The sequence below is a fragment of the Xanthomonas sp. NCPPB 2250 genome, from assembly GCF_056725265.1.
The window spans coordinates 177,501-292,205 of record NZ_CM161520.1; the positions used below are offsets into that span (position 1 = coordinate 177,501).

The following is a 114,705-nucleotide window of genomic DNA, read 5'->3' on the forward strand; positions in this document are numbered from 1 at the left end:
GCAGTATCCTGCAGTGAATACATAGCTGCTGGAAGCGAACCCGGTGAACTGAAATATCTAAGTAACCGGAGGAAAAGAAATCAACCGAGATTCCCTAAGTAGTGACGAGCGAACGGGGACTAGCCCTTAAGCTGGTATGGTTTTAGAAAAACAACCTGGAAAGGTTGGCCATAGAAGGTGATAGCCCTGTATTTGAAAGGGCCATACCAGTGAAGACGAGTAGGGCGGGGCACGTGAAACCCTGTCTGAACATGGGGGGACCATCCTCCAAGGCTAAATACTCCTGACCGACCGATAGTGAACCAGTACCGTGAGGGAAAGGCGAAAAGAACCCCGGAGAGGGGAGTGAAATAGATCCTGAAACCGTGTGCGTACAAGCAGTAGGAGCTCGCAAGAGTGACTGCGTACCTTTTGTATAATGGGTCAGCGACTTACTGTTCGTGGCAAGCTTAACCGTATAGGGGAGGCGAAGGGAAACCGAGTCTGATAAGGGCGCATAGTCGCGGGCAGTAGACCCGAAACCGGGTGATCTAGTCATGCCCAGGGTGAAGGTCAGGTAACACTGACTGGAGGCCCGAACCCACTCCCGTTGCAAAGGTAGGGGATGAGGTGTGATTAGGAGTGAAAAGCTAATCGAACCCGGAGATAGCTGGTTCTCCTCGAAAGCTATTTAGGTAGCGCCTCATATGTATCCTCTCGGGGGTAGAGCACTGTTATGGCTAGGGGGTCATCGCGACTTACCAAACCATTGCAAACTCCGAATACCGAGACGGACTGTATGGGAGACACACGGCGGGTGCTAACGTCCGTCGTGAAAAGGGAAACAACCCAGACCCACAGCTAAGGTCCCAAATTCACTGCTAAGTGGAAAACGATGTGGAAAGGCATAGACAGCCAGGAGGTTGGCTTAGAAGCAGCCACCCTTTAAAGAAAGCGTAATAGCTCACTGGTCGAGTCGGTCTGCGCGGAAGATTTAACGGGGCTAAGCAGTGAACCGAAGCTTGGGGTGCATCGCGATAAGCGATGCGCGGTAGAGGAGCGTTCCGTAAGCCTGCGAAGGTGGATTGAGAAGTCTGCTGGAGGTATCGGAAGTGCGAATGCTGACATGAGTAACGACAATGCGGGTGAAAAACCCGCACGCCGAAAGCCCAAGGTTTCCTTGCGCAACGTTAATCGGCGCAGGGTGAGTCGGCCCCTAAGGCGAGGGCGAAAGCCGTAGTCGATGGGAAGCAGGTTAATATTCCTGCACCTCGCGTAAGTGCGATGGAGGGACGGAGAAGGTTAGGTGTACCGGGCGTTGGTTGTCCCGGGGAAAGGCGGTAGGTTTGGATCTTTGGCAAATCCGGGATCCTTTAAGACCGAGCACCGAGACGAGTCTTTTAGACGAAGTCACTGATACCACGCTTCCAGGAAAAGCTCCTAAGCTTCAGCTTACGCAGACCGTACCGTAAACCGACACAGGTGGGTAGGATGAGAATTCTCAGGCGCTTGAGAGAACTCGGGTGAAGGAACTAGGCAACATGGCACCGTAACTTCGGGAGAAGGTGCACCCTTTTTGGTGGCTCGTGCGAGCTATAGCTGAAGAGGGTCGCAGAAACCAGGCCGCTGCGACTGTTTATCAAAAACACAGCACTCTGCAAACACGAAAGTGGACGTATAGGGTGTGACGCCTGCCCGGTGCTGGAAGGTTAATTGATGGGGTCAGCCGCAAGGCGAAGCTCTTGATCGAAGCCCCAGTAAACGGCGGCCGTAACTATAACGGTCCTAAGGTAGCGAAATTCCTTGTCGGGTAAGTTCCGACCTGCACGAATGGCGTAACGACAGCGGCGCTGTCTCCACCCGAGACTCAGTGAAATTGAAATCGCTGTGAAGATGCAGCGTTCCCGTGGCAAGACGGAAAGACCCCGTGAACCTTTACTATAGCTTTACACTGAACGTTGAGTTCGTCTGTGTAGGATAGGTGGGAGGCTATGAAACTGTGGCGCTAGCTGCAGTGGAGCCATCCTTGAAATACCACCCTGTCGTGCTTGACGTTCTAACCTAGGTCCGTAATCCGGATCGGGGACCGTGTATGGTGGGTAGTTTGACTGGGGCGGTCTCCTCCTAAAGAGTAACGGAGGAGCACGAAGGTACGCTCAGCGCGGTCGGACATCGCGCACTGTGTGCAAAGGCATAAGCGTGCTTGACTGCAAGATCGACGGATCAAGCAGGTACGAAAGTAGGTCTTAGTGATCCGGTGGTTCTGTATGGAAGGGCCATCGCTCAACGGATAAAAGGTACTCCGGGGATAACAGGCTGATACCGCCCAAGAGTTCATATCGACGGCGGTGTTTGGCACCTCGATGTCGGCTCATCACATCCTGGGGCTGTAGTCGGTCCCAAGGGTATGGCTGTTCGCCATTTAAAGTGGTACGCGAGCTGGGTTCAGAACGTCGTGAGACAGTTCGGTCCCTATCTGCCATGGGCGTTGGAGATTTGAGAGGGGCTGCTCCTAGTACGAGAGGACCGGAGTGGACGAACCTCTGGTGTTCCGGTTGTCACGCCAGTGGCATTGCCGGGTAGCTATGTTCGGAAGCGATAACCGCTGAAAGCATCTAAGCGGGAAGCGCGCCTCAAGATGAGATCTCCCGGGACACAAGTCCCCTAAAGGAACCATGTAGACTACGTGGTTGATAGGTCAGGTGTGTAAGTGCAGCAATGCATTGAGCTAACTGATACTAATGATCCGTGCGGCTTGACCATATAACCTCAAGATGCTTCCTCGAAGCATCCCTTAGCGCGACAACACGTCGATCGCTCTCACTCGCTCGCTACATCACACCCCATGAGAGGCTGGCGCCTGCCGTCCTCGGTCACACGACCGATCGACCGCATGGCGACACTCCAACCGTCTCCCTGGTGAAATTAGCGCTGTGGAACCACCCGATCCCATCCCGAACTCGGAAGTGAAACGCAGCTGCGCCGATGGTAGTGTGGCTCAAGCCATGCGAGAGTAGGTCATCGCCAGGGGCTTTACCCCAAATCCCCGTCCCACAAGGACGGGGATTTTTTATTGCGTGCGAAAAACCAAAGCAACGCGAGCAGGCGATCGAGGACGGGCGAAACCTCGCGACTACATGTCACGCAGGCACTGCGCGCCCCGATCCTCACCCCAACCCATCTCCCGGGGGGAGAGGGGCTCGGTTCTCCCTTCTCCCGTCGGGAACGGCCCCCTTTGCGGGGAGAGGTGCCCCGAAGGGGCGGATGAGGCCAAACCGCGCGACCATCTCCCGCGTCGCCGTGCCGCGCGATGAGATGCGCGATGGCTCGAATCGAGACCTGTCGCGTCGCGGACCCTCCGTGATGCCGTGGCTGAGCACCGGCATTCCGATGCCGGCGGAGTCGACGGGAGCTAGCGCGGTAAATCGGGCAATGTGCTGATTGCCAGGCGCCAGGGTGGCGTCCCGTGTCCGAGTTGCTGCGCCAGTTGCGCGCAGGCCGGATCGTAGGCCGCAGCAAGCACCAGCAGCGATTCCGCCCCCTCCGCGGCATACGGCGTGCCGATCACGTGACCGGCTTCGCCGTTGTCCGAGCGCGCCTTGTCGAACGGCACCTGGCTGCCAACGAACTCGGCATGGCTGCGCTCGCCGCGAAGATACGGCAGCAGCCAGTCGACGCTGCGCGCCAGCGATGCGCCGTTCGGCGCGCGCCAGTGGTACAGATCCTCACCGCGCTCGGAGAACAGCAGTGCCAGCGTCACCAGCGGACGCAGGTCGTAGACGTGGTAGGACAGCGCATCGCGCTCGACGAAATCGATGCTGCGCCCATCGGGCAGCAGGTTGTCGGCGATCTGCTGGCGAAAGCCGGTGCGGGCGTAGTCCAGCAGCCGGGCGTCGTCGAGCGCGGCGCCGATCATGCCCACGGTCTTCAGGCGGTGACTGTGCCAGTTGTTGGTGGCGGTCTTGCGCTTGAGATCGCGCGAGCCGATTTCGGCGTCGGCGATCTTTCGCATCCATGCATCGATGGCGTGGCCCTGCGCGTCTGGAAGCGCCGGGCGGACGATGCGATAAGCGAAGATCGCCGGTTCGAGTCCGGTTTCGTCGATCGGGTTGCCGTTGGGCACATTGCGTGCGGCCCATTGCGCAAGTTGATCGCCGACGGCCAGCGCGTCTGCGCGCTCGCCCTGCAGGGCGAAGCGCAGCGCCAACGCTTGGATGCGCGGCATGTCGCCCAAGCTGGCTTCGGTCGCTGTCTTCACCGGATCGCCATGCAGGCGGCCGCCGGTGCTCAGATTCTCGAGCGGATGCGCGCCCTGCGTGCGTGCCGTCTCGGCCAGCCGGGCCTGCGCCGCCTCGACCTCGCGCCAGGCCGGGTCGGTGGCAGCCGACGCGTGCAACTGTTGCCATTGTGCTGCGGTCGGCCACAGCCGCTGCACCGCGCCGGCGGACGCGCTGTGCGTGAGCACGAGTCCGGCAAGCACCACGCCGAGAATGGCGTGCGATGAGCGAAGCATGGCGATCTCCGGAAGCGCTGGCGAGGGTGTCGGGCGACTGTAGGCGCGATGCGGTGAACGCCGGATGGCCCGAGTCCGGGAGCACGGTCGCCAGCATGCGCTCGCCGGTGCGCGGATGGCGACTGGTCTTATCGGCGCCAGCGCGGCGTCACGCGCGCGCGGCTGGCAATGCCTGACAACGCGCTAACCCCCCATCTTCCGCTGGCGAGGGCGCTTCGCGCTCCGGACCCTCACCCCAACCCCTCTCCCGATGGGAGAGGGGCTTTGGTCTTTCCTTTTCCCCTGAAGGCCATGGCCCTTTTCGGGGAAAGGTGCCGCGAAGGGGCGGCTGAGGATACGGACGATGTCGCATCGCGTCGGTGTGCACAACCGGCTGCGTCCACCCTCCAAAGCACTGCCTTATCGCGCCCGGTCCAGCAACCACAGTTCGACGCGCTCGTTGCGCGCCTTGGCCGCGGCGTCTTCGCCGCCGATCAGCGGACGCAGTGCGCCGAGACCGCGGACGCGCTCCACCGCGACGCCGCGTTGCACCAGATACGCGGCGACCACGTCGGCGCGGTCGTTGCTGGCGATGGTCGGGTACAGGCGGTTGGCGCTGTCCGGCGTGGCGAAGCCGATCACCGCCAGGGCGCGGCCGTGCATCGCCGGCTGTTGCATGAAGGCGACCAGCCGGTCGAGATCCTGGGCGCTGCGCGCTTCGTACATGCCATTGAGCGACTGCAGGCTGAAACGCAGCGTGGTGGTCAGGCGCCGGGCGCCGGTGCTGGCCTGCACATAGCTAGCGTCCGCGCGGGCAGCGGTGGTGCCGCTCTGCGGCGTGGCCGGATCGACGTCGATCGCCATGGAAATCGGGCCAAGCCGGCGCACCAGCTGTTGCGCCTGCGGTCCGAGGGCGTACAGGGCCAGGCTGCGACCGAGCGCCGACATCATCTGGCCGCCGTACAGGCTGTAGCGCTGGACCAAGGGGTAGTCCTCGCCGCGTACGGCAGCCGCCGTCGGGAGCACCGCGATACCGCCGTCGGCGATGGCCAGCGCACGTGTGCCGGCCGGCACCGGTGTGGTCAACCCGACGATCGCCAGTGCGTCGGGATGGCCGACGATGGCGCGTGCCGCCTCGGCCAGGTCGGCATGCAGGACGTTCCCCGGCGTGCGCAGCGCCGGCAGCGCCAGGCGTTCGCGCAGGAAGTCGTCGAGACCGCCGGGGATGGCACTGCGGTGCAGTGCGATCGGCAGGTCCGCGCCGCCGAGTTGCGACCAGCGCGTGGTCCGGCCGCTCAGGATGTCGCGCAGCTGCACGACGCTCAGCGTGGCGATGGGGTTGTCGGCAGACACCAAGACCCGTGCGCCGTCCAGGGCCACGACGAACTGCTGGTCGGGCGAGGCCAGGTCGCCGAGCTGCCAGGCGGCCTCGCGTTCGCGCGCATCGGGCTGACGCGCCAGCATCGCCAGCTCGGCGTCGCCATGCACCAGGTCGGCGATGCCGGCGGCCGAGCCGGTGCCGGCGATCTCGACCACCAGTGGCGCATCGTCGCGCACCGCGGCGATCTCCAGCGTCGTCGTATCGACGCGACGACGTTGCAGCTGTCGGTAGCCCATGCTCTGCAGCCAGGCTTCCACCAGCGCCGGCATCAGCCGCGCGCCGAGGCTGTTGGAGCCGTGCACGCGCAGGCGCTCGGCCGGTTGCGCGGACGCGGACGGCAGCGCGCACAGCGCTGCTGCGCCGAGCAGCAGCAGGCGCAGGGTGAAACGCAACATGGGATCCCCCCTGGGATCTGGACAGGCGCGGCAGTGTTGGGGATCGGCGTGACATCGCAGTGACTGTGCGCATGGTCACGCACGGCAACGCGGCGTCGCGGCGTGTCCTGTCAGCGGTCCGCGCGCGACGCGATCGCGCGCGTCGAAAACCTCAGGCCGGTCCGAGCCGGCGTTCGGCGGCCTGCGCCCAGCGTGCGGCAATCGCCGGCGAGGTGATGCACACGGCGCTGTCGGTGACCGTGGTGACCGCGCGTTCCAGCAATTGGATGTCGGCTTCGTGCTGCCGCGCGACATGCGGATCCTCGAAGAAGATCGCGCGGTGGCAGCGCCGTTCCAGCACGCGATCGGCGATCTGCGCGTCGCCGCCCATCGGGCCGCTCTGGTAGCGGTGCACCCACGCCTCGCCCTGCGGCCAGCCGCGACTCCAGGCCAGTTCGTTGAGCCGCTGCCCGGTGGTGCCGGTGGCCACGCGCTCGGCGAAACGCGACAGCAGATCGAAATGTTCGCTGGCGAAGGCCAGCATCTGCGGTTTCATCGCATCGTGCGCGATCAGCGCCAGGGTCTGCCGCCGCAGCGCATACAGGTCGTCGGCGCCGGCATCGGCCGCCAGCCCGGCGTGGACGCGCTCCATCTCCACCCAATCGCGGGCGCTGGCCACGGTGGAAATGAACGGCTTGCCGTGGATCACGCACTGGCGCTTGAGTGCGATCGCCTCGGGGAAGATCGAGGACGGGTCGACCGGATCGATCAGGTAGATGGCGCCGTCGAGGGTCCGTTCGGCGCCTTCCAGTCCGACGACTTCCGCCACCAGCTTCATCAGTCCGCCCTCGCGGCCGAACGGGTAGCGCTTGAGGCCGGCATGGCCGGCCAGCAGGCCGGCCCGGATGATCGCCTCGTGGGTGCGACCGACCGCGTGCAGGCCGAGCTGCAGTTCGCGGATGCCGGCCTCGCTGGCGCGCAGCCAGCGGAACAGCGCGGCATCCTTGCCCTGGTGGTGCAGTCGGTTGGCGGCCAGGCCCAGGCGCATGCGTCGATCCCTGCGGAAGAGGTGCGACAGTCTGCGCCCGATCACGGTGTCGACTCAATCGCTGTGCGATCGCCGCGCCGCTGCTGCGGGTGCCGGCGCTGCCGCTGTCACTGCGTGACCTGCTGCGCGCGCACCGCCAGCACGTCCATCTGCGGCTTGTCGGCGCCGCTCTTGTCCGGCTGCAGGTTGAACGCGTAGTCGCTGCGCCACCACGCGCCGCCGGCCCAGGCGGTCCAGCCCAGCCAGACGTCGCCGTTGTCGTGGACGTAGCCGAGCATGGTGTCGAGCGCCGCCAGGCAGGTGGGATCGCTGCTGCCGCCGAACTCGCCGAGGAAGCCGCGATAGCCGTTGGCGCGCAGCCATTGGGTGAACCCTTGCAGGCGTTCCGCACCGATGCTGGTGCTGACGCAGGCGGCGCTGGTGCCGGAAGAGTCGGGATCCAGGTACTGATGCACTTCGAACGCCAGGTTGCCGGCGGGGTCGTGGACCGTCAGCAAGCCCTGCGCGTTGGACACGCCGTACCAGGTGCTGTTCCAGCTGTGCGCGCCGCTGAAGGCGGTGCCGGGCACCAGGATCAGGTTGTCGGCGCCGGTGCCACGGATCGCATCGATCGACGCCTGGGCGATGGCCGCCCAATCGCCGGAGGCGAGGCCATTGGGCTCGTTCATCAGCCCGAATGCCACGCTGGCGTCGTTGCCGAACACCAGCGCCAGGCGCCGCCACAGATCGGCCAGCGCCGCCGCCGGCACCGCGTCGCCGCCGATGCGCACGCCGCCGTACTTGGCGTAGTTGTGCACGTCCAGGATCAGTTGCAGGTTGTAGCGCCCGGCGCGTTCGACCGCGGTGCGCAGCGCGTCGAGTTGCGCGGTGTCGAGCGGACCGTTGGCCTGCGGCTGCAGCCGCTCCCACAGGAACGGCAGGCGCACGATGTTCATGCCCTGCGCCGCGGTGTACGCATAGTCGGCGTCGGTGGGATACACATAGTCCTTGAACAGCACGCCGGGCTTCTTCGCCGAGTTGAACTCGGCACCGGCCAGGTTGATGCCGGCATAGCGCAGCGTCTGCTGGGCGTTTGCGAACGGCGCGCAGGCGGCCAGGAGCAGGCACAGCGCGGCGCGCTGCCGCCATTGCGGGGAGCGGAAAAAACGGGAATTGCGTGGCATGACGGATCCTTCGTGGGGAAAGAGCGGCAGGCGCCGCCGCGATGCGGCGTGCGCGGCCGTGCACCACGCTGCAACCGCCATGCCAGAGCGAACGAGGTCATCGGAAATATGCGACGCATTGCACGTCGCACGTCATGCAGGCACCTTCAATCACCTGCTTGCGTACAACCCGGCGGATGCACGTTGCTCTGTAGGAGCGGCTCAAGCCGCGATGGCGCGTGCCCAGGCAAGGCCCGTTGCCGTTGAGCCCGCGAAAGGGCACGCGCGCCGCTCGCAGAACACGCCCCGACGTGACGAGAGGAGCCTATTTGTCGGCACGCCTCAGCGTTGTTCCGCATGGCGCTGCGCACGTGCATTGCCTTCGGCTGCGCCGCGCTCAGCGCGTGATGCGCTGCGCCCAGGGCGCGAGGATCGCCATCTGCGGACGGTCGTGGCCGTCGGCGTCAGGTTGCACGTTGAACGGATAGTCGGCGCGCCACCAAGCGCCGCCGGCCCAGTAGCTCCAGCCCAGCCACAGCGTCGGGTGCTGCGCGATGTCGGCCAGCATGCCGTCCAGCGCGCGCCGGCAGGTGGGATTGTCGGCGGCAGCGAATTCGCCGAGAAAGCCGAGATGGCCGGTCTGCTGCAGCCAGTCGGTGAAGGCGCGCAGGCGTTGGACGCCGATGTCGTCGCTCACGCAGACCGGGCTGGTGCCGCTGGAATCGGCGTCCAGGTACTGGTGCACTTCGATCGCCACGCGCTGCAGCGGGTCGTGCAGCGTGGCCAGCGCGCTGGCGTTCGAGGTGCCGTCCACCGGCGTGTACCAGCTATGCGCGCCGGTCAACAGCGCGCCCGGCACCAGGATCAGGTTGCTGGCGCCGGTGGCGCGGATCGCATCGACCGCGGCCTGCGCGGCGGTGGCCCACGCGGCCGGGCTGATGCCGTGCGGCTCGTTCATCAGCCCGAACACCACCGCATTGTCGCTGCCGTAGGCGCGTGCCAGACGCTGCCACAGGTCGACGAAGGCGGCGACCGGCAGGCCGCTGCTGCCGATGAGGCGGCCGTCGTGGCGTGCGTAGTTGTGGATGTCCACGATCACGTACATGCCCTGCGCCTTGGCCTGCTGCACGGCGTCGTCGATCAACGCCAGTTGCGCGGCGTCGAGCGGGCCGCGCGGTTGCGGTTGCAGGCGTTCCCAGCGCACCGGCAGGCGCAGCAGGTTCATGCCCTTGCCGGCGAAGTAGGTGTAGTCGCTGCTGCGCGGATAGGTGTAGTCGACACCGACGACGCCGGGAATCTTCGACGGCGCGATCTCGGCGCCGGACAGGTTGACGCCGGCCAAACGCAGCGCCTCCTGTGCCTGCAGCGACGACAGCGGAACGGATAGGCACAGCAGCAGCGCGGCACGCCAGGCGTGCCGCGACCGCCGCCGCAAAGTGCGCGCGATCATGGTGCGTCTCCTTCGGCATCAGAGGGGAACCCGGCGGAGGGAGATGCCAGGCCGGGCTGATGACTACGGTGTGCGGACACCGTAGTGCATTGCCGAGGACGAAGCGATGCGCTGCGTGCGCGCATGCATGGATCTGTGCGGCGATTGGCAGCGCGAACCGGTACTGGATCGCGCTGCATGCGCTGTGCCGGCGTGCGCGCCGCGGACGCGATACGCCCTACTGCCGTGATGTGCGAGGCGTTGCCGGCACGCGGCGCCGGCAGCGACGGCTCACTTCTTGCCGGTGATCTCGCGGGCATGCTTGGACAGGATCTCCATCTGCGGCTTCTCGCTGCCGTCCTTGCCGGGCTGCACGTTGAACGGATAGTCGGGCTTCCACCACGCGCCGGCCGCCCACCAGGTCCAACCGAGAATCACGTCGTCGTTCTTCTGCATGTAGCCGAGCATGTTCTCCAGCGCCTGATTGCAGGTGGGCGTATTCGCGGTGGCGAACTCGCCGATGAAGCCGACCTTCTTGTTCTCGCGCAACCAGCTGACGAACCCGGCCAGCTTCTCGGCGCCGGCGGTGGCGCTGACGCACTCGCCCTTGGTGCCGCTGTTGTCGCGGTCCAGGTACTGGTGCGCTTCGAACGCCATGCGGTTGCGCGGATCCTTGAGCGGCTGCAGGGCAACCGCGTTCGGCGTGCCGTAGGCGGTGCTGCGCCAGCTGTGCGCGCCGGTGTAGGCGGTGCCCGGCACCAGGATCAGGTTGTTGGCGCCGGCCTTGCGGATGGCGTCGATCGCCGCCTGCGCCGCGCTGGCCCAGTCGGTCGAGGACACGGCATTGGGCTCGTTCATCAGCCCGAAGATGACGTTGTCGTCGCCCTTGAACTCCTTGGCCAGGCGCCGCCACAGGTCGGCGAACACGTCGTCCGGGGCGCCGGCGCTGCCGACCAGCGCGCCGTCGTACTTGGCGTAGTTGTGCGGGTCCAGGATCAGGTACAGATGGTTGGCCTTGGCCTGCTCCACTGCCTTCTTCAACAGCGCCAGTTGCGCCTGGTCGAACTCGCCCTTGGCGGTGGGCTGCAGGCGCTCCCACAGGAACGGCAGGCGGATGGTGTTCATGCCCTTGCTGGCGAAGTAGCTGTAGTCGCTGGCGGTCGGGTAGGTGTAGTCCTTGTACAGCACACCGGGCTTCTTGCCGGAGTTGAACTCGGCGCCGGACAGGTTGACGCCGGCGTACTTGAGCACGCTGCGGCCTTCGGCGGCGGCGTTGCAGGCGACGGTGGCGAGCAGCAGCGCCAGCGGCAGGGAACGCCAGCGCGGGGAACACGACGAGGAAAGCGGCATGGGGGAGCTTCCTGGAGTGAGGGGAGGCGCCGTCCGCGTCGGGGGAGCGCGGAGCGGCAGGCGCAAGCGTGCAAGGATCGCCCCCGTGATCGCCAGCCTGCACGCACCCGTGTTAGCCCGGCATTCACCTGGCACGGACACGCTGCGCGCGGACGTCGGCGGCGTCACATCAGGTGCGTGGTGCAGCCGGCAGCAGCGGCGTGATCGAGGTCGCGGCCATGCGTCCATCGCCGGCGCGACAGGTTGGGCGCGCGCAGCGAAGGAGGAGCGGTAGAGAAGGTGTACGTGCGCCGCAGCGGTGGTGGCGTTGGTGAAGGCGATCGCTGCCGGCGGCGGCGTTACCGAGGCGGTAGCGTGCGACGAGGTCCCTGCCGAGGCCAGCGCAGCCACTGGCGACGTTGCTGGAGCCCGGCCGCTCCAGGCGTCCTCGACTTTCGAATGCAGGGCGCAGCGATTCGGCGATGCGGTCGAAAGCCACATCGCCCAGTCGAGCAGGTTGTGCCGCCGCCGTCGCCGCCGAACTAACCGAACGCTGCAGGAGCCTCGCAGCGTCGCTCAGGCCGCAGCCTGAGTCGTCACCGGCAGGCGGTTGCCGATCCATTCGGCGATGCTGGCTGCCGCGTCGCGGCCTTCGGCCACCGCGGTCACCACCAGGTCGGCGCCGCGTACCGCGTCGCCGCCAGCGAACAGTTTCGGGTTGGTGGTCTGGTACGGCAGGCGGCCGCTGCCGTCGGGCTCGCTGCCGCCGGCGAGGATGCGGCCGTTGGCGGTACCTTCCACGCCTTGCGCCGCCAGCCACTCCGGCACGCTAGGCGAGAAGCCGAAGGCGATGATGACCACGTCCGCGTCCAGCAGCGACTCGCTGCCTTCCACCGGCACCGCGGCCTGGCGCCCGCGTGCATCCGGCTCGCCGAGCCGGGTCTGCACCACGCGTACGCCGGCCAGGTTGCCGGCGGCGTCGGCTTCCACCGCCAGCGGCTGGCGGTTGAACAGGAAGCGCACGCCTTCCTCGCGCGCATTGGCCACCTCGCGCGCCGAGCCGGGCATGTTGGCCTCGTCGCGGCGGTAGGCGCAGGTGACCTTGGCCGCGCCCAGGCGGATCGCGCTGCGCACGCAGTCCATGCCGGTGTCGCCGCCGCCCAGCACCACCACGCGCTTGCCGCTCAAGTCGGGCAGCGCGATCTTGTCTTCCCAGCCGGCGATCGGCCGGCCCCAGGGATCGTTGCCGCCGACGATGCGGCTGTTCTGCACCAGGAACGGCAGCGCCGGCAGCACGCCGGGCAGGTCCTGGCCGGGGAGGCCGCCGTCGGTGTAGCGGTAGGCGCCGGTGCCCAGGAACACCGCGTCGTATTCGCCAAGCAATTGCTCCAGGCTCACGTCGCGGCCGATCTCCACGCCCAGGCGGAACTGCACGCCCATGCCTTCGAGCACTTCGCGGCGCTTGCCGATCACGCTCTTGTCCAGCTTGAAGCTGGGGATGCCGAACTGCAGCAGGCCGCCGATCTGCTCGTAGCGGTCGTAGACCACCGCCTGGATGCCGGCGCGGGCCAGGCGGTCGGCGCAGCTCAGCCCGGCCGGGCCGGCGCCGATCACCGCCACGCGCTTGCCGGTGGGCTCGACCTGGCTCAGGTCCGGGCGCCAGCCGTTGTTGAGCGCGGTATCGACGATGTACTTCTCGACCGCGCCGATGGTGACCGCGCCGAATTCCTCCAGCGTGCAGCTGCCTTCGCACAGGCGGTCCTGCGGGCACACCCGGCCGCACACTTCCGGCAGCGGGTTGGTGCTGTGGCACAGCGCCGCGGCTTCTTCGATGCGGTTTTCCTGCACCAGCTGCAGCCACTGCGGGATGGCGTTGTGCACCGGGCACTTCCAGCTGCAGTACGGGTTGCCGCAATCCAGGCAGCGCCCGGCCTGGTACTGCGCGTCGGCCTTGTCGAACTTGCCGTACAGCTCGTTCCAGTCGCCGGAGGTGCGCAGTTCCACCGGAATGCGTTGCGGCATCTGCCGGGGCAGGTCGAGGAACTGGAAGGCGTGCTTGCGGCTCATAAAAGAATCCGTGGCGTAATCCCTTCTCCCACCGGGAGAAGGTGCCCCGAAGGGGCGGATGAGGGTACGGGGTGCGCGTTGCGTGGGGATTCGGGATTGGGGATTCGGGATTCGAAAAAGCGGGGGACTGGTGTCGGATCCGATGCGGGATTGCTTTTGCCAATCCCGAATCCCGACTCCCCAATCCCGTCGCTGCGACGTGCCGCCATCAGGCGGCTCGGCGCAGCGATTCGGTCAACGACTCGATGCTCGCGGCCTTCGGTTTGACCAGCCAGAACTTGCCGACGTAGTCGCGGAACTCGTCGAGGATCTGCTGCGCCCAGATGCTGCCGGTCAGTTCGCGGTGGCGGCTGATCAGCTTGTGCAGGTGCTGGCGGTGGCTCTCGAAGCCTTCGGCGGAGATGCGGTGGATGTCGATCAGTTCGTGGTTGTAGCGGTCGACGAAGTCGCGGTCCACGTCGAGCACGTAGGCCAGGCCGCCGGTGAAGCCGGCGCCGAAGTTCAGGCCGACCTTGCCCAGCACCAGCACGATGCCGTCGGTCATGTACTCGCAGCAGTGGTCGCCGGCGCCCTCGATCACCGCCAGCGCGCCGGAGTTGCGCACCGCGAAGCGTTCGCCGGCGCGGCCGGCGGCGTACAGCTCGCCACCGGTGGCGCCGTACAGGCAGGTGTTGCCGATGATCGCGGTGCTGCGCGCCTCGAAGCGCGCGCCGCGCGGCGGACGCACCACCAGGCGGCCGCCGGCCATGCCCTTGCCGACGTAGTCGTTGGCCTCGCCTTCCAGCTCCAGGTGCAGACCGCCGGCGTTGAACGCGCCGAAGCTCTGCCCGGCCGAGCCGCGGAAGCGCAGGGTCAGCGGCGCATCGTCCATGCCGTGGTTGCCGTGGACGCGGGCGATGGCGCCGGACAGGCGCGCGCCGATCGAACGGTCGGTGTTGTGGATCAGGAAGCGATGGTCGCCGCCGCGCTTGTGCGCGATGGCGTCGGCGAGCAGGCCGTCCATCTGCGTGGCCAGGCTGTCCGGCGATTCGTACAGGCGCTGCGCGACGCAGTGGCCGCCGTCGTGACGCACGTCCTTGAGCAGCCGCGACAGGTCCACGCGCACGCCTTCGCGCGGCGAGATGTCCAGTTGCTGCAGCAGTTCGGTGCGGCCGACGATCTCGTCCAGCGAGCGCACGCCCAGGTACGACAGCCACTGCCGCACTTCCTCGGCCAGCAGCCGGAAGAAGTTCTCCACGCGCTCGGGTAGGCCGACGAAGTGGTTGGCGCGCAGGCGCTCGTCCTGGGTGGCCACGCCGGTGGCGCAGTTGTTGAGGTGGCAGATGCGCAGGTACTTGCAGCCGAGCACGATCATCGGCCCGGTGCCGAAGCCGAAGCTGTCCGCGCCCAGGATCGCCGCCTTGACCACGTCCAGGCCGGTCTTCAGGCCGCCGTCGGTCTGCAGGATGGTGCGCGCGCGCAGGTCGTTGGCGACCAGCGCCTGGTGCGACTCGGCCACGCCCAGTTCCCACGGCACGCCGGCGTAGCGGATCGAGCTGACCGGGCTGGCGCCGGTGCCGCCGTCGTGGCCGGACACGGTGATCAGGTCGGCGCCGGCCTTGACCACGCCGGCGGCGATGGTGCCGACGCCGGCATGGCTGACCAGCTTGACCGACACCAGCGCGCTCGGATTGACCTGCTTGAGGTCGTAGATCAGCTGCGCGAGGTCTTCGATCGAATAGATGTCGTGGTGCGGCGGCGGCGAGATCAGGCCGATGCCCGGCTTGGCGTAGCGCAGCCGCGCGATCAGTTCGTTGACCTTGTGCCCGGGCAACTGGCCGCCTTCGCCGGGCTTGGCGCCCTGCGCGACCTTGATCTGCAGCACCTCGGCGTTGACCAGGTATTCGGGGGTGACGCCGAAGCGGCCGGAGGCCACCTGCTTGATCTTGGAGCGCTTCTCGGTGCCGTAGCGCGCCGGGTCTTCGCCGCCTTCGCCGGAATTGCTGCGCCCGCCGAGGCGGTTCATCGCGATCGCCAGCGCCTCGTGCGCCTCCGGCGACAGCGCGCCGAGGCTGATCGCGGCGGTGTCGAAGCGGCGCAGCAGGTCTTCGGCCGGCGCCACCTCGTCCAGCGGCGTCGGCGTCTCGGCGCGCTTGAGCTGCAGCAGGTCGCGCAGGGCCGAGGCCGGGCGCCCGTGCACCGCGGCGGCGTAGGCGTCCCAGTCGGCCTGCAGGCCGCTGCGGGTGGCGCGCTGCAGGGTCAGCACCACGTCCGGGTTGTACATGTGGTACTCGCCGCCGTGCACGTACTTGAGCAGGCCGCCCACTTCCGGCTTGAGCAGGTCGTTCCAGGCGCGCGCGGCCAGTTGCCGCGCCTCGGTGTCCAGCCGCGCCAGGCCGACGCCGCCGATGCGCGCGGCGGTGTCCGGGAAGCACAATGCCACCACGTCCGGATCCAGCCCGACGATCTCGAACAGCTGCGCGCCGCGGTAGCTGGCGATGGTGCAGATGCCCATCTTGGAGATGATCTTGGACAGGCCCTTGTAGATGCCCTTGCGGTACTTGCGGCCGATCTGGGTCTGCTCGCCACCGCTCTTGAGCAGCAGGATGCCGCGCCGGCCCAGGTCGAACAGGGTCTGGTAGGCCAGGTACGGATACACCGCGGTGGCGCCGAAGCCGAGCAGGCAGGCCATGTGGTGCGGGTCGCGCGCGGTGCCGGTCTCGATGATCAGGTTGACGTCGCAGCGCAGGCCCACGCGCGAGAGGTGGTGGTGCACCGCGCCGGTGGCCAGCAGCGCATGCGCCATCGGCCGTTCCGGCACCGGGTAGCGGTCGGTCAGCAGCAGCATGACCTTGCCGTCGCGCGCGGCCTGTTCGGCCTCGGCGCAGATGCGCTTGAGCCCGGCTTCCAGGCCTTCCTCGACGCTGTAGGACAGGTCGATCTGCGCGTTGCGGGTCAAGTACTGCGGCATCTTCAGCAACTGCCGCAGCTTGCGCTGGCTGAGCACCGGCGAGTTGAGGATGACGTGGTTCACCGTCTCCGGGCCGGCATGGAAGATGTTGGTCTCCTTGCCGAGCTGGGTGGTCAGCGACATCACGCAGTCTTCCCGCAGCGGGTCGATCGGCGGGTTGGTGACCTGCGCGAAGGCCTGGCGGAAGTAGTCGTACAGCGGCCGGGTGTGGCGGCTGAGCACCGCCATCGGGGTGTCGTCGCCCATCGAGCCGGTGGCTTCCTGCTCGGTCTCGGCCAGCGGCCGCAGCACCTGCTCCACTTCCTCGGTGCTGAGCTGGAACAGCTTGTGGTAGCTGCGCAGGGTGCGCTCGTCGAACGGCTCCTCGACCAGCGAGGGATCGATCAGTTCGGTCTGCAGGTAGGTCACGCCCTGCTGCAGCCATTGCTTGTACGGGGCGCGGCCGCGGTTGATGCGGTCGATGGCGTCCGAATCGAGCAGGTCGCCGCGCTTGAGGTCGATGGCCATCATCTCGCCGGGGCCGAGCTTGCCCTTGCGGGTGACGCGCTCGGCCGGCAGTTCCCACACGCCGGCTTCGGAGGCCACCAGGAAATGCCGGTCGGAGGTCAGCATCCAGCGCGCCGGGCGCAGGCCGTTGCGGTCGAGCATGCACGCGGCGTAGCGGCCGTCGCAGGCGACGATGCCGGCCGGGCCGTCCCACGGCTCGGTGTTGAGCCCGTAGAACTCGTAGAACGCGGCCAGGTCGGCGTCCTTGAACTCCAGCGACTGCGTGGCCGGCGGCACCAGGATGCGCAGCGCCTGCAGCAGGTCCATGCCGCCGGCGACCAGCAGTTCGAGCATGTTGTCCAGGCTCTGCGAATCGGAGCCATGCATCGAGATCACCGGGTCCAGCTCGGCGATGTCGAAACGCGGGGTCTTCCACACCTTGCTACGCGCCTGCGCCCAGTGCCGGTTGCCCTCGATGGTGTTGATCTCGCCGTTGTGCGCGAGCAGGCGGAACGGATGCGCCAGCGGCCAGCGCGGCAGCGTGTTGGTGGAGAAGCGCTGGTGGAACACGATGGCGCTGGAGGCCAGGTCGTTGCGCTGCAGGTCCGGATAGAACGTGCTGAGCTTGTCCGGCAGCACCATGCCCTTGTAGCTGATGCCGTTGGGCGAGAGCGTGGTGACGTAGAAATCGGCGACCTCGCGCAGGCGCTGCTCGGCGCGGCGGCGCGCCAGGAACAGGGCCAGGGCGAACGCGTCTTCACTCTGCTCGGCGCCGGCGTCGACGAACACCTGCTCGATGCGCGGCAGGGTGTCCTTGGCCAGTTGCCCGCACACCGCATCGTCGGTGGGGGTGAGGCGCCAGCCGCACGGTTGCACGTCGACGCGGCGCAGTTCTTCTTCCAGCACCTGGCGGCAGCGTGCGGCGGCGTCGGCATCGTCGCGCGGCAGGAACACGTTGCCGGCAGCGAAGCGCGCGCCGACCGCGATGCCGGCCTCGCGCGCCAGCGCGCGCAGGAACGGCTCGGGTTTGCGGATCAGCAGGCCGCAGCCGTCGCCGGTGAGGCCGTCGGCGGCGACGCCGCCGCGATGGGTCATGCGCGACAGCGCGGCGATGGCGGTATCCACCAGCGCCCGCGAAGGTTGGTCGTCGAGTTGCGCGACCATGCCGAAACCACAGGCATCGCGCTCGTCTTGGGGGTCGTAGAGCCCGTGGCGGTTGCGGGGGGCCATGTCTGCCTCTGAAAGCGATCCGAAGGAACGCGGCGACACTCGCCCCCGCTCTGTCCTGGAGCGCTTCTTGAGGTCACCGGAATCCCGACTAAAACATAGTTGGTGCGGTGCCGCAATACACCGTTACACCTGCAACTTCAGCGCTGGGGGCGGCGCTGCCGTCGCCACCGCGCCGGGGCTCCTGACGGCGCCCCAGCGCCTGCCGGTGTGCGTCCCGGGACTGCGTCATTGCCCGGTCATGGACAGACGTCCACTCCCTCGCGCTTCCCTGCCCCGGGCACGCGCAAGGGCGGCGCGACCCGCCCGGGAATGGGGGACAGGCTAGCCGCAGCGCACGCCGGTGATCTGGTTCTTCTCGTCGACCTCGATGTTGAGCCGTTCGCCGTTGAACTCCATGGTCACCGCCTGGTTCGGCTTGAGCACGCGCGCGGTCTTGGCGCCGGCATCGCTGCGCGCCTGGTCCAGCAGCGTCGGCGCGAAGGTCTGGCCGACCAGGCCCTGCGCCTGCGAGGCATCGCAGGTGCCCACCGGCGGGGCGTCCGGCGCGTTGGCCGGGTCCGGCGCGGCGGCCTGCTGCGCGGCTGCCTGCGCCTTGGCGCTCACCTGTTCCTGCTCGTCCGGCGGCGGCGCGCCGCAGGCGGCCAGGGCCAGCGCCAGGCAGGCCGTGCCGAGCAGGCCGACACGCGTGGACGCACGGGAGGAAAGGAGGTTGCTCATCGGGGCTCCTATGGCTGGAGGGAAGATGGGGTGAAGCATAGAACGTGTGATGCGCTTTGCGTTGCCGTCGTCTCGCCGGGCGACGGCAGGCGCCGGCGCGGGCAGGTTTCCGGTGGCGACAGGATCGGACACCGCGCGTTCGCCAGGCGTTAACCGCCACGCCGACACGCCTCGTGGGAATGGCTTGAGCCGCGACGAGTGACGTCCGAGGCGCGCTGACAGCGTCACGCGTCGGGACTGACGTCCCTCCCACACGGACTGCAGCACTTCCGCAGCGGTGGACCGACATGCCGCACGCGCAATCGCTCACGCGGCCTAGCCGCGGCACTGCCGACAATCGATGCTCGTGGAACCGGCGGCGCGGGCCGCGGTTCCGGCTTTTCGGAGGTCCGATGTCCAACGCGTCCCGTTCCACCGCCGCGGCCGAGGCGGCGCGTGCCCGCCAGTCCCGCCAGGCCGCCAGCAGCGCCGGCCTGGTCTATGTCAGCGATCAGGAGCCGGGTATCGTCCGCCGCCGCGCCGGCAAGGGCTTCGGTTACCGCCTGCCGGACGGTAGCGCGGTGCGCGATGCCGCCACTCTGCAGCGCATCCGCCAGCTGGCGATCCCGCCGGCCTACACCGAGGTGTGGATCTGCACGCGCGACAACGGCCATCTGCAGGCCACCGGCCGCGACGCGCGCCGGCGCAAGCAGTACCGCTACCACGCCGACTGGGCGCAGGTGCGTGGCGATGGCAAGTTCGAGCGCATCGTCGCCTTCGGCCAGGCCCTGCCGCGGCTGCGCCGGCGCCTGCGCCGCGACATGGCCCTGCCCGGCTACCCGCGCGACAAGGTGCTGGCGATGGTGGTGGCGCTGATGGCCGAGACCCTGGTGCGCGTGGGCAATGCCGAGTACGCGCGCAGCAACCGCTCCTACGGCCTGACCACGCTGCGCAACCGCCACCTGGCCTTCGTGAAGGGCGGCCGCGCGCGGTTGCAGTTCCGCGGCAAGGGCGGCCAGGAGCACGACATCGAGGTCGACGACGTGCACCTGGTCAAGCTGATCCGTGGCTGCCAGCAATTGCCGGGGCAGGCGCTGTTCCAGTACCGCGACGACGACGGCCAGCTGCAGCCGGTGGATTCGGGCGAGGTCAACGACTACCTGCGCGAGGCGATGGGCGAGAGCTTCACCGCCAAGGACTTCCGCACCTGGGGCGGCACCCGCGCCGCGCTGCAGCGGCTGGCCGCGCTGCCGCTGCCGGACACGGGCGGCGAACGCGCGCTGGCGCAGGCGCAGAACGCCGTGATCCGCGAGGTGGCCGAGGCGCTGGGCAATACCCCGGCGGTGTGCCGCAAGGCCTACATCGACCCGTGCGTGTTCGACGGCTGGCGCTGCGGGCGCCTGCACGGACTATGCGAGGGCGTGCGCGGCGAACGGCAGTGGGACCTGATCACGCTGAAGTACCTGGGCCGGGCACGCACCGCGGCACGCAAGGCGGCCAAGGCCGCCGGGCGCAGCGCGGCCAAGGCACCGCCGCTGCGCAAGGGTGCGCGTGCTGCGCGCAAGGGCGCTGCGGCGGGCGCGCAGGGCAGCGGTACGCGCGCCAAGCGCAAGACCGCAGTTCCCACACGCAAGCGCGCCTGAGCACCGCGCCGCCGCGGGCGCGGCGGGCGGGCCCGGCGACGCGGATCAGCCGCAATACACGGTGGTGATGTTGTTGGTCGGGCCGATCTCGACGGTCAGGCGGTCGCCGCCGGTCTCGCGCGCGCCGCGGTTGGCGCTGTCCACGCCGCTGGAGGTGGCGCCGTTGTCGCTGACGCTGCTCCTCACCACCTGCACCTTGAGGCTGTCGCTGTCGACGCGGGCGCGTTCGACGGTCATGCGCGAGGCGGCCAGGCCGACGGCGCCGCGCACCTTGTCGATATGGCACTGGCCGGAGATGACCCCGTCGATCGGCTGCACCTGCGCCACCTGGGTGGTGCTGCAGGCGCCGAGCAACAGCACGGCGGCGAACGGGGCGAGGCGGGCGAGCGGGTGGCGGATCATGGGGCGTCTCCTTCGATCGATGGCGCGAGCCTGTCGCGGTGCATGTTTGCGCCGCATGAAGACAGCGCGCCGCGGTTTCACCGTTCGTGGCCGTCGACGGGGCCAGACTCGGGATTCCCCCAGCAACCGGAGCCGATCATGGCCACCTGCGATGTCTGCGGAAACGACTACGACCAGGCCTTCACCCTGACCCAGGGCGCACGCAGCGGTACCTTCGATTCGTTCGAGTGCGCGATCCACGCCTTCGCCCCGCGCTGCAGCCATTGCGAGTGCCGCATCGTCGGCCACGGCGTGCAGGCCGGCGAGCGCATGTTCTGCTGCGCGCACTGCGCCCAGCACGCCGGCGTCAGCGGTCTCGCCGACCGCGCCTGAGCGGCGCCCCTTTTTTCCTCTCGAGGAGGGCTGCGCGACTGCGTCCTTCTCCCGCATCCGGAGTATTGCCGATGGCCTCCCGCAAGCGTCCTGCCGCCACCAAGTCCGCCCCGTCCAAGCGCAGCAGCGCCTCGTCGTCCAGCGCCAAGACCGTGCAGCAGCAACGCGCGCTGCAGCGCGCGGTCGATGCCGCCGACGCCAAGCCCAAGCCCAAGCGCGCCAAGCCGGGCGACGCCGGCCAGGCCGGGCCGCGCAAGCAGCCGCAGCGCATGCCCAGGCAGCACCTGGCCAAGCCTGGCAACGAGCACGAACTGGCGCTGCAGCCGCGCTTCGAGGCGCCGGAGTATGTGGGCAGCGGCAAGCTGCGCGGCATGAGCGCGATCGTGACCGGCGCCGACTCGGGCATCGGTCGCGCGGTGGCGGTGCTGTTCGCGCGCGAGGGTGCGGATGTGGCGGTGCTGTACCTGGACGAACACGAGGATGCGCAGGTCACCCGCCAGCACGTGGAGAACGAAGGCCGCCGCTGCATCACCATCGCCGGCGACGTGAAGGATCCGGCGTTCTGCGAGGACGCGGTGGCGCAGACCGTGCGCGCCTTCGGCGGGCTCGACGTGCTGGTCAACAACGCCGCCTTCCAGTTGCACTGCAATGCGCTGGAGGACCTGAGCGAGGAGCACCTGCAGGAGACCTTGCAGACCAACATCGCCGGCTATTTCCACATGGCGCGCGCGGCGTTGCCGCATCTCAAGCGCGGCTCGGCGATCGTCAACAGCGGTTCTGAGACCGGGTTGTTCGGCAGCAAGTCGCTGCTGGATTATTCGGCGACCAAGGGCGCGATCCATGCCTTCACCATGGCCCTGGCTAGCCAGTTGCAGCCGCGCGGCATCCGCGTCAACGCGGTCGCGCCGGGGCCGGTGTGGACGCCGCTCAATCCCGCCGACAAGCCGGCGGAGGACGTGGCCGAATTCGGCAAGCAGAACCCGATGGGACGCCCGGCGCAGCCGGAGGAACTGTCGCCGGCGTACGTGTTCCTGGCTTCGCCGATCACCGCCAGCTACATCAATGGCGCGATCCTGCCGGTGATGGGTGGGCCGACGGGCTAGTGGGTGAGTGGGTTGGCGGGTGAGTTGGCTGGCGGTCGGACCCTCACCCCAACCCCTCTCCCGGGGGGAGAGGGGCGTTGATTCCCTTCTCCCCTCGGGACCATGGCCCCCTTTTTGGGGGAAGGTGCCCCGCAGGGGCGGATGAGGGTATGCGTGGCTCGCGATCAATGTCAGCGAGTCGCTACGCGCCGACCCTCACCCCAACCCCTCTCCCGGCGGGAGAGGGGCTTTTGACTCCCTTCTCCCCTCGGGAGAAGGTGCCCCGCAGGGGCGGATGAGGGTGCGGGTCGCTCGCGCTCAATGTCAGCGAGTCGCTACGCGCCGACCCTCACCCCAACCCCTCTCCCGGCGGGAGAGGGGCTTTTGACTCCCTTCTCCCCTCGGGAGAAGGTGCCCCGCAGGGGCGGATGAGGGTGCGGGTCGCTCGCGCTCAATGTCAGCGAGTCGCTACGCGCCGACCCTCACCCCAACCCCTCTCCCGGCGGGAGAGGGGCTTTGATTCCCTTCTCCCCTCGGGAGAAGGTGCCCCGCAGGGGCGGATGAGGGTACGGGTCGCTCGCGCTCAATGTCAGCGAGTCGCTTCGCGCCGGACCCTCACCCCAACCCCTCTCCCGCAGGGAGAGGGGCTTTGCTCACTCCGCTTCGGCCCAGCGCGCCAGGTTCTGCTTCAGCGCATCGATGCCGGCCCAGGGATCCTTGCGTCGCCGTTTCAGCTTGGCCGGGACGTCGCGCAGCTTGAAGGCGTCGGCGCGGTGCAGCCTGGACAGGTCGCTCCAGGCCAGCGGCATCGCCACCGGCGCGCCGGCGCGGGCGCGCAGCGAGTACGAGGCCACGGCGGTGGCGCCGCGACCGTTGCGCAGGTAGTCGACGAAGATGCGCTGGTTGCGCAGGCGCTTGCTGGCGGTGGCGAGGAAGCGGTCCGGTTGCGACTGCGCCAGCGCGTCGGCGAAGCCATGGGCGAAGCGCTTGGTCAGGTCCCAGTCGCAACCCGGCGCCAGCGGCACCACCACGTGCAGGCCCTTGCCGCCGGACGCGCGCAGGAACGACTCCAGCTCCAGTTGCGCGAGCAGTTTGCGGATGTCGGTGGCCGCGCGCTTGACCTCGGCGAAGGGCACGTCCGGGCCTGGATCCAGGTCGAACACCACGCGGTCGGCCACGTCCGGGCGCTGTGCCTTGGCGCCCCAGGGATGGAATTCCAGGGCGTTGAACTGCACCAGTTCGAGCAGCCCTGCCGCGTCCTCGACCACCAGATATTCGGCCTGGGTGCCGCTCTCTTCCTTCAGCTTCACCGACGACACTAGCTCGAGCCCGGCGGTGTGGTGTTTCTGGAAGAAACAGGCGCGCTCGGCGCCGGCCGGGCAGCGGATGATCGACAGCGGGCGGCCGGCGATCTCCGGCAGCAGGTGGTCCATCACCGCGCTGTAGTAGTCCCAGACCTCGCGCTTGGTCGCGCCGATGTCGGGGAAGACCACGCGGCCGGGGCTGGACAGCGTCGGCGGCGTGCGCGTGCTGTCGGCGCTCGCGACACCTCGCTTGCGCCGCGTGGCAGGGCCTGGCTTCGTGTCGGCCGTTTTCGCACCCTTCGCCGCTTTCGTCGTCTTCACCGTCTTGGTCGCTTTGGCCGTCTTGTCCGTCTTGGCTTTCCTGGCAGGCGGCGTTGCGCGCGCGGCTGCTGCACGCGGTGCCGGTGCGTCGCGATCGCCCAGGTCGGCGATGTCCTTGTCGGGCCGCACCGCCTTCAACGAGGCCTGGCGCAGCAACTGCTGTCCGCCGACGCCGCGGTAGAACACTTCCACCACGAAGCGCGGCGCGAACCAGCGCGCGCTGCGCAGGTCGGTGTCGGTGGTGGGCACGTGCACGCTGGGCGTGGTGCTGCCGGCCTTGCCGATCAGTGCGGTCAGCTCGCGCAGCAAGGCGTCTGAGAAACCGGAGCCCACGCGCCCGACATACAGCCAGCCGTGCTCGGGATCCGGTCGCGCCAACAGCAGCGAACCGAAGCCGCTGCGGCTGCCTTTGGGCGCGGTGTAGCCGACCACCGCGAACTCGTCCGAGCGCAATTGCTTGGTCTTGCGCCAGTCGTCGCTGCGGCCGCCGTGGTAGCCGCGGTCGGCGCGCTTGGAGACGATGCCTTCGAAGTGCTGCGCGCCGGCGAGCTGGAACGCGGCGTCGCCATCGCCGTCGATGTGCGAGCTGAAGGCCAGGTGCGCATCGGCGCCCTGCAGCAGCCGCTGCAGCAGCGCCTTGCGCTCGGACAGCGGCACGGCGGCGATGTCGATGCCGTCCAGGTGCAGCAGGTCGAACAAGGCCAGCGCGAGCTTTCCCTGGCGTTCGCCGGACAGCACCGCCTGCAGCAGGTTGAAGTCCTCCTTGGTCCCCTTGCCGGCGATCAGTTCGCCATCCAGCGCTGCCGAGCGCAGGCCCAGCGCGGCGATGGCATCGCGGATCTCGGGAATCTTGTCGGTCCACTCGATCGCGTTGCGCGACCACAGCCGCACCACGCCGTCGGCGACGGTGGCCAGGATCCGGTAGCCGTCCCACTTGATCTCGTGGATCCAGTGCGCGCCCTGCGGCGGCGCGTCGCCGAGCCGGGCCAGTTGTGCGGTGAACGGCCCGTCCGGCGCCGCGGCCGGCACCGCGCCCGGCAGCGCCTGGGCCAGCCTGGCCCAGTTGGTGCGGCGGCCCTTGCGTACCGGTGCGGCGACGACCGTGGCCTTGCGTTTGTCGGGTTTGCCGGCGCCGGCGCGCTTCACGTCCTGCGCCGGCGCCGCGGTGACATCGGCCAGCAGGTCGTCCGCCTCCAGGTCGCTGGCGAAGGCGTCGTCCTCCTTGAACAGCAGCCACTGCGGTTGCCGCGCCGGCTTGCCCGAGCGAACCAGGTGCCAGCCGCCCTTGAGCTTGTCGCCGAACAGTTCGAAGCGCAGATGGCCCTTGGCCAGCTGCGCCTCCGGATCGTCCGCGCTGCTCCACACGCCGTGATCGAACTGGGCCACATGCCCACCGCCATACTCGCCTTGTGGGATCTCGCCCTCGAACGTCGCGTAGTCCAGCGGATGGTCTTCCACTTCCACCGCCATGCGCTTGACCTTGGGATCGTAGCTCGGCCCTTTCGGCACCGCCCAGCTCTTCAGCGCATCGCCGACCTGCAGGCGGAAATCGTAATGGCGGCGGCTGGCGTGGTGCAGCTGGACGACGAAGATCGGCCGCTGTCCTGCCGGCACCGGCTTGCCCGGCTCCGGCTCGCGGGTCTTGTCGAAGCGGCGCTTGCGGCGGTAGTCGGCGAGGCTCATGGCGCGGGTCTGGCCCGCGTCACTTGCGCAGGTGCGCGCGGACCGCCGCGGCGCTGCTGCCCACCGCCTGTACCGCCGCGCGCAATTCGTCGGCGGTCACGCCCAACGCTTGCGTCCAGTAGCGCACTTCGTAGTCTTCGTGGAGATTGATGCGGTCGCGATCGGGCGAACCGGTGTTGCGGGTGTCGTCGCTCATGCCGATGTCCTGTCCATAAGCCGCTGCGGTCGTGGGGCGCACGCCGCAGCGCGGCGGCGAGGGCCGACGGACGCGGCATGCGTCGGCGGACCGGTGCGGAAACTTCTAGTCGTGCCGCCGTGGCACCGCCGTGAACGCCGTGTCTGCCCCATGCATGCGCACCCGTCGGGGCGGGCGCGCATGCCGCCCGCTCAGAACGCCAGCGAGGTACTGAACAACAGTTGCCGCGGCGCGCTGCGCTGCAGCGTCTGGTAATCGCCGGCAAAGGCGGAGCCGGCGATGTTGGCGGTACCGATGTTGTGACGATCGAGCAGATTGCTCACGTCCAGACGCAGTTCCAGGCCCGGCAGCCGGCTGTCCGCGCCCAGCGTGTAGGCCGTGTACGCATTGACCTGCCAGAACGCCGGCACGCGCAGGTCGTTCTCGTAGGTGAAAGGCTGATGCAGGTATTCGGTGCTGGTGGCGCCGAGCCGCCACTGGCGCACATGCGCCGACAGGTCGCTGACCAGCGACAGTTGCGGATAGCCTGGCTGCGCCTTGCCCTGGATCGGATAGACGCTGCCGTCGACGACGACGTCGCGGTCGTAGACCGAGCGCGCCAGCGCCATGCCCTGGTAGAACTGCACATGCGGGGTCAGATCGACGGTCACGCCCAGGTCGGCGCCGAACGTGTGCATCCTCGGCATCACCTGCACGGTGTTGACCTGCGCGAACTGGGTGCCGACCGCGGCCGACAGCAGGCGGTTGCGGATGTCGCCGTAGAACACGTCGGCGGTCACGGTGGCGCGGTCGAAGCGATGGGTGCCGCCGACGGTGAGGTTCCAGTCCTGCTCCGGGCGCAGGCGGCGGGTGAGGCGGTCGAAGGTGGCCTGGTCGGGCACGGTCCAGGCCGAGGCGGTGTAGCCGATGTTGCCGCGCTGGGCGACGCGGAAGCCGTTCATGGCGCTACCCAGGTCGATGAAGCCATCGGTCTGCGTGGTCGGGCTCCAGAACAGCGACAGGTGCGGCAGGAACGCGCTTTTGGCGCGCAGCGTGCCGGCCGCCGGCCGGTCCGGCGCATCGCCGACACCGCCACCGCTGGTGCGAAAACCCACCGCCTTGGCGCCCACGCCCAACACCAGCGTGTCGCTCAGCGCGATGTCGTCGTGCAGGTAGGCCTGGCGCGCGCGGGTGGTCCACTGCGAAACGTTGTCGGTCTTGAACGCTGGGCCGTACACGTCCCACGGCCCGGTGGTGCGCAGCGGCCGGCCCTGCCCGAGCAGCGGCTCGGTGTACCAGGACGTCGCCGCGTCGGCGCTGCCGTGCTCCTGCCAGAGGCCGGCGCTGAGCGTGTGCCGGCCATTCACATAGGTCAGGCTGAGCAGGCCGCCGGTACGCCGCAGGTGCGGCGCCTGCACCTGCTCGGAAAACGGCGCGCCGTCGGGCGAAGGCGTGGTCGGATCGCTCAGCGTGGCGTGGGTGCGGCTGCGCGTGCTGTAGAGCTGCACATGGCCGCTGAGCGCGTCGGAGATGTGGAAGTCGTGCGCGAGCGAGGCGATGCGGTCGTCTGTGACCTGGCCGGTGTCGTAAGGCAGCAGCCCGGCCAGCGCGCCGCAGCGGTAGGCGCCGCAGGAGGCGGCGGCGTTCTGCGGCAGGGCGATGGCGTAGGCCCTGGCGTAGTCGGGATAGACACTGTCGGCGCGCCAGCCGAGTTTGCCGAGCATGTCGAAGGACAGGTTGTTGTAGCCCCACATCGCCGCATGGCTGGCGGACAGGAACACGGTGAACGTGCCCCAGGCCACGTCCTGCGTCGCCTTCAGGTCGCCGCGCAGGAAGCGCTGGGTGCCGCCGCCCTGGTATTTGTCCGCGCCCAGCCGCTGCAGGTCGACCTGCACTTTCGGGCCGTTGTCGCCGAGTTGCCCGCTCTGCGCCGAGACCGTGGTGACCCGGGTCGCGTCACTGCCTACGCCTTGCTTGATGCGCAGGCCGGGCGTCTCCTTCGGCTCGCCCAGGCGGTACTCCAGCGCGCCGCCGTTGGCGCTGCTGGAGAACACGCTCACCGGTGCCGCGCCGGGGCTGACGGTGATGGTGCCGATGGCGTCCGGCACGCCGACGTTGACCACGCTGGTGCCGGTCAGCGACAGGAAGCCGCTGTCGTTCAACGGCACGCCTTCGAAGGTGACGCCCATTTCGTTCATGCGGAAGCCGCGCACGAACAGGCTGGTGGCGGACACGTCCAGGCCCAGGCCATCGGTGGCGGTGTAGCTGGCGCCGGGCACGGTCTTCAGCCGCGCCAGACCGTTGCTGCCGGCGATGTCGGCGTCCATGTCGCCGGCATTGATGACGTAGCGGTTCGGGCCCACCACCTGGGTGGGCGCCACCGCGGCCGCATGCGGCGAGGCCACCACGTCCAGTGCGGACAACGTGGTTGGGGTGGTGTCGGCATTGCTGCTGGCAGCCTCGTCCGCGGCGTGCGCCGTGGAGGCGGCGAGGCAGACGACCAGCGCCACAGACAACAACGACGGCGTGTACGCGTGCCTGAGGCGATGCGGTGCAGAGATCGGCAGGGCGGCGGCGCGGAGACGGGAGGAGGTTGCGTGCATGGTCGGATCCGGCGTGGAGTGGGAGGCGGTGGCGCACGCGCGCACCCAGCGCAGGGCGGCGGCCTCGCGGCGGCGTCCGGCTGGTTGTGCGTTTGCGATGACAGGGCGCCGGCGGTGCGGCACGAACCCGGGGAGGCGGCGCGCGGCAGGTGCAGCGGCGCGTTTCCCGCGGTGAAGACAGCGGCGTGAAGCGATGCAGGGAATTCTTGCATCGCATGTGCGCTTGCACCATTGCGCGTTGGTACAGCCATGTGTGCCGCATGCACGTCCAGCGATACCCGCGTATAGGGCGGTGGTGCTGCAACGTTGCGGGGGGCGTGTTGGCGGGATGCCGCCAACGGCGCCCATCATCAGTATCGGAGCGGACTGCGGCCGGCAGCAACAGAAGTTCAGAAGCTGATTGAGAATTTCGCGGGGTTGGCGGCGAAGCGCATGTTGCTAGCGCCGTATCCGAGCTAGATAAGTAAATCCCTGAATTCCGAGCTGATGTTCATCATTCCCTTCTCTGGACCATAGCGCCTGACCTCTCGAATCTTCGGCACGATCTCATCCCAAACCTCCACGACCTTCCGGAAGTAGTGCTTGCCGGCATCGTCCTTGTTGATGATAGAGAACAGGACGCCCGGGTCGACGGGCTCGCCGCCACTATGGCGGCCTAGCCAGAAGATGGCCCCGAGGTGAGCCGCGTGTCCAATTAGCCCCACCAAAGCCTTTCTGTCTAGAGTATGGCCGACTATCGACCTGACCGGAGACCAGTCGAGGTCCTCGACAATGTGCGGAATCAGCAACTCCAACCTACGAATGGGATGCGGGTGACTCCCAACCGGCAATTGCTGGGTGTCCAGCGATTTGCCATTCAAGAAGCGGTAGAACAGGCAAGGAAGCATCGCGGCAAGAAGATAAGTGGTTCCCAAGAAGAACTCGAGATCACAGGTGTCTGCCGAGTCGCTGAACGCATGTCTGATGATTTCGTAGATGCAATAATTCATCGCTTCGAAATCTGCGGCTATCTCGGTGGCATGGGAAACCGCAGAGTCGCGGGCGCTCAGTGTCCTGCTGGAATTCCCGTTGTCCTCGCTGATGAGGGTGTTGCCGGCCGGTTCGTCCGAATACAGGTTTCGTATGTACCCATGTTCCTGCGCAAGATGGCCGAGCTCATGGAAGTAGACCCATGTGAGGCCCGCAATGAACATATTGGTTACCGCGGCCGCCCGATCGAATCCTTGGGGGATGCAGGGATGCTTTCCCAAAAGTTTCTCAAACGCTCCAATGATCGCTAGATCGAGTTCGTCTTTGAATGTGGCGAACTGGTAGAAGTCTTCGGCATCTCTATAGATGCAGACAGCCAAGTCATAGCTCAAGCATATTTTGTGGATCGGCGGCTGGCCCGGCGACGAATTGCTCTCTGCCCAGGCAGCAAATCCCGCTTGATGCGACCATGCGAACGTCAACGACGATGCCGGATCCTTATAGTGCTCATCGTTCATGTCGCGGGTAATGCCGGACAAGACGTCATGTGCAAGATTACAGATGTCCTCGGTCGAAGCGCGTTGTATGGTGTCGCTCCTGTCCATGGATCGCTCTCCAAGAAGGTGATTCGCCATTAAAGCATCTGGCACGATGATTTTCGTCAGTTGTCCGGTGTCACTGGTGATTTCACTCCCGATGACATCATCCCCCGTCATGAAGCCGGCCGGGCAATCCGGCATGGGCTGCGTCACCGTCGCCGAGTCGCTCATGGACATCTTTTGCTTGGATCGATGCGAAAGACATCGGATCCATTGCCCGCACCGCGTCAAGCGCAGGCTGTGGGAAATCGCCTGTAAGAAATGCGTGCTGTTGATACCATCAGCGGCGAGGTGCACCACTACGGAGGGCCAACGGTGGGAGCGCGCCGGGCATAACTGCTGACTGTCACACTGCAGGCAGAGGTTTCTTTCGCATCCGCTGACTCGCCTCGGCAATGTGGCGGCAACGCCACTACCGAACGGCTGCTCGGTCAGTACCTGCCGCGCATCTCGGATCTCGCTACGATCACCCATTCGTAGCGATGCCGCATTCGAGCTCCGCTCGTACATGCTTCGTAGCTGTAGCGACCTCAGCAGGCACGGCACGCTGTGACCCGGTTCAGAGGCTGACCGCGCCCACCCTCTACTTTCATAACCGACAGGACCACCGCTGGTCCGGTATCGGCCCATGACCTGCGACCTATTGACGACAATTGTCGTCACAGGTAGCTTTGCCGACACGTGTAGTCATCGGAGTGGGCGGATGCGCCGCAAATCGATCGGGGACCAGGAACTGGCCCTGCTGCAGTACATCGCCGAACACGGCGATGCCAGCGTCGGCGAGGTCGCCGCCGGGTTCGGCGAGGCGCGCGGGCTGGCGCGCTCGACGGTGCTGACCATGATGGAACGCCTGCGCGCCAAGGCCTATCTGCGTCGCCGTCAGGTGCAGGGCGTGTACCGCTATGCCGCCACCAGCGGCCAGGACGACGTGGTGCGCAGCGCGGTCGGCAGCTTCGTCGAGAAGACCCTGCAGGGCTCGGTGTCGCCGTTCGTGGCGTGGATGTCGCAGCGCGCCGAGGTCAGCGACACGGAACTGGCCGAACTGGAGGCCCTGGTGGCCAAACTGCAATCGCAACGGCGGGAGGACTGAGCCATGCACAGCCTGGTGGGGACGGACGTGTTCGAGAGCCTGCTGTCGCGGCTGCTGGCGACCAGCGTGCAGACGCTGGTGCTGGTCGCGCTGATCTGGGCGCTGTGCCGCTGGCTGCCGACCCTGCCGGCGGCGACGCGTTGCCGGCTGTGGTGGCTGGTCGCCGCGCAGAGCGTGCTGGGCCTGCTGTGGGCCGGTGCGGTGCAGCTGCCGGTGTTGCCGGCCGCGCCGGCGCCGGTGGCGGCAGCACCGGCGGCCGTCGCCACGGTGCCGGCGATGCCGGCAGGCGCTGCGACGCTGCACGTGTCCGCTGCGGTGCCCGCGCAGATCAACGTCAACGCCACCGCTGCCACCGCGGCGATCGCCGCACCCCCGGCCACGACATCCCTGGCGGCCTGGCCGTGGGCGCAGACGCTGGTGGCGCTGTGGCTGGCCGGCGTGCTGGTCTGCGCCGCGCACAGCGTCCTGGCCTACCGTCGCAGCCGCCAGCGTGCGCGCGAGGCGGCGCCGTGCACCGACACCGCCCTGCTCGGCGCGCTGCGCCTGGCGGCCGAGGCCCACGGCCTGCGCCAGCCGCCGCAGCTGCGGCTGTGCGCGCACACCGATTCGCCGCAACTGATCGGACCGTGGCAGCCGGTGCTGCTGCTGCCGGCGCGGCGCATGGACAGCCTGCGCGCCGACGATCTGGACATGGCGCTGACCCACGAACTGGTGCACCTGCAGCGCCGCGACCTGTGGTGGGGGCTGCTGCCGGCGGTGGCGCAGCACCTGTTCTTCTTCCATCCGCTGGTGCACCTGGCCAACCGTGAGTACGCCCTGTCCCGCGAGGCGGCCTGCGATGCGGCCGTGGTCGCCGGCCACCGCCATTGCCGTCACGACTACGCGCGGCTGCTGGTGCAGCTGGGTGTGGCACCGCGGCCCAGCGCCGGCCTGGCCAGCGCTTCGCCGACCTTCCTGAGCCTGAAACGGAGATTGCTGATGCTGCAGACCACGTCCGCTTTTCCGCGCCTGGGCGCGGCCCTGATCCTGACCGCGGTGACCGTGCTCGGCGTGGCGCCGCTGCGCCTGGTGGCCCAGCCCGGCCATGCGCTGCCTGCCGCCGGCAAGCCGGCTCCCGCCTCCCCGGCGCAGGCCGCGGCGCCACCGAGCGAATACACTGCCGATGACGCGGCCCGCGAAGCGGCGCTTGCGGCGGCGGAGGCGCAGGCTGCCATGGCGGCTGCAGATGCAGCGAAGCAGGCAGCCGACGCGAGCGCAGCGGCGCAGGAGCCTGAGATGGAAGCCGCGAACGCGGAGGCCGCGGAGGCGGCCGATGCGGTCGACATGGGGGACGCCGGTGCCGCCGCCCGTGCCGCCAACGTGCCCGCAGTACCGCCGCCGCCGCCCGTGCCGCCAATGGCGGTCCCGGCGGTCCCGGCGCCGCCGCCGGCCATCGGCTCGCGGATCAGCACGCGATCGATGCAGAAAACCCACAACGGCAAAATCGAACAGTCGTATGTCCGGGTCAAGGGCAACCATTCGACGATGAGCGGCAGCAGCGACGAGCTCGCCAGCATGAAGCGCGAGACCCAGGGCGATGGCCTGTGGTTCCGCCGCGGCGGCAAGCGCTATGTGGTGCACGATCCTGCGCTGCTGGCCCGTTTCGACGCGCTGTTCGAGCCGATCGGCAAGCTGGGCGCGCAGCAGGGTGAGCTCGGCAAGCTGCAGGGTGCCCTGGGCCGCGAACAGGGGGAGTTGGGCCGTGAACAGGGCGAGCTGGTCCGAGAGAGCATCGCGCTGGCGGCGGACCGCATGGACTCCAAAGGCATTGCCGCCAAGGCGCAAGCACGTGCCCAGACCGAACTGGCGCAGCGCCAGGACGCGCTGTCGGCGAAGATGCGCGCGCTCGGCGAACAGCAGGCCGCGCTGGGCCGTCAGCAGGGCGAACTGGGTGCGCGCCAGGGCGAACTGAGCGCGCAGATCGATCGCGAGGTCGACCGCCTGTTCGATGCCGCCATCGCCGCGGGCAGTGCGCAGCGGCTGGAGTGATGTCGCCGGCGGCGTACGCAGCGCCTACGCCGACGCCGCAGCTGCCAGCGCGCGCTCTTCGGCCTCGGCGGCGACCAGGCGCTGCAGCAGCAGCGCCAGCGTGACCACGTCCTGGTGGTTGTGCGCGGCGACGCGGCGCAGGTTGCGCGCGTTGCCGCCGCGCAGGTAGCCCAGCCACGCCGCCGGCGCTTCGGACCCCGGCAGGTCGTCCTCGCGCACCACGCGCAGCAACTGCCGCTCGATGGTGGCGAGCTTGCAGTTCTCCCAGGTGCCGCGGTAACGGCGGCGGGTGGGATGCAGCAGATCCACGTGGTCCAGCGCCGACAGCGGATCGGCGCAACGCGCCAGCCGATAGCGGGTCTTCAACAGCGGCGCGTCGTAGCAGCGGCCGTTGTAGCTGGACAGTACCGTGCCCGGCCGCAGCCAGGCGCGGAACGCCTCCAGCATCGCCTTCTCCGCGCCCATCGTGGCCATCAGCAACTGGCGGATGCGCAGGCCCGGGCCATCGGCCGGATGCACGCTCCAGTCGGCCGCGCCGATCATGAAGGCGCGGGTGCCGGTGCCGCCGGCCAGGCCGGTGGTTTCGGTGTCGAAGAACAGCAGGTCGGTCGGTTCCACCGCATCCTCGCGCCGGGCGAAGGCCAGCGACAGCGCGCTGGCGGGAATCGGCTGCGGCAGGAACGCCTCGATCAGGTGCAGGCCGGGCGCGATCTCCACCCCGGGCAGGTGCCGGTCCGGTGCGGCGGCCGGTTTGCGTGCGGACGCAGCCGCGGTGGGCGCGACGGCACGCTCGCGCAGGCCGAGCAGGCGCCGCAGGGCGGATACATCGGTGCCGCCACGGTCGAACGGGGCGATGGCGATGGGCGGGGCGACTGCGGTGTCGGTGCCGACATCGCGTGCTGGAGTGGGTGACATGCGTGCGGCCGGCGTTGGCGTTGCGGGCGATGCGTCGCCGCGCATCGCTGCCGGTGCCTGCCTTGTCGACTGCGGGAGCGCCGCCGCGGCAGCGCCTGCACGTGGTGCGGCAGACGCGTCGGCTGCGATGCGGCCGGAGGACGCCGGCGCGCGCTCGGCGCTGGCGTCGCCGGCCTGCCGGCGCAGCGCGCGCAGGCGTTCGAGGCTGAGGCTCATGCGCTCCACTCCGGCAGCGCGTCGACATCGGCATCGATGGCGATCGTGGTCGCGCCGTGCGCGCCCAGCGCCGTGTCGTCCTCGCCGTCGAGCAGCAAGCGCAGCACGCGCAGCGCCAGCGCCCGGGGCGTGGTCGCGCTGGCCTCCTGCGCGGCCAGCACCGGGCCGACGCAGGCCGGGCAGCCGGCCACGCAGTCGCAGCCCTGCACCAGTTCGCGCGCGCGCTGCACCAGTTCGGCCTGGCGCCGCCACAACGGCTCGCTCAGGCCGACACCGCCGGGGAAGTTGTCGTACAGGTACACGGTGGGCACGAACTGCTGCAGTTCGATGCTGGCCGGCTCGCCGCTGTCGCCGCCGCGCAACTGGCCGCGGCCCTTGGCATCGGCCGCCGCGAACCAGGCGCCGTCGCCGTCGCCCACCGCCTGCTGCAGGTCGCGCGCATCGGCCATCACCGCCACCGTGGCCACCACATGCAGCGCATAGGCCGCGCCCAGGAAACCATCCAGCGCGTCCTGCTTGCTGCCGAACGCCTTGAGCAGGGTCGCCTGCGGCAATTGCCACCATACCGCGGTGGTGTGCAGTTCCTGGTCGGGCAGGTTGACCGGGCCGTAGCCGATGTTCTCGTGGGTGTAGTAGCGGATCTTCTTGTAGCCGGCGACGCGCCGCACCACGTGCACCTCGCCGTGGTGCGCGTCGCCGCGCCCGGCCGCACCGCCGTCGAAGCGGTCCAGCACCTTGAGCTTGGTGAAGTCGATGCTGTCGGTGTAGTAGTCGACGTGGGTGCGGGTGACGTAGGCCTTGCGGCCTTCCCAGTCGAGCTTTTCCACCTGGTAGGGCGTGCTCTGCACCATGTGGATGGCGCCTTCGTACAGGGTCAGCGCGGCGGCGGAATAGTCCACCTCGGCGATGATCTGCTGCTTGCCGTCGGTCTTGTCCACCACCACGAAATTGCCGTCGGCCACCGAGCGCAGGCTCACCGCATTGGCCGGGTAGCTGTCGGCGATCCACTCCCAGCGGTCGCCTTCCTGGTGCACCACCTCGCTCTCGGCCAGCGCTTCCAGGAACACCGCCGGGTCCACCGGGCCGAACGCCTCGCCGGCGACGAAGGTCAGCTCGAACGCGGCGCAGCGGATGTGGTCGAACAGGATCAGCGGCTGGTCCGGGGCGATGCGCGCGTGTTCGGGCGAGGCGTCGGCGAAGAAGTCCGGGTGCCGCACCACGTACTGGTCCAGCGGCTGCGAACTGGCCACCAGCACGCCGAGCGCCGGCTGCTGGCGGCGCCCGGCGCGACCGAAACGCTGCCAAGTGGCGGCGACGCTGCCGGGATAGCCGTTGAGCACCACCACGTCCAGCGCGCCGATGTCCACGCCCAGTTCCAGCGCAGAGGTGGAGACGATGCCGTCGATGCTGCCGGCGCGCATCGCCCGCTCGGCCTCGCGACGCTCGCTGGGCAGGTAGCCGCCGCGGTAGGCGCGGATGCGCGGCGGCTTGCGCGGGTCGTGGTCGAAGATGTCCTTCAGATACTTGGTCAGCACCTCCACCATCAACCGGGTCTGCGCGAACACCAAGGTCTTGAGCCCGGACTTGATCGCGATGCGCGCGATGCGATTGCTCTGCGAGCGCGCTGAGGCACGCAGGCCCAGGTCGGCGTTGACGACCGGCGGATTCCACAGCAGCACATGCTTGTCGCCGCTGGGCGCGCCGGAGTCGGTGATCGCATGCACGCGCTGCTCGATCAGCGCCTCGGCATGCGCGCGCGGGTTGCCGATGGTCGCCGAGCACAGGATGAACTGCGGCGTGGCGCCATAGAACGCGCAGATGCGCTTGAGCCGGCGCAGCACGTTGGCGACGTGGCTGCCGAACACGCCGCGGTAGGTGTGGATCTCGTCGATCACCACGTAGCGCAGGTTCTCGAAGAACTGCGCCCACTTGGTGTGATGCGGCAGGATCGCCTGGTGCAGCATGTCCGGGTTGCTGACCACGATGTCGCCATGCAGGCGAATCGCCTGGCGCGCATCGCCGGGGGTGTCGCCGTCGAAGGTGAAGGCCTTCACCCCGAGGTCGCCGGCGCGGTTGAGGTCCAGCAGCTCGGCCACCTGGTCCTGCGCCAGCGCCTTGGTCGGGAACAGGTACAGCGCCTTGGCCTGCGCGGTCATCGCCGCGGCCACCACCGGCAGCGTGTAGCACAGCGATTTGCCCGAGGCGGTGGGGGTGACGATGGCCACGTGCTCGCCGCGCTGCGCCGCGTCCCAGGCCTCGGCCTGGTGGCTGTACAGCTGCGCGATGCCGCGTTCGCGCAATGCCGCGGCCAGCGCCGGCGGCACGTCGTCCGGAATCGGCGCGTAGCGGCCGGCCTGGCCGGGGATGGTGAAGCTGCCGGTGATGCGGTCGTGGTAGCGGCGCTCCAGCCGCGCGCTGAGCAGGGCGCCATCGCGCGAGGGCATCCCGTCGGTGGTGGACAGGGCGCGCTCGGCGTCCTCGGTGCGCGGGGCTAGGGCGTGGGCGGGCATCGGCACGGCTCTCAAAGCGGAACAGGGAAGCGAAATCGCGTCTCAGGGTATGAGACCGGGCGCGCAGAGGCGAGGCGGGCAGGCTGAGCGGATTCAGGCTGGGTGATTGCATGGGAAAGCATCGCTGTTCGCACTGCATGCGGCAGCCGGTCGGCGATGCGTGCCGGCCCTCCGCATCTATACCGACAGAGCGGCCGTCTGCGCCGATGCCACGTCCTAGGCAGCGCGTACTACGCAGATCAGGCTTGTGCCGATGGCCGTGTCCCGCGCGCGGCGCGAGGCTTTCGCTACCCGTCGTGCAATGACGGACCGTGTTCACACACTCAGGAGCGAATACCATGGTCACTGCCGAATTTCTGCAGGATAACGGCTTCAGCAACAAGGCGTCGGTCGACGCCAACGTCTACATCAAGGATGTCACCAAGGCCCTGCCGTCTTCCGGCGACCTGCATGCGCATCTGAAGGTCACATTTGCCGATGCGCAGCGGCTGGCGTTCGAGATCCACGGCACTATCCGCGTCGACGCAGACGCGCAGGCATTGGGCAAACGTAGTGGCGACGACAGCACCATCGGTCGCGCTCTGTGGGTGTACGCGGATGGCACGTTCCGCACGTCGGTCGAAGCCGAGTTCTGGCAGAAGCAGGGCAGTGTCACGCTGTCCCAGCTCAAGAGCTATGCGCGCAAGCTGAAGGATCAGGTGGTGCAATGGGAAAAGGAGCTGAAGAGCAAAGGCGGCGAGAGCGCGCCTTCGCTTGCAGGCAACAAGCACCCGCTCGACAAGCTCGATACGCTCTATCCGGTGGGCAGGTGATCGCCAGCGCCGGTATGGGATCGGCATCGGCGCCATTCCGCAGGCACGCATTAGGTCGCGGAACGGATGTCGGCGTGCGGCGGTGCGGGGATCCCCCGTCGCGCGCGTATCCTAGGCGTCCCCCAGCACCGCGGCGCCGTTCTTCGGGGCGCCGAAGACCGCTTTGTCCCAGCCGCGCTCTGTCGTCCCCCCGCACTACCGCACCGCCGCCGCGCGCCGCGCCGATCTGCTCGTGCATGCCGCCGGCCTGCTGCTGGCCGTGGTCGGCGGCGCGTTGCTGGTCTGGCGCGCCCATGCCAACGACGCGCTGATCGTGGCCACCAGCATCTACGCGCTGGGGCTGCTGACCATGTTCGCCTGCTCGGCGGCGTACAACTTCGCCCCGCCGCAGCGCCAGCCGGTGCTGCGCAAGCTCGACCACGCCGGCATCTTCGTGATGATCGCCGGCTCCTACACGCCGTTCTTCGTGCTGGCGCTGTCCGGCGCCTGGGTCTGGTCGATGACCCTGGCGGTGTGGGGCGTGGCGCTGTTCGGGGTGTTCGCCAAGCTGTTCCTGCCCGGCATCGCCAAGGGCTTCTGGGTGGCGATCTACCTGCTGCTGGGCTGGGCGGGCATGGCGGCGGTCAAGCCGATCGTGGCCGGGCTGGATACGCCGGTGCTGTGGCTGATCGCCGCCGGCGGGGCGATCTACACGGTGGGCGTGGCGTTCTACGTGCGCAAGTCGATGCTCTACAACCGCGCGATCTGGCATGCGCACGTGCTGGGCGGCGCGCTGGCGCACTGGTGCGCGATCTGGCTGTGCCTGCGCCCGCTGTCGGCGACGTGAACGGCGGCGCCGATACGCTAGAGATGGCCGTGCCGCGTCCGTAAGCTCGGGCGCCATGGACAGCATGGACACCGCGGATTCGATCGGCCGGCGCCTGCGCACGGTGCTGGCCGTCGCGTTGCTGGCGGCGTGCGCGCAGGCACAGGCGCAACAGACGGCGCCTGTCGAGCAGGCGCCTGCACCGCCGGCGCTCTCGGCTGCCGCGCCGCCCACATCCGATGCCGCCGCGCAGCCCGACATCCAGACCCTGGGCGAAGTGCGCGCGCTGCCGCCGGACGAGGGCGAGCCGCTGGACCTGTACCGCTTCAAGAACCCGGTGTCGCCGCCGCCCAACCGCTTCGACAAGGACTGGCGTCCGCCGCCCTCGGTGGAACAGGTCAGCCAGAGCGGCGGCTACATCGCGCTCGGCGTCTACTACCTGGCCGGCAAGGCGGCCAAGGGCCTGCACGCGCTGACCGGCGGCCCCGACCAGGTCCAGGCGGCCGTCGCGCGGCCGCCTCCACAGCTGAGCGAGGCCGAACTGCAACGCGCCATGAAGGTGTGCGCGGAACAGGGCGGGGGCTGCGCAGCCGGGCCGTGAGCGCGCCGCCGCACAAGCGCCGCCCGGTTCGGCGACCTCAGCCGCAGGCCCAGTCCAATCGCAGGCCCTGGATGTCCAGTTGCGCGATGCCGCCGCCGAAGTTGTAGCCGCCGAAGGCCTCGTCGAACTCGATGTAGTACGGGCTGAAGTCCGGGATGCCCTGTATCGGGCGCATGGTGCCGCCGAGGTGGTTGATGGCGTGGCCGGCGGCCCAGTCGTGTTCGCGGTAGTGCTCGCGGCTGACCACGCCGTCCTGCCAGTAGTAGAACGGCTGATAGCCGCCGGGATCGGGCGCGTTGCCGAACGTCTCGCGCGGCGGCACCCCGGCATTGGGATCGTGCTCGCGCCGGCGCAGCCGCAGCGGACGATGCAGGGCGAAACGGTCCGGCGCCTGCGGCAGCGGCGCGCTGCGCGCGTCCCACGCCTCGCAGACTGTCGCGCTTCCGACCTGCAGCCATTCCGGCGGCGGCGTCCGCTGCAGCAACGGGCTGTCCACCAGCGGTGGCGGCCGGCATGGCGCGCCGTCCACCTCTTCCTGGCGCAGCAGGATCAGCGCGTAGGCGCAGTCCAGCACGTCCTGCATGCGCTGCAGTCGCGGGTGGGCCTGCAGCGCGCGTTCGCGGAACGGCTGCAGTGCCGGGTCGGCCAGCGCCTGCGCGGGCGTGGCGATCGCGGCGTGCATCCCGTCCACTGTTCCGGCCGGGCCGCCGTCGTTATGGTCCGGCGCGGTGGCGAAGAACGACACCGCGACGATGTCCGGGCCGTGCACGCGGTAGTCCGGTGGCAGCCGCAGGGTGAAGCCGTGCTGCATCGGATAGCCGCTCCACGGATCCAGCGGCCATTGCGCCGCGGCGGTGCCCGGCGGCAGGCCGAAGCACCAGCCGTCGCTGTCGCGAACGGGCGCGCCGTCGTGCCAGTCGCCGGGTTCGATGTCGTAGGCGTGCATCGGAACGTTCTCCAACGTGTCGTGAGACTGCGGGGTCCAACGTCGCGACGCCATCGGCGGGTGACGTGTCAGCCCATGCCTTTGCCTTGTGCCTGACGCACCTGCGCGTCGCGCTGTTGCTCGCCGCCCAACTCGGCCTGCAAACTGGCTTGGCGTTGCTGCGATTGCGCCAGGGCACCGAAGGACACTTCCACTGGTGTCTTGATCGCCTGGTCGGTCGGCATGTGCGCGCGCAGGCTGGCGGGGTTGCGTGGATCGCCTTCGACGACGAAGACGTACTGCCCTGGTTCGGCTTGACGACCGCGTTCGCTGAGCAGCACATGATCGACCCGGGTGAGGCCGCTGCGGGTGGCGAGCTCGGTCAGGCTGGCCTTCATGCATGCGCTCGCCGTGTCGGACGCGCGGCCCAGTTGCCGGTCCAGCGCGTCGACGCCGTTTGAGCAATCCTGGTACAGCGAACTGTGCATGGCACCAGGCGCTGCCGACGTCGGTGCCTGGCCCTGTCGGCGATCTGGCGATGGTTCTTGCGCTGCAGGTGCGGGTTGGGCGGGTTGGCCTGGTGCCTGCTGGCGGGTCTGGTACTCGGCCCTGGTATACGGCGGCGGTTGCGGAGGCCAATTTTCAGGACGGTCGAATTCCGTGGTCGGCGCTAGATGCTGGCTCACCGCGAACGCATTCAACTGTCGCCGCGTCTCCGTATCGGCGCGTCCGGTCTCCTGTAGCCCATTGGCCTTCTGGAACGCACGGACGCCGGTTTCGATGTGCTCGTCGTAAAGGCGGTCGCCGCTCCAGTTCGGAGGCGCATTCTGGATGTAGCCCAGGCCCTGCAACTGCCGGCGCAGCTCATAGACGGGTTCACCCTTCTCGCCTCGGCGGAGTTCCCCGTCCTTCAATGGCCCGTACAGGTCCGTCATGGTCTGGCGCTTGAATTGCGGCTGCGCCTGCAAGGTATCGACGCGCAATTCAGCCAGCATGGCGGCATCGACGCGGCCGGTTGGCTCTGCCACGCCTTTGTTGCGTTCGTACTGCTTGACCGCATGTTCGGTCCCGGCGCCGAAATCACCATCGGGCGAGATGGCCTTGCCTTTGCCATCGGTCATCCCCAACGCGGCCAGATACTGCTGTGCTTCGAACACGGTTTGATTCGCGTCGCCCTTGCCGACGGATGCCGGCGCATTGGATGCAGCCGGCGCTTGCGCGGGCGCCACGCCTTCGCGTTGGACGCGCTCTACCAGCGCCGGTACCGAAGCTTCCCACGTGCGCGCATAGCCGGCGATGGTTTGCACGCTTGCCGCATCACGGGGATTGATGATGGCGCGTGCGCCGGCATAATCCTGCTTGTCGGCGTTGATATGGGCGGCCAGGTTCTGTCCCGGCACGAAGTCGCCATCGCGCATGCTGGCGACGAGAATCTTCGTCGCAATGGCGGGTTCTGCGGCCCGGCCTGGCGATTGCACGAGTTCGCGGCCTAGCCCGGCCTTCTCGCCGAGCTTTTCGTACAACTCGACATGGGTGAGGTGCGCATAGCCGCGGCCGTAATAGGCTTCGCCACCGTGATAGGACAGCGTCACGGCCTGCTTTCGCCCCCAGTCCTCTTCAGGTGCCTGGAAGTCTCTGGATTCGTGCTGTGCGGTTGCCAGCACATATGCGATCTGCCGGGTGTCGGTGACACCGTGATCCAGGCAGCTGCGGACGATCAGGTCGACCGATTGTTCGCGTGTCAGCCCGAATCCTGCGTTCTGCTTGCCGTATCCGTCGCTCATGGGAAGTCCTTGTCTCTCTGGGGCGTGCGAGGGCTGCGCCGTACTGGCTGGCTACTCGCAGAAATCGAGGGTTTTGCTGGAATGCCGCGTCGGTGTCGTTCCACGCAGTGCAAGCGTCACCAGGGTGCGTTTGCATTGTCCTTCTTCCGACCACAGGTGCAGGGTCGTGCCGCTGATGCCGGAGAGTGTGAGGCCGCGTGTCGCCTGCGCGAGCTTCTCGCTCTTCACAAAGCGCTTGGCCGTTGGATCGAATAGATAATAGGTATAGGCGGGCGCGCCGAAGCGGCCGGAAAAGTCGGTCCACAACAGCAGATCGTCGTAGCCGTCGCCATTGATGTCCGAGACGATCACGGTATAACGCAGGCCCTCGCTCTCTTCGCCCTGTTTGGCGAGGGGGCCGCGGTAGGCGGCGACATAGTCCTGTTGATCCGCTGACTTGTTCAAGAAGACCAGCGACGGGACGGGGATGGACTGTCGCCCCGCCGGATGCTGCACCGCGACCGTCGCGGGCGCGCAGCGCAGAAGTAGCCCGCCGGTGTCGCGACAATGCGCGTCTGCGACCTGCAGGCTTAGGTTTCCCAGGGCAAACACGACCTGTCCCGCCGCATCCGGCAGCCCAGTCGCAGTGAACACTTTCGCCACCGAGCTTGTATCGGGCGACGGCGTCATCGGCCTGGCGGCACTGATCGACGCGACGAACTGCGGATCGTTCAGTTGGTGCAGTCGGCTGATCGTCGTGGCCAGTCTGCATTGCTTGGCATCCAGGCGCATCGCCGGGCTTGCCTGCTCTGGCAGCTTGCAACGGCCCTGGTAGATCTGCGCGATCCACTGGCGCTGCGCGGCTTGTAGCGCCGCCCGCTCCTTTGCGGAAGGCAGGGCCGCCATTCGGGCGCGATAAACCCGGTTCAACTCACTGTCCTGATAGCCGAATTCCTCGTCGACACAGCGTTCCCGCGCGTCTTGCTGTGTCGCCTTGGAGAGGCACTGTGAGTATGTCGGACGCAGCGCGTCGCTCCGCATCGCCAGCAAGTCCGCACCCGATGGCAGGGGAGGCGCCGCCGCGACCGCCGTACTCAGCACGAAGGCGGGCAATGCGACAAGGCAGAGTGTGGCCAACCGGTTTGCGACGGCCCAGCGACGCGCCGATGGATCGCGCCCGCGCGGCAGCTGTGCCAGCGCGCTCCGCTTACGAAGATGGTCCCGCTGTTCCATGCCCGTCATATCGGCCTCCGTGCAATGCGTTGAAAAAGACCCTTGGCAGTGTCATGGCTGCCCGGACGATCGTCGGCGCAGCACGCTCTGCCGCGTATCGTCCGACAACTTACCTGTCGCTGCCCTCAACGCCCGCCGCGCGTATAGCCTTCCAGTTCGTCGGCGCGGGAGCTGATCCGGCGCAGGCTGGCTTCGGCGCTTTGCAGGCCCGCCTCCTGGCCGCGTGCGCCGAGCGCCCGGTCCAGGTTGGCGGCCTGTTCGTTGGACTGCTGCCAGGTGTACTGCGCGTCCATCAGGCGGGAACGGTCGGTACCGCTGATGCGGTAGCGCAGCTTGTCGTAGGCGCGGTCCAGGCGCTCCTGCTGCACGCGCTGCTCGCGCTGGATGCAGCGCCGGCTCTCGTCCAGGCCCTGCGCCTGCTTGCGGCAGTCGTGGTAGGTGGCGGACAGGCCATCGCTCGGGGCAGCGGCTTCGGCGCCGGCCGGCGGCATCTGCTGTAGTTGCTGCTGCATCTGCTGGATCTGTTGGGCCTGCTGCTGCAGCAGGCGCTGCTGTTGCTGCAGTTGCGCATCGCGCGGGTCGGTCTGCTGCGCGGCGGCATTGCCGCACACGCCGGCGACCATCGCGGCGATCAGCCAGGCGCGCAGCCGGCGCTGGCGCTGGGTTCCCTGGTGCTGGTGCATCGTCCTTCTCCTTCGATCGGCAGCCGATCCTGCCGCGCGCCGCATCGCCGGTGCGCGGTCGAGGTGGGGCCAAGCATACGGGAAGGCGGTGATGGCTTCATGGCACGGCGATGGGGGCGCTCAGCGGGGAGACACCGCGCTCGTCGAAGGCTTCGACGGCGAACACGTAGTCCTGGTCGCGGTTCAGCGCCCGGATCTCCAGGTCGGTGCCGCGGTCGGCGAACACCTGGTAGGTGAGGTTGAGGCGGTCGGCGCGCAGGCCCCAGCGCACGTTGTAGCCGACGGCGCCGGGCACCGCCTGCCAGTGCACGCGGGCATTGCGGCGGTCGGCATCGCGCTGTGCGACGACGCCGGTCGGTGCCGGCGGCGGGGCGCCGTCGGCGTTGCCGAACACGCGCAGGTCGCTGATCGCCAAGTGGGCGGCGCCGACGTGGCCGTGTACGTAGCGGATGTAGCGGGTGCGCACCGGTGCGGGCAATTGCAGGTAGGCGTTGGGTCGGTCGCGGCGGTCGGCGCCGTCGCCGACCTCGGCCAGCGGCAGCCAGTGGCGGCCGTCGCGCGAGTGCTGCAGCCGGAACGCGGTGTAGATGTCCGGCGCATCGCCGTAGCGGCCGGCGCGGTAGTCGGCGAAGTTGACCTGCACCGCGCGCACGCTGCGTTCCCCGCCCAGGTCGACGGTGAGGGTCTCGCCGGGCGCGTTGCGTGCGGCGACCCAGTAGCTGCGCGGATCCTCGTCGGTGGCGCGGTCGGCGGCGAAGCCGTCCAGGGTGGACGAGGCGGTGGCCGGTTTGCGGTAGGACAGCAGCATCCAGCCGGTGAACAGCGCCTCAGGGTCGGCCACCCGGCCGTTCGGCATCCAGTGCGGGAAATCGCCGAAGCGGGTGGACACGCGCATCTGCCCGTCGGCGGCGAACGCCGCCGGGAACAGCACGATGCGCCGTTCGAAGGTCCAGTTGGCGCCGATCCAGGCGGTGCCGCTGTTCCACCAGTTGCCGTGCGCGTCCTGGAAGGTGGAGCCGTGGCCGGCGCCCTGCATGAAGCCGCCGGGCTTGTACGCCACCGGGTTGTACGCCGCATAGACGAACGGGCCGAGCGGGTGCTCGCCGACGTAGACGCCGTTGGCGTAGGCGTTGTACTCGCTGCCCGGCGCGCCGTACTGCAGGTAGTAGCGGCCGCCAGTCTTGGTCATCCACGCGCCTTCCAGGAAGCTGCCGATCGGGCTGCCGTCGGGGAAGCGGGCACCGCGGTGGTCGGGGCCGAAGCGCTCCCAGCCGTGCTGCGCCGGGTCCAGCGCGAGCAAGGGCGTCGGCACGCCGCGGAAGGCGAACCCCTGCGCGTTGCGGTCCATGGCGATGCCATACAGCGGATAGCGGTCCGACGAGCCCCAGTACAGGTACCACTGGCCGTCGTCGTCGATGAACAGGTCCGGGTCCCAGGGGCCGGGCGGCACGTCGCTGAGCGGCCGGCCCTTCATCTCGGTGCCGATCGGCTGGGCGCGCGGCAGCGTGGGCAGCAGCCGGGTCAGGAAGTCGAGCTTGCCGCTGGCCGGGTCGCGGGTCTGCAGCAGCGGGCGCGGTTCGAAGGCCGACTGCATGATCACCAGGCGGTCGCCGTCGGCGACCACCGCCGGCGCGACGATGCTCTCGAACGGCCAGCGACTGGGCGTGACGAACTGCCAGTCGAGCAGGTTGCTGGAGCGCCAGTAGCCGTCGGCCAGGGTCTGGAACAGGTAGTAGGCGTCGCCGAAGCGCACGAACACCGGATCGGCGCCGGTGCGATAGGAAATGCCTTCGTTGAGTTGCTCGAAGTTGTAGCGGTAATCCAGATCGATCGGATTGGCGTAGCTGCGCTGGCCTGGCGCCTGCGCCGCGGCCAGCCCGGCGGACGCCAGCAGGGCCAGCGTTGCGAATGCTCTGAACATGGCGATGGCCTTCCCCCCGTGGCGGCGCCGGCTACCGTAGCAAACGCAATGGCAGGGCGCGATGCGGCAGGCCATGCCACCGCGGTTACCATGGCGCCCGTCCGTTCGCCGCTGCCGTGCTGCGGCCGCGGCGCCTTCCTTCGCCGACCGCCGACTCCATGACCGCCAACGTCTCGCCGCGCCGCCTGCTGCCCCTGCTGCTGTCGTCCTTGCTGTTCGCGGCCGCTGCCGCCTTCGCCAACGACAGCAGCATCGGCGACGCCAATGGCTCCATCGAGCTGATCCGCCAGCCGGACATCCGCATGAGCAAGGAAGACCTGTTCATCAGCGAGGAGCGGGTGCAGGTGGACTACGTGTTCACCAACACCAGCACGCGCGACCTGCTGGTGCCGATCGCCTTCCCGATGCCGCCGATGTACTTCGGCATGGCCGACCACAGCGCGCTCACCGACTTCAAGCTGTGGGTGGACGGCAAGCCGGTTCGCACCGAGCGCCGGCTGGTGGCGAAGCTGGACGGCAGCGACATCTCGCGCGCGTGGGCGGCCAGCGGCTGGACACCGGACGACCTGGCCGAGTACGTCGAGGGCGGCGCCGTCCCGGCCGGCCGCACGCCGTTGCCCGCGCGCTGGTTCGATGCCGACGGGCAGCCGCGCTTCACCCTCAGCGAGTACTTCGTCTGGCAGCAGCGCTTTCCCGCCGGCGGCACGGTGGCGATCCGCCACAGCTACGTGCCCAGCGTCGCCACCGGCGTACCGATGCCGGCCAATGACCTGATCGGCGAGTACGCCAAAAGCACCTGCCTGGACGCCGCCATCCAGCAGCGCCTGCGTCGCCGTGCCGGCGCCAATGGCCTGCAGTGGAGCAACCTGCGCTACGTGCTGCGTACCGGCGCCAACTGGAAGGGGCCGATCCAGGACTTCCACCTGACCCTGAAGAAGCGCGCGCCCGGCGACCTGCTCAGCCTGTGCTTCGACGGCGAGCTGCAGCGCACCGATGCGCTGACCTTCGAATTCCGCCAGCGCAACTTCGTGCCCGAGCGCGACCTGGACATCCTGTTCCTGCGCTGACGCGTAATCGGCGCCCGCAGCGGCCGGCCGTACCGAAGCCGACATCCGGCTGAACGCCGATGCGGCGCGGTCGGCAGTTTCGACCCGACGCGGTGGCGCGCGCGGCGGCGGATCGGGCAGCATGCGGCGGCGCGATCCCTCCCCCAGGACCTGCCCGCATGCGCGATGCCGCCGTTGCCGCTTCCGATCCCGTCGCCCTGGTGGCGGCGCGCCTGGAACGCCTGCCGCCGACCCGCAGCCTGTGGCGCCTGGTCGCGCTGCTGGCGCTGGGCGGCTTCTTCGAACTGTACGACCTGTTCCAGACCGCCTACCTCAGCCCCGGCCTGCTGCGCGACGGCATCTTCGCCGAGGGCGCGGCCGGCGTGTTCGGCATCGCCGACCAGGCCGCGTTCGCCTCGGCGACGTTCCTGGGCCTGTTCCTCGGCGCGAGCCTGCTCAGCCCGCTGGTCGATCGTTTCGGGCGCCGCGCGGTGTTCTCCTTCGCGCTGCTCTGGTACTGCGTGGCCACGGTGGCGATGGGCGTGCAGCACAGCGCGCTGGGGGTGATCCTGTGGCGCGGCGTGGTCGGCATCGGCCTGGGCGTGGAACTGGTCACCATCGATACCTATCTATCGGAGATGGTGCCGCGGCAGATGCGCGGCGCCGCGTTCGCGCTGGCGTTCTGCCTGCAGTTCCTGGCGGTGCCGGCGGTGGCGTTGAGCGCCTGGGCGCTGGTGCCGCACGCGCCGCTGGGCCTGAGCGGCTGGCGCTGGGTGGCGCTGCTCAGCGGCGGCTTCGCGCTGGCGGTGTGGTGGCTGCGCAGCCGTTTGCCGGAGTCGCCACGCTGGCTGGCCACGCAGGGCCGGCATGCCGAGGCCGACGCGGTGCTGCAGCGGCTGGAGGCGCGCTGCGCCGCCGACCTGGGGCGGCCCTTGCCCGCGCCCGAGCCGGCCTCGGCGCCAGCGGTGCCGACGCCGCAGCTGTCCGCGCTGTGGCAGCCCCCGTACCGGCGCCGCATGGCGATGCTGGTGAGCTTCCACATCTTCCAGGCGATCGGCTTCTTCGGTTTCGGCAACTGGTTGCCGGCGCTGCTGGCGCGGCAGGGTGCCGACAGCGTGCACGGCCTCGGCTACGCCTTCGCCATCTCGTTGGCCTATCCACTGGCGCCGCTGCTGCTGATCGGCGTGGCGCAGCGCTGGGAGAACAAGTGGCAGGTGGTCGTGTCGGCGCTGGGTGCGATGCTGTTCGGCCTGCTGTTCGCCTGGCAGAGCCAGCCGCTGCTGCTGATCGCCTGCGGTGCGGCGGTCACCTTCTGCAATGCCTGGATGAGCTTCGCCTACCACGGCTACCAGGCCGAACTGTTTCCCACCGCGCTGCGCGCCCGCGCGGTGGGGTTCTGCTATTCCTTCAGCCGCCTGTCCACCGCCGCCAGCAGCCTGCTGATCGGCACGCTGCTGGACCGCGCCGGCCATCGCGGCGTGCTCGCCTGCATCGCCGCCAGCCTGCTGATTGCCGCCGCGATAGTGGGCCGGTTCGGGCCGCGCACCCACCAGCGTGCGCTGGAGCGGATCTAGGGCTGGCCCTGGGCGCAAGGGCGCGCGATGGCTGAACGTTTCGCACCGGTCACCGGCCCTCGACACCACGCCGCCGCCGCCCGGTGCATGCTGTCGCCTCCCTCGCCACGAGCCTCGGCCATGACCTCGCTATTGCCCGTCCCCGTGATGGATGCCGCCGACCACCGCGACCTGGCCCAGGCGCGCGCCCTGCTGGAACACCCCGGGCTGGCAGCGAAGATCGCCAATGCGGTGGGCGCGCCGATCGAGGCGCTGATCAACAAGCGCCTGCCGAAGCTGCTGTCCTCGCGCATCGATGCGGTCAGCCAGCGCGCGCTGCGGGTGGCGTTGCGCTCGGCGCTGCTGACCCTGCGGGCGCAGGCGCCGGAACGCGCGCGGCCGCACCTGCATGGCGCCGCGGTGGCGGCCACCGGTGCGGCCGGCGGCTTCTTCGGCCTGCCCGGGCTGGTGGTGGAACTGCCGCTGACCACGACCCTGATGCTGCGCTCGATCGCCGACATCGCCCGCGCCGAGGGCGAGCGCCTGGACGACCCGACCACCGCGCTGGCCTGCCTGGAGGTGCTGGCGCACGGCGGCCGCAGCCACCGCGACGACGGCAGCGAATCGGGCTACTTCGCGGTGCGCGCGGCGATGGCGCAGCAGCTCAGCGCCGCGGCGCAGTACATCGCCGCGCACGGCCTGGGCAGCAAGGGCGCGCCGGTGCTGGTGTCGCTACTGTCGCGCATCGCCGCCAAGTTCTCGGTCACGGTCAGCGAGAAGTTGGCGGCGCAGGCGGTGCCGCTGGTCGGCGCGGCCAGCGGTGCGCTGCTCAACACGGTGTTCATCTCGCACTTCCAGGCGATGGCGCGCGGCCACTTCATCGTGCGCCGGCTGGAACGCCGCTATGGCGAGGCGGCGGTACGCCAGGCCTACGAGGCGTTGCCGGCCGGGCGATGAGCCATGGCGGTCGCCGCGTTGCGCTGGCTGTGGACAGCGCGCGCTGGCACAGTGGTGGCCGCCGCCACGCTTCTCCCGATCTTTCCTTGCCGCAGGTGCACGCCATGAAAACCCGCCACCGTTCCGACAGCGACGACGACCAGCCGCGACTGGCGGTGCTGATCGACGCCGACAACGCGCAGCCCTCGGTGATCGAAGGCCTGCTCGCCGAGGTCGCCAAGTACGGCCTGGCCAGCGTCAAGCGCATCTATGGCGATTTCACCAGCACGCGCATGACCCAGTGGAAGCAGGCGCTGCTCAAGCACTCGATCAGCCCGGTGCAGCAGTTCGCCTACACCAGCGGCAAGAACGCCACCGACAGCTCGCTGATCATCGACGCGATGGACCTGCTCTACACAGGCCGCTTCGACGGCTTCTGCCTGGTCTCCAGCGACAGCGACTTCACCCGCCTGGCGCAGCGCCTGCGCGAGGAAGGCCCGACCGTGTACGGCTTCGGCGAGCGCAAGACCCCGGACGCGTTCGTGCAGGCCTGCGACAAGTTCATCTACACCGAAGTGCTGCGCAGCGAGGCCAGCGCCGCCGAACCGGCCAAGCCCGCCGCTGCGGCCGCCAAGCCGGCGGCCAAGGGCCGCAAGAAGCCGGCCGCGACGCCGGCCAAACCGGAGCCGGCGCCGGCTGCGGCCGAAACCAAGCAGGCGCCGCTGACCCTGCTGCGGCAGGCGATCGAGGAGGCTTCGGACGACCAGGGCTGGGCCGGGCTCGGCAGCGTCGGCAGCTATCTGAACAAGGTGCGGCCGGATTTCGATCCGCGCCTGTACGGGCACAAGAAGCTCAGCGACCTGCTGCGCCGGCTGTCGACGCACTTCGAACTGGAGGAGCGCGGCAACGAGGGCGGCGGCAAGCGCATCTTCGTGCGCTCGCGCGGGTGAGCCGTCAACCACCGCCGGCCGCGCCGTTCCGTGGCGTCGCGGCACTGCCAAACGCACACAGGTGCACGACACGATGAGCGATCGACCCTACGCCCCGTCCTGCGACCGCAACCGCGATCCGATCCTGCAGGTGCTGCAGCGGCACTTCGCCGATCGTCGCCAGGTGCTGGAGATCGGCAGCGGCACCGGCCAGCATGCGGTCCACTTCGCCGCGGCGCTGCCGCAGCTGACTTGGCAATGCAGCGAGCGTGCAGAGCACCTGCCCGGCATCGCGCAGTGGCTGGAGGCGGCGGCGCTGCCGAACACGCCGCCGGCGCTGGCGCTGGACGTGCGCGAGGGGCCGTGGCCGCAGGCTGGCTACGATGCGGTGTTCACCTCCAATACCTTGCACATCATGGGCTGGGACGCGGTGCAGGCGTTCTTCGCCGGCGTCGGCCAACTGCTGGCAAACAGCGCCGACGGCATGCTGGTGGTCTACGGCCCCTTCAACTACGGCGGCGCCTTCACCAGCGACAGCAATCGCGATTTCGACGCGTGGCTGAAGGCGCGCGACCCGGCCAGCGGCATCCGCGATGCCGAGGCGGTGGACGCGCTGGCCCAGGCGCAGGGCCTGGTGCTGCAGGAAGACGTGGCGATGCCGGCCAACAACCGCTGCCGGGTCTGGCGCCGCGGCTGAGGCAGGAGCGCCACCCGGCGATGCCTTGGCGCCGTGCGGGTGCGCGATCGCGCAGGCGGATGCGCCGTGGGCGCCCAATCTGACTGCGTCAGCCATGTCGTGACTGTGCATGCGCCAGCGACGCGGAGTGCGCGGTCGTACCGAATACGCCGACGTGCCTGATGCAGCACTGTCTTGGCCGGTTCCATGCCTGCGCTGCATGGTGGGCGACGCAGTAGGCGTTGTGTCCGGGTGACGAAGCCGCACTCTCTCCCTCATCACGGGTTCACTGCCGTGCCACGGCGGATTCACCGCGCGCTTGCGACTGTGCGCCGACACCCGCCGCCGCCCATGTGCCCGCGGCCGGTGCTTCCTTCCTTCGCCACGGAGCGTTCCCATGGACAACAACGACAAAGCCCGCGATCTCAATCGCGATCCGATTTCCGGCACCCCGGGTTCGCATCCGGTCGGGGTCGGCATTGGCGGTACCGCCGGCGGCGTGGCCGCGGGCGCGCTGGCCGGCACCGTGTTCGGGCCGCTCGGCACCCTGATCGGTGCGGCGGTCGGCGTGGTGGCCGGTGCGGCGGCGGGCAAGGGCGTGGCCGAGCGCATCGATCCCACCGGCGAGGATGCGTACTGGCGCGAGGAGTATCGCAACCGCGACTACGCCAAGGCCGATTACGACTACGACCGCGACTACGCCGCGGCCTATGGCCTGGGCCTGCAGGCACGCGAGCAGTATCCCTCGCGCACCTGGGACGAACACGAGCGCGAGCTGTCGCACGACTGGGGCACGCGCCGTGGCGACTCGCGCCTGGAGTGGGACGAGGCACGGCTGGCCGCGCGCGACTCCTGGGAGCGCGCCGACGCCACCTACCGCACCTACGAGGACAGCGACCGCTACTACGCCGAGCGCTTCGACACCGTGGACTACCGTGGGACCGACAGCAGCTACGACGACTACCGCCCGGCCTACCGCTACGGCGTGCAGGCGCGCAGCCGCTACCGCGACCGCGTCTGGGACGACCGCCTGGAATCGGATCTGGAAAGCGGCTGGGAGCGCGTCAAGGATCGCTCGCGGCTGAGCTGGGCACAGGCCAAGGCGGCCGTGCGCGAGGCCTTCGATTCCGATCGCTACGATCGCCCCGGCCACGGCACCCCGCCTGATCCGCGGGTCTGATTCGACGTTCGTTGCGTTGAATGGCGCTCGGTCGAGTTGCCACCGGGCACTTGACCGAATCGCATCCTGATACGACACAGCGGCCGCTTGCATAGGGTCGCTGTGTCGTATGCGGAGTGTACGGAATCAATCATGTGGGAGGGGCTTCAGTCCCGACGCGCGGACCCTTCCGTCATCGACATCAACGCGATCGACCGGAGTCCAGCTGCATGGCGGTGGCGCGCGGGACGCCGCTGCCACAGGCTGCATCGCCAACGGGTGACATGGCAGGTCGCGGTTGAAGCCGCGCCTGCAGCCTGGCCCCTACGGTCCGTCCGACGACGGCGAACTGGCTGGAGATTGTTGAGCCGTCGGTTGCAACGGATCGTCCGCCTGCGCCTGCGCCTGCGCCTCTGCCTCTTCCTCTGCCCGCGCCTCTGACTCGGCCTGTGCCTCCGCCTCCGCGTCTTCCTTCAAGGCGGCATCCCACCACGCCGGCGCCGCCAGCCGTTCTTCTCCATAGCCGTTCATGCAACCTGTTCCTTGCTGCTCCAGGCGCTTGTAGTCCAGGGTGAGACGCTGCACGTCCTGCTGCTCTGGCCACTCAGTGTAGGCGATGTAGCCCTCGTACTGGTTCCCATTGATGCAGGCGATGTACGAGTCCGCCTGCAGCCCGACCGCCTGAAAGACCAACACCCGCGCTTCGCCGTTGCGATCCAGGCGGCCATGGAAGACCGTCCATTTGCCCGACGCGCAACTCGCGCCGGAGATCCCCATGTAGCTCAGGCACGGGATCGACCACACGTCCTGCAGGACGCGAATCCTCGCGCCGGAGAGCGGGCGGTCGGGTCCCGCCACGACACGGATCGTGATGAACCGCGGCATGATCCAGGGGCCGGCATGCTCTGCCAGCAGGTAGAACAGCAGCAGGGCGCCCACCAGCGCCACGCATGCGAGTTTGACCAAACGCTTCACGCGATGTTCCTTCTAGGGTGATGCGGCCGTGGATCGCTGGCGATCCACGCAACGTGCGGATGATGCCCAAGGCCGGCCGTCCTGGGCGATGCTGCCGTCCTGCGTGCTGCTGGAGTCGGGTCGCGGCTGCAGCCGCTTCTGCGGCAGATGCATGGACGCCCGGGAACGCGGGAGGTTGGCAGGCGCAGCGCCGGCCGCGCCGCGTTCGGTCAGATGCCCTCGATGCTGCCATTGCGCCGCCGCTGCACGGCGACAGGCGTTCGTCTCCCGCTCAGGCCGCCTGCACGATATGCAGCGCCTTCGGATTGCGCCAGGTCGCCAGCAGCCGCGCTTCCTGTTGCTTGGCCTCGTGCAGGTGCGCTTCCTTGACGTGGCCGTAGCCGCGGATGTGTTCCGGGATGCTGGCGATCTGCACCGCCAGCGCAAGGTTGTCCGCCTGCAGCCGCTGCAGCAGTTCGTCCACGGTGGCGAGGTAGTCGGCGATCAATTGCCGTTCGCCGCGCCGCTCGGCGCTGTAGCCGAACACGTCGAGGGCGCCACCGCGCAGGCGGCGCAGCTTGGCCAGCCACTTGAACGCGGTGAACATCCACGGGCCGTACTCGCGCTTGCGCAGCCGGCCTTGTGCGTCTTTCTTCGCCAGCAGCGGCGGCGCCAGGTGGAAGCGCACGCGGTAGTCGCCCTCGAACTGCGCCTGCAACTGCTGCGCGAACGCGCCGCTGGTGTACAGCCGCGCCACCTCGTACTCGTCCTTGTAGGCCATCAGCTTGAACGCGTAGCGCGCCACCGCTTCGGTCAGCGCGGTCGAGGTCGGCGCCACGCGCTGCTCGGCGGCGCGCACGCGCTCCACCAGCGCGGTGTAGCGCGCGGCGTAGGCGGCGTCCTGGTAATCCACCAGGAAGGCGTGGCGGCGCGCGACCAGCTCGGGCAGCGAGCGCGACAGGCGGCTGTCGTCCAGCGGCGCGTGGCCGGCCTCGCCGCTCTCGGCGGCGGCTGGCAGCTCGCGCGCCGGCCGCGGATTGGCGGGATTGCGCGGCGCGGCGCTGGCGCCGGCCTCGTGGCCTTCCCACTCGCCCGGCGGCAGCTGCTGCAGACCCGGCGCCTGGCGTTCGCGTTCGTCCGCGGCCGGATCGGTGAGGCCGGCCGCACGCCGCACCGCTGGCAGGTCCAAGGCCGCCAGGCGGCCCCAGGCGAAGGCCTGCTGGTTCATCGCCACGGCCGCGCCGTTGAGCTCGATCGCGCGCATCAGCGCCGCGTGCGACAGCGGCACCAGGCCCTGCTGCCAGGCGTAGCCGAGCATGAACAGGTTGCTGGCGATGGCGTCGCCGAGCAGCGCGGTGGCCAGCTGGGTGGCGTCGAGCAGCAGCGGATCGCGCCCGCCCAGCGCCAGGCGCACGCCGGCAATGATCTCGGCGGCCGGGAACTGCATGTCCGGGTGCGTGGTGAAGGTGCCCGGCATCGCCTCGTAGCTGTTGAGCACCACCTGCGAGCGATCGCCGCGCACCTTGGACAGCGCCCAGTAGTCGTTGACCACCACCATGTCGCAACCCAGCACCAGGTCGGCCTCGCCGGCGGCGATGCGCACCGCGTGCAGGTCCTCGGGCTGGCGCGCAATGCGGATATGCGTGGTGACCGCGCCGCCCTTCTGCGCCAGGCCGGTCTGGTCGAGCACGCTGGCGCCCTTGCCCTCCAGGTGTCCGGCCATGCCCAGCAGCGCGCCGATGGTGACCACGCCGGTGCCGCCGACACCGGTGATGAGGATGTTCCAGGGCTGGCTCAGGTCGCTGCGGAAGCTCGGCGCTGGCAGTTGCTCCAGCAGCGCCGCGGCGTCGGCCTTGCGGCCCTTGCGCGGCTGCCCACCGTGCACGGTGACGAAGCTGGGGCAGAACCCGGACACGCAGGAGTAGTCCTTGTTGCAGCTGGACTGGTCGATCTGGCGCTTGCGTCCGTACTCGGTCTCCTTCGGCAGCACCGATACGCAGAAGCTCTTCTCGCCGCAGTCGCCACAGCCTTCGCAGACCAGCGAGTTGACCAGCACGCGCTTGGGCGGATCGGGCAGCTTGCCGCGCTTGCGCCGGCGCCGCTTCTCGGTGGCGCAGGTCTGGTCGTAGATCAGCACGCTGGTGCCCTTGACCTCGCGCAGGTGCCGCTGCACCGCGTCCAGCTCGCTGCGGTCGTGGAACTCCACGTCGCTGGGGAACAGCTCGCGGCGCCGCGTCCACTTGCCGATGTCGTCGCTGACCAGGGCGATGGTGTGCACGCCCTCGGCGCGCATCTGCCGGGCGATGTCGGGCACGCTGAGGGTGCCGTCCACCGGCTGTCCGCCGGTCATCGCCACCGCGTCGTTGTAGAGGATCTTGTAGGTGATGTTGACGCCGGCGGCGATCGACTGGCGGATCGCCAGCGAGCCGCTGTGGAAATAGGTGCCGTCGCCCAGGTTCTGGAACACGTGCGGGGTGTCGGTGAACGGTGCCTGCCCGGCCCAGGTGACGCCTTCGCCGCCCATGTGGGTGAAGGTGTCGGTGGCGCGGTCCATCCACGTCACCATGTAGTGGCAGCCGATGCCGCCGAGCGCGCGCGAGCCTTCCGGCACCACCGTGGAGGTGTTGTGCGGGCAGCCGGAGCAGTAGTGCGGCACGCGCGGGAAATTGGCGCGCGGCAGCGCCATCTCGGCTTCCTTGGCCTCCATCCAGCGCAGTCGCTGCTCGATCGAGTCGGTATTCACCGCGGCCGACTGCGGCAGGCGCAGGATGCGCTGGCCGATCACCCCGGCGATGGTGGCCGGGGTCAGTTCGCCAGTGGACGGCAGGATCCATTCGCCGGCCTCGTCGTACTTGCCGACGATGCTCGGGCGCGGGCCGGCGCTGGCCGGCCAGTTGTAGAACTGCTCCTTCATCTGCCGCTCGATGAAGGCCTTCTTCTCCTCCACCACGACGATGTCCTGCAGCCCGCGCGCGAACGCGGCGATGCCCAGCGGCTCCAGCGGCCAGGTCATGCCGACCTTGTACACGCGGATGCCGATGCGCGCGCAGGCGTCCGCGTCCAGGCCCAGGTATTCCAGCGCCTGCAGCACGTCCAGGTAGCTCTTGCCGGTGGTGACGATGCCCAGCCGTGCCTGCGGCGCATCCATCACCGTGCGGTCGATGCCGTTGGCGCGGGCGAAGGCCTGCGCCGCGCGCACCGCATAACGATGCAGGCGCATTTCCTGGTCCAGCGGCGGATCCGGCCAGCGGATGTTGAGGCCGCCCGGCGGCAGCTCGAAATCCTCCGGCAGCACGATCTGCCGCGCGAACGGATCCACCTGCACCGAGGCCGAGGATTCCACCGTCTCGGCGATGGTCTTGAAGCCGATCCAGCGCCCGGTGTAGCGGCTCATCGCCCAGCCGAGCAGGCCCATGTCGAGGATGTCCTGCACCCCGGCCGGATTGAGCACCGGCATCATCGCGCTGACGAACTCGTCCTCCGAGCCGTGCGGCAGGGTCGAGCTGCGGCAGGCGTGGTCGTCGGCGGCCAGCGCCAGCACGCCGCCATGGCGCGAGGTGCCGGCGGCGTTGCCGTGCTTGAACACGTCGCCGCAGCGGTCCACGCCCGGCCCCTTGCCATACCACATGGCGTACACGCCATCCACGCGCGCGCCGGGGAACAGGTTGGTCTGCTGCGTGCCCCAGACCATGGTCGCGCCCAGGTCCTCATTGAGTCCGGGCTTGAACACCACGTTGGCCGCGTCCAGATGCTTGCGCGCGCGCCACAGTTCCAGGTCGAAACCGCCCAGCGGGCTGCCGCGGTAGCCGCTGACGAATCCACCGGTGTTCAGCCCGGCGGCGCGGTCGCGCAGTTGCTGCATCAATGGCAGCCGCACCAGCGCCTGCACCCCGGACAGATAGATGCGGCCATCGGTGCGGGTGTACTTGTCTTCCAGCGTATAGCGGGTATCCACGCCGTCGGTGGCCGCTGCGGCGAGGGAGGACGACGGACGCGGATCGGCGATGCGGTTCATGGCTTGCCCGGAAATGGAAGGCTGGCGGGCGCGCAGCGCCTGCCGCGCGCGATCGCCCCGATTGTATCAGCGGCGATTTTTGCGCCCGTTCTCGTCCACGCCGGCCCTGGCGGGGTAGGATGGGACCTGGGTGAGGGGATCACTCCAGGGGATTGCAGCAGTGAAGGCATACACATACGCAGTGGCCGCGATGCTGGCCTGCATCGGCCTGGCCACCGCGGCCAGCGTGCGGGCGCAGGCATTGCCGGCACCGAAAGAGTTCTACTTCGACGAAGACCGCGGCACCACCCGTCCGGTCACCGCCATCGCCGGCAGCGGCGAGGCCCTGGTGGATCGCCTGGCCAGTACCGTGCAGCGCGATCCCAACGCCAACGAGGCGCGCGCGCAGCTGGCCGGCATCGCCATGGCCGGCGGCCGCCAGGAACTGGGCGAACAGCTGTATCAGGCCGCGTTGCATGCGCTGCCCGCCGGCGTGCAGCGGCGCCAGGTGCAGTGGAACTATGGCTGGGACCTGCTGCGCGCGGGTGATCCGGCGCGCGCGCTGGCGCAGTGGAGCGCACTGGTCAACGGCCGCCCGGCGGCACCGGACTGGCTGCCGCCGACCCTGGCGCTGGTGTTGTGGCGGTTGCAGCGCAAGGACGAGGCCGTGAAGTGGTACGCCGCGGCGGCGCGCACCTGGCCGGACAAGTGGGGCGCCAATGCCGATTTCGCCGCCTTGCTGCCGGCCTGGCGCGACGACGAGCGCGCGACCCTTGCCGAGGTGCAGGCCGCCTGGAAGGCCGCGCCGCCGGCCTGGCCCTGAGGCACGCGGGTCCAGGAAGCACGACGCGGCCTGCGCAAGTGGCCGGCGCAATCCAGGGTCCGGGTGTAGTCGGTCGCACAGCGCACCGTGTCGTCGCGCCTGCGCGGAGCGCCGGCCCGCGCTGGGCGCAGGCCAGGTCCGGCTTCGGTCGCGCGATGCCTCGACGGCCTGCGTGCACAGGCCATGCGATGATGCCGCGTACCCGCTGATTTCGTGCTGTGCCGATGGCTTTCGATGCGTTCGCCCTGATGTTGGTCATGCTGGCGCTCGGCAAGCTGTTCGCGCGTCAGCGCGTCCTGCCGGCCAACACCACCGAGGTGCTCAACGGGGTGGTGCTGTACCTGTGCCTGCCGGCCTCGGTGCTGATCTACGTGCCGCGCCTGCAGTTCAACCTGGAACTGCTCGGATTGATGCTGACGCCGTGGCTGCTGACCGGCGTGAGCGCGCTGGCGATGCTGGCCTTGCGCCGGCCGTTGCGGCTGCGCCGGGATCAGCAGGCGGTGCTGCTGCTGTGCGTGGCGCTGGGCAATTCCAGCTTCATCGGCTACCCGATGGTGCGTGCGCTGCTCGGCGAGGCGGCTTTGCCGTATGCGGTGGTCTACGACCAGTTCGGCACCTTCGTGCTGCTGTCCAGCTTCGGCCTGTACGTGCTGGCGCGCTACAGCGGCGAGGCGCCGCCGTCGCCACGGCAGACGCTGTTGCGCATGGCGCGGTTCCCGCCGCTGTGGGCGCTGCTGTTCGCGCTGACCCTGATGCCGGCGCAGCCGCCGGCGTGGATCGCCTCCGGCCTGCAGCACCTGGCCGACGCGATGCTGCCGCTGGTGATGCTGGCGGTGGGGTTCTCGATCCAGTTGCGCTTGCCGCGCGAGGAACTAGCGCCGCTGGCCGCCGGCCTGCTGTTGAAACTGCTGGTGCTGCCGGCCCTGGCCTGGCCGCTGTCGTGGGCGCTGGGCCTGCGCGGGCAGGCGCTGCAGGCCAACGTGCTGGAATCGGCGATGCCGACCATGATCACCGCCGCGCTGCTGGCGATCTCGCATCGCCTGGCGCCGCGCCTGGCCGCGGCCCTGGTCGGCTACGGGATTCTGCTGTCGCTGGTGACCTTGCCGGCCTGGGCGTGGTTGTTGGGGGCGTTGCGGTAGCGGCGATGTCACGTCTCGCCGCAAGGTGTCGGGGCTAAGGGGCGGCGCCTCGATCGGCATTGCGTGCGTGTCCGTACCCTCATCCGCCCCTTCGGGGCACCTTCCCCCAAAAAGGGGGCCGTGGTCCCGACGGGAGAAGGGAGAAGCGTAAGCCCCTCTCCCCCCGGGAGAGGGGTTGGGGTGAGGGTCGGGGCGCAGCCTCGCACAGCGGCATCGCCCGGTGACACCAACCGCCCGCAACTAATCCGCCGGCACCGTCCGCCCGCTGGCCCAGCTGCGCAGCGCCTGCACCTGTTCGGCCATCAGCACCGACAGCGGTCGGGTAGTGCGGATCTCCTGCATCAGCAGGTCGGTATCCAGCGGTCGCTGTTCGGCATGCGCGGCATACAGCCCGGAGACGATCGCCTGTTCGATCTCGGCACCGGAGAAGCCGTCGGTGGCGGCGGCCAAGGCCGGCAGCGCGAACGCGTCGGCGTGCAACTGCCGCCGGGTCAGATGCAGGCGCAACAGCTCCACCCGCGCCTGCGCATCGGGCAGGTCGACGAAGAAGATCTCGTCGAAGCGGCCCTTGCGCAGCAGCTCCGCCGGCAGTTCGTGCACCTGGTTGGCGGTGGCGACGATGAACACCCCGGCGCTGCCGTCGGCGCTGCCGCGTTCGGCCATCCAGGTCAGCAGCGTGCCGAGCACGCGCCGCGATACGCCGCCGTCCTCGCCGCCGCTGGCCAGGCCCTTCTCGATCTCGTCCATCCACAGCACGCACGGCGCCAGTTGCTCGACCGCGGCCAGCGCGTCGCGCAGGTTCTTCTCGGTCTCGCCGTGGTACTTGGCGTAGAGCGCGCCCATATCCAGGCGCAGCAGCGGCACGCCGAACCCCGCCGCGGTGGCCTTGGCCAGCATCGACTTGCCGCAGCCCTGCACGCCGAGCAGCAGCACGCCCTTGGGCGGGTCCAGCCCCGGCGGCGCGGTGCCGGCGAACACCGCGCGGCGCTGTGCGATCCACTGCTTGAGCCGGCGCGCACCGGCCACGTCCTCGAAGCGCGTGGCATCGTTGTCGTACTGCAGGTGGCCGCTGCGGTTGAGCAGTTCGAACTTGAGCTTGGCCAGTTGCGGCAGATCGGAGGCGGTGAGCGCGCCGTCGGCGTAGATCAGTTGCCGGGCGATGCGCCGCGCATCGATCAGGCTGAGCCCACGCAGATTGCGCAGGATCTGCTTGACCGCCTCGCCGTCGACCTCGACCCGGCGTCCGCCGAACTCGCGCGCATAGCCCAGCGCCTCCTCCTGCACCATCTTCAGCAGGGCGTTGGCGTCGGGCAGGCGTGGATTGAAGCGGGTCGCCAGCGCTTCCAGCTCGGCCGGCAGCTCGATCCGCGTGCCGATCAGCACCAGCACGTGCGGCTGGCAGTGGCGGCGCTCGACGATGTCGCGCAGCAGGCGCTGGTGGCTGGCGTAGCCCAGGTACGGGGTGACGTCGAGCAGCAGGTAGATGCCGCGCTGATCGGCCTGCTTGATCGCCTGCAGCACCGCGCTGGCGTCCGGCGGCCCGCTCGGCGGGTCCTCGCGGTCCAGGTCGATGCGGCGCAGGCCCTCGGTGATCGACCAGCGGTGCAGGGCGCGCCAGACCTGCATCAAGGCCTGCCGGAACAGGTCGACGATGCGCGCCTCCTCCTGCGTCTCGATCACGATCAGGGGCGTGTTGGCGCGGATCAGCGCGACCAGGTCCTGCAGCTCGCTCATGGCATCGGAAGGCGAAGGGGGCCGCCACGATAGCAAGCCCGGCGGCTGGCGGCGTGCTGCGCGTTGACTACCGGCTGACGTAGGGCCGGTGTACGCTCCGGCTTCTTCCCCCGGAAGCGAGGCGTGCATGAAGACGATCCTGGTGGCCGGCTCCAAGGGCGGCGTGGGCAAGACCACGGTCGCCACGCACCTGGCGGCGTCCTACGCGCTGGCAGGCAAGCGCACGGTGCTGGCCGATGCCGATCCGCAGGGCTCCTCGACCCGCTGGGCCGAACGCCGTGCCGGGCTGGACAGTGCGGTGCTGCCGATCGACGCCAGCCGCAAGCGCAGCTGGCGCGCGGCGCTGCCCGACGACGCGCAGCGGGTGATCGTCGATGCCGCCGCCGGCGCCATGGCCGAGGACCTGGGCCATTTCCTCGACGAGGCGGACGCGGTGGTGGTGCCGGTGATGCCCTCGGCGCTGGACATCGAGGCCACCGTCGGCTTCCTCAACACCCTGGCCAAGGTGCCGCGGGTGCACCAACGCAAGCTGCCGGTCGGACTGGTGCTCAACCGCAGCAAACCCTGGACCAATGCCACCCAGCAGGCGCTGCAGATGCTCGCCGAATGGCCCTACCCGGTGGTGGCGCAACTGCGCGACAGCCAGGCCTACGTGGTGCTGGTGGGGCTGGGCCGCAGCCTGTTCGATTACCACTCCGTCCAGGTCCGCGACCACCAGCAGGACTGGGAACCGTTGCTCAAGTGGCTCAAGAAGGCCTGACCGATGACCATCGTTTTGCGAGAAGTGATCCTGCTGCGCCATGCCCACGCCGAACCGGCCGACACCGGCCAGGCCGATTTCGACCGGCCGCTGTCGCCGCACGGCCTGGCCGAGGCCGAGGCGGCCGGGCGCTGGCTGCTGGAACAGCGGCTGGTGCCGGACCGGGTGCTGTGTTCGCCGGCCCGCCGCGCCCGCGAGACCCTGGAGGCGGTGCTGGAGCTGACCGGCTACGTCGAGCAGCGCCTGGAGCCGCGCATCTACGAGGCGACCTCGGGCACCCTGGCCGATCTGCTGGACGGCCACCGCGACGTCGAGCGGCTGTTGCTGGTCGGCCACAACCCGGGCCTGGAGCGGCTGGCGGCACTGATGCACAGCGGCCAGTCCGGCGACTACCGCGGCATGCCCACCGCCAGCGTCGCCGTGCTCGGGGTGCCGCACGACGCGGCGATCGAGCCGGGCGTGGCGCGGCTGACCGCGTTCTGGTGGCCCTGAGCCCGCTGCGCAGGTCCCTGCGGCCGGCGCTGTGCGCCGCGCTGCTGCCGTTGTGGCTGTGGTGCGCCGTCGGCCACGCGCAGGTGACGCCGGCCTTGCTGGCGCCCGGCGAATACGCCCTGGACCCGGCGCAGTCGCGCTTCGGGTTCGAGATCCGCACGCGCTTCGGCCAGCGCATCGAAGGCTTCTTCCCGCGCTACGAGGGCACCGTGCACGTGCTGCCCGACGGCCGCCACCAGGTGCACCTGCGCCTGTTCACCGCCTACGTGGAGATCCCCGGCAAGCCGCGCTATACCGGCTGGATGCGCGGCGAGGATTTCTTCGACGCGCCGCGCTACCCCACCGTGTCCTTCGACTCGCAGCCGTTCTCGCCGCAGGTGCTGGGCAAGGGCGGGCCGATCCCCGGCACCCTGAGCATCCGCGGGGTCAGCCACGCCGAGACGCTGACCGTCATGCCGGCCGCATGCACCCGTGCAGGCTATGATTGCGATGTCATCAGCCGCGGTACGGTATTGCGTGGACGTTACGGAATGGACAAGTGGGATCTGGCCTTGAGCGACCGGGTCACCTTCGTGCTGCGCGCACGCCTGACCGAGGCGGCCACTCGGTGATATCAAAATTGATGCGGGTGCTGGTGGTGGTGGCGCTGCTGCTCGGCAGCGGCTGCGCGAGCCTGTCGCAGGCGCAGCACGGCCGTGCCGTGGCGATCGCCGAGGCCGCGCGCGACCGCCAGGTCGACTGCACGCGCGGGGACCACTGCGCGCTGGCCTCGCCGCTGCGCGGGCTGGCCGGCAAGGCCTTCGCCCAGTCCGGCGACGGCGCCCCGCGGCACTACGCCACCATCCTCGACCATGGCGAAGAGGCGCTGGTGGCGCGGATCAACCTGATCCGCAGCGCCAGCCGCAGCATCGACCTGCAGACCTACATCTTCGACAAGGACGACAGCGCGCGGCTGGTGATGGACGAACTGCTGGCCGCGGCGCGGCGCGGGGTGCAGGTGCGCGTCCTGATCGACCAGCTCTCGGCGATCTCCGACCTGCAGATCCTCGGCGCGCTGGCCGGCGCGCACGAGAACTTCTCGCTGCGCATCTACAACCCCACCTTCGGCCTGGCCAAGCCCAACTACTTCCACTACGCCGCCAGCGTGCTGTGCTGCTTCCGCCGCTTCAACCAGCGCATGCACAACAAGCTGCTGGTGATCGACGATGCGATCGGCGTGGTCGGCGGGCGCAACTACCAGGACGACTATTACGACTGGGACGCCGAGTACAACTTCCGCGACCGCGACGTGCTGGTCGCCGGCCCGGTGGCGCGGTCGATGGCCGCCAACTTCGACGCCTACTGGGCGGCGCGGCGCAGCGTGCCGGTGGCGCGGCTCAACGACGTCGGCAAGTTGCTGCTGCGGCAGGGCGTGCCGGCGATGCCGCCGGCGCAGTTCCTGCGCCCGGAGCGGGTGCAGCGGGTCAGCGAGGAGGCGTCCGATCCGGCCTTCGTGGAGAACGCCTTCGTGCTGCCGGCGTTGCCGGTGAAGCATGTGGACTACGTCGCCGACCTGCCGCAGAAGCACCGCCGCGAACACGGCCCCAAGGCCATCTCCACCGCGCCCAAGCTCGACCGGCTGATTGCCGAGGCGCGCGAGGAGATCATCCTGCAGACGCCGTACCTGGTGCTGTCGGACCCGGCGCAGGAGATCTTCCGCGACCTGCGCAAGCGCACCCCGCCACCGCGCGTGGTGGTGGCGACCAACAGCCTGGCCGCCACCGACAACCCGGTGGTGTACGCGCTGTCCTACAAGTACAAGCGCCGCAACCTGCGCGAACTGGGCTTCGACATCTACGAGTACAAGCCGTTCCCGCTGGATGCGCCGGTGGACTACGCCAACCTGCTGCCGGCGCCGTTGCAGGGCGAGCTGCCGGCCGCGCCGGCCAGCGGCGAAAACGCAGGCGAGCACGGCGGCGGCGATACCGGCAGCGGGCGCAACACGCTGTTGGGCGGCAGCGCCGCCGGACGCAGTTCGCTGCTCGGCAGCGGCAGTGGCGGGCCGTCCGGCAGCCGCGGCGACGGCAGCCAGGTCGCGCGCCGTGTGCTGCGCACCGAGACCCGTCCCTCGTACCTGAGCCGGCGCATCGCCAACCGGCCGCTGCCGGTGACCCGCGAGGGCGCGCGCATGGGCCTGCACGCCAAGTCGCTGGTGGTGGACCGCCGCGTCGGCGTGATCGGCACCCACAACTTCGACCCGCGCAGCGAGACCTACAACACCGAGGGCGCGGTGATCGTCGACGATCCGGCGTTCGCGCAGGCGCTGGCGGCCAGCATCGGCCGCGACATCGAGCCGGAGAATTCCTGGGTGGTGGCGCCGCGGGTCAAGCCGCCGGTGCTGTCGGGCCTGAACTACAGCATGGGCAAGGTCTCCGAGGCGCTGCCGGTGCTGGACTTCTGGCCATGGCGCTACGCCACCGACTACGAATTCCAGCCCGGCCCCGACTGCCCGGCGCCGCTGACCCGGCGCGACCCGGGCTTCCACCGCTGCTACAACGCGGTGGGCGACTTCCCGGAGGTCAACGTCGGCCCCAAGTGGCTGCTGGTGCGGATGTTGACCGCGTTCGGCTCGGGGCTGGTGCCGATTCTTTGAGTGGCTGGGATTGGGGAGTCGGGATTGGGGATTCGTAAAAGCAGATCCCTGCGACCGGATGCTTCGTGCAGGCGCGATAATGTCCGCCGCGGGGTGCCGCTCTTGCGAATCCCCAATCCCCAATCCCCAATCCCGGCCGTCCAATGTCCTTTCGCGAACCTGCCGATCTCGCCGTCCTCAACGCCGATTGCCGCGACACCCTGATCGCGCAGTTGGGCATCGTCTTCACCGAGGCCGGGCCGGACTGGCTGCGGGCGACGATGCCGGTGGACGCGCGCACGCGGCAGCCGTACGGGCTGCTGCACGGCGGTGCGTCGGTGGTGCTGGCCGAGACCCTGGGCAGCACCGCCGGCAACCTGTGCGTGGAGCCGGGGCGGATCTGCGTGGGCCTGGAAATCAACGCCAACCACCTGCGCAGCGCGCGCAGCGGCGTGGTCACCGGCACCGCGCGGCCGCTGCACGTGGGCCGGACCACGCAGGTGTGGGAAATCCACATCGAGGACGCGGCCGGCAAGCCGGTGTGCGTGTCGCGGCTGACCCTGGCGGTGGTCGACCGCGGCTGAGCCCGGTGCCAGGCTGAACCCTGCCTCGGCGGTCACGGGCGAGGTGTCTGCGGCCGCGTCTTCGGGGTGACACAATTGTCCGCTAGGCCCCCGCTTCCGGTACCCTTGTTCGAATGAGCGAGTTCTCCCCACCCGCCATGCGCCAATACGGTGGGGCGCTGCGCTGGGTTCGTTACGGCTACCGCGTGCCGCTGCTGGCGTTGCACGTGCTGTTGTCGCTGCCGTTCCTGCTGGTGTGCATGGCGCTGTCGCCCGGCCGCGCCGGCACCGAATCCTTCGGCGACCGCATGGTCTGCTGGTGGTCGACCTGGCTGCTGCGCATCTTCGGCCTGCGCGTGCGCCGCATCGGCGCGCCGCTGCCCAATCCGGTGCTGTTCGTCGCCAACCACGTCAGCTGGATCGACATCGTGATGCTGCACAGCCAGCGCATGATGGGCTTCGTCGCCAAGCGCGAGATCGCCGGGTGGCCGCTGGTCGGTTGGCTGGCCGCGCGCGGGCAGACCATCTTCCACCAGCGCGGCAGCACCGAATCGCTGGGCGGGGTGTTGCAGGCGATGCTGGAGCGGCTGCGCTCCGGCTGCTCGGTCGGTGTGTTCCCGGAAGGGCGCACCCGCGGCGGCCAGGACGTGGGGCCGTTCCATGCGCGCATCTTCCAGGCCGCGGTCGAGGCCGAGGTGGCGGTGCAGCCGGTGGCGCTGCGCTACGGCGCCGGCGGCTCGGCGCAGCAGATCGTCGCGTTCGGGCCGCACGAGAGTTTCTTCGCCAACTTCCTGCGCCTGCTCGGCGAGCCGGGGCGGGTGGCCGAGGTGCATTTCCTGGAGCCGATCCGGCTGCAGGACGTGGAAGGGCGCCGGCGCATCGCCGAGATCTCGCGCGCGCGGATCGTCACGGCGATGGCACAACCCTGAACAGCGGGCCACTGCCGACGCCGCGCTTGACCGATTACTCCAGTCGACAGGCGCAAGCTCGCTGCCCATGAACGCAACCGATTACTCCCCCCCACGCTGGCTGCGCAACCCGCACGTCCAATCGGTACTGGGTTCGAGCCTGCTGCGCGTGCGCCGTGGCGAACAGTTGCTCGCCGCCAGCGGCGCCACCACCACCTCGCACATCCTCGACGGCGGCGACGGCGTGCGCCTGCAGGGCTGGCTCAGCGTGCCGGCCGGCGAAGCGCCGCGCGGCACGGTGCTGCTGCTGCACGGCTGGGAAGGCAGCGCCGATTCCAGCTACATGCGCCTGACCGCGGCGAAGATGCTGGCGCTGGGCTACCAGGTGTTCCGGCTCAACTTCCGCGACCACGGCGGCACCCACCACCTCAACGTGGACCTGTTCCACTCCGAGCGGCTGGATGAAGTGGTCAATGCCGCCTGCGACCTGTGGCAGCGCTTCCCGGCGCCGACCCTGCTCGCGGCCGGCTACTCGCTGGGCGGCAACTTCGCCCTGCGCCTGGCGCTGCGCGCGCCGGCGGCGGGGCTGCCGCTGCAGCACGTGGCCGCGGTGTGCCCGCTGCTGGACCCGGCCACCACCATGCAGCGCATCGAGAACGGCCCGCAGTTCTACGACTGGTACTTCCGCCGCAAGTGGCGCGAGTCGCTGCTGCGCAAGCGCGAACTGTTCCCCGACCGCCACGGCTACGACGACGCCACCCTGGCGCTGGACATGCGCGGGCTGATGGCCTGGCTGGCCGAGCGCCACGCCGGCTTCGCCAGCCTGGACGCCTACTTCGATAGCTACTGCATCGCCGGCGAGCGCCTGCAAGGCCTGCGCGTGCCGGCCGACATCCTGATGGCCGAGGACGACCCGGTGATCCCGCTGGACGACTTCCGCAGCTGGCGCCTGCCTGACCTCGCACGGCTGGAAATCGCCCGCTGGGGCGGGCATTGCGGCTTCATCGAGAACGCGCGCGGTGACGGCTTCGCCGAACGCTGGGTGGCCGAACGGCTGACCGAGGGGCTGGTGGAGGCCTGACCGGCGTTGCGCGCAGGCCGGCGGGCGACCTCGCCCGCGCCGGCGTGCGGCAGGCGGTCAGCAGGGGGGGCGCACCGGGATTCCCGGGTGCGGCACGCGTCGACGCTCCTTCCGCCGTTCCCGCACCATCACCGCCGTCACCACGTAGCGCTGCCCGGCGCACGGGTCATCTGCGCAGCCCGGCATGCTCGGCACACCTCGCCGTCGCGTCGCCTCAGTCCGCCCGCAGCGTCGGCGACACGGCCGCTTCAGCGAGGTCCGACGCCGCCCTCCTTGCCCGCCGGCTGGCCGCAGGCGCCCGCGCAGGGCGGCCCGATGCTCCCGCTACAATGCGGGTTTGCCCCGAGCCGGAACTCCATGCACGAGCCCATTCTCGACGCCCTGCGCCGCCAGGACACCGCCGACGCGCTGCGTCTCGCCCAGACCTGGGCTGCCGAGGCCACCGACGACCCGCAGGCCTTCCGCTGGCTGGCGCTGGCGCAGCAGCAGCACGGCGAGACCGCCGCCGCGCTGGACAGCATCGGCCGTGCGATCGCGCTGGCACCGGAAGACGCCGGCCTGCACCTGCTGCACGCCGGCATGCTGGTCAGCGCCAACGACCTGGCCCAGGCCGAGGACGCATTGGCGCAGACCGCGGCGCTGGATCCCAACGAATTCCTCGCCTACGTGATGCGCGCGCATCTGGCGCTGGGCCGCGGCGACCTGGACGAAGTGGAGCGGCTCAGCCGCACCGCCGCGCGCCTGCAACCGGAGCATCCGCAACTGCTCGGCGTGGACGGCATGCTGGCGCTGCGCCGCGGCGACGCCGACCGCGCGCTGGCGCTGCTGTCGCGCGCCAGCAACGCCCTGCCGGAGGATCCGCGCCTGCTCTACGCGCTGGGTTTCGCCTACCTGGACAAGCAGCACTTCGCCTTCGCCGAGACCGCGTTCCGCCGCGTCGCCGCGCTCACCCCGGGCACCAGCGCGGCGATGATGGCGCTGGTCGCGCAACTGGCCTACCGCCAGGGTCGCCTGGACGACGCCATCACCGCGCTGGAAACGGTGCTGGCCGCTCCGGCCGGCGACACCGCCAACATGCGCCGGCTGGCCGGCGAATACGCCTTGCAGGCCGACCGCCCGGCCGAGGCGCTGGAACATCTGCGCCGCACCCTGGCGGTGGCGCCGGCCGACCGTCGCACCCTGCACGCCGCGCTGATCGCCTGGCAGCGGCTGGGCACGCTCGACGACGCCCGTGCCACCCTGGAAGCGGCCCTGGCCACCACCACCGACGCCCACGACCTATGGCTGGCGCGGCTGGCGCTGGAGCCGGTGGGCGGCCCCGAGGCGCGCGCGCTGATCGCACGCTGGCAGGCGGCGATGCCGGCGCATGTGCCGGCGCTGGAAGCGCAACTGCGCGTGCACGACATGGCCGGCGAACGCGACCAGGGCGAAGCCGTGGCGCAGCGCATCGTGGCGCTGGAACCGGGCCGGCTCAGTGGCGAGGAACGCCTGGTCGAGGCGCTGCTGGAGCGCGGCGAGCACGATGCCGCCATCGACCACGTGCGCGGCCTGATGCAGCGCATGCCCGAACGCGACCGCACCGTGGTGCGGCCGTGGCTGGCGGCGGTGCAGGATGCCGCTGGACGCCCGAAGGACGCGCTCGCGACCTGGGTGGCCTTCCAGGAGGAACAGCTGCCGCACCGCCTGCCGCTGCCGCCGCTGGGCCAGGCCCCGGCGCAGTGGCCGCCGCTGGGCGCGGTCGATCCGCAGAACCAGGCGCGTCCGCTGTTCGTCTGGGGTCCGCCGGGCAGCGGCGTGGAGCGGGTGATCGCGGTGATCGACGCGGCCAGCCCGGTGCTGCGCGGCGACCGCTTCGGCCCGCAGCCGCCGACCGATGGCCTGCAACGCTTCCGCAGCGTCGAGGAACTGGACAGCGGCGCCCTGGACGGTGCGGCGCTGGTCGCCGAGTGGCGCGCGCAACTGCCGGCGCGCGGCGTCGGCGACGGCAACATCGTCGACTGGCTGCTGTGGTGGGACAACGCGCTGCTGCGCGCGCTGCGCCCGCACCTGCCGGAAGGGCGGCTGCTGGTGGTGCTGCGCGACCCGCGCGACATGCTGCTGGACTGGCTGGCCAACGGTGCCCCGGCGCCGCTGGGCCTGGCCTCGCCGGAGACCGGCGCGCAGTGGCTGGCGGCGGTGCTGGCGCAGGTCGCCGACCTGCACGAACAGGATCTGTATCCGCACCATCTGGTGCGCCTGGACGGGACCGAGCACGATCCGGCCGGCGTGGCGGCGGCGCTGGAGCAGGCGTTCGGCGTGGCGTTCCCGACCATCGCCACGGTCGGCCCGCCGCGCCTGGCTGCCGGCCATTGGCGTGCCTATGCCACGCCGCTGGCCGCCGCGTTCGCGCTGCTGACGCCGGTGGCGGTGCGCCTTGGCTACCCTGAAACCTGATTCCCCAAGGAGATTCACGCATGCGTCTTCGCAGTGACAGCATCCAGCCGGGTCAGCCCATTGCCGCGACCTACGCGATGGGCCAGGCCGACGGCTTCGGCGGCAACCGCAATCCCCACCTGGCCTGGGACGCGGTGCCGGCCGGCACCCAGTCCTTCGTGCTGCTGTGCGTCGATCCGGACGTGCCGACCGTGGCCGAGATGGTCGGCCGCGACGATGTGCAGATCCCGGTCGAACAACCGCGCACCGAATTCGTGCATTGGGTGGCGGTGGACCTGCCGGCCGACCTGCGCGAGATCGCCGAAGGCAGCGCCAGCGACGGCGTGGTGGCCAAGGGCAAGCAGCCACCGTCCGGCCTGGCGGGCGCGCGGCAGGGGTTGAACAGCTACACCGACTGGTTCGCCGGCGACGCGGCGATGGGCGGCGACTACTACGGCTACGACGGCCCGTATCCGCCGGCCAACGACCTGCGCGTGCACCGCTACTTCTTCCGCCTGTTTGCCCTGGACGTGGCGCAGCTCGACGTGCCGGCACGCTTCACCGCCGCCGACGCCCTGCGCGCGATGCAGGGCCACGTACTGGCCGAAGCCAGCCTGCACGGCACCTACAGCCTCAATCCGGCGGTGAAGTAAGCCGCAAAGCCCCTCTCCCCCCGGGAGAGGGGTTGGGGTGAGGGTCGGAGCGCGAAGCGCCTCGCTAATCCTGTCATTGCGAGGCTTCGCCCGTACCCTCATCCGCCCCTGCGGGGCATCTTCTCCCGATGGGAGAAGGGAGAAGCCGAGCCCCTCTCCCCTCGGGAGAGGGGTTGGGGTGAGGGTACGGAGCGCGCAGCGCCTCGCCGATCTGTCATTGCGAGGCTTCGCCCGTACCCTCATCCGCCCCTGCGGGGCACCTTCTCCCGGGGGGAGAAGGGACGCGCCGAGCCCCTCTCCCGCCGGGAGAGGGGTTGGGGTGAGGGTCCGGCGCGCGTAGCGCCTCGCCGACTCAAACCCTCAGGCCGCCGGCAACCACAGCAGCAACGCCGCGCCCAGCACGATCCGGTACACCGCGAAGGCGGTGAAGCGGTGCGACTTGATGTAGCCCAGCAGCCACTTCACCACCACGAAGCCGGTGACCATCGAGGCGACGAAGGCCAGCGCCACGTCGCCCCAGTTCTCGCTGCCCAGGCCGCCGTCCTTGTACAGCTCCAGGAACGAATAGGCGCTGGCCGCGAACATGGTCGGGATGCCGACCAGGAAGGCGAACTCGGCCGCGGCCGAGCGCTTGCTCAGGCCCAGCAGCATCGCCAGGAAGATCGTCGCCGCCGAGCGCGAGGTGCCGGGGAACACGCCGGCCACCACCTGCGCCAGGCCGACCGCGATGGCCACCGTCCAGGTCACCGTCTCGCGCTCCGGCATGCGCGCAGCGAAGTACTCGGCCACCAGCATCCACACGCCGCCGATCACCAGCGCCCAGGCCACCGGCTGCACGCTGTCGGGCAACTGCCAGCCGGCCTTGCGGACGATGAGACCGACCACCGCGGTCACCAGGAAGGCAGCGCCCAGCTTGAACGCGTAGTCGCGGTTGGCGCGGTCGCCCAGGCCGGTGGCCAGATCCCAAAGGCGCTGACGGAACACCAGGGTGGTGGCCAGGATCGCGCCGGCCTGGATCACGATGTTGAAGAAGTCGGACCGGTGGCCGAGCCAGCGCTCGGCGATCAACAGGTGCCCGGTGCTGGAGATGGGCAGGAATTCGGTCAGGCCTTCGATGATGCCCAGCAGCAGGGCCGACAACAGATCGCTCATGGAGGAAAGGGTCGCTTTGGGGGAGGGGAAGCTGCGCAAGGATAGAGCATCCGCCTTGCGCACAAATTTGGTGCGTTCAGGTATGAATGCACCACAAAAGTGCAGTGCATTTGCATCCTTCGCGTGCACGCTTCAGCAGAATCAAGGGCTTGTGAGTGCCACACGCTTGGCATGGCGATTGCTGATACTCGCCCACGCCCTTCACAACCCGAGGTTGCATCGAATGTCTGCGGAAACTATTGAGAAGCTGGTCAAGGACAACAAGATCGAGTTCGTCGACCTGCGCTTCGTCGACATGCGCGGCGTGCAGCAGCACGTCACCTTCCCGGTCAGCATCATCGAGCCGGCGCTGTTCGAGGAAGGCAAGATGTTCGACGGCAGCTCGATCGCCGGCTGGAAGGGCATCAACGAGTCGGACATGGTCCTGCTGCCCGACGCCGACACCGCCTTCGTCGATCCGTTCATGGCCGATCCGACCCTGGTGCTGACCTGCGACATCCTCGATCCGGCCACCATGCAGAGCTATGGCCGCGACCCGCGCGGCGTGGCCAAGCGCGCCGAGGCCTACCTGAAGTCCAGCGGCATCGCCGACCAGGCGTTCTTCGGCCCGGAGCCGGAATTCTTCATCTTCGACGGCGTGCGCTTCGGCAACGAGATGGGCCACACCTTCTTCAAGATCGATTCGGAAGAGGCGGCCTGGAGCAGCGGCAGCAAGATCGAAGGCGGCAACAGCGGCTACCGTCCGGCGGTCAAGGGCGGCTACTTCCCGGTGCCGCCGACCGACTCGCTGCAGGACCTGCGCGCCGAGATGTGCAAGACCCTGGAGCAGGTCGGCATCGAAGTCGAAGTGCACCACCACGAAGTGGCCACCGCCGGCCAGTGCGAGATCGGCACCAAGTTCAACTCGCTGGTGAAGAAGGCCGACGAACTGATGATGATGAAGTACATCATCAAGAACGTCGCCTACCGCAACGGCAAGACCGCGACCTTCATGCCCAAGCCGATCGTCGGCGACAACGGCTCGGGCATGCACGTGCACCAGTCGCTGGCCAAGGGCGGCACCAACCTGTTCTCCGGCGACGGCTACGGCGGCCTGTCGCAGATGGCGCTGTGGTACATCGGCGGCATCTTCAAGCACGCCAAGGCGATCAACGCCTTCACCAACTCCGGCACCAACAGCTACAAGCGTCTGGTCCCGGGCTTCGAGGCGCCGGTGATGCTGGCCTACTCGGCGCGCAACCGTTCGGCCTCGTGCCGCATTCCGTGGGTGTCCAACCCGAAGGCGCGCCGCATCGAGATCCGCTTCCCGGATCCGCTGCAGTCCGGCTACCTGACCTTCGCCGCGCTGATGATGGCCGGCCTGGACGGCATCAAGAACCAGATCGACCCGGGCGCGCCCAGCGACAAGGACCTGTACGACCTGCCGCCGGAAGAAGAGAAGCAGATCCCGCAGGTGTGCTCCAGCCTCGACCAGGCGCTGGAAGCGCTGGACGCCGACCGCGAGTTCCTCAAGGCCGGCGGCGTGTTCACCGACGACTTCATCGACGGCTACATCGCGCTGAAGATGCAGGAAGTGACCAAGTTCCGCGCGGCCACGCACCCGCTGGAATACCAGCTGTACTACGCCAACTGAGTTCCACGCGCGGCGATGGCGAAGGCTTCCCCTCCCTCCTTCGCCATCGCCGCCACCTGCCCGGCTGGGGAGCCGCGCAGGTGGTCCGCGCCCGTCATCGCGTCATCGAGTGTCCAGGGGATGGACCGCGCAACAGAGCGCTTGCGTGCCGTGGGCCACGTTCCCTCCCACGTCGCCGTCGCCGCCGCACCTTGGGTGCGGTGGGCCACGGCGTGATCCACGGAACGCATCGCGCAGCAGCACCCGCGCCGTTCGCGGCGCGGTCGATGGGCCCAGTGCCGGTCGGCCTTCGGCGGCCGGTTCCTTCCACCAACGGGGTATGCGCATGAAACTGATCACCGCCATCATCCGGCCATTCAAGCTCGACGAGGTCCGCGAGGCCTTGTCGCAGGCTGGGGTGTCCGGCATCACCGTCACCGAGGTCAAGGGCTTCGGTCGGCAGAAGGGCCACACCGAGTTGTATCGCGGTGCCGAGTACGTCGTCGACTTCCTGCCCAAGATCAAGATCGAGACCGTGGTGACCGACGAGCGTCTGGACGCCGTGGTCGAGGCGATCCAGGGCGCGGCCGGCACCGGCAAGATCGGCGACGGCAAGATCTTCGTCACCGCCATCGAGCAGGTCGTCCGCATCCGTACCGGCGAAATCGGCGCCGATGCGCTCTAACCCCACCTTGGAGCCCTTCATGAAGACAGGTCTGTTCGCCGGGTGGAAGGCCCGGTTCTACGCGGTATGCATGCTGATGCTGGTCAGCGCGATGGCGGTCGGCATTCCCGGCAAGGCGTTCGCCCAGGCCGAAACCACCCCGGCGCCGACGCCGGACGTGGTCACCGAACAACTGACGCCGCCGCCTGCACCGGCCGCCGCGCCGGCCGCAGCCGCGGCCACGCCGGCGCCGGTGGTGGACAAGGGCGACGTCGCCTGGATGCTCACCTCCACGCTGCTGGTGCTGCTGATGGTGGTGCCCGGCCTGGCGCTGTTCTACGGCGGCATGGTCCGCGCCAAGAACGTGCTGTCGGTGCTGATCCAGGTCGGCGTGGTGTTCTCGCTGATCGCGGTGCTGTGGGTGGTGTACGGCTACAGTCTGGCGTTCGCCGACGGCGGGCCGTTCATCGGCACGCTGCACAAGGCACTGCTGGCAGGCGTCGACACCACCACGCTGGCCGACACCTTCTCCAAGGGTTTCAAGCTGCCGGAGTACGTGTTCGTCGCGTTCCAGCTGACCTTCGCCGGCATCACCGGTGCGCTGATCGTCGGCGCCTTCGCCGAGCGGGTGAAGTTCGCCGCGGTGCTGCTGTTCGTGGTCATCTGGTTCACCTTCGGCTACCTGCCGCTGGCGCACATGGTGTGGTCGGCCCCGGGCTTCCTGTTCGGCAAGGGCGCGCTGGACTTCGCCGGCGGCACCGTGGTCCACATCAACGCCGGCGTGGCCGGCCTGGTCGGTTCGTACTTCGTCGGCAAGCGCCTGGGCTTCGGCCACACCGCGCTGAAGCCGCACAACGTGACCCTGACCTTCGTCGGCGCCTCGTTGCTGTGGGTAGGCTGGTTTGGCTTCAACGCCGGCTCGGCGCTGGAAGCCAACGCCACCGCCGCACTGGCCTTCCTCAACACTCTGCTGGCCACCGCTGCGGCGGTGCTGGCCTGGTCGCTGACGGAGAAGGTGATCAAGGGCAAGTCCTCGGCGCTGGGCGTGGCCTCGGGCATGGTCGCCGGCCTGGTCGGCATCACCCCGGCCGCCGGCACCGTGGGGCCGTTCGGCGCCATCGCCATCGGCGTGGCCGCCGGCGTGATCTGCGTGTGGGGCGTGACCGGGCTGAAGAGGCTGCTCAATGCCGACGACACCCTGGACGTGTTCGGCGTGCACGGCGTCGGCGGCATCGTCGGTGCGATCCTCACCGGCGTGTTCACCGACAAGGCGCTGGGCGGCATGGGCTACGCCGAGGGCGTGACCATGGGCCACCAGGTGCTGGTGCAGGCCGAAGGCGTGCTGATCACCGTCGGCTGGATCGGCGTGGTCTCGGTGGTCGGCTTCCTGATCGCCAAGCTGGTGATCGGCCTGCGTGTGCCGGAAGACGCCGAGCGCGAGGGGCTGGACATCACCTCGCATGGCGAATCGGCCTACGAGTCCTGAGCTTCGCCGGCCCGCGACGTCGGTCGCGGGCCTTGTCGTGGTGCGTGGGTCCGGCACTGGTGGCCGGTCCACGCGATCGCGGCCTTCGCCGGCGCTTCCTGGGGGGAAGCGCCGGCCATTCTCAAAAGATCGAGGTATTCCGCGTGGCCATTCGCCTCGCCACACCCCCGGCTTTCCGCAAGATTCCTGGTTGCGTCGTGATGCAAGGCCGGGTGGCACCGCCCACTGGTTGGCAGGCGGCCGCGCGCCGCGCCATCCACAAGGGCAGGGGCTGCGCCATGCGCCGCTCGCCCGTGCCGCCCGCCTGGCTTTGCACTACATTGGTGCAATGGCCATGAATACCACGCCGCCCCCTCTTTCCGCCCTTGGCACCCCGGTGGTCTGGGCCGATACCGACGGCCGCCTGCGCGGCGCCAATCCCGCGTTCGCGCGCTGGCTCGGAGTCAGCGTGCGGCGCCTGCTCGACCAGCCGCTGGCCTCGCTGGAAGTGCAGGGGGATGCGCTCGCGCGGTTCCTGCGCAACGACGAGCGCGACGTGCTGCGCCTGCACCGTATGGCCCTGGCCGTGCCCGGCGAGCCGCCGCGCTTCGCCGAGGGCTGGCTGTCGCGGCTGGACGACGGCGGCTGGCTGCTGGAAGCGCACCCGGTCGACGAGTTCCCCACGCTGGACCCGGCGCAGGCCCTGCCGAACGCGCTCAGCGCGGCGCTCAAGGGCCTGGCCCACGAATTGCGCAATCCGCTGGCCGGGCTCAAGGGCGCCGCGCAGTTGCTGGCGCGGCGCGCCCAGCACCGCGACGAGGACGAGCGCGAACTGATCGAACTGATCGGCGCGGAGATCGAGCGCCTCAACAGCCTGCTCGACCAGTTGCTGTCGCCGGCACCGGCGCGCCCGCACGCCATGCTCAACATCCACGCGGTGCTGGAGCGGGTGCTGCGCCTGGCCGAGAACGAAGGCGGCTGGTCGGTGCGCCTGCAGCGCGACTACGACCCCAGCATTCCCGAATTCCTCGGCGATGCCGACCGCCTCACCCAGGCGGTGTGGAACCTGGTGCGCAACGCGATCCAGGCCGGCGCCGCGCAGGTCACCTTGCGCACCCGCGTCGAGCACGGCCAGCGCATCCGCGATCGCGTGCACGCGCGCGGCCTGCGCCTGGAGATCGTCGACGACGGCCGCGGCGTGCCCGAGGAACTGGCCGAGCACCTGTTCCTGCCGCTGGTCAGCGGCCGCGCCGAAGGCAGCGGCCTGGGCCTGGCGCTGGCCCAGCAGGTGGCGCGCGAGCATGCCGGCTCGCTGACCTACCGCTCCCGCCCCGGCCACACCGTGTTCACCCTGCTGCTGCCGCAGCGCGCAGCGGACACCGATTAGGAGCACTGCGATGACCGACTCCCTGCAAGGAACGCAACGTATCTGGGTGGTCGACGACGACCGTTCGGTGCGCTTCGTGCTGTCCACCGCGCTGCGCGACGCCGGCTACAGCGTCGATGGCTTCGACAGCGCCGCCGCCGCGCTGCAGGCGCTGGCGCAGCGGCCCATGCCCGACCTGCTGTTCACCGACGTGCGCATGCCCGGCGACGACGGCCTGGTACTGCTGGACAAGCTCAAGGCCGCGCACCCGCAACTGCCGGTGATCGTGATGTCCGCCTACACCGACGTGGCCAGCACCGCCGGCGCGTTCCGCGGCGGCGCCCACGAGTTCCTGTCCAAGCCGTTCGACCTGGACGACGCGGTGGCGCTGGCCGCACGCGCGCTGCCCGATGCCGGCAGCGCCATCGCCGCGGTGCCGGCGACGACGCCGGCCGGGCAAGGCAGCACCGAACTGATCGGCGACACCCCGGCGATGCGCGCGCTGTTCCGTGCCATCGGCCGGCTGGCGCAGGCGCCGCTGTCGGTGCTGATCAACGGCGAGACCGGCACCGGCAAGGAACTGGTGGCGCACGCGCTGCACACCGAGTCGCCGCGCGCGCGCAAGCCGTTCGTCGCGCTCAACACCGCGGCGATCCCGGCCGAGCTGCTGGAGAGCGAACTGTTCGGCCACGAGGCCGGCGCCTTCACCGGCGCGCAGCGCCGCCACATCGGCCGCTTCGAGCAGGCCGATGGCGGCACCCTGTTCCTGGACGAAATCGGCGACATGCCGCTGCCGCTGCAGACCCGGCTGCTGCGCGTGCTGGCCGAGAACGAGTTCTTCCGCGTCGGCGGGCGCGAACTGATCCGGGTCGACGTGCGGGTCATCGCCGCCACCCACCAGGACCTGGAAGCGCTGGTCGAACAGGGCCGCTTCCGCGCCGACCTGCTGCACCGCCTGGACGTGGTGCGGCTGCAGCTGCCGCCGCTGCGCGAGCGCCGTGCCGACGTGCCGCAACTGGCCGAGAACTTCCTGGCGATGGCCGCGCGCAAGCTCGACACCCCGCCCAAGCGGCTGGCACCGGCGGCGCTGGACGCGCTGCGCGCCTATCCGTGGCCGGGCAACGTGCGTGAGCTGGAGAACGTGTGCTGGCGCCTGGCTGCGCTGGCGCCGGCGGAGATCATCGATGCCGGCGATGTCGAGGCCGCCCTGCTGCGCGGCGGCCGCCGCGAGCGCAGCGGCGACGGCGGCGAATGGGACTCGCAGCTGTCGGCCTGGGCGCAGCAGCGCCTGTCCGACGGTGCCGAGGGCCTGCATGCGGAGGCCCGCGAACGCTTCGACAAGGCGTTGCTGGAAGTGGCGTTGCGCTTCACCCAGGGCCGCCGCGCCGAAGCCGCCGCCCGCCTGGGCGTGGGCCGCAACACCGTCACCCGCAAGCTGGGGCCTGGGCGGCGGCGGCGCTGAGGGGCGGGATTGGGCATTCGGGATTGGGGATTCGCAACAGCGAGGTCCCACGTCTGGGCGGGTGAGCCCGCCACATAGGGCGCGTGCTGCGGCATGCGTGACAGGGCATTGCGCCGAGCGACATGGCGTAACGCTTCGCGAATCCCGGCTCTCAACAGCTGCAGGCTTGTCATCCCCAATCCCCAATCCCCAATCCCCAATCCCGCCCGATTAGACTGCGCCCTGTGCGCCTTCATGGGGTCTGCACGGCCGCCCCTCTAGTTTCGCCCTGCCACAGGAGTCGATGTCGATGCGTTATGGATTGCCCCTCGCCGCGAGTGCCTTGTTGATGCTGGCCGCGTGCAGCAGCGCGCCGCCCAAGGCCCCGCCGCCGCCGCCCAAGGCGCCGCCGCTGCCCAGCGCCGGCACCGTGCAGCAGGCGCAGGCCGTGCTGGCGCCGGCCTCCGGCAGCCTGGTCAGCGGCAAGCTGTCGCTGGTCGCCGCCCCCGGTGGCGTGCGCATCACCGGCACCCTCGGTGGCCTGCAGCCCAACCACAGCTTTGCCTTCCACGTGCACGAGCGCGGCGATTGCAGCGCGGCCGATGCCAGCAGCGCTGGCGGCCACTTCAACCCGCTCGGTGCGCCGCACGGTCGTGCCGGCAGCGGCCCGCACCACGCCGGCGACATGGACAACCTCAACGCCACGGCCGACGGCACCGCGCAGATCGACGTGCTGCTGCACGGCGTGGTGCTTGGCGGCGGCGCGGCCAACGACATCGTCGGCCGCGCCCTGGTCGCGCATGCCGATCCGGACGACTACCGCAGCCAGCCGGCCGGCAACGCCGGCGCACGCGTGGCCTGCGGCGTGATCCGCCCGCTGCGCTGACCTCGCATCGCTACTTCCGCCCGGGTCCGCCTGGGAGGTCCGTCCGCATTCCGCGGCTCTGCAACGAAGGAGAACCCCCGTGCGTCGTACCCTTCCCAGTCTGCTGTTCCTGGCCACCACCCTGGCGCTGAGCGCCTGCAAGCGCGAAGAACCCGCCGCCACCCCGGCCGCGACCCCCGAACCCGCCGCGGCGCCGGCCGCGAGCGCACCGCCGGCCGCGACCAACGCCACCGGCAGCGCCAGCGCCGCGCTCAGCCCGACCCAGGGCAACGAAGTGGCCGGCGAGGTCAAGTTCACCACCGTGGACGGCGCGGTGCACGTCACCGGCACCATCACCGGACTCAAGCCCAACAGCGAGCACGGCTTCCACATCCACGAGTTCGGCGACTGCAGCGCGCCCGACGGCAGCAGCGCCGGCGGCCACTTCAACCCGGCCAAGACCGAGCACGGCCAGGTCGGCAGCGATCCGCACCACGGCGGCGACATGCCCAACCTCAAGGCCGACGCCGAGGGCAAGGCGACCATCGACGCGGCGGTGTCCAACAACGTCAACATCGGCAAGGGCGACGGCTTCGACATCCTCAACCACGCGGTGATCGTCCACGCCGACCCGGACGACTACAAGAGCCAGCCTACCGGCAACGCCGGCGGCCGCCTGGCCTGCGGCGTGATCAAGGGCGACGCGGCGGCAGCGCCGGCGCAGTAAGTGCACGCTGGATGACGTTCGCGATGGCGGCGTCCGCGTTGCGGGCGCCGCCATCTTCTGCTTCGTGGATCTGGACGTGCCTGGTCGGCGCTGATATCCGGCAAGCAGCTCGAGTCGCGCCAGGTCGCGGCTGGACACCGCAGAGCGGCGTGGTGCGTCGCGCTCAGCGAGGATGTGATTCCGCCAGTTGCCGGCGGACCCGCATCAGGACAAAGCCCAGCAGGTTCTCGCCCTGCCACGTCGTGGGGTCGGCTGCGCGCGGGTCGTTCGCCGCCAAGCCGATGCCCCAGATCCGGTCGACCGGACTCGCCTCGACCAGCACGCGATCCCCGGTCCCAAGCAGGAACGCCCTCAGCGCCGCATGCTGGCCGAACTTGCCCAGGTTGCCCTCGATGACCAACTGCATGCGCGCGTCGTGCCAGGTGGATTCATCGAAGCCCTGAATCTCCCGCCCGATCGCCTTGGCCTCCCCGGGATGCGCTGCGGCCAGGATGCGGGCGCAGGCTGCGTGATCGCCGAATAACCGCGCCTTGCCGGCCATCATGTAATGCTCGGCGGTGGGGTAGGTCGCCGAATCGAGCATGAAGGGCGCCTCGAACCATTGGCTGAAGCAACTGCGGTCGATGGCGCCGGGTTGTTTCGGCGTATGCCCCCAGAAGTGGACGAACTTGAGGTGTTCGCCCGCCTGTTGGCGTGCGCACAGCGCGTCCACGGTCAACACGTCGTGCATGAGATGTCCTCGCTACGATGGTTTGAAGCGCCTGCGTACCGCAAATTCCAGTGCTGGCAGCCGGTATCCGGACGCATGCCGCCATGCCCGGCCTGGCGCTGGACCGACATTTGAAGTGTCGAGGTAACGCGTACCCGCGGTGCAATACCCGCGCTTGATTCAGCGTGACGTACCTCTGATTGCCGTGCGAACGCCGCTCAGGCCGCCAGCAACGCCTGCTTCGCGTCCTGCCCGCTCTCGCAGTGCACGTACAGCACCGGCAGGCCGTGGGCCTCAAGCACCGCGGCCAGTTGCCGCTGGCGTGCCAGGTATTGCTCGTAGACCCGCTGCAGGCGCTCGCAGTCCTGGCGGTCGTAGGCATAGTGCGCGCACCAGCTGGCCGGATCGAACAGGGCCATGCGCACTTCGCCTCCGCGGTAGCGCAGCAGTGGCTCGGGCGGGGCCTGCAGCCATTCCTCCTGGTCCGGCGCCAGCAGTGCGGTCTCGATCAGCGGCCACAGCGGCGCCAGACCCTGGTTGTCGTACTGCATCGACATCATCGCCGCCAGGTCGTGGCCGGTCAGGTAGCGGGCGTGCTCGATCTCCGCGCCAAACCCCTGCTTCGCCAGCAACGCGGTATCGGCCTGGGCCATGCCCTGCCCCAGCAACACGTCCTCCAGCGCCTCGGCCACGACCTGCACGGTGTCGGCGGGGCCGCTGAGCAGGAACGGCACCACCCGCAATGCGCCGCCGCGCAGGCCGGCGTCGGCCTGGAACGGCAGCGGCACGCTGCCGTCGGCATCGGTGCCGAAGGCCAGCAGCCGCGGGCCGTCGTGACGGCCGGGCGCACGGGCAGCAAGTTCTTCCAGGCGCCGGTGCAGCGGCCAGCCCGGGCGCAACGCTTCGGCCGGGTCGAAATGCGCGCCGGCCAGGCTCAGTTCCAGGTCGCGCACCGCCGGCACCAGCTGCGCCAGGTCGCGGCCGACCTTTTCGGCCAGCTCGGCGGCCTGCGCGTGCGGCAGCGCCGGATGCGCCGGTTCGCGCCCGGAGGACAGTTCCAGGGCGATGACCCCGTGGGCGTGGCGAGTGGCGAAGGCTTGGGTCATGGGGATTGGCGGTTGGCCCGTCGCGGGCGCATAGCTACACTCGCTTCATTATGCCTGCGCTAACGTGCAGGCCATGTCCCCGACTCCCCTCGCGCGAGGTAATCCCATGCCAGCAGCCCGTCCCGTCGCCATTCTCGGCGGCGTCCGCATTCCGTTTTGCCGGCAGAACACGGCGTATGCGGATGTCGGGAACCTCGGCATGTCGGTGCGCACGCTGGGCGCGCTGGTCGAGCGTTACGGGCTGCACGGGCAGCACCTGGGCGAAGTGGCGATGGGCGCGGTGATCAAGCATTCCAGCGACTGGAACCTCGGCCGCGAGGCCGCGCTGTCCTCCGGGCTGTCGCCGCTGACCCCCGGCATCACCCTGCAGCGCGCCTGCGGCACCAGCCTGGACAGCATCATCACCGTCGCCAACAAGATCGCGCTGGGGCAGATCGAGTCGGGCATCGGCGGCGGTTCGGACACCACCTCCGAAGTGCCGATCGTCTACGGCAAGAAGCTGCGCGCGCGGCTGCTGGCGGCCAACCGCGCCAAGAGCACCGGCGACAAGCTGCGCGCGCTGACCCGCGGCTTCAAGTTCGCCGAACTCAAGCCCGAGTTCCCGGGCGTGGCCGAGCCGCGCACCGGCAAGAGCATGGGCGACCACTGCGAGGACATGGCCAAGCAGTGGAACATCTCGCGCGATTCGCAGGATGCCTGGGCGGTGTCCTCGCACCACAAGCTGGCCGCCGCCTACGAGCGCGGCTTCTTCGCCGACCTGATCGCGCCGTTCCGCGGCGTGGAGCGCGACAACATCCTGCGCGCGGATACCTCGCTGGAGAAGCTGGCGACGCTGAAGCCGGCGTTCGACAAGGTCAGCGGCCGCGGCACGCTGACCGCGGCCAACTCGACCCCGCTGACCGATGGCGCCGCGGCCGTGTTGCTGGCCTCGGAAGAATGGGCGCAGGCGCATGGCCACGTGCCGATGGCCTACCTGCGCGATGCGCAGGTGTCGGCGGTGGATTTCGTGCACGGCGAAGGCCTGTTGATGGCGCCGACCGTGGCCGTGCCGGAGATGCTCAAGCGCCACGGCCTGCGTCTGCAGGACTTCGACATCTACGAGATCCACGAGGCCTTTGCCGCGCAGGTGCTGTGCACGCTGCGTGCCTGGGAGAGCGAGGACTACTGCCGCACCCGGCTGGGCCTGGACGCGCCGCTGGGGCAGATCGATCCGGCCAAGATCAACCCGGTGGGCTCGTCGCTGGCCACCGGCCATCCGTTCGCCGCGACCGGCGCACGCATCGTCGCCACCGTCGCCAAGCAACTGGTCGAACGCGGCGGCGGCCGCGCGCTGATCTCGATCTGCACCGCCGGCGGCATGGGCGTGGTGGCGATCGTCGAGCGCTGACCTCCGGGCCGGCGCGTGCCGGCATCCTCACGGGACGCGCCTGCGCGCCATCCGCCGGTCCTTGCACGCTGGCGCCGCCGGCGCTTACTGCGCTGCATCCGTCGCGCTACCATGCGCGCCGATTCGCCTGCGCCACGTGGGCGACACGGCGCGCAGGGGGCGCAGGCCATGAACGAGCAGGGCAGTTTCAATCCGTACCAGGCGCCCAGCGTCGCCAGTCCGTCCAGCCTGCCGCCGCCGTTGCCGGGCGAGACGTTGTGGCGCGATGGCACGGAGTTGCTGTGCCTGCGCGATGCGCCGTTCCCGCCGCACTGCGTGAAGTGCGGGGCGGCGCTGCGCAACGACGAACTCAAGAAGCGCACCTTCTACTGGCACGCGCCGGGCTGGTACGCGCTGATCCTGGTGAGCATCCTGGTCTATGCGATCGCGGCGCTGGTCGCGCGCAAGCACAGCAGCCATATGCTCGGGATGTGCGCGGCGCATCGGCGTCGGCGCAACCGGTACATCCTGTTGATCGCCGGTGCCTTCCTGGTTGGTCCCCTGCTGGGATTCGCCGTCGGCGGCGAGAGCGGGTTCTGGCTGGGAGGTGCCGTGTTCCTGGTGATGCTGATCTGGGGCATGTTCGGCGCGCGCATCCTGGTGCCGCGGCGCATGGACGAGCGCTACGCGCGCTACAAGGGCCTGGCACCCGCGTTCCTGGCGCGCCTGCCGGCGCTGCCGCCGGCGTTGCGGCGCTGAGCGCGCGGGCGCGGGCGGTCTGCCGGCGCCCGCGGATGCTGTACGGCGACGTCGGTGCGGATGCTTGAGGCGCGGGTGGCATGGTCACGCGACGTTAGTCCTAACCCTGACGCGCTACCGGGATCTCGCCCTCGCGCGTCGGTCTCGGCGCGAGACGGCCGTGCTGCCGTGTTTGGTGACAGCCATGAGGCGCTTTCGCCACGGATCAGCGTGACGCGGCGTCGTCTGGTAAGCGTGGCTTTGGGAAGAGCCGGAAGCGTCCTGTAGGAGCGGCTTCAGCCGCGACGCGCTTCACCGGGAACGCCCGTCGCGGCTGAAGCCGCTCCTACAAGCACACCAACTGCTGTTCGATTGAGGAGAAGCAGTTTATTGGCGCTGTCTTTTCGCTGCGACGGGCATTACCGAACAGGCGCGTCGTGGCTGATCCCGAAAGAGGACCAAGAGCCGCTCCTGCCCCGCGTGCTTACCGGACTCAACCCTCCAGCCGCGGGAAGCCATGGTCGTCGCGGCGTTCCGTGCTGTCCGGCGCCGGCGCGATCGGGGTCACCGGCGCGACCGGCTCGGGCAGCGGCTGGGCGAGCTCGCCGCGCTGCACGCGCAGCGCATTGGCGTAGCAGCGCTGCGCCGCGAGCATGTCGCCGGCGTCGGCATAGCCGTCGCCGAACACTTCCCAGGCCTCGGCACCGGCACCCAGCGCCAGCGCGCGGTGCAGGAATTCCTCGGCCTGCGGCCACTGCTGCTGGCGGCTGGCCAGGCGCGCCAGGGTCAGCAACAGCGCCGGGCTGTCCGGATGCGCCTGCAGCCAGCGCTGCGCGCTGGCGCGGCGCGAATCGTACTTCTCCACCGGCAGGCGTCCGTACAGCGCGGCCAGACCTTCGTCCCAGCGCGTGTCCAGCGCCTGTTCCAGGCTGCGGAGCGCCGCATCGTCCCAGCGCAGGGCGGCCGCGCGCACCGCGTAGGCGGCGACCACCGCCGGCTCGCTGCGCAGCGATTTGGGCAGGCTCTCCCAGCGCTCGGCCAGGGCATTGGCATCGGCGGCCTGGTCCAGCGAGGCCGCGGCCAGGCGCGTTTCCAGCGTCGCGATCGCCTCCAGCGGCAACGCCTGCTGCTGGCGGATCGCACCGAGCTGTCCGTAGGCCTCGCCGGCACGACCGATGCGGGTCAGCGCCTCGGTGCGCAGCAACAGCCCGCGCGGCGGCAGCGGCTGCGCCGCGGCCACGTCCAGCGCATTGATCGCATCGACCGGACGCTGCTGCTCCAGATGCAGCTCGGCCAGCAGCAACGCATGTGCGGCGGCATCGCGTTCGGCCAGGCGCCGCAGGTGGCGCTCGGTCGCTTCGCGGTCGCCGCGCGCATCGGCCGCGCGCACTGCGGCGATCAGGGCGATGGCGCTGACCTCGGGGTCTTCGGCGGCGGCGTTGAGCTGCTTCTCGGCCCGCGTCCACTGGCCGGCGTGGGCGGCGGCCAGGCCGTCGAGCAGGCGCGCGCGTGATTGCTTGCGGCGGCGCCGGCCCCAGGCGCGGAACGGGAAACTGAGCACGTTCCACACCAGCCACAGCGCCAGGAACGCGATCACCAGCAGCAGCGAGGCCTGCGGCAGCGAGGCGATGTAGTCGGTGCCGCCGACGCGCACGATCACCTCGCCGAGCTGGCGCACCTGGTCCTGCCCCAGCCATTGCGCACCGATCACGCCCAGCGCGATGACGATCAACAGTACGATCAGGGAACGGAGGGATTTCATGACGGGCTCCTTGCGTCGCGCATCGCGCGCAACTGTTGCAGGGTGGTTCCGAGTTCGGGAATGGTCGGGCGCAGATCGGCATTGGCCAGGGTGCGCAGCGCGGCGCGGCGTTCGCGCAGCTGCGGCGACTCCGGCCACAGCCGCGACAGCCAGCGCCCGGCGCCGGCCAGGGCGCTGCGATAGCCACGCGTGTCACCGCGTTCCAGCGCCGCGCGCGCCAGGGTCAGGTCGAGCTGCAGCGCGTCGTGGGCGGAGACCCGCTCGGAGCTGGCGACCAACACACCGCCCTGCGAGGGCCGGATCTTCACCAGTGGCGCCAGCAGGCGTTGCCACAGCGGCTGTTGCGCGTTCTCCGGCAATTGCGTCGGCAGGGTGGCGAGGCTGGCGGCAAAGGCATCCAGTTGCGCCGCTAGGCGTGCCTGCGGTCCGTCGCCCAGCGCGTCCAGCGCAGTGCGTTCCTGCAGCAGCGCCTGGCGCAGGTTGAGGAATTGTGGATCGTCGATGCCGTCCAGCACGCCGCTGGCCAGCGCGTAGGCACGCCGCGCGCCGGCCGCATCGCCGGCCAGCAGCAGCCGCTGCTGGCCCTGGTTGAGCAGCAGTTCGACCTCGTCCAGACGCAACGCCTGCGCGCCGTGACGGTTGGAATCGGCGAGCTTGGCGACATTGGCCTCCAGCAGCGCGCTGCGCTGGCTCAGGCCGAGCATTTCGTCGCGCAGCACGCGGTTGGTGCTGGCCGCGTCCTGCAGCCGCTGCGCGGTGGCGCGCTGGTCGCGGCGCAGGCTGTCCTGCGCCTGCTGCAAGGCCTGCAGTTGCTGCTGCAGGTCCGACTGCTGGGCCAGTTCGCGCGCGCTGCGCGCCTGCCACCAGTCCCAGCCACGCCAGCCGGCGAACGCCAGCGCGGCCAGCGTGGCGAGCACCAGCAGCAACCAGATCCAGCGTGTGGAACGGCGAGGCGTGATCGGGATTTCGTCGGTCATCGGCAGCGTCCTGAGGGCCGTCGCCCGTCGCGAGCAAGGCGGCGGTCGGCGCGGCACCGCCGGAGCATGGCGTGAGCGGCACTGCGGCCGCAAGCCGGGCGGCGGTCCGCGTTCAGCGAGGTGGCGAGCGCGTTACGATCGCGGCCGCTGCGGCGACCAACTGCTGCGGCATCGGCCCGGCCGCCTGCGCGACGTCGACGAACCCCAGGTCCGCGGCAAGGGTGGCTAGGCGCGCGCTGGCTGCGACTACCGGCCGCGCGCGCCAAGCCCGGGCCAACTCCTCCGGCAACTGCGCCAGCAGCTGTTGCAGCGCCTCGCCGCTGCTCAGCGCCAGCACGCCGGGCGGCGCCGCACGCAGGCGGGCCAGGTCGGCCGCGCGCAGTCGTACCGGTTCGCGCACGTACACGTCGGCGCGCAGCAGCGGGGTGCCGCGCGCCTGCAGGTGCGCGGCGATCAGGCCCCGGCCGCCGGGGGCGGTGATCAGTCCCACCGGCAGGTCGTGCGCGGCCAGTTCCGGCAGTGCCAGCAGACCGTCGCTGTCCATCCGCGCCGGCGTCGCCACTTCGGCGATGCCGTGCTGGCGCAAGGCGCGCGCCGTGCCTGCGCCCACCGCCAGCCAGCGCTGGCCGGGCTGTGCCGCCAGCGGCTGCAGCGCCGCGGCGGCGCGCACCGCCGCCGGGCTGCTGACGATGACCCGCGGCGCGTCCAGCGCCGCGGCCAGGGCCGCGCGGGTGGCGGGATCGGCGCGCGGCCGCAGCCGCCACGGCGATACCGCCAGCACCCGTGCGCCGCAGCGCGCCGCGGCCCGCCGCAGCGGCGCGTGCTCGCCCTGCGGGCGCAGCGAGATCAGGGTCCAGGCCGGGGCGGCGGTTGCATGCGCGCTCATGCCAGGCATTATGCGAGCCCCCACCGGCAGCACAATCGCATCATGGCAGCGGATCTTTCCTTCGAGGCGTTCCTGCAGCAATTACAGCGGCAGTTCCAGGCCATGCCGCCGGTGGCGGCGCTGCAGGTCGCCGTGCACGAGTATGCCGAGCAGCGCCTGCAGCTGGTCGCACCGCTGGCGGCCAACATCAACGACAAGGGCAACGCCTTCGGCGGCAGCCTGGGCTCGGTGATGACCCTGGCCGGCTGGGGACTGGTCAACTGCGAACTGCACCGCGCCGGCCTGCAGGCCGACGTCTACGTCGCCGACAGCCAGGTGCGCTACCTGGCGCCGCTGTACGCCGATCTGCACGCCCAGGCCAATGCCGATGCGGAGGCCGACTGGGGGGTGTTCGTGAATACCTTCCGCCAGCGCGGCCGCGCCCGCATCGGCATCCAGGCCCAGATCGGCGCGCCCGGCGCGGCGGCGGCGGCGACCTTGAGCGGTCGCTTCGTGGCCCTCGCCAAGGGGTAGGATGCGCGGATCGCGCGCCCCGCGCGCCGCCACCTGGACGCCGCCATGCCCCCGATGTTCCGCGCGCTCGCGCTGCTGTTGCTGCTGGGCTGGACCGGCGCGGCCGTGGCCGGCAGCCGCGCGCAACAGCGCAAGCTCGACGATCTGCAGACCGCCTACGCCGCGGCGGTCCGCTGGAGCGAGTTCGAGACCGCCTGGCAGGTGGTCGACCCGGCCTACCGCCAGGCGCATCCGCTGACCGACCTGCAACTGGAGCGCTACCGGCAGATCCAGGTCTCCTCCTACAAGGTCGGCGGCGGCGCGGTCGGCGACGGCGAGGCGCTGCGCGAGATCGAACTGGGCGTGATCAACCGCAATACCCAGGCCGAGCGCATCGTCCGCTACCGCGAGCGTTGGCGCTGGGACCCTGAGGCCAAGACCTGGTGGCTGCAGGACGGCCTGCCGGACCTGTGGAACGGCCAGTAGCGCGGTCGCCGAGCTGTGCGACAATCGGCGCCCGCTTCCAGCCCCCGAGTCCCGTGAACTTCGAAGAACTGCTGGCCTTCGCCGGCCGCAACCCGATGCTGGCCCTGGCCCTGGTGGGCCTGACCATCGCCCTGATCGTCACCGAAGTGGCGCGCCTGTTCCGTGGCTACAAGAGCCTGCGCCCGGCCGAGCTGACCCGCCTGATCAACGCCGGCAATGCGGTGGTGGTCGACCTGTCGGCCTCGGCCGATTTCGAGAAGGGGCACATCGCCGGCAGCCGCAATGCCACCGCCAGCCAGTTCGGCCCCGAGCACAAGCTGGTGGCCAACGCCAAGGCGCAGCCGGTGGTGCTGGTCTGCCGCACCGGCACCACCGCCGACGGCGCCGCCAAGCAGTTGAAGAAGGCCGGCTTCGAGCAGGTCTACGTGCTGGAGGGCGGCATCGCCGCCTGGCAGCAGGCCGAGCTGCCGCTGGTCAAGGGCCGCTGAGACACCGCGTCCGGCCCGACCTCGAGGGTCGCGGCCGGCGTGTGATAATCCCGTTTCTTTCTGTTACCGAATCCACCGGAGTCAAGCAATGTCCGACCTCACCAACAACGGCGCCGCGGCGCCGGCCGACGCCGCGGCCGGTCCCGCTTTCACCATCGAGAAGATCTACGTCAAGGACGTGTCCTTCGAGTCCCCCAACGCGCCGTCGGTGTTCAACGACAACGCGCAGCCGGAACTGCAGCTCAACCTCAACCAGCGCGTGCAGCAGCTGAACGAGCAGGCCTTCGAAGTCGTGCTGGCCGTGACCCTGACCTGCACCGCCGGCGGCAAGACCGCCTACGTGGCCGAAGTGCAGCAGGCCGGTGTGTTCGGCCTGGTCGGCCTGGACCCGCAGGCGGTGGACGTGCTGCTCGGTACCCAGTGCCCGAGCATCCTGTTCCCGTACGTGCGCTCGCTGGTCAGCGACCTGATCCAGGCCGGCGGCTTCCCGCCGTTCTTCCTGCAGCCGATCAACTTCGAGGCCCTGTACGCCGAGACCCTGCGCCAGCGCGCGCAGCAGGGCGAGGGCCAGTCGCTGGCCGATTCGGAGCCGGCCGGCAACGCCTGAGCGCGTTCGCCGTTGCGCATGCGCGATAACGCCAAGAAGAAGATCGCCGTCCTCGGCGCCGGCTCCTGGGGCACGGCGCTGGCGTCGCTGACCGCACGGCACGGGTATCCGACCGTGCTGTGGGGTCGCGATGCCGTGGTCGCCGAGGCCATCGGGCAGCGCCACGAAAACCCGCGCTACCTGCCGGGGATCGCGTTGCCGGAGGGCCTGCAGGCCACCACCGACCTGGCGGCGGCCATCGATGGCGCCGACTGGATCCTGGTGGTGGTGCCGTCGCATGCGTTCACCGAAACCCTGCGCCAGCTCGCGCCGCTGCGCCCGACGCAGGCCGGCGTGGCCTGGGCGACCAAGGGCTTCGAGCCCGGGTCGGGGCGTTTCCTGCATGAAGTGGCGCAGGAGATCCTCGGCGAGGACGTACCGCTGGCGGTCGTGACCGGCCCGTCCTTCGCCAAGGAAGTGGCCCTGGACCTGCCCACCGCGGTGACCGTGCACGGCGATGCCGCGTTCGCGCAGCAGGTCGCCGATGCGATGCACGGCCCGACCTTCCGCGCCTATACCGGCGACGACATGGTCGGTGCCGAGCTGGGCGGGGCGATGAAGAACGTGCTGGCGGTGGCCACCGGTGTGGCCGACGGCATGGAACTGGGTCTCAACGCCCGTGCCGGCCTGATCACCCGCGGCCTCAACGAGATGCTGCGGCTGGCCGCGGCGATCGGCGCCAAGCCGGAAACCCTGATGGGGCTGGCCGGACTTGGCGATCTGGTGCTCACCTGTACCGGCGACCTCTCGCGCAACCGCCGGCTGGGCCTGGCGCTGGGCCGTGGGCAACCGCTGCAGGAGGCGGTGCGCGCGATCGGTCAGGTGGTCGAGTCGGTGCAGACCGCCGACGAGGTGATGCGCCAGGCCGAGCGCCACGGCATCGATCTGCCGATCTCCAACGCGGTGCGCGCGGTCCTGCATGGCGAACTGACCCCGGCGGTCGGCCTGCAGCAGTTGCTGGCGCGCGAACAGAAGCCCGAGTACCCGACCACCTTGTTCAGTTGATCCGGCTACCGCCGGACACGCAAACGCCCGGCCTGGCCGGGCGTTTGCGTATCTGCACATCCGTGGGCCAGCGACGAGCCGGATCGGCAGGCAAAAAAAAGCCCGGTCGTGGGACCGGGCTTTCCGAACCGCGCGCGGCGGGAGAGAGAGACGACGCGCGCGGCGCTAGGCAGCGCTTACCAGCTGAAGCGCGGGCCGACGAACCATTCCTTGTCGCCGTGGCGGTCCATCTTCAGGTCGGCGCTCAGGCCCCAGTTCTGGTTCAGCTTGGCCTGGGCGCCCAGACGGCCGTAGAAGGTGCCTTCCGGATTGACGCCGTCCTTCTTCAGGTAGTCCTCGTAACCACCCAGGGCATAGACTTCCAAGTACGGGTTGAACGCGGTGCGGATACCCGCTTCGGCGCTCCAGCCGTTGAACTTGGTGCCGTATTCCGGGGCGAAACGGTTGTAGGCCACGCGGGTCACCAGGTCGGTGCTGGTCGCGATCTCGTGGTTGTAGCCGGCGCCGACGCGCCACTGGTCGACGCGCACATCGCCGAAGTCGGTCTTCTGGCGGTTGAAGTCGCCGAACACGCTGAAGTTCGGGTGGAACGCGTAGGAACCCTTGACCGCCCAGCCGTCGGCATCGCCGCCGCTGGCGTCGGTCTTGACGTAGCCGGCTTCGGCATAGTTGTAGGAAAGGCCTTCGGCAGCCGAAGCGGCGAACGGCAGGGTGGCCAAGAGGCCGAGAGCAAGCAGAGAGGTCTTCATAATCGGGTACCTTCGTTATTGGTTTGTCGGCGCTGAGGCGTGGGGCCGTTCGCTGCCGATATGTAAATTATCCGTTATTGACCCGAACTCGCCCTGAATCCCAAACCGACTAGTCCATAAATTAAACGCCCTGTTCAGGCGCTCGCGATGCATTGTTGTGATGCGCGCCGTTGCATTTCAGGCAACCGGGAATTTCAGGACTGTCAGCGCAGGTGGCGACACCCACCGCGTGCGAGCGGCACGCTATAGCGCGGCAAGCATCTCGATCGCCGCGCGCACGCGCTGCCTGTCCATGGGCACGACCGAGCGGTGGATCGTGGCGCCTTCGATGAAGGCGTCGATGGCGGCGGATGCGGCGACGGAGAACTGCGTTTCCAGGGCGGCCCGGCTCCTGGCCATCCATTGCTGCATGATCGCGGTCATCTCCGGATGCCGGCGGGCGAACGCATACAGTTCGTAGCTCAGCAGCAGCACCCGCGGGGACGCCGTGCCCTCGGCGAAGATGATGTTCACCACCGCGTTGCAGGCCTGGTCGCGGTTCTGCGCGGTGCGGATTTCGGCGGCGAAGTCGGCGGACACCTCCTGGGAGAATCGGGTGAACGCGGCGACCAGCAGGTCGTGCATCGAGCCGAAATAGTAGGTGGTGGCGCTGAGCGGAACGCCGGCTGCCTCGGCGACCTTGCGGAAGGTGGTGCCGGTGACGCCATGGTCCAGGATCACCCGCAAGGTGGCCTGCTCGATCGCTTCCTTCCGGTGCGGATCCTGGCGCCAGGTCCTGCCGCTCATGTGTCCAACGCTGTTTTCGACGAAGGCCGATGATCGCAGTTCGCGGTTGACGCCTCAATTGGTACAGATGTACAAATTTGCCGATGAGGTCGACGAAGGCCATCGCCGCGATGGCGCCTCCGAAACAGCGACGTGAGGAGCAATGCGATGGCGAATTCCGGGAAGCAGGATGTGGATATCGGTCGTCGGGCGACCCTGGGCGGGCTTGCCGCCGGCAGCGTCGTGCTGGCGACCGGTGCGCGCGCGGCGGCAGCTTCCGGCTGGGAGGTGGGCACCTGGCTCAATGCGCCCAAGGTCCATCGGATCCTGCCGGGCGGCGTGCTCGAGATCGTCACCGACAAGGGCAGCGATTTCTGGCGCGAAACCCATTACGGGTTCACCCGCGACAGTGGGCATTTCCTCGGCATCGCCGCACCCGCGCGCTTCACCTGCCAATTGCGCGTGCGCGGCAAGTTCGAGCAGCTCTACGATCAGGCCGGCCTCATGGTGCGGGTCGACGAGCGCCGCTGGGTGAAGGCGGGGATCGAACTGAGCGACGGCCGGCCGATGCTCAGCAGCGTGTTGACCGACGGCCGTTCGGACTGGGCCACCGGCCCGTACGAAGCGGACGCGTCGGATTTCTGGATGCGCGCCACCGTGGACAAGGGCGTGCTGCGCCTGCAGGTGTCGCGCGACGGGACATCCTGGCCGCTGGTGCGGTTGTGCCCGTTCCCGGTCGCGTCCTCCTACCTCGTCGGCCCGATGACGTGCACGCCGGAACGGGAAGGATTGAAGGTCCGCTTCTCCGACTGGAGCCTGGGGCCGGTGCTGGGCAAGGACCTGCACGATCTGTCCTGACGCCTGCGGTGCCGCAGCGCATGCTGCGTCAGCGATGCAGCGATGCAGCGATAGAACATTGGACGGCGCGTTGCCAGGCGACGCGCGCCATACGCTCAGTCGGCGCCGGGAAAGCCCAGTTGCCGCCACGCCTCGAACACCACCACCGCGACCGCGTTGGACAGGTTGAGGCTGCGGTTGTGCGGCTGCATCGGCAGGCGCAGGCGCTGCGCGTCGGGCACTTGCTCCAGCACCGTGTCCGGCAGGCCGCGGGTTTCCGGGCCGAACAGGAAGGCGTCGCCGTCGGCGAAGGCGGGCGTGTCGTAGCGGGTGCTGCTGCGGGTGCTGAGGGCGAACAGGCGGCGCGGAGCGATGGCCTGCAGGGCCGCATCCAGCGACGCATGGACCTGCAATCGTGCGTACTCGTGGTAATCCAGGCCGGCGCGCTTGAGCTGACGGTCGCCGAGGTCGAAGCCCAGCGGCTCGATCAGGTGCAGTTGCGCGCCGGTGTTGGCGCAGAGACGGATGACGTTGCCCGTGTTGGGCGGAATTTCGGGCTGGTACAGCAGAACGTGCAGCGTTGGGGTGGCGATCATCGGCGCAGTGTACGCGCCGGCGCGGAGGCCTTGGTGCCGATTCAGCGCACCAGGCCGACCGCCAGGTCCTGGCCCAGCTTCTGCAGGCTCGGCTGCAGCTGCAGCATCGCGGTGTCCAGCGTCTCGCCGACCACGTCGCCGATCGCCAGCATGCTGCCCATGTCCGCATCCGGACGCACCTGCACGGTGGCCAGGGTCACCACGTGCTGGCTGGCGGCCTGCTCCTGGTTGCGCTCGGCGAGCTGCTCGGCCGAGGGCCGCACCTGCACCGCCGCCAGGGTGGCGATGCGGCTGGACAGTTCGGCGTCGCGCTGGGCGATCTGCTCGGCCGAGGGGCGCACCTGCACGGCCGCCAGGGTGGCGATGCCGCTGGCCTGTTCGATGCTGCGCTGGGCGATCTGCTCGGCGGAAGGGCGCACCTGCACCGCATCCAGGGTGGTGACCTGCGTGGCGGCGAAGGACGGCGCGGCGAACAGGGCGGCGATGGCGGCGGTCAGGAGCAGGGCGGTGGTCTTCATGGCGGGCCTCGTTGGTGTTGTTGATCAGTGGTGTGGTAGTAAGGTAGTACACCTAATCAGGGGCTGCAAGAACTTTTTTGCTTCCGGTTGTTTTATTAAGCTCTCATTCACTTAATGCCGGTAGCTCTTGCGCTCGAGGATGTGTAAGCAGACCGCGTGCCAATCTTAAGTTGCTGTATTTGCTGGTAAATTTTCCGGGGCAATGTGTCCGCAGGCGGACACCCGGGCGCTCGCGTACGCCGGACGCGGACACCGCGGCACCGTCCGCGGCGGCAGCCGACCCGCTGACGGGTCGGATGTGACGCCGTTGCAGAAGGACGTCAGCGACAACGGCGGACTGCGCGCCGTGCGGTACGCCCGGTACGATCGGCGTTCACCGGCTGTTTCACTCGCCCCAAGGAAGAAGGAATCCGCATGACCGTCTCGACCCGCCCGCGTGGCGCCCTGCTGGCCGTCGCCCTGTCCGTCGCGCTCGGCGCATTGAGCTACGCGCCGCCTTCGACGGCGGCCAGGCCTGCCGCCGCTGCGTCGGTGGATATCGCCTACGAGCAATTCACCCTGCCCAATGGGTTGCGGGTGGTGGTGCACACCGATCGAAAGGCGCCGATCGTGGCGGTCAACCTCTGGTACCACGTCGGCGCCAAGGACGAGCCGGCCGGGCGCACCGGGTTCGCGCATCTGTTCGAGCACCTGATGTTCCAGGGCAGCGAGAACCACCACGGCGAGTTCTTCGAGCCGTTCAAGCAGGTCGGCGTCACCGACCAGAACGGCACCACCAACAGCGACCGCACCAATTACTTCGAGAACGTGCCGACCACCGCGCTGGACATGGCGCTGTGGATGGAATCGGACCGCATGGGCCACCTGCTCGGCGCCATCGACCAGGCCGCGCTGGACGAGCAGCGCGGGGTGGTGCAGAACGAGAAGCGCCAGGGCGAAAACCAGCCGTACGGGCAGGCCTGGAGCCGGCTGAGTCGCGCGCTGTACCCGGCCGGCCACCCGTACCACCACACCGTCATCGGCTCGATGAACGACCTCAACGCGGCCTCGCTGGCCGACGTGAAGCAGTGGTTCCGCACCTGGTACGGTCCCAACAACGCGGTGCTGGTGCTGGCCGGCGACATCGACGTGGCCACGGCCAAGGAGAAGGTGACGCGCTACTTCGGCGACATTCCGGCCGGCCCGAGCATGGCCCAGCCCAAGGTCGACGTGGCCCAGCGCAGCCAGTCCACCCGCGAGACCATGACCGACAAGGTGCCGCAGACGCGGATCTACCGCGTCTGGAACGTGGCGCAGACCGGCACCGAGGACGTCGACCGCCTGCAACTGCTGGCGCAGGTGCTGGGCGGCGCCACCTCCTCGCGGCTGGACCGGCGCCTGGTCCACCAGGACAAGCTGGTGGATATGGTCAGCGCCTCGGTCTGGCCGTCGCAGCTCGGCTCCGGCTTCGGCATCATCGCGATGGTCAAGCAGGGCGTGGACCCGGCCAGGGTCGAGGCGGCGATCGACGAGGAACTGCGCCGGCTGCTGGACAAGGGGCCGGACAAGGCCGAACTGGCGCGCGCCAAGACCGCCTTCCGCGCCGGCTTCATCCGTGGCGTCGAGCGCATCGGCGGCTTCGGCGGCAAGGCCGACGTGCTGGCCGAGTGCGCGGTGTACACCGGCGACCCCGGCTGCTTCCGTACCTCGCTGGCGACCATCGCCGACACCCGTCCGCGCGATCTCACCGCCGTCGGTCGCAAGTGGCTGGGCAAGGGCGACTACACCCTGCTGGTGCAGCCGGGCGAACGCGTGGCGCAGGCCGAGGAGCCGACGGTGCAACCGGCGCCGCTGAATCCGCCGCCGGTCGATCCCAAGTACCGCACCCTGCCCAGCGTGGTGGACCGCAGCGCCGGCCCGCCCAAGACCACCCAGTTTCCGAAACTGACGTTCCCGACGCTGCAGCGCGCGACGCTGAAGAACGGCACCACGGTGATCCTGGCCGAACGCCACGAGGTGCCGGTGGTGCAGTTCAGCTACGAGTTCCAGGGCGGCTACAGCGCCGACCAGGGGCGCAAGCCGGGGACGGCCAACTTCACCATGGGCATGCTCGACGATGGCGCCGGCGAGCGCGATGCGCTGGCGTTCGCCGATGCGGCCGAGGCATTGGGGGCGTCGCTGGCGGCCGGCGCTGCGCTGGACGGCAGCAATGCCTACCTGTCGGCGCTGAAGGAGAACCTGGCGCCGTCGCTGGCGCTGTACGCGGACATGCTTCGGCGTCCGCGCTTCGCGCCGAACGAGATCGAACGGGTCCGCGCCAGCTGGATTGCCAGCATCCGCCAGGAGAAGGCGCAGCCCAACGGCGTGGCGATGCGGGTGCTGCCGCCGCTGCTGTACGGCGTCGGCCATCCCTACGCGATGCCGTTCAGCGGCATCGGCACCGAGGCGGCGATCGCGGCCCTGCAGCGCGAGGATCTGGTCGACTTCCACCGCGACTGGGTGCGCCCGGAGCACGCCACCCTGATCGTGGTCGGCGACACCACCTTGGCCGAGATCGTGCCGCTGCTGGACGCGCAGTTCGGCGACTGGAAGGGCGAAGGAACGGCGCCGTCGGTGCCGTTCCCGGCCCGCGTGGCGCGGCCGGCCAAGCCACGCGTGTACCTGATCGATCAGCCCGGCGCGGTGCAGGCCAACCTGTTCGCCTCGGAACTGGTGCCGCCGACCACCGATCCGGCGGCGGTCCGCTTCGACATCGCCAATGGCGTGATCGGCGGCGACTTCACCTCGCGCCTGAACATGAACCTGCGCGAGAACAAGCATTGGTCCTACGGCGCGCGCAGCGGCGCGGCCAGCGCCCTCGGCCAGCGGCCGTGGACCGCCTCGGCCCCGGTGCAGATCGACAAGACCGCCCCGGCGCTGCAGGAGATGTACAAGGAGATCAGCGCCTTCGCGAGCGGCAAGGCGCCACCGACGGCGGAGGAGGTGGCGCGCATCCGCAACATCCAGACCTTGAGCCTGCCGGGCGCCTACGAGACGGCCAGCGCGGTGATGGGCGCGATCGGCGGCATCGTCCGCTACGGCCGCCCCGACGACTACGTGTTCAAGCGCAAGGCCGAGATCGAGGCGATGACCCCGGCGCAGGTGCGCGAGGCGGCGTCGATGCTCGACCCGAACACCTTGACCTGGGTGGTGGTGGGCGACCTCAAGCAGATCGAGGCGCCGGTGCGCGCGCTGAAGCTGGGCGAGGTCACCGTGATCGATGCCGACGGGGTACCGCAGGGCGGGGCGGCGGCCCCGGCGCCGCGCTGAGTGCGGCAGGCGCGCGTCGGCGAGGGCCGGCGCGCGCTGCCTGCCGGCGCCGGCAGGCCGACGGTGTCATGGCCGATTCAGCGTTTTGCGGCACAATCCGGATTCACCTGCCAACGGGCCCGTCCATGCGTCTACCGATCGCCTTCGTCCTGCTCGCCACGCTCGCCGGCTGCACCTGGGTGCCGATGGCGCCGGAAGGCAAAGGGGTGCGGGTCCTGCCGCCCGGTCAGGCCGCCAGCGGCTGCGAGAAGCGCGGCGAGGTGGTGGTGTCGGTGAAGAGCAGCGTCGGCTTCTACCAGCGCAACCCGCTGCGGGTGCGCGAGGAGCTGGAGACCCTGGCCCGCAACGAGGCGCCCGGCGTGGGCGCCAACACCGTGCAGGCGATGGGCGACCCGGTCGACGGCGACCAGCGCTTCACCGCCTACCAGTGCGGCGGCCGCTGAACCGCTCAGACCATACGCTTTGCGGGGATTTGTTAAAGATGCGGTAAAACGGTGTAACCGCTAGAATTGGCGCCCCCTCGCCTGACCCTGGCGTACACCTCGATGCTCTTCACCAACGTCTCGATCGCGGGACTGGCGCATATCGACGCGCCGCACACGCTGACCTCCAAGCAGATCAACGCGCGCCTGCAGCCGACCCTGGACCGGCTGCGGATCCGGGCCGACGTGCTCGGCGACATCGCCGGCGTCCACGCGCGGCGCATGTGGGACCAGGATCTGCAGGCGTCCGACGTGGCGACGCTGGCGGCGCGCAAGGCGATGAGCGATGCGGGCATCGAGGCCGGGCAGGTCGGGCTGCTGGTCAATACGTCGGTGAGTCGCGATTACCTGGAGCCGTCCACCGCCAGCATCGTCGCCGGCAATCTGGGCGTGAGCGAGCAGTGCATGACCTTCGACGTCGCCAACGCCTGCCTGGCCTTCATCAACGGCATGGACATCGCGGCGCGCATGATCGAGCGTGGCGATATCGACTATGCGATGGTGGTCGATGGCGAGACCGCCAACCTGGTGTACGAGAAGACCCTGGAGCGGATGGCCTCGCAGGACCTGACCGCCGACGCCTTCCGCGACGAAATGGCGACCCTGACCCTGGGGTGCGGTGCCGTGGCGATGGTGATGGCGCGTACCGACCTGGCGCCGGATGCGCCGCGCTACCGCGGCGGCGTGACTCGCTCGGCTACGCAGTGGAACACCCTGTGCCGGGGCAACATGGACCGCATGGTCACCGACACCCGCATGCTGCTGATCGAAGGCCTCAAGCTGGGCCAGAAGACTTTCGCCGCCGCGCGGCAGGCGCTGGGGTGGGCGGTGGACGAACTGGACCAGTTCGTCATCCACCAGGTCAGCCTTCCGCACACCAAGGCCTTCATGAAGAGCTTCGGCATCGACCAGAAGAAGGTCATGACCATCTTCGGCGAATACGGCAACATCGGCCCGGCCAGCGTGCCGATCGTGCTCAGCAAGCTGCGCGAGCTGGGCCGCCTGAAGAAGGGCGACCGGATCGCGCTGATGGGCATCGGCTCGGGCCTGAACTGCTCGATGGCCGAGGTGGTCTGGTAAGCGAGAGGCACAGGACAAGCGCGCAAATTTTCCTTGCGCGCCGTATTTGGGTGTTTAGAAAGAAATTTGCTAAATTTCTTTCCTAAGAGCCGTCTCCGGCCACGGCAAGGATTGCCTGATGTCGTCTCGACGCTGTACCGGACACTATGTTCCCGGGTCGCTGGCGGGCAGCCGTTATCAGGCGTTCGTTCCTGATCCGCTGCCGCCCGAGCCGCCGCTGCAGTTGGCGGCGCCGCTGCTGATCGCGCGCAAGGAACAGGCCGACCAGGCGCTTGGTCGCCTCGATGGCATCACCCTGATGCTGCCGGACCCGGAGCTGTTCCTCTACCACTACGTGCGCAAGGAAGCGGTCCTGTCCTCGCAGATAGAGGGCACGCAATCGTCGCTGTCCGATCTGCTGCTGTTCGAACTGGACGAGGCACCGGGTGTCCCTCTGGACGACGTCGAAGAAGTCTCCAACTACGTCGCTGCGCTGAACCACGGGCTGCGGCGCTTGCGCGAGGATGACTTCCCGCCGTCGCTGCGCCTGATCCGCGAAATGCACGCGCTGCTGTTGCAAGGTGGACGTGGCGCCGGCAAACGTCCGGGCGAATTCCGTTCGGGCCAGGTCTGGATCGGCGGTGCCTCGCCGGCGTTGGCGCATTTCGTGCCGCCGCCGCCGGAAGCCCTGGATGCGGTGCTGGCCGCCTTCGAGCGCTTCCTGCACGCGCCGGGCCGCGACGTCTCGCCGATGGTCAAGGCAGCCCTGGCGCATGTGCAGTTCGAAACCATCCATCCCTTCAGCGATGGCAACGGCAGGCTGGGGCGGCTGCTGATCGCGTTGATCCTGTGCAACGAAGGTGTGCTGCGCGCGCCCAGCCTGTACCTGAGCCTGTTCTTCAAGCGCCATCGCGCGCGTTACTACGAGCGCCTCAACGCGGTACGCACCGAGGGCGACTGGGAAGGCTGGCTGGATTTCTTTCTCGAGGGCGTTGCAGACACCGCGCAACAGGCGGTGTCCACCGCGCAGCGCCTGCTGGCACTGCTGGCGGCCGACCGCGCGCGTATCGCCGGATTGGGAACGCGCGCTGGCAACGTGGGCCTGGTGTACGAGCAGTTCGCCCGTCGTGTCCTGCTGGGCGTGCCGCAGGTCCAGCCGCATTTGCCGCTCAGCGCACCGACGATCCGTGCCGCCATCCGCACTCTGCAGGATCTGGACATCGTCAACGAACTCACCGGGCAGCAGCGGCACCGCGTGTTCGCCTATCAGGCTTATCTGGACATCCTCAGCGAGGGTGCGCAGCCGTTATGAGTTCCCCAACGCCGCACGCCGACGGCAATGCATCATGCGCCGCGGCGGCGCCGTCTTCCTCCTCCATCTCGCATCGGTCCCCCGCATGAACTACCCCGGCTACCCCTTCACCCCGCAGCGCTTCCAGGTCCGCCCGGGGCTGCACATGTCCTATCTCGACGAGGGTCCACGCGACGGCGAGGTGGTGGTGATGCTGCACGGCAATCCGTCGTGGAGCTATCTGTGGCGCACGCTGGTGAGCGGGCTGTCGGACCGCTACCGCTGCATCGTGCCCGACCATATCGGCATGGGCCTGTCGGACAAGCCGGACGATGCGCCGGGCGCGCGACCGGGCTACGACTACACCCTGCAGTCGCGCGTGGACGACCTGGACGCGCTGCTGCGGCATCTGCGCATCGACGGGCCGGTGACGCTGGCGGTGCACGACTGGGGCGGCATGATCGGTTTCGGCTGGGCGCTGTCGCACCATGCGCAGGTGCGGCGCCTGGTCATCACCAATACCGCGGCGTTCCCGCTGCCGGCGGCCAAGCCGATGCCGTGGCAGATCGCGATGGGCCGGCACTGGCGCCCGGGCGAGTGGTTCATCCGCACGTTCAATGCGTTCTCTTCGGGCGCGTCGTGGCTGGGTGTGTCGCGACGCATGCCCGCCGCTGTGCGTCGCGCCTACGTGGCGCCGTACGACAGCTGGGCCAACCGCATTTCCACGATCCGTTTCATGCAGGACATTCCGCTGTCGCCGGCCGACAAGGCCTGGTCGCTGCTGGCGCGGGCCGAGCAGGCATTGCCGTCGTTCGCCGACCGCCCCGCCTTCATCGGCTGGGGCCTGCGCGACATCTGCTTCGACCATCATTTCCTGGAAGGCTTCCGCCGCGCGCTGCCGCAGGCCGAGGTGATGGCCTTCGAGGATGCAAACCACTACGTGCTGGAAGACAAGCACGAGGTGCTGGTGCCGGCGATCCGCCGGTTTCTGGACGCGCATCCGCTGTCCTGAGCACGCACGCCGGACAGATGCCGGCGCTTTCATGCGGCGCGCCGTATCTGTGCGCGGCGCATGCAGGAAGGGCATTGCAGCCGGGTGCGCCGTGATGCCGCCGCCGCCGGCGTTGCGTCGTGGATCGTCTACACGGGCGCGCGCAAACTGCTACCGATTGCCGTGATGCAACATTGTTGGCTAGGTACAGTCGCCACCGATGTGCGCGTCGCGCGGAAGCGGACGCTGCACGCAATCGGACAGGAGACAGAGAGTGAAAGCGATGGCGATGGCGATGCTGTTGACGGCGATGAGCGTGCCTGATGCGCACGCGGAAGACCTGACCACGTCCGCGGACGGCAAGACGCTGACGGTCGGCTTCGGCCAGCCCACCTGGAAGCAGGTGCTGCACTACCGCAAGCTGTACGACAAGAAGCCGTTCCCCGATGCGGAGATCTACTACTACAGCAACGGCATGTACAAGATCATTTCGCAGGGCGAGAACCACTACGGCGTGTACGTGCTGCAGGGCAGCTTCGACGACCAGACCTACACGATCCGCTTCATCTCGCTGCCGTCCGAGGACTGGGGCAACAAGACCGCCTTCCACCAGCTGACCTTCATCCGTGGCGAAGACAGGAACGTCTTCATCCAGAACGCGATCGTCGATACCGGCGAAGCCATCGCCCAGCAGAACGGTAACTACACCCTGGAAAAGAACACCGTGACCAATCCGGTGCCGACGGCGTGGAAGCACCGCTGAGCCGATGCGGCGCGCGTCCGCCGTGCTTCGGATGCCGCCAGGATGGGCGTTTGCAGGAGTTTGTGTAGGAGCAGCTTCAGCCGCGACCGGGCGTTGCCGGTAATGCGGATCGCGGCTAAAGCCGCTCCTACGGCAGGCCTCCTGCCGCGCTGGTGGTGCCGCCGCTCAGGCGTCCGGCAGATTGCGTTCGACCACGCCGTCCCAGTCGGCCAGGGTCAGCAGCGGCAGGCCGTGCGCCAGCCGCGACTTGTCGCACTGCGCGCTGCGTTCGCCGAACTCCAGCGAGGCCGGCACCGCGGCGCACACCGACGGCCGCCGCTCGTGGATGCTGCAGCGACTGTAGCGGCCGATGTCCGCGTCCAGGGCGATGCAGCGCGGCTGCGCCTGCGAGGTGCCGCGCATCACCTGCTCATGGGTGCGCAGCGGTTCGGTCAACTCGAACGGGACCCTGCCGCCCAGCGCGGGATCGGCTTCGCTCCAGTGGAAACTGACGCGGAAGTAGGCGCAGCAGGCGCCGCAGGTGAGGCAGGGATGGGACATGGCGGCCGGGCCTTGCGCGGCGAACAGCGTGGGGGGCGCGGCATTCTGACCGAACCGGGGCGCGCTGCAAGCACTCCGGCATTCAGCCGCGGCTGCCGCGGCCGGGATGTCGGCTGCGGCCGGGCGCATCGGCGATAATCGGCGCATGACCACGACCTGCAATATCGCGGCGACGCTGCCACGGCTGGCGCGCGAGCGCCCGGACCAGATCGCCATGCGCTGCCCCGGCCGGCCCGGCCCCGGCGGCATGGCGGCCTACGACGTGACCCTGAGCTATGCGCAGCTGGATGCGCGCAGCGATGCCATCGCCGCCGGCCTGGGCGCCTACGGCATCGGCCGCGGCACCCGCACGGTGGTGATGGTGCGGCCGTCGCCGGAGTTCTTCCTGCTGATGTTCGCGTTGTTCAAGGCCGGCGCGGTGCCGGTGCTGGTCGATCCGGGCATCGACCGGCGCGCGCTCAAGCAATGCCTGGACGAGGCGCAGCCGGAAGCCTTCATCGGCATTCCGCTGGCGCAACTGGCGCGGCGTCTGCTCGGCTGGGCGCGCTCGGCAAAGCGGATCGTCACCGTCGGCCGGCGCTGGGCCTGGGGCGGCACCACGCTGGCGCGGATCGAGCGCGCGGGCCAGGGCGCCGGCAGCCAGCTGGCCGACACGGCCGCGGACGACGTCGCCGCGATCCTGTTCACCAGCGGCTCCACCGGCGTGCCCAAGGGCGTGGTCTACCGGCACCGGCATTTCGTCGGCCAGATCGAGCTGATGCGCAATGCCTTCGACATGCAGCCCGGCGGGATCGACCTGCCGACTTTCCCGCCGTTTGCGCTCTTCGACCCGGCGCTGGGGCTGACCTCGGTGATCCCGGACATGGACCCGACGCGTCCGGCCAAGGTCGATCCGCGCAAGCTGCACGATGCGATGCAGCGCTTCGGCGTGACCCAGCTGTTCGGCTCGCCGGCCCTGATGCGGGTGCTGGCCGACTACGGCAAGCCGTTGACCAACGTGCGCTGCGCCACCTCGGCCGGCGCGCCGGTGCCGCCGGACGTGGTGGCGCGGATCCGCAGCCTGCTGCCGGAGGACGGCCAGTTCTGGACGCCCTACGGCGCCACCGAGTGCCTGCCGGTGGCGGTGATCGAGGGCCGCGAGCTGCAGGACACGCGCGCGGCGACCGAGCGCGGTGCCGGCACCTGCGTCGGCACGGTGGTGCCGCCCAACCAGGTGCGCATCATCGCCATCGACGACGCCGCGATTCCGGAGTGGAGCGGCGTGCGCGACGTCCCCACCGGCACGGTCGGCGAGATCACCGTGGCCGGCCCGACCGCCACCGACACCTATTTCAACCGCGATGCGGCCACGCGCCTGGCCAAGATCCGCGAACGCCTGGACGACGGCAGCGAGCGCGTCGTGCACCGCATGGGCGACGTCGGCTATTTCGACGCGCAGGGCCGGCTGTGGTTCTGCGGGCGCAAGACCCAGCGCGTGGAGACCGCGCAGGGACCGCTGTACACCGAACAGGTGGAGCCGATCTTCAACGCGCTGCCGGGCATCGGCCGCACCGCCCTGGTCGGCATCGGCGCGCCGGGGCAGCAGCGCCCGGTGCTGTGCTACGAGCTGGAAGTGGGCGCCATGCTCTCGAGCGGCCCTGAACTGCAGGCGCTGCAGCAGCGACTGCGCGATACCGCTGTCGCGCATGCGCACACGGCCGGCATCGTCGACTTCCTGAGCCACCCCGGCTTTCCGGTGGACATCCGCCACAACGCCAAGATCGGCCGCGAGAAGCTGGCGCTGTGGGCCGCGGAACAGCTGCGCTGAGGCGCGACGATGGCCGAGCGCTACCGGCTGGGCGACCTGCGCATCGACGCGGCGCGGCAGCGGGTCGAGCGCGACGGTGCGGTCCTGGAGGTGGGCGGGCTGAGTTTTCGCCTGCTGCATTACCTGCTGCAGCAGGGGCAGCGCGTGGTGGGGTTCGATGAACTGATCGCGCAGGTGTGGGCGCCGGCGCTGGTCAACGAGGAGACCGTCACCCAGCGCGTGCGCCTGCTGCGCCAGGCGCTGGGCGACGCATCCCGGCAGCCGCGGTATCTGCGCTCGGTGCGCGGTCAGGGGTATCAACTGTGCCTGCCGGTACAGCCCGATGCCGCCCCCGATCCGACCGACACCACGCCTGTGCCGCGATGGACGTGGCGCAAGCGCGGCGCCTGGGCGATCGCGACCGGTGCGGTGGCGATCGTCTCGGTGCTGGCGGTATGGCACTGGCAGGTGGCCGCGCCAACGCCAGCCGCGTCCCCGCTGCTGCAGCGTGCCGACTACTACGCCGGCATCGGCCAGCGCGACGACAACACGCGTGCGATCGCGCTGTACCAGCAGCGCCTGCAGCAGGTACCGGACGAGGCGGCAGCCTTGATTGGCCTGAGCCGCGCCTACAGTGCGCGCGTCTGCCAATACGACGGCGACCAGCAGGTCGCGTTGCGCGCGCAGCGTCTGGCGGCGCAGGTGCTCGTGGCGCACCCGCGGCTGGCCGCCGCGCATGCCGCGCTTGGCTATGCGTACGATTGCCGTGGCGACAACGCCGCGGCGCTGGCCGCCTACGAGCGCGCGTTGCAACTGGACCCGCGTGCCGATGCCGTGCGTGGCTCGGCCGCCTATCTGTACGAACGCCAGGGCCGCCTGGCGCAGGCGCTTGCGGCCAACATGCAGGTTCGCGATCCGGCGCGTGTGCGCTTCCTGCCACTGCAGATCGCCAGCAACCTCGATCTGCTGGGCTACGCCAGCGCCGCGGAGGTCCGCTACCGCGACAGTTTCCTGCTCTACCCCGACAGCGCGTATTCCAATCTGGCGTGGCCGCGTTTCCTGTTCGTGCATGGCCGTACGGCTGAAGCGCAGGCCGTGCTGGACCAGGCGCTGGGGCGCGGCACCGACTACGCCGGGCTGTTCCTGCTGCAGGCGGAGCTGGCGCTGGCGCGTGGCGACACCGCGCACGCGCGGCAGGCCAGCCTGCAGGCGATGCGCCTGCGGCCGCAAGGCAGTTTCGCCCAGACCGTGGCCTGGACGCTGCAGGCGCAACCGCCGCCGCCGGCGCCGCAGCTGCGCGCGCGAGCGCAGGCATTGCTGGACGGCGTGGCGCGCGGCAGCGACCCGCTGGACGCGGTGGATGCGGCGTTGCTGCTGCAGTTGGCCAACGATCGGCCAGCGGCGCTGGACGCGCTGCGTCGGGCGCAGGCCGCGGGCTATCGCGATGGCGCCTACCTGCGGGTGTCGCCGCTGCTGGCGCCGCTGCGCGCCGAGCCGGGTTTCGCGGCGTTGCTGGCGCGCAACGAGGCCGATGTCGCCGCGCAACGGGCGCAGGCGCAGCGCGCCGGACTGGTGCCTACGGCAATGCCGTGAGCACGTAATCGGCGAGCAGCGCCTGCGATTGCGGGTGCATCTGCGGCCGGTTGTAGGCACGCCGGGTGATCACCACCACCAGGCGTTCCTCCGGCAGCACGAACACATAGTTGCCGCCGTTGCCCGACATCGCCCAGACCCCGCGTTCGACGCCGTGCGCCTGGAAGCGGAAGCGCCACAGCAGATAGCCGTAGTCGGCATCGTCGCGGGCTTGTGCATGCACCTGGGTCATTGCGCGGATCCATGCCGCCGGCAACACCTGCTTGCCGTGCCAGCGGCCCTCGTCGAGCAGGAGCTGGCCGAACTTGGCCAGGTCGCGGCTGCGGTAGCGGGTGCCGCCACCGCCCATGCCCACGCCTTCGGCGGCTTGCAGCCAGCGTGCACCGACGATGCCGAGCGGCCGCTCCAGGACCTGCCCGGCGAAGTCCTCCAGGCGCTGCCCGGTGGCCTTCTCGAGCAGCGCACCGAGCAGGAAGCTGCCGGCGGTGCAGTAGGAGAAGGCGCGTCCATACGGACTCTCCTCGGGGCGGCGCATCCATGGCGCATAGCCCTTGAGCGGCAGGTCCAGCGCGAACTGCGTCCAGTCGGCGCTGACGTACATGCGTTCCTCGTGGCCGCTGGAGAAGGCGTTGTCGTCGTCGCACTCCCATTGCGAACTCATCGTCAGCAGGTCTTCGACGGTGATCGCGCGCTTGCGCGGCGCATCGTGCTGCCAGTGGCGGTCGCCGAAGAAGTCGTAGACGCGTGCCTGCACGCCGGGCAGGTGGCCGCGGGCGATCGCCGCGCCGACCAGCAGCGCGGTCACGCTCTTGGTCGCCGAGCGGGTGTCGTGCAAGGTCTGCCGGTCGGCACCACCGAAGTAATGCTCGTAGACCAGGGCGCCGTCGCGCACGATCAGCACGCTGGTGGTCTCCGGCGCCGCGCCGTCGGCGATGGCGTGTTCCATGGCGGCCAGCCGGTCCCGCTTCCAGCCGCTGGCGGCGGCATCGGCGACCGGCCAGCCGTCGTCCAGCGCCGGCGGTGCGGTCGCGGCCGCTGGTACGGCGGCGGAAGCAAGCGGAACGATCAGGGAGAGGGTGGCGCACAGCAGCAGCGGCAGGGGCGACATGGCGGAACTCCGGTGGAAGGGCCGGTGCACTTACGCCCGTGGCATCGCTGAAGTGCCTGATGCCAGACTGAAGAATTCTGAAGCTCAGTCGGATCAAGGGGTTGCGCGGCTCCCGTCACTGGCGTCGTCATCGCGGATCGCCTTCGCTTGCGCCCCCGGCTATCGTGTGCGCCCTGGTTCGATCGGTGCGACGCGATGAAAATTGTGGTGACGGGCGGTGGTGGTTTCCTGGGCCAGGCGCTGTGCCGCGGGCTGGTGGCGCGCGGGCACCAGGTGGTCAGCTACAACCGCGGCCACTACCCGGAACTGCAGGCCTTGGGCGTGGCCCAGGTGCGGGGCGACCTGGTCGACGCGCAGGCGCTGCAGCACGCGCTGGCCGGTGCCGATGCGGTGTTCCACAACGCCGCCAAGGCCGGCGCCTGGGGCAGCTATGACAGCTACTACCAGCCCAACGTGGTCGGTACCGAGAATGTGCTGGCGGCCTGCCGCATGCACGGCGTGTCGCGCTTGGTCTACACCTCCACACCGAGCGTGACCCACCGCGCTACGCATCCGGTCGAAGGCCTGGGCGCGGACCAGGTGCCCTACGGCGAGGATTTCCAGGCGCCGTACGCGGCGACCAAGGCGATCGCCGAGCGCATGGTGCTCGCCGCCAACGACGCGCAGCTGGCGGTGGTGGCGCTGCGCCCGCGGCTGATCTGGGGGCCGGGCGACAACCAGATCCTGCCCAAGCTGGTCGCGCGGGCGCAGGCCGGGCGCGTGCGTCTGGTCGGCAGCGGCGACAACAAGGTCGATTCCACCTACATCGACAACGCCGCACAGGCGCACTTCGATGCCTTCGAGCACCTGGCGGTGGGCGCGCCCTGCGCCGGCAAGGCCTATTTCATTTCCAACGGCGAGCCGCTGCCGATGCGCGAGCTGCTCAACAAGCTGCTCGCCGCGGTCGGCGCGCCGACGGTGACCAGGACGCTCTCGTTCAAGGCCGCCTATCGCATCGGCGCCGCCTGCGAGACCCTGTGGCCGCTGCTGCGCCTGCGCGGCGAGCCGCCGCTGACGCGGTTCCTGGCCGAGCAGCTGTGCACGCCGCACTGGTACAGCATGGAGCCGGCGCGGCGCGACTTCGGCTACGTGCCGCAGGTGTCGATCGAGCAGGGCCTGCAACGGCTGGCGTCGTCATGGCGCCACGACGCGTCCGTCACCCGCTGACGACCGCGCGTTTCCGAAGATGATGCCGCGCCGATTCGGCACGACAACTTCTGGATATTGCCATGCTGCATTACGCCATCATCTTCTTCGTGATCGCCATCATCGCCGCCGTGCTCGGTTTCAGCGGCATCGCCGGCACGGCGACCAGCATCGCCTGGATCCTGTTCGTGGTGTTCCTGATCCTGGCGGTGATCTCGATGTTCCGCCGCGGCAAGGTATAGTCCGCCGCGACAATCGAACGTCGATGCCTGCCCGCGGCGCCCTGCGTCGCGGGCAAGTCGTTTCTGGGCAGGGCGCCATGATGGCGTCTGCTGGCAGGAGGTAGCGCTACGCCGCGCCGCTGGATTGGGCTGGACGTTTCGCCGAACGCTTGTCACCATCGTCCGCTCAGGGGACAGGGGCGGATCGAATGCGAGCGTGGATCGTGTGGGCAGGCCTTGCGCTTGCGGGGAGCGCGTGCGCGCAGGTGCCGCCGGTGGACCTGGCGCCGTATCTGCAGCGCGACCAGTTCGACCGGGTCAAGATCTCCCCGACTGGCGCCTACTACGCCGTCACCGCGCCGCTTGAGGACCGCACCGTGCTGGCGGTGATCCGGCGTAGCGACAAGCAGGTCTCGGCCAAGATCATGGGCCAGGCCGATTCGGTGGTGCACGATTACTGGTGGGCCAGCGACGAGCGCATCGTGGTGTCGATGGCCGAGCGCCTGGGCGCGCTCGACCGCCCGGTGGCGATCGGCCAACTGCATGCCATCGATGCCGACGGCAAGAATCCGCGCTTGCTGGCCAGCCCTTACGGGCTCAACGACAGCGTCAACGGCGTCACCTACAAGGCCGGCCTGGATCCGTCGGTGTTCATGCTCGACACCTTGCCGGACGACCCACGCGCGGTGCTGGTGTCGGTAGTGGAGCAGACCAAGGACCCCACCGTGCATGTGGACAAGCTCGACATCTACAACCACCGACGCACGCCGGTGGCGCGCGCCCCGGTGGCGCGTGCGGACTTCGTCACCGACCACGGCGGCCACGTGCGCTTCGCGCAGGGTGCCGAGACCGGCAGCACGGTCAACAAGCTGTTCTACCGCAACGATGACGCCAGTCCGTGGCGGCTGATCAACGACGAAGCCAGCAGTGGGCATCGCAGTTTCCCGCTGGGCTTTTCCGCGGACGACAGGATCGCCTACCTGCAGGTGGAGCAGGCCGAAGGACCCGATGCGGTGGTGGCATGGGATCCGCAGAGCGACCGGTCCACACCGCTGCTGCGTGACGCGAAGGTCGATCCCTACCAGGTGTTGCGCGACCTCGATGGCCGCACCCCGATCGGCGTGTCGTTCATGAGCGATCGCGTGCACAACCGCTTCTTCGACGACACCGCGCCGACGGCGCGGCTGTACCGCGCGCTGGAGCAGGCCTTCAACGGCGATGCGGTGTACATCACCTCCGCCACCGCCGATCGGCGCCTGCTGATGCTGTATGTGTGGAGCGACCGCAACAACGGCGATTACTTCCTGTTCGACACCGTCGACAAATCGGCCAAGCGGGTGTTCAGCCGTCGCGAATGGTTCGTGCCGGAGCGGATGCCGGCGACCCGCGAGGTCGCCTTCAAGGCCAGGGATGGGATGGCCCTGTACGGCTATCTGACCCTGCCGCTGCAGGCGCCGGCCGGCAAGCTGCTGCCGATGGTGTTGCTGCCGCATGGCGGGCCGTTCGGGCTCTTCGATGGCTGGGAGTTCGACGACGATGCGCAGGTGCTGGCCGCGGCCGGCTACGCGGTGTTGCGGGTCAACTACCGTGGCTCGGGTAACTACGGCCGCGCCTATACCCAGGCCGGTGCACGGGAGTGGGGCGGGCGCATGCAGGACGATCTCACCGACGCCACGCGCTGGGCGATCGACCAGGGCATCGCCGACGCCGCGCGCATCTGCATCTACGGCGCCAGCTACGGCGCCTATGCCGCACTGATGGGCGTGGCGAAGGAGCCGGACCTGTACCGCTGCGCGGCCGGCTACGTCGGCGTCTACGACCTGGAGACCATGTACCGCGACCAGGCCAGATACGCGCGTTGGACCAAGGCCTGGGCCGGCGACTGGCTGGGCGAACGCGACAGCCTGGCGGCGCGTTCGCCGGTCAACCTGGCCGCGCGCATCCGCGTGCCGGTGTTCCTGGCCGCCGGCGGCAAGGACGAGCGCGCGCCGATCGAACACACCGAACGTATGGAAAAGGCATTGAAGAAGGCCGGGGTGCCGGTGGAGTCGCTGTACGTCCCCACCGAGGGCCATGGTTTCTACACCGAAGCGCACCGGCGCGCCTACTACACGCAGTTGCTGGCGTTCCTGAGCAAGCACCTGGGCGGCGCGCAGGCGCAGTAGCGGTTGGCGGTGGCATGGGCGGGACATCTGTCTCGCCCTGCGCACGGCCTGGCGACGTGTCTGCCGCTAGAATGCGGGCATGTCTGGAACCCCCCTCGATGCTCTCAAGCCCCTGGCCGGCCGCGCGCTGGAAGCGGCGCTCAATCGCGCGCTGGCGCTGGACCCGGAAACCGGCGAGGCCCTGCGCGACCTCGATGGCCAGCGCGTGGCGCTGACCCTGGAGGCGCCGGCGCTGGCCCTGCAGATCCGCGTCGACGGTACGCACCTGCGGGTCGGCCCGGTGGATCCGGCGCAGGAGCCGGAACTGGCGGTACGCAGCACCCTCGGCGGCCTGCTCGCGCAATTGCCGTTCCTGGCGCAGGCGCGGCGCACCGGTGGCCCCGGCGGGCGCGTGCGGGTCTCCGGCGATGCCGAACTGGCGCGGCGCCTGCAGCAGCTGGCGACGCGCTTCGACCCGGACTGGCAGCGGCCGTTCGTGCAGGTGTTCGGCGAGGTGCTCGGCGTGCAGGTGGCCAACACCGCGCGCTCGGCGCTGCAGCAGGCCCGGCGCAGCGCGCAGGATCTGGCGCAGAGCGCGGCCGAATATGTCACCGAGGAGTCGCGCGACGTGGTCGCGCGCGCCGAGCTGGAGGCCTTCTACGACGACGTCGACGTGCTGCGCGACGACATCGAACGCCTGGCCGCGCGCGTGGCGCGGCTGCAGCCGGAGCGTGGCGCATGAAGGCGATGTTCCGCGCCAGCCGCATCGGCCGGGTGATCCTGCGCTACCGCCTGGACGACCTGCTCGACGGCACCCCGGCCGAACGCTGGTTGCGCCTGGCCAAGCCGTTCGTGCCGCGCGCCAGCCCGGACATTGCCGCGCAGTCGCGCGGCGCCCGGCTGCGCCTGGCGCTGCAGGACCTGGGGCCGATCTTCGTCAAGTTCGGGCAGATCCTCTCCACCCGCCGTGACCTGATGCCGCCGGACGTGGCCGAGGAACTGACCCTGCTGCAGGACCGGGTGCGCCCGTTCGACGGCGAGGCCGCGCGGCGCATCGTCGAGCAGGCGCTGGGGCGGCCGATCGCGGTGGCGTTCGCGACCTTCGATACCGAGCCGCTGGCCTCGGCCTCGATCGCGCAGGTGCACGCGGCGACGCTGCACGATGGCCGCGAAGTGGTGGTCAAGGTGCTGCGCCCGGACATCGAGCGGCAGATCGACGCCGACATCGCCTTGCTGAAATCGGCCGCCGCGCTGGTCGAGCGCACCCATCCGCGCGCCGACAAGATCCGCCCGCGCGAGGTGGTGGCCGAGATCGAGACCACCCTGGCCGCGGAGCTGGACCTGCAGCGCGAGGGCGCCAACGCCAGCGTGCTGCGCCGCTTCTGGCTGCATTCGGACGACCTGTACGTGCCGGAGGTGATCTGGACCCACACCGCCGAGCGCGCGCTGACCCTGGAGCGGGTGCGTGGCATCCCGTCCGACGACATCGCCTCGCTGGACGCGGCCGGCATCGACCGCCGTGCGCTGGCGGCCAAGGGCGTGCGGGTGTTCTACACCCAGGTGTTCCGCGACAACTTCTTCCATGCCGATGCGCACGCCGGCAACATCTGGGTCGACAGCGATCCGGCGCGCCGCGACAACCCGCGCTTCATCGCGCTGGACTTCGGCATCATGGGCCAGCTCTCGCAGGAAGATCAGTACTACCTGGCCGAGAACTTCATGGCCATCTTCAACAAGGACTACCGGCGCATGGCCGAGCTGCACGTGGAGGCGGGCTGGATGCCGGCCAACGTGCGCATCGACGAGCTGGAGGCGGCGGCGCGCTCGGTGTGCGAGCCCTACTTCACCCGGCCGCTGTCGCAGATCTCGCTGGCCGAGGTGCTGATCAAGCTGTTCCGCGTGGCCCAGCGCTACCAGCTGACCCTGCAGCCGCAGCTGATCCTGCTGCAGAAGACCCTGCTCAACATCGAAGGCGTCGGCCGCCAGCTCGACCCCGAACTGGACATCTGGGCGGTGGCGCGGCCGGTGCTCGAACGCATCCTGATCGAGCGCTACAGCCCGCAGCGCGCGCTGCACGAACTGCGCAAGCGCCTGCCGGAGATCATGACCCACGCGCCGGACATGCCGCGGCTGATCCACGGCTGGCTGCGCCAGCAGGTCGAGGGCCGGCACGAACTGTCGATGCGCTCGCGCGATCTGTTCGAACTCAACCTGCTGGTGCGGCGCATGCAGCGGCGGGTGGTGGCGGCGATCGCCGGCGTCGGCCTGCTCACCGTGGCCACGCTGCTGTACGCGCTCGACGCGGGCGGGCCGCAGCTGGGCGGGGTGTCGCTGTGGGCGTGGATCAGCGGCGGTGCCGGCACCGCGGCCCTGCTGTCGGCGTGGTGGCGGCGCTGAGCGTGACGGCGCTGGATCGCGCGCGGCTGCACGCGGTGCGCGACGCGCTCGGTGCGGAAGGTCCGCGCCACGACGCAGGCCAGTCCGAGCGCGCGCAGCGCCTGCTCAATATCACCCCGGAGACCGGCGAGCTGCTGGCCGTGCTGGTGCGCGCCACGGGTGCGCGGCGCGTGCTGGAGATCGGCACGTCCAACGGCTATTCCACCCTGTGGCTGGCCGAGGCCACGGCGGCGCTGGGCGGCAGTGTGACTACGCTGGAATACGCCGCGCACAAGATCGCGCTGGCGCAGCGCAACTTCGCCAGTGCCGGCGTGGAAGGCTGTATCGATCTGGTCCTCACGGATGCCGGCGTCTGGCTGGCCGGCGCGGCGTCGGCCGCGTTCGACCTGGTGTTCCTGGACGCCGAGCGCACCCTCTATTGCGACTGGTGGCCGCAGCTGCGTCGCGTGTTGCGGCCGGGCGGTCTGCTGGTCGTGGACAACGCGCTGTCGCACGGGACGGAGATGGCGCCGTTCGCCGCGCTGCTGGATGCCGATGCCGCGTTCACCTGCACCACGCTGCCGGTCGGCAACGGCGAACTGCTGGCGGTCAAGGACGCGTAGGCGCAGCGCGGCGGCGTGCCTGCCTGCGACCTGCGTCGTCGGGTCAAGCAACCGTCGGCGCGAGCTGCCGCCACGTCGTCATCGGTGCCATGGGTGCCGTTGTCGTGAGCGAGGTCATGGGCTCAGTGCTGAGGACGCTGCCGCTCCGCGCCACCTGCATGCGCGCCTCGTTCCTGCAAAGCGCATTGTCGCGCCGCGGCACGGCGCGGATAATCCGGCAGTGAATACCGACGCCGATTCCCTGCAGATCCTCTATCAAGACCCACTGCTGGCCGTGGTCGACAAGCCCGCCCGGCTGATGGTCCACGACAGCAAGCTCGCCCGCGGCGAGGACGATTTCCTCGCCGACCGTCTGCGCGCACAGCTGGGCCGGCCGATCTTCCTGGTGCACCGGCTCGACCGTGCCACCAGCGGCTGCCTGCTGTTGGCCTTCGACCGCGACACCGCCAGCGTGCTGGGCAAGGCGCTGATGGGCGGCGAAGTGGACAAGGATTACCTGGCGATCTGCCGCGGCTGGCCGGCCGAAGACCGCTTCGAGGTCGACCACGACCTCGACGGCGGCCCCGGCAAGCCGCTGAAGAAACCGGCGCAGACCCGCTTCGAGCGCCTGGCCTGCGGCGAACTGCAGGTACCGTCGGGCGAGTTCGCCACCTCGCGCTATGCGCTGCTGCGCTGCAGTCCGGTGACCGGGCGCTTCCGGCAGATCCGCCGCCACCTCAAGCACCTCTCGCATCACCTGATCGGCGACACCAGCCATGGCGATGGCCGGCACAATCGCATCTTCCGCATGCAGGGCGTGCACCGCATGCTGCTGCACGCCGAACGCCTGGCGTTCCCGCACCCGGACGGCCATCGGATCACGGTGACGGCGCCGCTGGATGCGGAATTCGTGCGGGCGTTCGGGTTGTTCGGCTGGGATCCGGCGCCCTGGCAGGCGAATGCGATGTCAGCTGGGATGCTGCAAGCCTGACGGCTCTCGTAGGAGCGGCTTCAGCCGCGACCGGGCTTCCTCGGTAACGCCCGGTCGCGGCCGAAGCCGCTCCTAAGACGCGCAAGGCCAGCGCTGTGTCACTTGGCCGGCGGCGCGTTGACCGTCTGTTCCAGGTCCTTCTGCAGGTCGGCGAACAGCGGGGTCATCTTCTGCTGGATCGCGCCCATCAGGTTCTGCATCAGCTGCGGGGTCTTGTCGAGCAGGCTCTGGCCGGCCGGGCTCTCGTAGAACTCGGCCATCGCCAGCACGTCCTGCTTGGAGAAGGTCTGTTTGTACAGGTTGACGTAGAGCGGACGCATTTCCTGCCAGGACAGCGCCTTGCGTACGGTGGTCTGGGTACGCTCCTGGATCTGCTGCAGCTTCTGCTGCTGCGCGGCGTCGAGCGGGTGCTGCGCGGTGAGCTGGGCGAACTGCTGGCGCTGCATCGCCTCGATCTGCGGCAGCATGGTGTCGAGCATGTTCTGCGCGCGCGAGGCCGACAGCAGGCGGTTGACGTCGGCATCGGTGGGCGGTTCGGCCAGCGCGGGGAGGGCGGCCAGGGCCAGCAGCAAGGCCAGCAGCAGGCGCTGCGGCCACTGGAAGAAGCGCGGAGTCGGGGACATGGAGCATCCTGCAGAACGATGACCGGCGGCCAGAATACGGCAATCGCCGCGCCGCCGCCGCCGCGCGCGGGGACGCGCGACCGGCCGGCGTCCGCTCCCTGGCTCGTTCAGGCGGCGCCGACGCGGAAACCGGGCGGTCCGGCGAATACCCTACAATCCGCGCCATGGGTAACGGGGCCATCCACATCTCGAGCAGCCTGACGATTCCGGAGGACGAGATCGTCGAGCGCTTCGTGCGCGCCAGCGGCGCCGGCGGGCAGAACGTCAACAAGGTCGCCACCGCGGTCGAGTTGCGTTTCGACCTGGCCGGCTCGCCGTCGTTGCCGGAGCCGCTGCGTGCGCGCCTGCTGGCGCGGCGCGACCGCCGCATCACCGCCGACGGGGTGCTGGTGATCGATGCGCAGCGCTTCCGTACCCAGGACCGCAACCGCGACGATGCGCGCCAGCGCCTGGCCGAGTTCATCGCCGCCGGGCTGTCGGTGCCGAAGCGGCGCATCGCCACCAAACCCTCGCACGGCGCCAAGTTGCGACGCCTGGACGCCAAGCGCGAGCGCAGCCAGATC

The 114,705-nt window shown here is 69.5% G+C and carries 93 protein-coding genes and 2 rRNA genes (2 of these 95 running past the window's edge); 58 read left to right on the forward strand and 37 right to left on the reverse strand.

All coding sequences use genetic code 11. The features are described from left to right. Together AC1PMG_RS00800 and rrf are read left to right on the forward strand one after the other, a co-directional pair. A 23S ribosomal RNA gene (locus AC1PMG_RS00800) occupies positions 1–2,742 on the forward strand (it extends 138 nt beyond the left edge of the window). 152 nt (positions 2,743–2,894) lie between these two features. Beyond that, positions 2,895–3,009, forward strand: a 5S ribosomal RNA gene (gene rrf, locus AC1PMG_RS00805). A 382-nt stretch (positions 3,010–3,391) separates the two neighbouring features. Here the strand turns inward: rrf and AC1PMG_RS00810 are convergent. The 9 genes from AC1PMG_RS00810 to AC1PMG_RS00850 all read right to left on the reverse strand — a co-directional run bounded on the left by AC1PMG_RS00810 (position 3,392) and on the right by AC1PMG_RS00850 (position 18,624). After that, positions 3,392–4,492: an alginate lyase family protein gene (locus AC1PMG_RS00810; RefSeq protein WP_481110301.1), complete on the reverse strand. Its 1,101-nt coding sequence runs from the start codon at positions 4,490–4,492 to the stop codon at positions 3,392–3,394. Between the two features lie 399 nt (positions 4,493–4,891). After that, on the reverse strand, positions 4,892–6,247 hold the full coding sequence (locus AC1PMG_RS00815) for a substrate-binding domain-containing protein (RefSeq protein ID WP_481110302.1): 1,356 nt from the start codon (positions 6,245–6,247) through the stop codon (positions 4,892–4,894). Positions 6,248–6,398: 151 nt separating this feature from the next. Further along, positions 6,399–7,274 (reverse strand): methylglyoxal synthase, encoded by an 876-nt coding sequence (locus tag AC1PMG_RS00820; RefSeq protein ID WP_481110303.1) that lies wholly within the window; start codon positions 7,272–7,274, stop codon positions 6,399–6,401. 107 nt (positions 7,275–7,381) lie between these two features. Next, positions 7,382–8,437, reverse strand: a complete 1,056-nt coding sequence (locus AC1PMG_RS00825) for a glycoside hydrolase family 5 protein (RefSeq protein ID WP_481110304.1) — start codon at positions 8,435–8,437, stop codon at positions 7,382–7,384. A 376-nt stretch (positions 8,438–8,813) separates the two neighbouring features. Continuing rightward, a complete protein-coding gene (locus AC1PMG_RS00830; RefSeq protein WP_481110305.1) occupies positions 8,814–9,866 on the reverse strand; it encodes a glycoside hydrolase family 5 protein in 1,053 nt (350 codons plus the stop codon). 270 nt (positions 9,867–10,136) lie between these two features. Further along, on the reverse strand, positions 10,137–11,195 hold the full coding sequence (locus AC1PMG_RS00835; RefSeq protein WP_481110306.1) for a glycoside hydrolase family 5 protein: 1,059 nt from the start codon (positions 11,193–11,195) through the stop codon (positions 10,137–10,139). Positions 11,196–11,750: 555 nt separating this feature from the next. Then, positions 11,751–13,241: an FAD-dependent oxidoreductase gene (locus tag AC1PMG_RS00840; RefSeq protein WP_481110307.1), complete on the reverse strand. Its 1,491-nt coding sequence runs from the start codon at positions 13,239–13,241 to the stop codon at positions 11,751–11,753. 208 nt (positions 13,242–13,449) lie between these two features. Further along, on the reverse strand, positions 13,450–17,907 hold the full coding sequence (gene gltB / locus AC1PMG_RS00845) for a glutamate synthase large subunit (RefSeq protein WP_481110308.1): 4,458 nt from the start codon (positions 17,905–17,907) through the stop codon (positions 13,450–13,452). A gap of 321 nt (positions 17,908–18,228) precedes the next feature. Continuing rightward, positions 18,229–18,624, reverse strand: a complete 396-nt coding sequence (locus AC1PMG_RS00850; protein ID WP_481110309.1) for an I78 family peptidase inhibitor — start codon at positions 18,622–18,624, stop codon at positions 18,229–18,231. A 392-nt stretch (positions 18,625–19,016) separates the two neighbouring features. Between AC1PMG_RS00850 and AC1PMG_RS00855 the strand changes: the two genes are divergently transcribed. After that, the gene (locus AC1PMG_RS00855) at positions 19,017–20,246 is read left to right on the forward strand and encodes a DNA topoisomerase IB (protein WP_481110310.1); all 1,230 of its coding nucleotides are present in this window, start codon (positions 19,017–19,019) and stop codon (positions 20,244–20,246) included. A gap of 45 nt (positions 20,247–20,291) precedes the next feature. On the opposite strand, the gene AC1PMG_RS00860 is transcribed toward AC1PMG_RS00855, so the two are convergent. Beyond that, complete coding sequence (locus AC1PMG_RS00860) at positions 20,292–20,648, reverse strand: hypothetical protein (protein ID WP_048491675.1); 357 nt, start codon at positions 20,646–20,648, stop codon at positions 20,292–20,294. A 138-nt stretch (positions 20,649–20,786) separates the two neighbouring features. Between AC1PMG_RS00860 and AC1PMG_RS00865 the strand changes: the two genes are divergently transcribed. Both AC1PMG_RS00865 and AC1PMG_RS00870 read left to right on the forward strand, forming a co-directional pair. Next, complete coding sequence (locus AC1PMG_RS00865) at positions 20,787–21,020, forward strand: hypothetical protein (RefSeq protein WP_010342266.1); 234 nt, start codon at positions 20,787–20,789, stop codon at positions 21,018–21,020. Positions 21,021–21,091: 71 nt separating this feature from the next. Then, the gene (locus AC1PMG_RS00870) at positions 21,092–22,123 is read left to right on the forward strand and encodes an SDR family oxidoreductase (RefSeq protein ID WP_481110311.1); all 1,032 of its coding nucleotides are present in this window, start codon (positions 21,092–21,094) and stop codon (positions 22,121–22,123) included. Positions 22,124–22,755: 632 nt separating this feature from the next. Here AC1PMG_RS00870 and ligD read toward each other — a convergent pair. The 4 genes from ligD to AC1PMG_RS00890 form a co-directional block, all read right to left on the reverse strand. Then, complete coding sequence (gene ligD / locus AC1PMG_RS00875; RefSeq protein WP_481110312.1) at positions 22,756–25,410, reverse strand: DNA ligase D; 2,655 nt, start codon at positions 25,408–25,410, stop codon at positions 22,756–22,758. Between the two features lie 19 nt (positions 25,411–25,429). Further along, the gene (locus AC1PMG_RS00880; protein ID WP_209030360.1) at positions 25,430–25,606 is read right to left on the reverse strand and encodes a DUF3606 domain-containing protein; all 177 of its coding nucleotides are present in this window, start codon (positions 25,604–25,606) and stop codon (positions 25,430–25,432) included. A 191-nt stretch (positions 25,607–25,797) separates the two neighbouring features. Further along, entirely contained in the window at positions 25,798–28,188 is a 2,391-nt protein-coding gene (locus tag AC1PMG_RS00885; protein ID WP_481110313.1) for a TonB-dependent receptor, read from the reverse strand. A 455-nt stretch (positions 28,189–28,643) separates the two neighbouring features. Then, positions 28,644–29,927 carry a hypothetical protein gene (locus AC1PMG_RS00890; RefSeq protein ID WP_481110314.1) on the reverse strand — a complete coding sequence of 428 codons (1,284 nt, stop codon included), beginning with the start codon at positions 29,925–29,927 and terminating at the stop codon, positions 28,644–28,646. A gap of 532 nt (positions 29,928–30,459) precedes the next feature. Here AC1PMG_RS00890 and AC1PMG_RS00895 point away from each other — a divergent pair. After that, entirely contained in the window at positions 30,460–30,846 is a 387-nt protein-coding gene (locus AC1PMG_RS00895) for a BlaI/MecI/CopY family transcriptional regulator (RefSeq protein ID WP_017909741.1), read from the forward strand. A gap of 3 nt (positions 30,847–30,849) precedes the next feature. After that, positions 30,850–32,874 (forward strand): M56 family metallopeptidase, encoded by a 2,025-nt coding sequence (locus AC1PMG_RS00900; RefSeq protein ID WP_481110315.1) that lies wholly within the window; start codon positions 30,850–30,852, stop codon positions 32,872–32,874. A gap of 24 nt (positions 32,875–32,898) precedes the next feature. On the opposite strand, the gene AC1PMG_RS00905 is transcribed toward AC1PMG_RS00900, so the two are convergent. Both AC1PMG_RS00905 and AC1PMG_RS00910 read right to left on the reverse strand, forming a co-directional pair. After that, the gene (locus AC1PMG_RS00905; protein ID WP_481110316.1) at positions 32,899–34,005 is read right to left on the reverse strand and encodes a ribonuclease H-like domain-containing protein; all 1,107 of its coding nucleotides are present in this window, start codon (positions 34,003–34,005) and stop codon (positions 32,899–32,901) included. Continuing rightward, positions 34,002–36,515: a DEAD/DEAH box helicase gene (locus AC1PMG_RS00910; RefSeq protein WP_481110317.1), complete on the reverse strand. Its 2,514-nt coding sequence runs from the start codon at positions 36,513–36,515 to the stop codon at positions 34,002–34,004. Before AC1PMG_RS00910 ends, AC1PMG_RS00905 begins: the two co-directional genes overlap by 4 nt. Before the next feature lie 338 nt (positions 36,516–36,853). Here AC1PMG_RS00910 and AC1PMG_RS00915 point away from each other — a divergent pair, with 338 nt between their 5' ends. The 3 genes from AC1PMG_RS00915 (at position 36,854) to AC1PMG_RS00925 (ending at position 38,733) form a co-directional block, all read left to right on the forward strand. Continuing rightward, positions 36,854–37,327 (forward strand): hypothetical protein, encoded by a 474-nt coding sequence (locus AC1PMG_RS00915; protein WP_481110318.1) that lies wholly within the window; start codon positions 36,854–36,856, stop codon positions 37,325–37,327. Positions 37,328–37,490: 163 nt separating this feature from the next. Then, positions 37,491–38,153, forward strand: a complete 663-nt coding sequence (trhA, locus tag AC1PMG_RS00920) for a PAQR family membrane homeostasis protein TrhA (protein WP_481110319.1) — start codon at positions 37,491–37,493, stop codon at positions 38,151–38,153. A gap of 55 nt (positions 38,154–38,208) precedes the next feature. Continuing rightward, the gene (locus tag AC1PMG_RS00925; RefSeq protein ID WP_481110320.1) at positions 38,209–38,733 is read left to right on the forward strand and encodes a hypothetical protein; all 525 of its coding nucleotides are present in this window, start codon (positions 38,209–38,211) and stop codon (positions 38,731–38,733) included. A gap of 37 nt (positions 38,734–38,770) precedes the next feature. On the opposite strand, the gene AC1PMG_RS00930 is transcribed toward AC1PMG_RS00925, so the two are convergent. From AC1PMG_RS00930 to AC1PMG_RS00950, 5 genes are all read right to left on the reverse strand, one after another. Continuing rightward, complete coding sequence (locus tag AC1PMG_RS00930) at positions 38,771–39,679, reverse strand: hypothetical protein (RefSeq protein WP_481110321.1); 909 nt, start codon at positions 39,677–39,679, stop codon at positions 38,771–38,773. 68 nt (positions 39,680–39,747) lie between these two features. Continuing rightward, entirely contained in the window at positions 39,748–41,442 is a 1,695-nt protein-coding gene (locus AC1PMG_RS00935) for a peptidoglycan-binding protein (protein WP_481110322.1), read from the reverse strand. 51 nt (positions 41,443–41,493) lie between these two features. Continuing rightward, positions 41,494–42,663: an XAC2610-related protein gene (locus AC1PMG_RS00940; RefSeq protein WP_481110323.1), complete on the reverse strand. Its 1,170-nt coding sequence runs from the start codon at positions 42,661–42,663 to the stop codon at positions 41,494–41,496. Between the two features lie 116 nt (positions 42,664–42,779). Beyond that, positions 42,780–43,337: a lysozyme inhibitor LprI family protein gene (locus AC1PMG_RS00945; protein WP_481110324.1), complete on the reverse strand. Its 558-nt coding sequence runs from the start codon at positions 43,335–43,337 to the stop codon at positions 42,780–42,782. 97 nt (positions 43,338–43,434) lie between these two features. After that, a complete protein-coding gene (locus AC1PMG_RS00950) occupies positions 43,435–45,258 on the reverse strand; it encodes a family 43 glycosylhydrolase (RefSeq protein ID WP_481110325.1) in 1,824 nt (607 codons plus the stop codon). Positions 45,259–45,416: 158 nt separating this feature from the next. Between AC1PMG_RS00950 and AC1PMG_RS00955 the strand changes: the two genes are divergently transcribed. From AC1PMG_RS00955 to AC1PMG_RS00980, 6 genes are all read left to right on the forward strand, one after another. After that, a complete protein-coding gene (locus tag AC1PMG_RS00955; RefSeq protein ID WP_481110326.1) occupies positions 45,417–46,325 on the forward strand; it encodes a DUF4424 family protein in 909 nt (302 codons plus the stop codon). A gap of 158 nt (positions 46,326–46,483) precedes the next feature. Further along, entirely contained in the window at positions 46,484–47,878 is a 1,395-nt protein-coding gene (locus AC1PMG_RS00960; RefSeq protein WP_481110327.1) for an MFS transporter, read from the forward strand. 120 nt (positions 47,879–47,998) lie between these two features. Beyond that, the gene (locus tag AC1PMG_RS00965) at positions 47,999–48,814 is read left to right on the forward strand and encodes an EcsC family protein (RefSeq protein ID WP_481110328.1); all 816 of its coding nucleotides are present in this window, start codon (positions 47,999–48,001) and stop codon (positions 48,812–48,814) included. Between the two features lie 104 nt (positions 48,815–48,918). Further along, entirely contained in the window at positions 48,919–49,743 is an 825-nt protein-coding gene (locus tag AC1PMG_RS00970) for an NYN domain-containing protein (protein ID WP_481110329.1), read from the forward strand. A 73-nt stretch (positions 49,744–49,816) separates the two neighbouring features. Further along, positions 49,817–50,419, forward strand: a complete 603-nt coding sequence (locus AC1PMG_RS00975) for a DUF938 domain-containing protein (protein WP_481110330.1) — start codon at positions 49,817–49,819, stop codon at positions 50,417–50,419. A 376-nt stretch (positions 50,420–50,795) separates the two neighbouring features. Next, the gene (locus tag AC1PMG_RS00980; RefSeq protein WP_481110331.1) at positions 50,796–51,578 is read left to right on the forward strand and encodes a hypothetical protein; all 783 of its coding nucleotides are present in this window, start codon (positions 50,796–50,798) and stop codon (positions 51,576–51,578) included. A 303-nt stretch (positions 51,579–51,881) separates the two neighbouring features. Here the strand turns inward: AC1PMG_RS00980 and AC1PMG_RS00985 are convergent, their stop codons facing one another. Both AC1PMG_RS00985 and AC1PMG_RS00990 read right to left on the reverse strand, forming a co-directional pair. Then, complete coding sequence (locus AC1PMG_RS00985; RefSeq protein ID WP_481110332.1) at positions 51,882–52,532, reverse strand: hypothetical protein; 651 nt, start codon at positions 52,530–52,532, stop codon at positions 51,882–51,884. Positions 52,533–52,803: 271 nt separating this feature from the next. Then, positions 52,804–56,526: an indolepyruvate ferredoxin oxidoreductase family protein gene (locus tag AC1PMG_RS00990; protein ID WP_481110333.1), complete on the reverse strand. Its 3,723-nt coding sequence runs from the start codon at positions 56,524–56,526 to the stop codon at positions 52,804–52,806. A gap of 190 nt (positions 56,527–56,716) precedes the next feature. Between AC1PMG_RS00990 and AC1PMG_RS00995 the strand changes: the two genes are divergently transcribed. Both AC1PMG_RS00995 and AC1PMG_RS01000 read left to right on the forward strand, forming a co-directional pair. Then, positions 56,717–57,328, forward strand: coding sequence for a tetratricopeptide repeat protein (locus AC1PMG_RS00995; protein ID WP_481111585.1), 612 nt, complete (start codon positions 56,717–56,719; stop codon positions 57,326–57,328). A gap of 224 nt (positions 57,329–57,552) precedes the next feature. Continuing rightward, positions 57,553–58,467, forward strand: a complete 915-nt coding sequence (locus tag AC1PMG_RS01000) for an AEC family transporter (protein WP_481110334.1) — start codon at positions 57,553–57,555, stop codon at positions 58,465–58,467. Between the two features lie 240 nt (positions 58,468–58,707). On the opposite strand, the gene AC1PMG_RS01005 is transcribed toward AC1PMG_RS01000, so the two are convergent. Further along, on the reverse strand, positions 58,708–60,201 hold the full coding sequence (locus AC1PMG_RS01005) for an AAA family ATPase (RefSeq protein WP_481110335.1): 1,494 nt from the start codon (positions 60,199–60,201) through the stop codon (positions 58,708–58,710). A 127-nt stretch (positions 60,202–60,328) separates the two neighbouring features. On the opposite strand from AC1PMG_RS01005, the gene AC1PMG_RS01010 reads away from it, so the two are divergent. The 9 genes from AC1PMG_RS01010 (at position 60,329) to AC1PMG_RS01050 (ending at position 69,681) form a co-directional block, all read left to right on the forward strand. Then, the gene (locus AC1PMG_RS01010) at positions 60,329–60,961 is read left to right on the forward strand and encodes a nucleotide-binding protein (RefSeq protein WP_481110336.1); all 633 of its coding nucleotides are present in this window, start codon (positions 60,329–60,331) and stop codon (positions 60,959–60,961) included. A 15-nt stretch (positions 60,962–60,976) separates the two neighbouring features. Then, positions 60,977–61,453: a SixA phosphatase family protein gene (locus AC1PMG_RS01015; protein ID WP_010340932.1), complete on the forward strand. Its 477-nt coding sequence runs from the start codon at positions 60,977–60,979 to the stop codon at positions 61,451–61,453. Further along, entirely contained in the window at positions 61,444–62,064 is a 621-nt protein-coding gene (locus AC1PMG_RS01020; protein WP_481110337.1) for a YceI family protein, read from the forward strand. Before AC1PMG_RS01015 ends, AC1PMG_RS01020 begins: the two co-directional genes overlap by 10 nt. After that, positions 62,064–64,085, forward strand: coding sequence for a phospholipase D family protein (locus tag AC1PMG_RS01025; protein ID WP_342073288.1), 2,022 nt, complete (start codon positions 62,064–62,066; stop codon positions 64,083–64,085). Before AC1PMG_RS01020 ends, AC1PMG_RS01025 begins: the two co-directional genes overlap by 1 nt. A 143-nt stretch (positions 64,086–64,228) precedes the next feature. Next, positions 64,229–64,648 (forward strand): hotdog fold thioesterase, encoded by a 420-nt coding sequence (locus AC1PMG_RS01030; RefSeq protein WP_160962493.1) that lies wholly within the window; start codon positions 64,229–64,231, stop codon positions 64,646–64,648. Between the two features lie 113 nt (positions 64,649–64,761). Beyond that, positions 64,762–65,556 carry a lysophospholipid acyltransferase family protein gene (locus AC1PMG_RS01035; RefSeq protein WP_026143382.1) on the forward strand — a complete coding sequence of 265 codons (795 nt, stop codon included), beginning with the start codon at positions 64,762–64,764 and terminating at the stop codon, positions 65,554–65,556. 67 nt (positions 65,557–65,623) lie between these two features. Beyond that, entirely contained in the window at positions 65,624–66,616 is a 993-nt protein-coding gene (locus tag AC1PMG_RS01040; protein WP_017908100.1) for a YheT family hydrolase, read from the forward strand. A 357-nt stretch (positions 66,617–66,973) separates the two neighbouring features. Beyond that, on the forward strand, positions 66,974–69,049 hold the full coding sequence (locus tag AC1PMG_RS01045) for a tetratricopeptide repeat protein (RefSeq protein WP_481110338.1): 2,076 nt from the start codon (positions 66,974–66,976) through the stop codon (positions 69,047–69,049). A 20-nt stretch (positions 69,050–69,069) separates the two neighbouring features. Continuing rightward, positions 69,070–69,681 carry a YbhB/YbcL family Raf kinase inhibitor-like protein gene (locus AC1PMG_RS01050; RefSeq protein WP_481110339.1) on the forward strand — a complete coding sequence of 204 codons (612 nt, stop codon included), beginning with the start codon at positions 69,070–69,072 and terminating at the stop codon, positions 69,679–69,681. A gap of 360 nt (positions 69,682–70,041) precedes the next feature. On the opposite strand, the gene AC1PMG_RS01055 is transcribed toward AC1PMG_RS01050, so the two are convergent. Further along, positions 70,042–70,833, reverse strand: a complete 792-nt coding sequence (locus AC1PMG_RS01055; protein ID WP_017908899.1) for an undecaprenyl-diphosphate phosphatase — start codon at positions 70,831–70,833, stop codon at positions 70,042–70,044. A gap of 223 nt (positions 70,834–71,056) precedes the next feature. Here AC1PMG_RS01055 and glnA point away from each other — a divergent pair, with 223 nt between their 5' ends. The 7 genes from glnA to AC1PMG_RS01090 all read left to right on the forward strand — a co-directional run bounded on the left by glnA (position 71,057) and on the right by AC1PMG_RS01090 (position 78,973). Beyond that, positions 71,057–72,466 (forward strand): type I glutamate--ammonia ligase, encoded by a 1,410-nt coding sequence (gene glnA / locus AC1PMG_RS01060; RefSeq protein WP_017908900.1) that lies wholly within the window; start codon positions 71,057–71,059, stop codon positions 72,464–72,466. Between the two features lie 325 nt (positions 72,467–72,791). Beyond that, complete coding sequence (locus tag AC1PMG_RS01065; RefSeq protein ID WP_010341076.1) at positions 72,792–73,130, forward strand: P-II family nitrogen regulator; 339 nt, start codon at positions 72,792–72,794, stop codon at positions 73,128–73,130. Between the two features lie 19 nt (positions 73,131–73,149). After that, positions 73,150–74,595: an ammonium transporter gene (gene amt, locus AC1PMG_RS01070; RefSeq protein WP_481110340.1), complete on the forward strand. Its 1,446-nt coding sequence runs from the start codon at positions 73,150–73,152 to the stop codon at positions 74,593–74,595. Positions 74,596–74,923: 328 nt separating this feature from the next. Beyond that, positions 74,924–75,961, forward strand: coding sequence for a two-component system sensor histidine kinase NtrB (locus AC1PMG_RS01075; protein ID WP_342073179.1), 1,038 nt, complete (start codon positions 74,924–74,926; stop codon positions 75,959–75,961). 10 nt (positions 75,962–75,971) lie between these two features. After that, complete coding sequence (ntrC, locus tag AC1PMG_RS01080) at positions 75,972–77,402, forward strand: nitrogen regulation protein NR(I) (RefSeq protein WP_481110341.1); 1,431 nt, start codon at positions 75,972–75,974, stop codon at positions 77,400–77,402. A gap of 289 nt (positions 77,403–77,691) precedes the next feature. Continuing rightward, on the forward strand, positions 77,692–78,267 hold the full coding sequence (locus AC1PMG_RS01085) for a superoxide dismutase family protein (protein ID WP_481110342.1): 576 nt from the start codon (positions 77,692–77,694) through the stop codon (positions 78,265–78,267). A gap of 79 nt (positions 78,268–78,346) precedes the next feature. Then, entirely contained in the window at positions 78,347–78,973 is a 627-nt protein-coding gene (locus tag AC1PMG_RS01090) for a superoxide dismutase family protein (protein ID WP_017914524.1), read from the forward strand. Positions 78,974–79,136: 163 nt separating this feature from the next. Here the strand turns inward: AC1PMG_RS01090 and AC1PMG_RS01095 are convergent, their stop codons facing one another. Then, positions 79,137–79,703, reverse strand: a complete 567-nt coding sequence (locus AC1PMG_RS01095; protein WP_481110343.1) for an NADAR family protein — start codon at positions 79,701–79,703, stop codon at positions 79,137–79,139. A 197-nt stretch (positions 79,704–79,900) separates the two neighbouring features. Further along, a complete protein-coding gene (locus AC1PMG_RS01100) occupies positions 79,901–80,788 on the reverse strand; it encodes a hypothetical protein (RefSeq protein WP_481110344.1) in 888 nt (295 codons plus the stop codon). Positions 80,789–80,894: 106 nt separating this feature from the next. On the opposite strand from AC1PMG_RS01100, the gene AC1PMG_RS01105 reads away from it, so the two are divergent. Both AC1PMG_RS01105 and AC1PMG_RS01110 read left to right on the forward strand, forming a co-directional pair. After that, positions 80,895–82,175, forward strand: coding sequence for an acetyl-CoA C-acetyltransferase (locus AC1PMG_RS01105; protein WP_481110345.1), 1,281 nt, complete (start codon positions 80,895–80,897; stop codon positions 82,173–82,175). 168 nt (positions 82,176–82,343) lie between these two features. After that, positions 82,344–82,913, forward strand: a complete 570-nt coding sequence (locus AC1PMG_RS01110; protein ID WP_481110346.1) for a hypothetical protein — start codon at positions 82,344–82,346, stop codon at positions 82,911–82,913. 472 nt (positions 82,914–83,385) lie between these two features. Here AC1PMG_RS01110 and AC1PMG_RS01115 read toward each other — a convergent pair whose 3' ends face one another. From AC1PMG_RS01115 to AC1PMG_RS01125, 3 genes are all read right to left on the reverse strand, one after another. Then, a complete protein-coding gene (locus tag AC1PMG_RS01115; protein ID WP_153751657.1) occupies positions 83,386–84,654 on the reverse strand; it encodes a heme biosynthesis HemY N-terminal domain-containing protein in 1,269 nt (422 codons plus the stop codon). After that, positions 84,651–85,631: a uroporphyrinogen-III C-methyltransferase gene (locus tag AC1PMG_RS01120; protein ID WP_019801780.1), complete on the reverse strand. Its 981-nt coding sequence runs from the start codon at positions 85,629–85,631 to the stop codon at positions 84,651–84,653. Before AC1PMG_RS01120 ends, AC1PMG_RS01115 begins: the two co-directional genes overlap by 4 nt. A gap of 112 nt (positions 85,632–85,743) precedes the next feature. Further along, on the reverse strand, positions 85,744–86,517 hold the full coding sequence (locus tag AC1PMG_RS01125) for a uroporphyrinogen-III synthase (protein WP_481069857.1): 774 nt from the start codon (positions 86,515–86,517) through the stop codon (positions 85,744–85,746). 42 nt (positions 86,518–86,559) lie between these two features. On the opposite strand from AC1PMG_RS01125, the gene AC1PMG_RS01130 reads away from it, so the two are divergent. From AC1PMG_RS01130 to AC1PMG_RS01150, 5 genes are all read left to right on the forward strand, one after another. After that, the gene (locus AC1PMG_RS01130) at positions 86,560–87,030 is read left to right on the forward strand and encodes a YiiD C-terminal domain-containing protein (protein ID WP_481110347.1); all 471 of its coding nucleotides are present in this window, start codon (positions 86,560–86,562) and stop codon (positions 87,028–87,030) included. A 45-nt stretch (positions 87,031–87,075) separates the two neighbouring features. Next, a complete protein-coding gene (locus tag AC1PMG_RS01135) occupies positions 87,076–87,495 on the forward strand; it encodes a hypothetical protein (RefSeq protein ID WP_481110348.1) in 420 nt (139 codons plus the stop codon). A gap of 53 nt (positions 87,496–87,548) precedes the next feature. Next, on the forward strand, positions 87,549–87,983 hold the full coding sequence (locus tag AC1PMG_RS01140) for a rhodanese-like domain-containing protein (RefSeq protein WP_017907746.1): 435 nt from the start codon (positions 87,549–87,551) through the stop codon (positions 87,981–87,983). An 88-nt stretch (positions 87,984–88,071) separates the two neighbouring features. Further along, positions 88,072–88,590, forward strand: a complete 519-nt coding sequence (gene secB / locus AC1PMG_RS01145; RefSeq protein WP_017907745.1) for a protein-export chaperone SecB — start codon at positions 88,072–88,074, stop codon at positions 88,588–88,590. Between the two features lie 18 nt (positions 88,591–88,608). Further along, a complete protein-coding gene (locus AC1PMG_RS01150) occupies positions 88,609–89,634 on the forward strand; it encodes an NAD(P)H-dependent glycerol-3-phosphate dehydrogenase (RefSeq protein WP_152246596.1) in 1,026 nt (341 codons plus the stop codon). 176 nt (positions 89,635–89,810) lie between these two features. Here the strand turns inward: AC1PMG_RS01150 and AC1PMG_RS01155 are convergent, their stop codons facing one another. Next, entirely contained in the window at positions 89,811–90,383 is a 573-nt protein-coding gene (locus tag AC1PMG_RS01155) for an OmpO family porin (RefSeq protein WP_019800298.1), read from the reverse strand. A gap of 243 nt (positions 90,384–90,626) precedes the next feature. Continuing rightward, entirely contained in the window at positions 90,627–91,169 is a 543-nt protein-coding gene (locus AC1PMG_RS01160) for a TetR/AcrR family transcriptional regulator (protein WP_481110349.1), read from the reverse strand. 147 nt (positions 91,170–91,316) lie between these two features. On the opposite strand from AC1PMG_RS01160, the gene AC1PMG_RS01165 reads away from it, so the two are divergent. Further along, positions 91,317–92,006 carry a DUF1349 domain-containing protein gene (locus AC1PMG_RS01165; RefSeq protein WP_481110350.1) on the forward strand — a complete coding sequence of 230 codons (690 nt, stop codon included), beginning with the start codon at positions 91,317–91,319 and terminating at the stop codon, positions 92,004–92,006. Between the two features lie 95 nt (positions 92,007–92,101). On the opposite strand, the gene AC1PMG_RS01170 is transcribed toward AC1PMG_RS01165, so the two are convergent. Then, entirely contained in the window at positions 92,102–92,581 is a 480-nt protein-coding gene (locus AC1PMG_RS01170) for a tRNA (cytidine(34)-2'-O)-methyltransferase (protein ID WP_017907740.1), read from the reverse strand. 41 nt (positions 92,582–92,622) lie between these two features. Continuing rightward, entirely contained in the window at positions 92,623–93,099 is a 477-nt protein-coding gene (locus tag AC1PMG_RS01175; protein ID WP_481110351.1) for a hypothetical protein, read from the reverse strand. A 414-nt stretch (positions 93,100–93,513) separates the two neighbouring features. Between AC1PMG_RS01175 and AC1PMG_RS01180 the strand changes: the two genes are divergently transcribed. The 6 genes from AC1PMG_RS01180 to AC1PMG_RS01205 all read left to right on the forward strand — a co-directional run bounded on the left by AC1PMG_RS01180 (position 93,514) and on the right by AC1PMG_RS01205 (position 100,973). After that, entirely contained in the window at positions 93,514–96,387 is a 2,874-nt protein-coding gene (locus AC1PMG_RS01180; protein WP_481110352.1) for a M16 family metallopeptidase, read from the forward strand. 125 nt (positions 96,388–96,512) lie between these two features. Continuing rightward, a complete protein-coding gene (locus AC1PMG_RS01185) occupies positions 96,513–96,830 on the forward strand; it encodes a DUF4156 domain-containing protein (RefSeq protein WP_017907737.1) in 318 nt (105 codons plus the stop codon). 102 nt (positions 96,831–96,932) lie between these two features. Next, the gene (locus tag AC1PMG_RS01190; protein ID WP_267085382.1) at positions 96,933–97,949 is read left to right on the forward strand and encodes a 3-oxoacyl-ACP synthase III; all 1,017 of its coding nucleotides are present in this window, start codon (positions 96,933–96,935) and stop codon (positions 97,947–97,949) included. Positions 97,950–98,067: 118 nt separating this feature from the next. Continuing rightward, positions 98,068–99,240, forward strand: coding sequence for a Fic family protein (locus tag AC1PMG_RS01195; protein ID WP_481110353.1), 1,173 nt, complete (start codon positions 98,068–98,070; stop codon positions 99,238–99,240). 85 nt (positions 99,241–99,325) lie between these two features. Then, positions 99,326–100,231 (forward strand): alpha/beta fold hydrolase, encoded by a 906-nt coding sequence (locus AC1PMG_RS01200; RefSeq protein ID WP_295933643.1) that lies wholly within the window; start codon positions 99,326–99,328, stop codon positions 100,229–100,231. Between the two features lie 262 nt (positions 100,232–100,493). Next, the gene (locus AC1PMG_RS01205; protein ID WP_481111586.1) at positions 100,494–100,973 is read left to right on the forward strand and encodes a hypothetical protein; all 480 of its coding nucleotides are present in this window, start codon (positions 100,494–100,496) and stop codon (positions 100,971–100,973) included. 165 nt (positions 100,974–101,138) lie between these two features. Here AC1PMG_RS01205 and AC1PMG_RS01210 read toward each other — a convergent pair whose 3' ends face one another. Then, positions 101,139–101,513 (reverse strand): YkgJ family cysteine cluster protein, encoded by a 375-nt coding sequence (locus AC1PMG_RS01210; protein ID WP_481110354.1) that lies wholly within the window; start codon positions 101,511–101,513, stop codon positions 101,139–101,141. 145 nt (positions 101,514–101,658) lie between these two features. Between AC1PMG_RS01210 and oleC the strand changes: the two genes are divergently transcribed. Continuing rightward, positions 101,659–103,320: an olefin beta-lactone synthetase gene (gene oleC, locus AC1PMG_RS01215; protein WP_481110355.1), complete on the forward strand. Its 1,662-nt coding sequence runs from the start codon at positions 101,659–101,661 to the stop codon at positions 103,318–103,320. A gap of 9 nt (positions 103,321–103,329) precedes the next feature. Next, on the forward strand, positions 103,330–104,892 hold the full coding sequence (locus AC1PMG_RS01220) for a winged helix-turn-helix domain-containing protein (protein ID WP_481110356.1): 1,563 nt from the start codon (positions 103,330–103,332) through the stop codon (positions 104,890–104,892). On the opposite strand, the gene AC1PMG_RS01225 is transcribed toward AC1PMG_RS01220, so the two are convergent. Next, on the reverse strand, positions 104,876–106,000 hold the full coding sequence (locus AC1PMG_RS01225) for a serine hydrolase domain-containing protein (RefSeq protein WP_481110357.1): 1,125 nt from the start codon (positions 105,998–106,000) through the stop codon (positions 104,876–104,878). The two genes, AC1PMG_RS01220 and AC1PMG_RS01225, sit on opposite strands and share 17 nt — an antisense overlap. A gap of 195 nt (positions 106,001–106,195) precedes the next feature. Between AC1PMG_RS01225 and oleD the strand changes: the two genes are divergently transcribed. The 7 genes from oleD to AC1PMG_RS01260 all read left to right on the forward strand — a co-directional run bounded on the left by oleD (position 106,196) and on the right by AC1PMG_RS01260 (position 113,519). Continuing rightward, the gene (gene oleD, locus AC1PMG_RS01230) at positions 106,196–107,206 is read left to right on the forward strand and encodes a 2-alkyl-3-oxoalkanoate reductase (protein ID WP_481110358.1); all 1,011 of its coding nucleotides are present in this window, start codon (positions 106,196–106,198) and stop codon (positions 107,204–107,206) included. A gap of 62 nt (positions 107,207–107,268) precedes the next feature. Then, positions 107,269–107,427: a DUF1328 domain-containing protein gene (locus tag AC1PMG_RS01235; protein WP_150408909.1), complete on the forward strand. Its 159-nt coding sequence runs from the start codon at positions 107,269–107,271 to the stop codon at positions 107,425–107,427. Positions 107,428–107,615: 188 nt separating this feature from the next. Continuing rightward, positions 107,616–109,571, forward strand: coding sequence for an alpha/beta hydrolase family protein (locus tag AC1PMG_RS01240; RefSeq protein WP_481110359.1), 1,956 nt, complete (start codon positions 107,616–107,618; stop codon positions 109,569–109,571). A 79-nt stretch (positions 109,572–109,650) separates the two neighbouring features. Then, positions 109,651–110,292: a ubiquinone biosynthesis accessory factor UbiJ gene (locus AC1PMG_RS01245; protein ID WP_481110360.1), complete on the forward strand. Its 642-nt coding sequence runs from the start codon at positions 109,651–109,653 to the stop codon at positions 110,290–110,292. Continuing rightward, positions 110,289–111,947, forward strand: coding sequence for a ubiquinone biosynthesis regulatory protein kinase UbiB (ubiB, locus tag AC1PMG_RS01250; protein WP_017911447.1), 1,659 nt, complete (start codon positions 110,289–110,291; stop codon positions 111,945–111,947). Before AC1PMG_RS01245 ends, ubiB begins: the two co-directional genes overlap by 4 nt. Further along, positions 111,932–112,549 carry an O-methyltransferase gene (locus AC1PMG_RS01255; RefSeq protein WP_481110361.1) on the forward strand — a complete coding sequence of 206 codons (618 nt, stop codon included), beginning with the start codon at positions 111,932–111,934 and terminating at the stop codon, positions 112,547–112,549. Before ubiB ends, AC1PMG_RS01255 begins: the two co-directional genes overlap by 16 nt. Positions 112,550–112,613: 64 nt before the next feature. Further along, entirely contained in the window at positions 112,614–113,519 is a 906-nt protein-coding gene (locus tag AC1PMG_RS01260; protein WP_481111587.1) for a pseudouridine synthase, read from the forward strand. A gap of 98 nt (positions 113,520–113,617) precedes the next feature. Here the strand turns inward: AC1PMG_RS01260 and AC1PMG_RS01265 are convergent, their stop codons facing one another. Beyond that, positions 113,618–114,142 carry a DUF2059 domain-containing protein gene (locus tag AC1PMG_RS01265; protein WP_481110362.1) on the reverse strand — a complete coding sequence of 175 codons (525 nt, stop codon included), beginning with the start codon at positions 114,140–114,142 and terminating at the stop codon, positions 113,618–113,620. A 164-nt stretch (positions 114,143–114,306) separates the two neighbouring features. Here AC1PMG_RS01265 and arfB point away from each other — a divergent pair, with 164 nt between their 5' ends. Continuing rightward, a protein-coding gene (arfB, locus tag AC1PMG_RS01270; RefSeq protein WP_017907723.1) for an alternative ribosome rescue aminoacyl-tRNA hydrolase ArfB crosses the window boundary here: on the forward strand, positions 114,307–114,705 show its 5' portion. Its footprint extends 33 nt past the window's final position; the window shows 399 of its 432 coding nt (coding positions 1–399); it begins with the start codon at positions 114,307–114,309; the stop codon falls past the right edge of the window.

Bases quoted from the DNA above. Each gene is read 5' to 3' on its own strand.
- AC1PMG_RS00810 (WP_481110301.1), bottom strand. From the start codon at position 4,492: ATGCTTCGCTCATCGCACGCCATTCTCGGCGTGGTGCTTGCCGGACTC.
- AC1PMG_RS00815 (WP_481110302.1), bottom strand. From the start codon at position 6,247: ATGTTGCGTTTCACCCTGCGCCTGCTGCTGCTCGGCGCAGCAGCGCTG.
- AC1PMG_RS00820 (WP_481110303.1), bottom strand. From the start codon at position 7,274: ATGCGCCTGGGCCTGGCCGCCAACCGACTGCACCACCAGGGCAAGGAT.
- AC1PMG_RS00825 (WP_481110304.1), bottom strand. From the start codon at position 8,437: ATGCCACGCAATTCCCGTTTTTTCCGCTCCCCGCAATGGCGGCAGCGC.
- AC1PMG_RS00830 (WP_481110305.1), bottom strand. From the start codon at position 9,866: ATGATCGCGCGCACTTTGCGGCGGCGGTCGCGGCACGCCTGGCGTGCC.
- AC1PMG_RS00835 (WP_481110306.1), bottom strand. From the start codon at position 11,195: ATGCCGCTTTCCTCGTCGTGTTCCCCGCGCTGGCGTTCCCTGCCGCTG.
- AC1PMG_RS00840 (WP_481110307.1), bottom strand. From the start codon at position 13,241: ATGAGCCGCAAGCACGCCTTCCAGTTCCTCGACCTGCCCCGGCAGATG.
- gltB (WP_481110308.1), bottom strand. From the start codon at position 17,907: ATGGCCCCCCGCAACCGCCACGGGCTCTACGACCCCCAAGACGAGCGC.
- AC1PMG_RS00850 (WP_481110309.1), bottom strand. From the start codon at position 18,624: ATGAGCAACCTCCTTTCCTCCCGTGCGTCCACGCGTGTCGGCCTGCTC.
- AC1PMG_RS00855 (WP_481110310.1), top strand. From the start codon at position 19,017: ATGTCCAACGCGTCCCGTTCCACCGCCGCGGCCGAGGCGGCGCGTGCC.
- AC1PMG_RS00860 (WP_048491675.1), bottom strand. From the start codon at position 20,648: ATGATCCGCCACCCGCTCGCCCGCCTCGCCCCGTTCGCCGCCGTGCTG.
- AC1PMG_RS00865 (WP_010342266.1), top strand. From the start codon at position 20,787: ATGGCCACCTGCGATGTCTGCGGAAACGACTACGACCAGGCCTTCACC.
- AC1PMG_RS00870 (WP_481110311.1), top strand. From the start codon at position 21,092: ATGGCCTCCCGCAAGCGTCCTGCCGCCACCAAGTCCGCCCCGTCCAAG.
- ligD (WP_481110312.1), bottom strand. From the start codon at position 25,410: ATGAGCCTCGCCGACTACCGCCGCAAGCGCCGCTTCGACAAGACCCGC.
- AC1PMG_RS00880 (WP_209030360.1), bottom strand. From the start codon at position 25,606: ATGAGCGACGACACCCGCAACACCGGTTCGCCCGATCGCGACCGCATC.
- AC1PMG_RS00885 (WP_481110313.1), bottom strand. From the start codon at position 28,188: ATGCACGCAACCTCCTCCCGTCTCCGCGCCGCCGCCCTGCCGATCTCT.
- AC1PMG_RS00890 (WP_481110314.1), bottom strand. From the start codon at position 29,927: ATGAGCGACTCGGCGACGGTGACGCAGCCCATGCCGGATTGCCCGGCC.
- AC1PMG_RS00895 (WP_017909741.1), top strand. From the start codon at position 30,460: ATGCGCCGCAAATCGATCGGGGACCAGGAACTGGCCCTGCTGCAGTAC.
- AC1PMG_RS00900 (WP_481110315.1), top strand. From the start codon at position 30,850: ATGCACAGCCTGGTGGGGACGGACGTGTTCGAGAGCCTGCTGTCGCGG.
- AC1PMG_RS00905 (WP_481110316.1), bottom strand. From the start codon at position 34,005: ATGAGCCTCAGCCTCGAACGCCTGCGCGCGCTGCGCCGGCAGGCCGGC.
- AC1PMG_RS00910 (WP_481110317.1), bottom strand. From the start codon at position 36,515: ATGCCCGCCCACGCCCTAGCCCCGCGCACCGAGGACGCCGAGCGCGCC.
- AC1PMG_RS00915 (WP_481110318.1), top strand. From the start codon at position 36,854: ATGGTCACTGCCGAATTTCTGCAGGATAACGGCTTCAGCAACAAGGCG.
- AC1PMG_RS00925 (WP_481110320.1), top strand. From the start codon at position 38,209: ATGGACAGCATGGACACCGCGGATTCGATCGGCCGGCGCCTGCGCACG.
- AC1PMG_RS00930 (WP_481110321.1), bottom strand. From the start codon at position 39,679: ATGCACGCCTACGACATCGAACCCGGCGACTGGCACGACGGCGCGCCC.
- AC1PMG_RS00935 (WP_481110322.1), bottom strand. From the start codon at position 41,442: ATGAGCGACGGATACGGCAAGCAGAACGCAGGATTCGGGCTGACACGC.
- AC1PMG_RS00940 (WP_481110323.1), bottom strand. From the start codon at position 42,663: ATGACGGGCATGGAACAGCGGGACCATCTTCGTAAGCGGAGCGCGCTG.
- AC1PMG_RS00945 (WP_481110324.1), bottom strand. From the start codon at position 43,337: ATGCACCAGCACCAGGGAACCCAGCGCCAGCGCCGGCTGCGCGCCTGG.
- AC1PMG_RS00950 (WP_481110325.1), bottom strand. From the start codon at position 45,258: ATGTTCAGAGCATTCGCAACGCTGGCCCTGCTGGCGTCCGCCGGGCTG.
- AC1PMG_RS00955 (WP_481110326.1), top strand. From the start codon at position 45,417: ATGACCGCCAACGTCTCGCCGCGCCGCCTGCTGCCCCTGCTGCTGTCG.
- AC1PMG_RS00960 (WP_481110327.1), top strand. From the start codon at position 46,484: ATGCGCGATGCCGCCGTTGCCGCTTCCGATCCCGTCGCCCTGGTGGCG.
- AC1PMG_RS00965 (WP_481110328.1), top strand. From the start codon at position 47,999: ATGACCTCGCTATTGCCCGTCCCCGTGATGGATGCCGCCGACCACCGC.
- AC1PMG_RS00970 (WP_481110329.1), top strand. From the start codon at position 48,919: ATGAAAACCCGCCACCGTTCCGACAGCGACGACGACCAGCCGCGACTG.
- AC1PMG_RS00975 (WP_481110330.1), top strand. From the start codon at position 49,817: ATGAGCGATCGACCCTACGCCCCGTCCTGCGACCGCAACCGCGATCCG.
- AC1PMG_RS00980 (WP_481110331.1), top strand. From the start codon at position 50,796: ATGGACAACAACGACAAAGCCCGCGATCTCAATCGCGATCCGATTTCC.
- AC1PMG_RS00990 (WP_481110333.1), bottom strand. From the start codon at position 56,526: ATGAACCGCATCGCCGATCCGCGTCCGTCGTCCTCCCTCGCCGCAGCG.
- AC1PMG_RS00995 (WP_481111585.1), top strand. From the start codon at position 56,717: ATGCTGGCCTGCATCGGCCTGGCCACCGCGGCCAGCGTGCGGGCGCAG.
- AC1PMG_RS01000 (WP_481110334.1), top strand. From the start codon at position 57,553: ATGGCTTTCGATGCGTTCGCCCTGATGTTGGTCATGCTGGCGCTCGGC.
- AC1PMG_RS01005 (WP_481110335.1), bottom strand. From the start codon at position 60,201: ATGAGCGAGCTGCAGGACCTGGTCGCGCTGATCCGCGCCAACACGCCC.
- AC1PMG_RS01010 (WP_481110336.1), top strand. From the start codon at position 60,329: ATGAAGACGATCCTGGTGGCCGGCTCCAAGGGCGGCGTGGGCAAGACC.
- AC1PMG_RS01030 (WP_160962493.1), top strand. From the start codon at position 64,229: ATGTCCTTTCGCGAACCTGCCGATCTCGCCGTCCTCAACGCCGATTGC.
- AC1PMG_RS01035 (WP_026143382.1), top strand. From the start codon at position 64,762: ATGAGCGAGTTCTCCCCACCCGCCATGCGCCAATACGGTGGGGCGCTG.
- AC1PMG_RS01040 (WP_017908100.1), top strand. From the start codon at position 65,624: ATGAACGCAACCGATTACTCCCCCCCACGCTGGCTGCGCAACCCGCAC.
- AC1PMG_RS01045 (WP_481110338.1), top strand. From the start codon at position 66,974: ATGCACGAGCCCATTCTCGACGCCCTGCGCCGCCAGGACACCGCCGAC.
- AC1PMG_RS01050 (WP_481110339.1), top strand. From the start codon at position 69,070: ATGCGTCTTCGCAGTGACAGCATCCAGCCGGGTCAGCCCATTGCCGCG.
- AC1PMG_RS01055 (WP_017908899.1), bottom strand. From the start codon at position 70,833: ATGAGCGATCTGTTGTCGGCCCTGCTGCTGGGCATCATCGAAGGCCTG.
- glnA (WP_017908900.1), top strand. From the start codon at position 71,057: ATGTCTGCGGAAACTATTGAGAAGCTGGTCAAGGACAACAAGATCGAG.
- AC1PMG_RS01065 (WP_010341076.1), top strand. From the start codon at position 72,792: ATGAAACTGATCACCGCCATCATCCGGCCATTCAAGCTCGACGAGGTC.
- amt (WP_481110340.1), top strand. From the start codon at position 73,150: ATGAAGACAGGTCTGTTCGCCGGGTGGAAGGCCCGGTTCTACGCGGTA.
- AC1PMG_RS01075 (WP_342073179.1), top strand. From the start codon at position 74,924: ATGGCCATGAATACCACGCCGCCCCCTCTTTCCGCCCTTGGCACCCCG.
- ntrC (WP_481110341.1), top strand. From the start codon at position 75,972: ATGACCGACTCCCTGCAAGGAACGCAACGTATCTGGGTGGTCGACGAC.
- AC1PMG_RS01085 (WP_481110342.1), top strand. From the start codon at position 77,692: ATGCGTTATGGATTGCCCCTCGCCGCGAGTGCCTTGTTGATGCTGGCC.
- AC1PMG_RS01095 (WP_481110343.1), bottom strand. From the start codon at position 79,703: ATGCACGACGTGTTGACCGTGGACGCGCTGTGCGCACGCCAACAGGCG.
- AC1PMG_RS01100 (WP_481110344.1), bottom strand. From the start codon at position 80,788: ATGACCCAAGCCTTCGCCACTCGCCACGCCCACGGGGTCATCGCCCTG.
- AC1PMG_RS01105 (WP_481110345.1), top strand. From the start codon at position 80,895: ATGCCAGCAGCCCGTCCCGTCGCCATTCTCGGCGGCGTCCGCATTCCG.
- AC1PMG_RS01110 (WP_481110346.1), top strand. From the start codon at position 82,344: ATGAACGAGCAGGGCAGTTTCAATCCGTACCAGGCGCCCAGCGTCGCC.
- AC1PMG_RS01115 (WP_153751657.1), bottom strand. From the start codon at position 84,654: ATGAAATCCCTCCGTTCCCTGATCGTACTGTTGATCGTCATCGCGCTG.
- AC1PMG_RS01120 (WP_019801780.1), bottom strand. From the start codon at position 85,631: ATGACCGACGAAATCCCGATCACGCCTCGCCGTTCCACACGCTGGATC.
- AC1PMG_RS01125 (WP_481069857.1), bottom strand. From the start codon at position 86,517: ATGAGCGCGCATGCAACCGCCGCCCCGGCCTGGACCCTGATCTCGCTG.
- AC1PMG_RS01130 (WP_481110347.1), top strand. From the start codon at position 86,560: ATGGCAGCGGATCTTTCCTTCGAGGCGTTCCTGCAGCAATTACAGCGG.
- AC1PMG_RS01135 (WP_481110348.1), top strand. From the start codon at position 87,076: ATGCCCCCGATGTTCCGCGCGCTCGCGCTGCTGTTGCTGCTGGGCTGG.
- secB (WP_017907745.1), top strand. From the start codon at position 88,072: ATGTCCGACCTCACCAACAACGGCGCCGCGGCGCCGGCCGACGCCGCG.
- AC1PMG_RS01150 (WP_152246596.1), top strand. From the start codon at position 88,609: ATGCGCGATAACGCCAAGAAGAAGATCGCCGTCCTCGGCGCCGGCTCC.
- AC1PMG_RS01155 (WP_019800298.1), bottom strand. From the start codon at position 90,383: ATGAAGACCTCTCTGCTTGCTCTCGGCCTCTTGGCCACCCTGCCGTTC.
- AC1PMG_RS01160 (WP_481110349.1), bottom strand. From the start codon at position 91,169: ATGAGCGGCAGGACCTGGCGCCAGGATCCGCACCGGAAGGAAGCGATC.
- AC1PMG_RS01165 (WP_481110350.1), top strand. From the start codon at position 91,317: ATGGCGAATTCCGGGAAGCAGGATGTGGATATCGGTCGTCGGGCGACC.
- AC1PMG_RS01170 (WP_017907740.1), bottom strand. From the start codon at position 92,581: ATGATCGCCACCCCAACGCTGCACGTTCTGCTGTACCAGCCCGAAATT.
- AC1PMG_RS01175 (WP_481110351.1), bottom strand. From the start codon at position 93,099: ATGAAGACCACCGCCCTGCTCCTGACCGCCGCCATCGCCGCCCTGTTC.
- AC1PMG_RS01180 (WP_481110352.1), top strand. From the start codon at position 93,514: ATGACCGTCTCGACCCGCCCGCGTGGCGCCCTGCTGGCCGTCGCCCTG.
- AC1PMG_RS01185 (WP_017907737.1), top strand. From the start codon at position 96,513: ATGCGTCTACCGATCGCCTTCGTCCTGCTCGCCACGCTCGCCGGCTGC.
- AC1PMG_RS01190 (WP_267085382.1), top strand. From the start codon at position 96,933: ATGCTCTTCACCAACGTCTCGATCGCGGGACTGGCGCATATCGACGCG.
- AC1PMG_RS01195 (WP_481110353.1), top strand. From the start codon at position 98,068: ATGTCGTCTCGACGCTGTACCGGACACTATGTTCCCGGGTCGCTGGCG.
- AC1PMG_RS01200 (WP_295933643.1), top strand. From the start codon at position 99,326: ATGAACTACCCCGGCTACCCCTTCACCCCGCAGCGCTTCCAGGTCCGC.
- AC1PMG_RS01205 (WP_481111586.1), top strand. From the start codon at position 100,494: ATGGCGATGGCGATGCTGTTGACGGCGATGAGCGTGCCTGATGCGCAC.
- AC1PMG_RS01210 (WP_481110354.1), bottom strand. From the start codon at position 101,513: ATGTCCCATCCCTGCCTCACCTGCGGCGCCTGCTGCGCCTACTTCCGC.
- oleC (WP_481110355.1), top strand. From the start codon at position 101,659: ATGACCACGACCTGCAATATCGCGGCGACGCTGCCACGGCTGGCGCGC.
- AC1PMG_RS01220 (WP_481110356.1), top strand. From the start codon at position 103,330: ATGGCCGAGCGCTACCGGCTGGGCGACCTGCGCATCGACGCGGCGCGG.
- AC1PMG_RS01225 (WP_481110357.1), bottom strand. From the start codon at position 106,000: ATGTCGCCCCTGCCGCTGCTGCTGTGCGCCACCCTCTCCCTGATCGTT.
- oleD (WP_481110358.1), top strand. From the start codon at position 106,196: ATGAAAATTGTGGTGACGGGCGGTGGTGGTTTCCTGGGCCAGGCGCTG.
- AC1PMG_RS01235 (WP_150408909.1), top strand. From the start codon at position 107,269: ATGCTGCATTACGCCATCATCTTCTTCGTGATCGCCATCATCGCCGCC.
- AC1PMG_RS01240 (WP_481110359.1), top strand. From the start codon at position 107,616: ATGCGAGCGTGGATCGTGTGGGCAGGCCTTGCGCTTGCGGGGAGCGCG.
- AC1PMG_RS01245 (WP_481110360.1), top strand. From the start codon at position 109,651: ATGTCTGGAACCCCCCTCGATGCTCTCAAGCCCCTGGCCGGCCGCGCG.
- ubiB (WP_017911447.1), top strand. From the start codon at position 110,289: ATGAAGGCGATGTTCCGCGCCAGCCGCATCGGCCGGGTGATCCTGCGC.
- AC1PMG_RS01265 (WP_481110362.1), bottom strand. From the start codon at position 114,142: ATGTCCCCGACTCCGCGCTTCTTCCAGTGGCCGCAGCGCCTGCTGCTG.